Origin of the sequence: Niabella agricola, from assembly GCF_021538615.1 — a bacterium.
Lineage (GTDB): Bacteria > Bacteroidota > Bacteroidia > Chitinophagales > Chitinophagaceae > Niabella > Niabella agricola.
The window spans coordinates 4,094,002-4,209,344 of the sequence record NZ_JAJHIZ010000003.1 but is presented as its reverse complement, the minus strand read 5'-3'; the positions used below and the strand labels follow the sequence as shown (position 1 = coordinate 4,209,344).

Annotated in this window: 90 protein-coding genes (2 of these 90 only partly in view); 44 read left to right on the top strand and 46 right to left on the bottom strand. The window is 47.5% G+C overall.

The features are described 5' to 3' along the window. The 4 genes from smc to LL912_RS22940 form a co-directional block, all read right to left on the bottom strand. Positions 1-3,520: the 5' portion of a chromosome segregation protein SMC gene (gene smc / locus LL912_RS22955; protein ID WP_235555956.1), read on the bottom strand. 11 nt of this gene lie to the left of the window's left edge; 3,520 of the gene's 3,531 nt are visible here — the first part of the coding sequence; it begins with the start codon at positions 3,518-3,520; the stop codon falls past the left edge of the window. A gap of 285 nt (positions 3,521-3,805) precedes the next feature. Beyond that, a complete protein-coding gene (locus LL912_RS22950; protein WP_235555955.1) occupies positions 3,806-5,107 on the bottom strand; it encodes a lysine N(6)-hydroxylase/L-ornithine N(5)-oxygenase family protein in 1,302 nt (433 codons plus the stop codon). Beyond that, positions 5,097-6,155: a heparan-alpha-glucosaminide N-acetyltransferase domain-containing protein gene (locus LL912_RS22945; protein WP_235555954.1), complete on the bottom strand. Its 1,059-nt coding sequence runs from the start codon at positions 6,153-6,155 to the stop codon at positions 5,097-5,099. The genes LL912_RS22950 and LL912_RS22945 overlap by 11 nt, the downstream gene beginning before the upstream one ends. Positions 6,156-6,189: 34 nt before the next feature. Continuing rightward, positions 6,190-6,810: a GNAT family N-acetyltransferase gene (locus LL912_RS22940; protein WP_235555953.1), complete on the bottom strand. Its 621-nt coding sequence runs from the start codon at positions 6,808-6,810 to the stop codon at positions 6,190-6,192. An 89-nt stretch (positions 6,811-6,899) separates the two neighbouring features. On the opposite strand from LL912_RS22940, the gene LL912_RS22935 reads away from it, so the two are divergent. Beyond that, positions 6,900-7,886, top strand: coding sequence for a helix-turn-helix domain-containing protein (locus LL912_RS22935; protein WP_235555952.1), 987 nt, complete (start codon positions 6,900-6,902; stop codon positions 7,884-7,886). A 265-nt stretch (positions 7,887-8,151) separates the two neighbouring features. Then, a complete protein-coding gene (locus LL912_RS22930) occupies positions 8,152-8,562 on the top strand; it encodes a hypothetical protein (RefSeq protein WP_235555951.1) in 411 nt (136 codons plus the stop codon). Between the two features lie 48 nt (positions 8,563-8,610). On the opposite strand, the gene LL912_RS22925 is transcribed toward LL912_RS22930, so the two are convergent. Genes LL912_RS22925 through LL912_RS22915 form a run of 3 tightly spaced genes read right to left on the bottom strand, consistent with a single transcriptional unit; the run spans position 8,611 to position 13,826 of the window. Beyond that, a complete protein-coding gene (locus LL912_RS22925) occupies positions 8,611-9,966 on the bottom strand; it encodes a RagB/SusD family nutrient uptake outer membrane protein (protein WP_235555950.1) in 1,356 nt (451 codons plus the stop codon). A 20-nt stretch (positions 9,967-9,986) separates the two neighbouring features. Continuing rightward, positions 9,987-13,208 carry a SusC/RagA family TonB-linked outer membrane protein gene (locus LL912_RS22920; RefSeq protein WP_235555949.1) on the bottom strand — a complete coding sequence of 1,074 codons (3,222 nt, stop codon included), beginning with the start codon at positions 13,206-13,208 and terminating at the stop codon, positions 9,987-9,989. A gap of 18 nt (positions 13,209-13,226) precedes the next feature. Further along, positions 13,227-13,826 (bottom strand): TlpA family protein disulfide reductase, encoded by a 600-nt coding sequence (locus LL912_RS22915; RefSeq protein WP_235555948.1) that lies wholly within the window; start codon positions 13,824-13,826, stop codon positions 13,227-13,229. A gap of 600 nt (positions 13,827-14,426) precedes the next feature. Between LL912_RS22915 and LL912_RS22910 the strand changes: the two genes are divergently transcribed. From LL912_RS22910 to LL912_RS22895, 4 genes are all read left to right on the top strand, one after another. Then, positions 14,427-14,747 carry a helix-turn-helix domain-containing protein gene (locus LL912_RS22910; protein ID WP_235555947.1) on the top strand — a complete coding sequence of 107 codons (321 nt, stop codon included), beginning with the start codon at positions 14,427-14,429 and terminating at the stop codon, positions 14,745-14,747. Between the two features lie 238 nt (positions 14,748-14,985). After that, positions 14,986-15,228 carry a helix-turn-helix domain-containing protein gene (locus tag LL912_RS22905; protein WP_235555946.1) on the top strand — a complete coding sequence of 81 codons (243 nt, stop codon included), beginning with the start codon at positions 14,986-14,988 and terminating at the stop codon, positions 15,226-15,228. A gap of 385 nt (positions 15,229-15,613) precedes the next feature. Next, the gene (locus LL912_RS22900) at positions 15,614-16,084 is read left to right on the top strand and encodes a DDE-type integrase/transposase/recombinase (protein ID WP_235555945.1); all 471 of its coding nucleotides are present in this window, start codon (positions 15,614-15,616) and stop codon (positions 16,082-16,084) included. Positions 16,085-16,625: 541 nt separating this feature from the next. After that, a complete protein-coding gene (locus LL912_RS22895; protein ID WP_235555944.1) occupies positions 16,626-17,465 on the top strand; it encodes an alpha/beta hydrolase in 840 nt (279 codons plus the stop codon). A gap of 53 nt (positions 17,466-17,518) precedes the next feature. On the opposite strand, the gene LL912_RS22890 is transcribed toward LL912_RS22895, so the two are convergent. The 7 genes from LL912_RS22890 to LL912_RS22860 all read right to left on the bottom strand — a co-directional run bounded on the left by LL912_RS22890 (position 17,519) and on the right by LL912_RS22860 (position 28,914). Then, a complete protein-coding gene (locus tag LL912_RS22890; protein ID WP_235555943.1) occupies positions 17,519-18,874 on the bottom strand; it encodes a Gfo/Idh/MocA family protein in 1,356 nt (451 codons plus the stop codon). 549 nt (positions 18,875-19,423) lie between these two features. Next, the gene (locus LL912_RS22885) at positions 19,424-22,582 is read right to left on the bottom strand and encodes a glycoside hydrolase family 2 TIM barrel-domain containing protein (RefSeq protein ID WP_235555942.1); all 3,159 of its coding nucleotides are present in this window, start codon (positions 22,580-22,582) and stop codon (positions 19,424-19,426) included. Between the two features lie 860 nt (positions 22,583-23,442). Then, the gene (locus LL912_RS22880) at positions 23,443-26,265 is read right to left on the bottom strand and encodes a M16 family metallopeptidase (protein WP_235555941.1); all 2,823 of its coding nucleotides are present in this window, start codon (positions 26,263-26,265) and stop codon (positions 23,443-23,445) included. A gap of 74 nt (positions 26,266-26,339) precedes the next feature. Next, positions 26,340-27,011 (bottom strand): 16S rRNA (cytidine(1402)-2'-O)-methyltransferase, encoded by a 672-nt coding sequence (gene rsmI / locus LL912_RS22875; protein ID WP_235555940.1) that lies wholly within the window; start codon positions 27,009-27,011, stop codon positions 26,340-26,342. 245 nt (positions 27,012-27,256) lie between these two features. Further along, the gene (purS, locus tag LL912_RS22870; RefSeq protein ID WP_235555939.1) at positions 27,257-27,502 is read right to left on the bottom strand and encodes a phosphoribosylformylglycinamidine synthase subunit PurS; all 246 of its coding nucleotides are present in this window, start codon (positions 27,500-27,502) and stop codon (positions 27,257-27,259) included. 99 nt (positions 27,503-27,601) lie between these two features. Further along, complete coding sequence (locus tag LL912_RS22865; protein ID WP_235555938.1) at positions 27,602-28,345, bottom strand: CDP-alcohol phosphatidyltransferase family protein; 744 nt, start codon at positions 28,343-28,345, stop codon at positions 27,602-27,604. 5 nt (positions 28,346-28,350) lie between these two features. After that, positions 28,351-28,914: a hypothetical protein gene (locus LL912_RS22860; RefSeq protein WP_235555937.1), complete on the bottom strand. Its 564-nt coding sequence runs from the start codon at positions 28,912-28,914 to the stop codon at positions 28,351-28,353. Positions 28,915-29,069: 155 nt separating this feature from the next. Between LL912_RS22860 and LL912_RS22855 the strand changes: the two genes are divergently transcribed. After that, positions 29,070-30,788, top strand: coding sequence for a hypothetical protein (locus tag LL912_RS22855; RefSeq protein ID WP_235555936.1), 1,719 nt, complete (start codon positions 29,070-29,072; stop codon positions 30,786-30,788). Here the strand turns inward: LL912_RS22855 and thrC are convergent. The 3 genes from thrC to thrA all read right to left on the bottom strand — a co-directional run bounded on the left by thrC (position 30,763) and on the right by thrA (position 35,610). Continuing rightward, a complete protein-coding gene (thrC, locus tag LL912_RS22850) occupies positions 30,763-32,061 on the bottom strand; it encodes a threonine synthase (RefSeq protein ID WP_235555935.1) in 1,299 nt (432 codons plus the stop codon). The two genes, LL912_RS22855 and thrC, sit on opposite strands and share 26 nt — an antisense overlap. Before the next feature lie 109 nt (positions 32,062-32,170). Beyond that, entirely contained in the window at positions 32,171-33,097 is a 927-nt protein-coding gene (locus LL912_RS22845) for a homoserine kinase (RefSeq protein WP_235555934.1), read from the bottom strand. Positions 33,098-33,153: 56 nt separating this feature from the next. Further along, entirely contained in the window at positions 33,154-35,610 is a 2,457-nt protein-coding gene (gene thrA, locus LL912_RS22840) for a bifunctional aspartate kinase/homoserine dehydrogenase I (protein WP_235555933.1), read from the bottom strand. Between the two features lie 611 nt (positions 35,611-36,221). Between thrA and LL912_RS22835 the strand changes: the two genes are divergently transcribed. Further along, the gene (locus LL912_RS22835; protein ID WP_235555932.1) at positions 36,222-37,118 is read left to right on the top strand and encodes an OmpA/MotB family protein; all 897 of its coding nucleotides are present in this window, start codon (positions 36,222-36,224) and stop codon (positions 37,116-37,118) included. A gap of 186 nt (positions 37,119-37,304) precedes the next feature. On the opposite strand, the gene LL912_RS22830 is transcribed toward LL912_RS22835, so the two are convergent. Next, positions 37,305-37,703 (bottom strand): group III truncated hemoglobin, encoded by a 399-nt coding sequence (locus LL912_RS22830; RefSeq protein ID WP_235555931.1) that lies wholly within the window; start codon positions 37,701-37,703, stop codon positions 37,305-37,307. 168 nt (positions 37,704-37,871) lie between these two features. Further along, entirely contained in the window at positions 37,872-38,327 is a 456-nt protein-coding gene (locus LL912_RS22825; RefSeq protein WP_235555930.1) for an RrF2 family transcriptional regulator, read from the bottom strand. Between the two features lie 116 nt (positions 38,328-38,443). Between LL912_RS22825 and LL912_RS22820 the strand changes: the two genes are divergently transcribed. Then, a complete protein-coding gene (locus LL912_RS22820; protein ID WP_255785824.1) occupies positions 38,444-38,797 on the top strand; it encodes a DUF488 domain-containing protein in 354 nt (117 codons plus the stop codon). A 169-nt stretch (positions 38,798-38,966) separates the two neighbouring features. Here LL912_RS22820 and LL912_RS22815 read toward each other — a convergent pair whose 3' ends face one another. The 3 genes from LL912_RS22815 to LL912_RS22805 form a co-directional block, all read right to left on the bottom strand. After that, positions 38,967-41,966 carry a glycoside hydrolase domain-containing protein gene (locus LL912_RS22815; protein ID WP_235555929.1) on the bottom strand — a complete coding sequence of 1,000 codons (3,000 nt, stop codon included), beginning with the start codon at positions 41,964-41,966 and terminating at the stop codon, positions 38,967-38,969. Between the two features lie 392 nt (positions 41,967-42,358). Then, positions 42,359-44,707, bottom strand: a complete 2,349-nt coding sequence (locus LL912_RS22810; protein WP_235555928.1) for a hypothetical protein — start codon at positions 44,705-44,707, stop codon at positions 42,359-42,361. Next, positions 44,673-45,707: a hypothetical protein gene (locus tag LL912_RS22805; protein ID WP_235555927.1), complete on the bottom strand. Its 1,035-nt coding sequence runs from the start codon at positions 45,705-45,707 to the stop codon at positions 44,673-44,675. Before LL912_RS22805 ends, LL912_RS22810 begins: the two co-directional genes overlap by 35 nt. A 269-nt stretch (positions 45,708-45,976) precedes the next feature. Between LL912_RS22805 and LL912_RS22800 the strand changes: the two genes are divergently transcribed. Beyond that, entirely contained in the window at positions 45,977-47,041 is a 1,065-nt protein-coding gene (locus LL912_RS22800) for a sensor histidine kinase (RefSeq protein ID WP_235555926.1), read from the top strand. A gap of 24 nt (positions 47,042-47,065) precedes the next feature. Further along, complete coding sequence (locus LL912_RS22795; RefSeq protein WP_235555925.1) at positions 47,066-47,800, top strand: LytR/AlgR family response regulator transcription factor; 735 nt, start codon at positions 47,066-47,068, stop codon at positions 47,798-47,800. Positions 47,801-47,969: 169 nt separating this feature from the next. Here LL912_RS22795 and LL912_RS22790 read toward each other — a convergent pair whose 3' ends face one another. Further along, positions 47,970-48,806 carry a geranylgeranylglyceryl/heptaprenylglyceryl phosphate synthase gene (locus LL912_RS22790; protein WP_235555924.1) on the bottom strand — a complete coding sequence of 279 codons (837 nt, stop codon included), beginning with the start codon at positions 48,804-48,806 and terminating at the stop codon, positions 47,970-47,972. Between the two features lie 148 nt (positions 48,807-48,954). On the opposite strand from LL912_RS22790, the gene LL912_RS22785 reads away from it, so the two are divergent. Next, on the top strand, positions 48,955-49,632 hold the full coding sequence (locus LL912_RS22785) for a hypothetical protein (RefSeq protein WP_235555923.1): 678 nt from the start codon (positions 48,955-48,957) through the stop codon (positions 49,630-49,632). A 131-nt stretch (positions 49,633-49,763) separates the two neighbouring features. Here the strand turns inward: LL912_RS22785 and LL912_RS22780 are convergent, their stop codons facing one another. Then, positions 49,764-50,306, bottom strand: a complete 543-nt coding sequence (locus tag LL912_RS22780) for an LOG family protein (protein ID WP_235555922.1) — start codon at positions 50,304-50,306, stop codon at positions 49,764-49,766. A 90-nt stretch (positions 50,307-50,396) separates the two neighbouring features. Here LL912_RS22780 and LL912_RS22775 point away from each other — a divergent pair, with 90 nt between their 5' ends. From LL912_RS22775 to hpt, 4 genes are all read left to right on the top strand, one after another. Next, positions 50,397-51,875: a sodium:solute symporter gene (locus LL912_RS22775; protein WP_235555921.1), complete on the top strand. Its 1,479-nt coding sequence runs from the start codon at positions 50,397-50,399 to the stop codon at positions 51,873-51,875. A gap of 13 nt (positions 51,876-51,888) precedes the next feature. Then, positions 51,889-52,527 carry an O-methyltransferase gene (locus LL912_RS22770; protein WP_235555920.1) on the top strand — a complete coding sequence of 213 codons (639 nt, stop codon included), beginning with the start codon at positions 51,889-51,891 and terminating at the stop codon, positions 52,525-52,527. Positions 52,528-52,611: 84 nt separating this feature from the next. Continuing rightward, positions 52,612-53,511, top strand: coding sequence for a glucosaminidase domain-containing protein (locus LL912_RS22765; RefSeq protein ID WP_235555919.1), 900 nt, complete (start codon positions 52,612-52,614; stop codon positions 53,509-53,511). Between the two features lie 3 nt (positions 53,512-53,514). After that, positions 53,515-54,054 carry a hypoxanthine phosphoribosyltransferase gene (gene hpt / locus LL912_RS22760; protein WP_235555918.1) on the top strand — a complete coding sequence of 180 codons (540 nt, stop codon included), beginning with the start codon at positions 53,515-53,517 and terminating at the stop codon, positions 54,052-54,054. A 206-nt stretch (positions 54,055-54,260) separates the two neighbouring features. Here hpt and LL912_RS22755 read toward each other — a convergent pair whose 3' ends face one another. Together LL912_RS22755 and LL912_RS22750 are read right to left on the bottom strand one after the other, a co-directional pair. Further along, positions 54,261-56,624 (bottom strand): M1 family metallopeptidase, encoded by a 2,364-nt coding sequence (locus tag LL912_RS22755; protein ID WP_235555917.1) that lies wholly within the window; start codon positions 56,622-56,624, stop codon positions 54,261-54,263. A 9-nt stretch (positions 56,625-56,633) separates the two neighbouring features. Further along, positions 56,634-57,215: a HupE/UreJ family protein gene (locus tag LL912_RS22750; RefSeq protein WP_235555916.1), complete on the bottom strand. Its 582-nt coding sequence runs from the start codon at positions 57,213-57,215 to the stop codon at positions 56,634-56,636. Positions 57,216-57,346: 131 nt separating this feature from the next. Between LL912_RS22750 and LL912_RS22745 the strand changes: the two genes are divergently transcribed. From LL912_RS22745 to LL912_RS22720, 6 genes are all read left to right on the top strand, one after another. Beyond that, positions 57,347-57,928, top strand: a complete 582-nt coding sequence (locus LL912_RS22745; RefSeq protein WP_235555915.1) for a DUF6702 family protein — start codon at positions 57,347-57,349, stop codon at positions 57,926-57,928. A gap of 155 nt (positions 57,929-58,083) precedes the next feature. After that, positions 58,084-59,679, top strand: coding sequence for an apolipoprotein N-acyltransferase (gene lnt, locus LL912_RS22740; protein ID WP_235555914.1), 1,596 nt, complete (start codon positions 58,084-58,086; stop codon positions 59,677-59,679). Beyond that, entirely contained in the window at positions 59,679-60,476 is a 798-nt protein-coding gene (locus LL912_RS22735; protein ID WP_235555913.1) for an alpha/beta fold hydrolase, read from the top strand. Before lnt ends, LL912_RS22735 begins: the two co-directional genes overlap by 1 nt. 65 nt (positions 60,477-60,541) lie before the next feature. Further along, entirely contained in the window at positions 60,542-61,300 is a 759-nt protein-coding gene (locus LL912_RS22730; RefSeq protein WP_235555912.1) for an SDR family NAD(P)-dependent oxidoreductase, read from the top strand. 135 nt (positions 61,301-61,435) lie between these two features. Then, complete coding sequence (locus tag LL912_RS22725) at positions 61,436-62,476, top strand: NAD(P)H-dependent glycerol-3-phosphate dehydrogenase (protein WP_235555911.1); 1,041 nt, start codon at positions 61,436-61,438, stop codon at positions 62,474-62,476. Positions 62,477-62,557: 81 nt separating this feature from the next. Then, positions 62,558-62,845, top strand: a complete 288-nt coding sequence (locus LL912_RS22720; RefSeq protein ID WP_235555910.1) for an SAM-dependent methyltransferase — start codon at positions 62,558-62,560, stop codon at positions 62,843-62,845. 598 nt (positions 62,846-63,443) lie between these two features. Here the strand turns inward: LL912_RS22720 and ftsZ are convergent. The 13 genes from ftsZ to mraZ form a co-directional block, all read right to left on the bottom strand. Beyond that, positions 63,444-65,342, bottom strand: coding sequence for a cell division protein FtsZ (gene ftsZ / locus LL912_RS22715; protein WP_235555909.1), 1,899 nt, complete (start codon positions 65,340-65,342; stop codon positions 63,444-63,446). 80 nt (positions 65,343-65,422) lie between these two features. Beyond that, a complete protein-coding gene (ftsA, locus tag LL912_RS22710; RefSeq protein WP_235555908.1) occupies positions 65,423-66,802 on the bottom strand; it encodes a cell division protein FtsA in 1,380 nt (459 codons plus the stop codon). 11 nt (positions 66,803-66,813) lie between these two features. Further along, positions 66,814-68,148: a hypothetical protein gene (locus tag LL912_RS22705; RefSeq protein WP_235555907.1), complete on the bottom strand. Its 1,335-nt coding sequence runs from the start codon at positions 68,146-68,148 to the stop codon at positions 66,814-66,816. A 28-nt stretch (positions 68,149-68,176) separates the two neighbouring features. Continuing rightward, entirely contained in the window at positions 68,177-69,559 is a 1,383-nt protein-coding gene (murC, locus tag LL912_RS22700; protein ID WP_235555906.1) for a UDP-N-acetylmuramate--L-alanine ligase, read from the bottom strand. 1 nt (position 69,560) lies between these two features. Beyond that, positions 69,561-70,649: an undecaprenyldiphospho-muramoylpentapeptide beta-N-acetylglucosaminyltransferase gene (gene murG, locus LL912_RS22695; RefSeq protein ID WP_235555905.1), complete on the bottom strand. Its 1,089-nt coding sequence runs from the start codon at positions 70,647-70,649 to the stop codon at positions 69,561-69,563. Further along, positions 70,642-71,979, bottom strand: a complete 1,338-nt coding sequence (locus tag LL912_RS22690) for an FtsW/RodA/SpoVE family cell cycle protein (protein ID WP_235555904.1) — start codon at positions 71,977-71,979, stop codon at positions 70,642-70,644. Before LL912_RS22690 ends, murG begins: the two co-directional genes overlap by 8 nt. A gap of 15 nt (positions 71,980-71,994) precedes the next feature. Continuing rightward, complete coding sequence (murD, locus tag LL912_RS22685; RefSeq protein ID WP_235555903.1) at positions 71,995-73,332, bottom strand: UDP-N-acetylmuramoyl-L-alanine--D-glutamate ligase; 1,338 nt, start codon at positions 73,330-73,332, stop codon at positions 71,995-71,997. Between the two features lie 3 nt (positions 73,333-73,335). Beyond that, the gene (gene mraY / locus LL912_RS22680; RefSeq protein WP_235555902.1) at positions 73,336-74,613 is read right to left on the bottom strand and encodes a phospho-N-acetylmuramoyl-pentapeptide-transferase; all 1,278 of its coding nucleotides are present in this window, start codon (positions 74,611-74,613) and stop codon (positions 73,336-73,338) included. A gap of 90 nt (positions 74,614-74,703) precedes the next feature. Then, the gene (locus LL912_RS22675; protein WP_235555901.1) at positions 74,704-76,164 is read right to left on the bottom strand and encodes a UDP-N-acetylmuramoyl-L-alanyl-D-glutamate--2,6-diaminopimelate ligase; all 1,461 of its coding nucleotides are present in this window, start codon (positions 76,162-76,164) and stop codon (positions 74,704-74,706) included. Between the two features lie 9 nt (positions 76,165-76,173). Then, positions 76,174-78,306: a penicillin-binding protein gene (locus LL912_RS22670; protein WP_235555900.1), complete on the bottom strand. Its 2,133-nt coding sequence runs from the start codon at positions 78,304-78,306 to the stop codon at positions 76,174-76,176. A gap of 6 nt (positions 78,307-78,312) precedes the next feature. Beyond that, positions 78,313-78,663 carry an FtsL-like putative cell division protein gene (locus LL912_RS22665; protein WP_235555899.1) on the bottom strand — a complete coding sequence of 117 codons (351 nt, stop codon included), beginning with the start codon at positions 78,661-78,663 and terminating at the stop codon, positions 78,313-78,315. 176 nt (positions 78,664-78,839) lie between these two features. Then, the gene (gene rsmH, locus LL912_RS22660; protein WP_235555898.1) at positions 78,840-79,793 is read right to left on the bottom strand and encodes a 16S rRNA (cytosine(1402)-N(4))-methyltransferase RsmH; all 954 of its coding nucleotides are present in this window, start codon (positions 79,791-79,793) and stop codon (positions 78,840-78,842) included. 46 nt (positions 79,794-79,839) lie between these two features. Beyond that, positions 79,840-80,289, bottom strand: coding sequence for a division/cell wall cluster transcriptional repressor MraZ (mraZ, locus tag LL912_RS22655; protein WP_235555897.1), 450 nt, complete (start codon positions 80,287-80,289; stop codon positions 79,840-79,842). Positions 80,290-80,882: 593 nt separating this feature from the next. Here mraZ and metG point away from each other — a divergent pair. Next, a complete protein-coding gene (gene metG / locus LL912_RS22650; protein WP_235555896.1) occupies positions 80,883-83,012 on the top strand; it encodes a methionine--tRNA ligase in 2,130 nt (709 codons plus the stop codon). A gap of 263 nt (positions 83,013-83,275) precedes the next feature. Beyond that, the gene (locus LL912_RS22645) at positions 83,276-87,166 is read left to right on the top strand and encodes an AsmA family protein (protein WP_235555895.1); all 3,891 of its coding nucleotides are present in this window, start codon (positions 83,276-83,278) and stop codon (positions 87,164-87,166) included. Between the two features lie 38 nt (positions 87,167-87,204). On the opposite strand, the gene LL912_RS22640 is transcribed toward LL912_RS22645, so the two are convergent. Continuing rightward, entirely contained in the window at positions 87,205-88,629 is a 1,425-nt protein-coding gene (locus LL912_RS22640; RefSeq protein ID WP_235555894.1) for a tetratricopeptide repeat protein, read from the bottom strand. Positions 88,630-88,962: 333 nt separating this feature from the next. On the opposite strand from LL912_RS22640, the gene LL912_RS22635 reads away from it, so the two are divergent. Further along, complete coding sequence (locus LL912_RS22635; protein ID WP_235555893.1) at positions 88,963-89,322, top strand: hypothetical protein; 360 nt, start codon at positions 88,963-88,965, stop codon at positions 89,320-89,322. Positions 89,323-89,602: 280 nt separating this feature from the next. Here LL912_RS22635 and LL912_RS22630 read toward each other — a convergent pair whose 3' ends face one another. Beyond that, positions 89,603-91,033: a hypothetical protein gene (locus LL912_RS22630; protein WP_319941338.1), complete on the bottom strand. Its 1,431-nt coding sequence runs from the start codon at positions 91,031-91,033 to the stop codon at positions 89,603-89,605. Between the two features lie 315 nt (positions 91,034-91,348). Between LL912_RS22630 and LL912_RS22625 the strand changes: the two genes are divergently transcribed. From LL912_RS22625 to ilvA, 17 genes are all read left to right on the top strand, one after another. After that, positions 91,349-92,509 carry a 2-isopropylmalate synthase gene (locus tag LL912_RS22625; RefSeq protein ID WP_235555891.1) on the top strand — a complete coding sequence of 387 codons (1,161 nt, stop codon included), beginning with the start codon at positions 91,349-91,351 and terminating at the stop codon, positions 92,507-92,509. A gap of 3 nt (positions 92,510-92,512) precedes the next feature. Then, complete coding sequence (locus LL912_RS22620) at positions 92,513-94,042, top strand: ATP-binding cassette domain-containing protein (protein WP_235555890.1); 1,530 nt, start codon at positions 92,513-92,515, stop codon at positions 94,040-94,042. Position 94,043: 1 nt separating this feature from the next. Continuing rightward, positions 94,044-94,997, top strand: coding sequence for an isocitrate/isopropylmalate family dehydrogenase (locus LL912_RS22615; RefSeq protein WP_235555889.1), 954 nt, complete (start codon positions 94,044-94,046; stop codon positions 94,995-94,997). Between the two features lie 70 nt (positions 94,998-95,067). Continuing rightward, positions 95,068-95,205, top strand: a complete 138-nt coding sequence (locus LL912_RS22610; protein WP_235555888.1) for a hypothetical protein — start codon at positions 95,068-95,070, stop codon at positions 95,203-95,205. A gap of 82 nt (positions 95,206-95,287) precedes the next feature. Further along, complete coding sequence (gene ilvD / locus LL912_RS22605) at positions 95,288-96,970, top strand: dihydroxy-acid dehydratase (protein WP_235555887.1); 1,683 nt, start codon at positions 95,288-95,290, stop codon at positions 96,968-96,970. 58 nt (positions 96,971-97,028) lie between these two features. After that, complete coding sequence (locus LL912_RS22600; RefSeq protein WP_235555886.1) at positions 97,029-97,517, top strand: DinB family protein; 489 nt, start codon at positions 97,029-97,031, stop codon at positions 97,515-97,517. A gap of 93 nt (positions 97,518-97,610) precedes the next feature. Further along, positions 97,611-99,329, top strand: coding sequence for a biosynthetic-type acetolactate synthase large subunit (gene ilvB / locus LL912_RS22595; protein ID WP_235555885.1), 1,719 nt, complete (start codon positions 97,611-97,613; stop codon positions 99,327-99,329). A 10-nt stretch (positions 99,330-99,339) separates the two neighbouring features. Then, positions 99,340-99,654 (top strand): antibiotic biosynthesis monooxygenase family protein, encoded by a 315-nt coding sequence (locus tag LL912_RS22590; protein WP_235555884.1) that lies wholly within the window; start codon positions 99,340-99,342, stop codon positions 99,652-99,654. Then, a complete protein-coding gene (locus LL912_RS22585) occupies positions 99,651-100,253 on the top strand; it encodes an O-methyltransferase (RefSeq protein ID WP_235555883.1) in 603 nt (200 codons plus the stop codon). The genes LL912_RS22590 and LL912_RS22585 overlap by 4 nt, the downstream gene beginning before the upstream one ends. Beyond that, positions 100,250-100,837: an acetolactate synthase small subunit gene (gene ilvN, locus LL912_RS22580; protein WP_235555882.1), complete on the top strand. Its 588-nt coding sequence runs from the start codon at positions 100,250-100,252 to the stop codon at positions 100,835-100,837. The genes LL912_RS22585 and ilvN overlap by 4 nt, the downstream gene beginning before the upstream one ends. Before the next feature lie 4 nt (positions 100,838-100,841). Continuing rightward, positions 100,842-101,219 (top strand): glyoxalase superfamily protein, encoded by a 378-nt coding sequence (locus tag LL912_RS22575; protein ID WP_235555881.1) that lies wholly within the window; start codon positions 100,842-100,844, stop codon positions 101,217-101,219. Positions 101,220-101,222: 3 nt separating this feature from the next. Further along, positions 101,223-101,687, top strand: a complete 465-nt coding sequence (locus LL912_RS22570) for a DinB family protein (protein WP_235555880.1) — start codon at positions 101,223-101,225, stop codon at positions 101,685-101,687. A gap of 65 nt (positions 101,688-101,752) precedes the next feature. Beyond that, the gene (ilvC, locus tag LL912_RS22565) at positions 101,753-103,234 is read left to right on the top strand and encodes a ketol-acid reductoisomerase (protein WP_235555879.1); all 1,482 of its coding nucleotides are present in this window, start codon (positions 101,753-101,755) and stop codon (positions 103,232-103,234) included. A 303-nt stretch (positions 103,235-103,537) separates the two neighbouring features. After that, positions 103,538-104,986 carry an ATP-binding cassette domain-containing protein gene (locus tag LL912_RS22560; RefSeq protein ID WP_235555878.1) on the top strand — a complete coding sequence of 483 codons (1,449 nt, stop codon included), beginning with the start codon at positions 103,538-103,540 and terminating at the stop codon, positions 104,984-104,986. Positions 104,987-105,534: 548 nt separating this feature from the next. Beyond that, the gene (locus LL912_RS22555; RefSeq protein WP_235555877.1) at positions 105,535-106,230 is read left to right on the top strand and encodes a hypothetical protein; all 696 of its coding nucleotides are present in this window, start codon (positions 105,535-105,537) and stop codon (positions 106,228-106,230) included. A gap of 84 nt (positions 106,231-106,314) precedes the next feature. Further along, positions 106,315-107,130 (top strand): hypothetical protein, encoded by an 816-nt coding sequence (locus LL912_RS22550; RefSeq protein ID WP_235555876.1) that lies wholly within the window; start codon positions 106,315-106,317, stop codon positions 107,128-107,130. Positions 107,131-107,196: 66 nt separating this feature from the next. Continuing rightward, on the top strand, positions 107,197-108,429 hold the full coding sequence (gene ilvA / locus LL912_RS22545) for a threonine ammonia-lyase IlvA (protein WP_235555875.1): 1,233 nt from the start codon (positions 107,197-107,199) through the stop codon (positions 108,427-108,429). Positions 108,430-108,458: 29 nt separating this feature from the next. On the opposite strand, the gene LL912_RS22540 is transcribed toward ilvA, so the two are convergent. Next, positions 108,459-109,169 carry a hypothetical protein gene (locus tag LL912_RS22540; RefSeq protein WP_235555874.1) on the bottom strand — a complete coding sequence of 237 codons (711 nt, stop codon included), beginning with the start codon at positions 109,167-109,169 and terminating at the stop codon, positions 108,459-108,461. Position 109,170: 1 nt separating this feature from the next. Beyond that, positions 109,171-110,163 carry a hypothetical protein gene (locus tag LL912_RS22535; RefSeq protein ID WP_235555873.1) on the bottom strand — a complete coding sequence of 331 codons (993 nt, stop codon included), beginning with the start codon at positions 110,161-110,163 and terminating at the stop codon, positions 109,171-109,173. Between the two features lie 262 nt (positions 110,164-110,425). Between LL912_RS22535 and LL912_RS22530 the strand changes: the two genes are divergently transcribed. Continuing rightward, positions 110,426-110,914: a DinB family protein gene (locus LL912_RS22530; RefSeq protein WP_235555872.1), complete on the top strand. Its 489-nt coding sequence runs from the start codon at positions 110,426-110,428 to the stop codon at positions 110,912-110,914. A gap of 262 nt (positions 110,915-111,176) precedes the next feature. On the opposite strand, the gene LL912_RS22525 is transcribed toward LL912_RS22530, so the two are convergent. From LL912_RS22525 to nhaA, 3 genes are all read right to left on the bottom strand, one after another. Continuing rightward, complete coding sequence (locus LL912_RS22525) at positions 111,177-112,142, bottom strand: helix-turn-helix transcriptional regulator (RefSeq protein ID WP_235555871.1); 966 nt, start codon at positions 112,140-112,142, stop codon at positions 111,177-111,179. Between the two features lie 47 nt (positions 112,143-112,189). Further along, positions 112,190-113,068 carry a bestrophin family protein gene (locus tag LL912_RS22520; RefSeq protein WP_235555870.1) on the bottom strand — a complete coding sequence of 293 codons (879 nt, stop codon included), beginning with the start codon at positions 113,066-113,068 and terminating at the stop codon, positions 112,190-112,192. A gap of 156 nt (positions 113,069-113,224) precedes the next feature. Next, positions 113,225-114,418 (bottom strand): Na+/H+ antiporter NhaA, encoded by a 1,194-nt coding sequence (gene nhaA / locus LL912_RS22515; protein WP_235555869.1) that lies wholly within the window; start codon positions 114,416-114,418, stop codon positions 113,225-113,227. 80 nt (positions 114,419-114,498) lie between these two features. On the opposite strand from nhaA, the gene LL912_RS22510 reads away from it, so the two are divergent. Then, positions 114,499-115,343 carry the 5' portion of a LysR family transcriptional regulator gene (locus tag LL912_RS22510; RefSeq protein ID WP_235555868.1) on the top strand. It continues 49 nt past the right edge of the window, so the window shows 845 of its 894 coding nt (coding positions 1-845); its start codon is at positions 114,499-114,501; its stop codon lies beyond the right edge, outside the window.

Below are 115,343 nucleotides of genomic sequence, written 5' to 3'. Positions count from 1 at the left end.
CAGCCAGGCTGCGGAAGTCTACACTGACCAGCTTGCTCACCCCCGGCTCCTGCATGGTAACCCCGTAAATCACATCCACGGTGCTCATGGTGGTTTTATTGTGCGTTACAATAATGAACTGGGAGTTTTGGCTAAACTGGCGGATCATATTGGTAAACTTGCCCACGTTGGCATCATCCAGCGGCGCATCCACCTCATCCAGGATACAGAAGGGTGCCGGCTTAATGAGGTAGATGGCAAAGAGCAGCGCCGTTGCGGTCAGGGTACGTTCGCCCCCGCTCAGCTGTGTTAGTGAGGTGGGCCGTTTGCCCTTGGGCTTGGCCACTACATCAATACCCGTTTCTGCCAGGTTCTCCGGGTTTTCCAACACCAGGTCGCACTGGTCGTCTTCCGTAAACAGCGATTTAAATACCTTCATAAAGTTTTCCCGCACCCGGTTAAAGGTATCCAGGAACTTCTGGTTGGCGGTAGTCTCTACTTCCTCAATGGTCTTTAATAAACTCTCCTTGGCATTGACCAGGTCGCTCTTCTGTTCTACAATAAACTCGTAGCGCTTTTTCATTTCGGTAAAGGCTTCTATGGCCGTGGGGTTTACCTCGCCCAGGTTCTCCAGTCGCTTCTTCATCCGGTCGGCCTTTTCCTGCAATTCTTCCACGGCGGTTTCGCTGCTGCGTGGGTCATCCAGGATGTCTTCAATCTGGATCTTGAACTCCACATTCAGCCGCTCGCGCGTACCGGCCAGCTGCAGCTTCAGCTCATTCAGCTTGTCTTTTATGGCGGCCAGCAGGTGCTCTACCTGCTCCTTTTCGCGGATCTTATGCCGCAGTTCGCTTTCCTTTTCATTGAGCACATTCCGCATGTTGTAGTACGACTGGTCGGCCTCGTTCAGCGTTTGCTGGTCCTGCTCGCGGCTGCGGATCAGACCCAGCAGGGCTTCCTCAATTTCCTTCAGCGCGTTTTCAGAACTTACGATCTCGCCCCCGGTATCGGACAGCTGCACGGTGCTTTGCGCTATCTGGCGCTTCAGTTCCTCCAGCTGGTTGGTCTTAAAGTTCAGCTCCTGTTTCAGCGCGGTTACCTTGCTTTGCTGGCGGGTTACGTTCAGGTTAAACTCGTTAAACTGCGCCGTAGCCTCCTGGTAGCTGCCTTCGGCCTGTTTAAAGGTATCTTCCGCCTCTGCCAGTTTGTTGGCATTCTGCTGCAATATTTCTGTAAACTCTTCCAGCGACTGGCGTACGCCCGCTATGGAGCTTTGGGTATGCTGTAATTGTTCGGTCAGCTCTTCCAGCCGGTTTTTGGCGGCGCTTTGCTGGCTTTGCAGGTTCTCCGATCGGTTCTGCAGGGCAAAAACGGCATTGGTCAGCTCCTGTATTTCTTTCTGGGTTTCTTTAATGGCGTTTTCCCGCAGGTCTTCATTAAAGGCAATCACTTCATTGTGCCGGGCCTGTATCTGCGCCCGCAGTTGCTGCACCACTTCATCCTGTGCCGCAATATCCTCCTGCAGTTTTTCCAAGTTCTTTACCCGGCCGATCTTCTTTCCCTCAATCATGCCCACACTACCGCCGGTAAGGGTAAATTTGCCTTTTACAAACTTTCCTTTCTTTTCAATCACCACGGAGCCGTTGCTGTTCTCCAGGGCCGCTTCGCCCTCGGCAATAAATACATTACCCAGCAGGTGCTCTGCCAGTTTGCGGTATTTGGCTTCCACCTCTATTACGTCCAGTGCCGGCAGGGCGCCTTCCAGGCGATGGCCGCTGTTGTCCGCGGTTTCGCCAATTTTATTCAACAAAAAGAAATTCGCCTTTCCTTTTTTCTGGTCGCTTAGCAAATGCACGGCCTGCAAGCCCTGCTGCAGGTCTTCCACCACATAGTAGTTCAGGTAGGGTTCCAGCACGTTTTCCAGCGCGGTACGGTATTCTTCCTTTACATACAGGATATCGGAAAGAATGGGCGCCTGCGTATTCCAGTCTTTATTATTGTGCAGGAACTTTACACTCTCCGGATAGCCTTCCATGGAGTCAATCATGCTTTTAAGCAGGTCGTGCTCATTACGCTTGGCATCCAGCACCCGGTTTTCATCTGCCAGCTGATTACGCAGCTCCTCCACAATACCCTGTGTTTGCAGGATCTGCTCCTTGGTATGGTCGTGGTGTGCCTGCAGTTGCTCCAGGGAGGCGTTCTTTTCCTCCAGTTCGCGTTCCTTCTGCTGGTGATCGGCCTGCACTTTTTGTAGGTGCTCTTCCCGCTGGGCCGATTCATCTTCCATTTGCTGAATGGTGCGCTGCAGGTTTTGTACAGAGGTATCGGCTACCGCCACTTTCTTTTCTGCTTCAAACTGCTCCCGCTGTACCTGCTGGTATTCCATCCGCAAGCTATCCACGCCGTGGCGCTGTTCATCCAGTATGTTGCGGCGGCGGGTTACCTCATCGCGGTAGTTTTCCAGTTGTTCCGTAAGCCCTTCATGTGCTTTTTCCTCATCGCCCACCTGTTGCTGGGTAAAAGCAATGCTTTCTTCAATGCCTTTTAGTTGGGCGTCCGACTTGGAAAGAAATTCCTGCAGCCCGGTTTCCCGCTCCTTCAGGTATTGCAGGCGCTGTACGGCCAGGTTTTTATCGCCTTCCTTGGTGCGCACCTGTTGTACCAGCTCATTGTAGGCCGCCTGCATGCTTTGCAGGGCCCGTTCTTTTTCAATAAACACCAGCTTTTCCTGCTCTATCTGTGCTTCGGCTGTGGCAATTTCCGCCTCCAGCTTTACCGATTTATCGGTTTCTGCCTGCTGTTGTTCATTCAGTTCTTTATAGGTAAGGTTAAACCCTTCCAGTGCCGCCTTGGCCAGCTCAATGCTCACCTCGCGGTATTCTTTTTTAATTTCGTGGTATTTTTCCGCCTTTTTAGCCTGGCTTTCCAGGGCCTTTAGCTGGTTGTTTATTTCAAACAGCAGGTCTTCAATCCGGTTCAGGTCCTGTTCTGTAGCATCCAGCTTTTGCTTGGCCTCTTTTTTACGGGTTTTATAAATGGAAATACCGGCGGCCTGCTCCAGCATGCGGCGGCGGCTATTGTCCTTATCCTTAATCAGGTCATCCACCATATCCAGCGCAATAATGGCGTAGGAGTCGGTGCTTACCCCGGTATCCATAAACAGGTTCTGGATGTCCTTCAGGCGGCACTGCACATCATTGAGGCGGTATTCGCTTTCCCCGCTTTTATAAAACTTTCGGGTAATGCGTACGGTGCTAAACTCTGTGGGCAGGAGGTTCTTGGTATTTTCAAAGGTAAGGCTTACCTCTGCCAGGCCGCTGGCGGAGCGGGTTTTTGACCCGTTAAACACCAGGGAGTCCAGGTTCTCGCTCCGGAGGGCGCTGATCTTTTGTTCGCCAATCACCCAGCGGATACTGTCCACAATATTGGATTTTCCACACCCATTCGGCCCCACAATGCCGGTAATATTGTCGTCGAAATTAACGACCGTTTTATCGGCAAAACTCTTAAACCCCTTTATTTCAAGACTTTTTAAACGCACAGTATTTTTCCGTTTTATTGTATAGGCGAAAATAACGGTTCCGGCCCCAATGCTAAAGCCTGTTTTTGCACACCAATGGGTGGAAAACAGGGTAAAAACGTGGAAAAGCTGTGGATAACCCCACCCCAATCCCGCCGGGCCTGCACTGCGGCGTATGGCCGTGCAAAGGGGATAATTCCTGCGAAAGGGCTCCTAAACCGTCGGTTTACAGGGTATAACAGCTGTATTTGCCAATTGTTGGCAGCGGTTATTTTAGGGGGCCGGGGATACAATTAACGGCGGGAATTATGACTGCGGGGGCACGCCAAACTGCTGAAACACGGTTCGTTCATCTACCGGGTAATAGGTCGTTCCTAGTATAGTGTTAATGATCACTGCATTCCTGTAAGGGCCCAACCCTAATTCCGGAGCAGTAAAACCATGGGTATGCATTTCTGCATTTTGAACGAACAACGTATGATTTTCATCAATGGTATATCTACGCGTAATGTCAAACTTACCCTGAGCGTCAAAACGGACTAAATGCCGCAGCGATTTCAAAAAGGGAGGCGGCGCTGCTTTATATCCGGTCGCCAGTACTACGTGATCTGCCCCTAGTTCAAACACCTGGTCCTGCTCTTCATGATGAAACCGCAACCTCCAGTCTTTGCCATTTGAGGAAGCAATTCCCATTAAGGTCACATTCGTCATCAAGGTTGCGGGGACAGTAACCCCCTCCGTCATCAACTCGTATAACCGGTCATAAATGGCATTGATAAGCTGATAATTGATACCCTTGTATAAAGTGTCCTGCTGCTTTATGGTAAATGGTTTCCGGCTTTCGGATAAACGATAGAAATAATCGATATATGCCGGTGTTGCCATTTCAAAACTCAGTTTTGTATGTTCCATTGAAAAAAACCTTGGTGATCGTGTCATCCAGGATAAGTGCTGACCCGTTTCCTGGCCTGTTTGCAGCAGATCATAAAAAATCTCAGCGGCACTTTGTCCCGACCCTACTACCACTATTTTTCTTGAGCTTAATAAAGCGTTCCTATGCTTCAGGTATTGTGACGAATGCAAAATCTGATCGCCCTGCAGTGGAGCCGCAAAATCAGGAACCGCCGGCTGTGTTCCTACACCGATAACTACATAACGGGCGAATATCCTTCTTTTTGTACCGGCAAGAGGATGGATGCCCATTATCAGGTAACATTTTTGATCTTCCTGGTAGCAAATGTCCGTAACACGCCAGTTAAACTGCAGGTTAGACAATTGATCGCATACCCAACGGCAATACCGGTTGTATTCGCGACGGGTGATAACATTATTCTCATGAATGCCAAACTGCAATAAGCGCCCCTGCTTTCTCAAAAAATTGAGATAGGTAAATGAACTGCAAGGGTCCGCCAGTGTTACCAGGTCGGCCAGGTAAGACACCTGCAACGTGCTGCCGGGCAAAAGCATTCCTGCGTGCCAGTTAAACTCTGGCTGTGCTTCCAGGAAAATTGTTTGTAACGAGCGGATAGGCGAGCACAAGGCTGCCAAACCGAGATTGAAAGGACCTATACCGATACCGGCAATATCGTAAATACGATTATCTCCCATGGTTCACACTTTTTATTTTTTTTATGCCTGCCAATACAGCTGCCAATATCAGAAAACTTGTAGTAGTTGTCATGCACAATGCCAACAGTGACGGAATTGTCTTCAGCTGGTTATACCCGAACAGCGGAAAACACCAGAAAATAACGATCCACTGCAGTATATAAGCAAGCATGATATTGTCGCTCAGCCATTGCAACAAATGAAACAGATAATTACCCCGGATCTTTTTTGCAAGCCAGATAAATAACAGGCTCCACCCCAGTGCAAGTCCTATGTGAAATAACGTTCTTCCTCTTCCCAGCCGGTAAAATTCAGCTTGCCACCCAACCGGTTCGGTTAATGATAACAGGTACCCCATCAGCATAAGACCTGGCACCAGCAGCAACAGCAGCTTATTAAAACGTAGATGTTCTAGCTTTAAAAGCAGTGTGCCCACAATCAATCCGGCTAAAGGATATAACAGCCAGGGAAATAACGGAAAGAAAGTATAAGGCGGTTTCCCGTTCAGCAATGCCAAAGGAATGGTCAATAGCCCCGCCTCCCGAATCGACCATGTAAGAGGCATGATCAGTAATACAATTAAAAATATAATGGCGAAACCAACTACATTCCGTATTCCTTTTTTTATTAAGGCACAGCAGGCATAGGCAATGGCTGCAAACTGGAGAATATCGCCGGTTAAAAACAGATGCATCGCCACACGCTCAGTTACTCCATTATCGCTTAAGAACTGCGGTGGAATCCATCCCCAATAGTAGGGCATGAGCAGTTTAAATACATTGAGCAGGTAGCCGGCCAGCAGCAGGATTAACATCCGCTTTAAAATATAAGCGGATGTCTTATCTCGCCCCAGGGCAATAAACATTCCCATTAGAAGCATGAATAAGGGAGCCCCGGAAGTTTCTGCAAGAAAGCCGAGTACCGCGCCTATAGGCCCCCGTTTTACTGCAAATGTGCTATATAACAACACAGTGTGAATGGCTGGCATCACCAGTACGACAAAACCGCGGGCCAATGCAAAACCTTTTCGTTGGTATGGTGTTAGCATATAGAATCGATTTAAAGGATTTGATGAATGATTTTTAGATTTCGTGCCGGGCAATCATGTACAATCGCGCCACTTTGCCTTCCAGGGGTAAGGTCTTCAAATAATGAAATCCTGCTTTTTCTGCCAGGCGACAGGCATGGATATTTTGTTCGTCCGGTTCGGCAACGATACGCTGGACCGCAGAAAAGTCAAACAACATCCGTTGTACAGCTTTAAGCACCCATACCGACAAGCCATCTATATCTGAAGAAATAACCGTTTTTATTTCACGGTATGGTGCCATCAGCAAATGAATTCCATAGTCTGCTTCTGTAAAATTCCACATACCAGCCAGCTCCGAACGTAACACGGGGTATACTTCGATCAACGCCACCGGAATATCTGTTATACACGCAAAAAACAGTTGAAGATGCCCCTCCTCAAGCTTTGGGTAGTAAAATTCGTAAAGCTTTTTTAGCGTTCCCTGCATTCCCCAGAAACGGTATGCATAGGGTTGGTTTACCCACTGATACATGAGAGCCAGGTCTTTACGTAAATCGACTTTTCGGATACCCAACTCAAGTTGATCTCCGCTAAGCCGCTCGCGATAAAGAAACCATTCTCCCGGCCTTACCGTAAAGCCAGAGGCCACTGATTTTTTATTAACTTTATTCATATTTATTTTTATATTTATATAAATTTGATGCCATGCATTTTCAGACTATATTTCCGAGATCTGATCTTTAAACCAACCTACCTGATTCTATGAGTAACCTGTTTGAAATCTCCTCCTCCGATAATGATGCATTTTTCTGGTCTGGTCCCGTACCCCACCTGCATCAATCACTTATTATCCCTTCTATGAACAGCCTTGCCCTACTCGGAGGTTGGGGCCATATGCTGTTCCAACACAAACGAATGGAAGAGTTTGAAATCTGGTTTAGCAGTTACCATGTAAAACAGCGGCGGCGGTTCAAGGTCAGAGCAGACACCCCCGTCATTGAATTCAGTTTCCTTATACACAATAGTATTGCGCAGCGGATACACACACCCTACGATAACTGGGTCGAGGAAACGCAGTTCAATATTTTTTATCTTCCCCCTGTTGAAGACCAAGTACAATTTGAACCGGGCCTCCGGTATACCACGCTGGATGTGCACTGCACGACCGGATTCCTGCAACGGCTGGCGCCTTATTACCCCGAGGTTCTACAGCCTTTTCTGAATGCTATTGATGCAGGCCGCCTACCGGCACAAATATTTCCGCATCACATGTTTGCTACCCAAAACATGGTAAATCTCGCCAACTGGATTCTGCAGCTGCTCCGGGCGCCTATCGTTGATGGATTAACACTGGAGCTTGCTGTGAAGCTGTTACTGTATGCTGCACTGGCCTGCAAAACAGATCTTCTGATGGGTGGCCGCATTGTCCCACTAAGCAAGATCAGCGAAATCAACCGCGTTAGCACCGTCCTGCTCAAAAATCTGACGGCAGAACCTAACTTCCGGGCATTGTCACAACAAGCCAGAATGGATGAAACCTATCTGAAAAAACTCTTTGCCAAACGGTTCAATCAGCCGCCCTATAGTTACTGGCAGGAACATCGGATGAATGAGGCATTTACCCGGGTGGTACATACCAACGAACCGCTAACAGATATTGCACTTGACATGGGCTTTTCCGCAGTTTCCAACTTTTCCAAGGCTTTTAAAAAAATTTACCATTTTACGCCCAGTTACTATCGTAAATAAAAAACCACGATTGGATAACAACCCAGGCATCTCCGCATTGCATCTTTGGAACAGAAACATCAAAGAACTTAGATTTGCGGCCCTTAACCGCATCAGCACAGTTCAACAGGCGGTGCCGAACACCTGTAGAAGATAGTAGGCAATATTCCCATGAACCGGTTTGCTACATAAACCTGAATGCAGCAACCAACAGCTTTTATCTACTGCGCAGTAAAACAAGCCCGAACTACCATTTATTTTTTAACTATTATTAAACTTGAAAATCATGTCAACTTTAAAAAGTCCACGGACTCTAAAATTCGTTTTGCCGTTGCTTGCGTTAACCGTTGTAGCCGTAACCACCTTTGCCTTCAAAAGCAAGTCTGATGCCGCACCAGCTAAAGCCTTTAGCAACACCTACGTTTATGAATTCACCGGCGACGCCAGTATTCAAAGCCAGGTCGAAGACTTATCAAGGTGGCAGTACAACGCGTCAGGCAGCAGTTGTCTTTCTATTGACGCCGCAAAGGCTTGTACCATTCTTGTAGATGCAGCGCACGCAGCCAATTCAACTTTATCCGGCTCAAACCTTACCATCACTGCAGACAACGATAAAAATGCAGGATACTTCCGGGTAATTGAAGCAGTAGATGACGACTATGCTGCAACACCAACAAACCAGCCGGTTACACCGTAATTGGCGATTCTAAAGTGCACTTAGCGGGCTGCTCTCCGGGGCAGTCCGCTAGTTTTGCTCCATTCCTGTACGAATCAAAATATCCTGTGGCAGCGGAAGCGCGTACCTGTTGTCGTTAGCCGGCAATGTTACCAATGCACCATTAATGAGTCGCTGCAATAAAATACCGGCGCCTTCTTTATTCAGCCGTTTTATATCACTCCAACGCACCCCACGCATAATTAACTCCTTTCGGCGCTCTTCTAAAATGATCTGTAAAGCCTCCGCTTCAGTTCCAACATCCTCCGGCGCAAGTATTACAGGGCTTCCTCTTTTTCTCAATAAGGTATTAAGCTGGTCTAATCCTTCCTTTATCTTTCCCATACGCACCAGGCACTCCCCTTTTACTAAATACATTTCGGCGGTTGTTATTCCTGAGAAAACCAATCCAACATTTGTACTATATGTACCCTTAAAATTGTAATACATCCCGTTAGGATCAAAAAACAAGATTTTCCTCATATCCCCCGTTTTATACATCCTGTAAAGAATCGTGTCTATCATAACCCTTTTGGAGGGCATAACATCTCCGGGATAAACCGTTGAATAAAACAAAACCTCGGGTGTATAAGCCAGTGCCGCAAACGGCAATACTGCGTTGTTAATGGCATTATAATCGATCAGGTACGGATTCAGTTTCAGACTTTCATCTGCATACTTAAAGGCGCTATCATAGTTCCGCATCGACAGGTAGGCTCTTGCCATCAGCGCCATCCCCGCAGCCTTCCCGGGTCTTAACACATGCGCCGTATTAGCCGGCAAATAGGTAATCGCTTCCGAAAGATCCTCCAGAATTCTTGAATAAACGGCCGCTACAGAACTGCGCTTTGAAGGCACCGTATAATCCGATTGCAGGCGAAGATCAATACCCAGATCCGTTGCAGCCGTAATTTTATCATACGCTTTTGCAAAGGTCCATGCCAGATTCAGAAACGCATACGCCCGGTGGAATAAGGACGCCCCCTTTATATATTCCCAATCCGAGCGGTTCTCAGGCGTTGCAGGAATTTTACCCAATGCCTCCAGACACAAATTGGCATAATAAACAGTGGTGTAGCATTTAGCCCATTCATTAGAATAATTATATGTGACAGGCGCCCACCTGTAAGCATTTTTGGACTGATCGGAAAGTTTGCTGTAATCTGCATCCGTAATAAAATAGTTATCCGCCGATGCCTCTCCATACGAGGGTGCAACACTGATGTTAAAAACATCCGAGTTATCAAGCAGTGCCTGCAAGGTTTTTAAAGAGTTCGGAGTGCTAAGTCCATTGCTCGTTTTTTTATCCAGAAACTTACTGCATGCAATCATTGCCGTCAATATGAGGAAAGCAGATACAGCATATATATATACTTTACTTTTCATAGTTGTTTATTTATCTTGTTTTAGAATTCTGCTCGCACACCAATGGTCAATTGCGGTTTTGGGGGCACAGTGGCTGTATAGTTATAATCCGGGTCCAGGCCATATTTATTCTGTTTCCAGATAATACCCAGGTTAGCAGCGTTAAAACTAATGGTTGCCGTTTTTATAAAATGTGATTCAAATCGATACCTATACGACAGATTTATATATTGCAGCCGTATATGGTCTCCCCGTAATACATGTATTTCAGAGGCCTGGTAAAAGCTATTCCTGCTTAAAAACTGGGGATAATTGGTATACACCATAGCCGGTACATTTGTTCGCATTTCATCGCCTGGTTGCTGCCAGCGGTTGGCGTATTCGGCATTTCCGCCCCCCGAAACATATAAACCCTGATAGTTCAGCGCATTTTTCTGGAAATAATATCCCATCTTAAAAAGCAGGTTAAAGTTCATCTCAAAACCTTTCCAACGCAATGCATGGTTCCAGGCCCCATAATATGTGGGATTCGCGGGCCCAACATAAACAATATTGCCCGCCACACCTTTTGCATCCGCCTCCTTTAACATTGCTGCATAATCGGTGCTGAGCGCCCCGTTTAAATAACCCTGCGGGTCGCCCTTGGCGCTTAAGCCACCCCATCTATAAGCAGCAATGGCATAAAGTGGTTTGCCAATAATGGGAGTAATGGCATTCCCGTTTGTTAGCAAAGCAGACATTGCCTCCGCCCGCGGACCGAAATACCGCGTGGTTTTGTTTTCATTGTAGTTAAATATGAGCCCTATCTTATATTTCAGCGCTCCATCAGTAACCCAAAAATTCAAGGCCGCATCTATACCCGTTCCTTCCATATCTGCTACATTCATGTCAAGCGTCTGTGCTCCGCCCCATGCTGTATAATTAAAAGGTGCAGGCCCATAAAGGTTCGTCCCCTTTTTCCTGTAATAGTCAACTGTACCCTGCAAACGGCTGCCCTTCATTTCAAAATCAACACCTATATTCAGTTGCTGCGACTTCTCCCATTTCAAATGAGGATTGTTAAGTGTACTAACCTGGCCTCTCAAAAAATCGGTGATGATATCATTGGAAAAAAGCACGATCGCATCTGCTGTTTTATTAGGATTGACGATGCCGCTGGTCCCCAACGTCGCTTTTAATTTCAGGTAATTAAAAATGGGAGCTTTAAAAAAACGCTCACGGGTCAATTCCCAGCCAAGGCCTGCTGACCAGAAAGGGTTCCATTTATCGTTGGTACTCAATCCAAAAATATTAGCTGCATCACGGCGCAGGCTGGTATTCACAAAAAAACGTCCGCATAGGGTTGCAACCATATTCCAATAAGCAGATACATAACGGTTGTTGGTAACAGCATTTATTTTGGGAGCGTTAGGAATAACAAATCTCGATCCGTTTATAATTACCGGATAGCGGATATTATAATTAACCGGCGTGTTACTTATCGGCTCTTCGGCATACCCATAAACGCTGTAACTGCTGCCTTCGGATGTAGTACTTCGCAATTCCATGCCGGCAATAGTAGACAATGCCGTTATAATCCCCGGCCATTTCCGGTTATAGGAAAGCTGCGCTCTTCCGTTGTGGGAAAACTGTTTGGACAAGTTGCCCAACACGATACCGCCCTTGGGTATACGAAACGTATCTGTTGCAGGAGTTATTCCCAATTGCGTATAACGGTTCACCAGATTCCGTACATAATAGCTTTCAGGAGTATACCGTTTGTCTTGTTCGGTATTTTGCGTTTGGTATTGATAGTTGGCGGAAAGCATAAGACCGTTAAGAATATTTATTTTTATGCCCAGGCTTCCGATTATATCGTTTCTCGTATTCCGATCCTTTAGGTACTGGTGATCTGTTGCTGGAAAATAATCCCAGTTAAGCAGGCGGCCCTGGCCTATTGTATCGGTATAATCTTTTCGGTAATCCTTAGCCACAGCCAACGGGCTACCTGCTTCATCTCTAAAGCGCAGGTACGGCACAGTCCGGTTATCAAACCGGATACCGTTAAAAGCGGGAGCTCCTCCGGCACTGTTGAACCCGGTATAATTGGCTCCCGCATCAATCACAATATGGTCTCCCAGCTTAAAACTGTTATTAAACCGGATATTGATCCGGCTATTTTCTGAATGATCATAATTTTGTATTCTATCATAATTACCTCCCAATAGCCAGGCTATGTTCTGGCTGCCGCCATTAATTGAGAAACTGTTTTGCAGGGTTATACTACTTGTTCTATAAAGACTATTATAGGCATTGCGGGAATCTCCGTTTTTTAAGTACGCAATGCGGGCCGCTGAATCGGAAGCACTTATAGTACCTTGCCGGCGCTCAAGGAAAACTTCAACCGCAGGGGTTATAGCCGTTTTAGCGGTATTGTTAATAACCGAGTTGTAATATCCGTTCTTAAACAAGAAGGCCTCTACATCAATAAATTCTTCAGAACTCAGTTGCTGATAAAGGCTAAGATCGGGCCGGGGTTGTACGATGGTATTCATTGCTACCGACACCTGCGTACGGGAATTGTACCGTCCCTTCTTTGTGGTGATAACGATAACGCCATTTCCGCCCTTTGCACCGTATATAGAAGTAGCGGCAGCATCTTTCAATACAGTAATGCTTTCAACATCGTTCGGGTTTATATTATTAATATCCCCGTCATACGGAAAATTATCCAGTATGATCAAAGGATCCAAAGGGCCGTTGATCGTACTTTCGCCTCTTATTGAGATAACGGAAGAATTATTAATATTGCTGGTATTCTTGCCGGACTTAAACAACAGGCCGGGTGTAACCCCATTTAGCCTGTCTAATATGGAAACGCCTTTTTGGTCATTTAGTCTTTCATTGTCAATCACAGCAAAGCTGCCATTAACCTCATTTGGTTTTAACTGCTGATAACCAGTATTAATGATTACCGCATCCAGATCCTTGCCCATTGGCGTAAGCATTATCGTAAGGTGGGTGTTATTGGTTACTGGTACTTTTTGTAGTGTATAACCAAGATGCGATACAAGTAATGTATCCGGCAACAGCATGGTGGTAGAAAATTTACCATCAGTACCTGTGGCCACAGTTCTTTTGCTGTTTAGAGCCGTAAGCGTAACATTTGTAACCGGCAGTCCCGTAGCTTCATCAATAACAGTACCACCCATTGAAACAGGCGCTTGTGCCCACGCCCCGCCTGCCGCCAGTAAGGCGCAGACAATAAGATAAATACAACGCATAAAAATTGTTTTTCGTGGTTAACGTTTCTTTTTTTCTTCCGCTTCTTTATCAAAGGTTGCGCGAGCTTTTCGATCGCTTTTTAACTCCGTAGTCATTGCTTCAATAGCTGCAGGCGTAAGTAGCTCCGGACTCGTTAGTCCCGCCAGCCGCCCCGTAGGAAACAGCCATGCATAATATGGGTTGTGAAGAGAGCGGAATGCCTTTTTTAAAACCGTATCCGCAACAATAACTGGCAATGTAAAACGGGTATTATTTTTTTGCTCCCAATCTTTTATAAATTGTTTTACAACAGGTGCATCCTCAAATGTCACCATAATCAACTGAATATCTTTCGCGTATTTTTTCTGCAAAGCCATTTCATCTTTAAACCGGGCAATACAGGCGCCACAATGTGTAAACCAAAAACCCACAATGACCAGCTTATCTTTAAAGTGATTAAGCGAAATCGTGTCAGAGACATAGTTAACAGACTTACCTATTGACTGCAACCGGTTTACATAATCTCCCACATAAAGCGGGAAATTGATCTTCGCAATATTGTATGAAAATGACTGTGTAAAAGCCATATTATAGGCGCATAGGATCGCCATTACGCAGGCAAGCGTTATTTTTTTCATATTACAAGTGTTTAGGCCGTAAAGCAATATTATTCAGGTTATCATGGGCAGATGATATGGATTAGCATTAATGGTATTTTTTGTGCCCGGCAGCCGGGTGATGGGAGGCTTAACATGAGAATACCGCCTCCCGCCCGGCTATACGTTACACCGGGTTCTTTGGTTTGCTGGCAAACCGTGCATTATACAACGCGTGGTGCAAGCCACCCAAGTTGACAGCATCAGCCTGCAGGCATAAATAATATAAAAGCAGTTTACTCATCTCATATAACAATGACAGTTAGATGAGTCTTCCCCCCCTCTTAGCGGCAAGCCGGTGAGCAAAAAATTAGGCGTGGTGCTCAACTTACCGAATAGAGGCCCTGAGAAGCCATGGAACGGATAAGAGAGCCCACGCCCGGGTCGTGAGCTATTCGTCTTATCGTCTCGTTCCAATTAGAAATTTCTCAGGTTTCTATTCAAGACTCAAAGCGAATGCTTCAAATGCTTTTATGAAGTAGTCGCGAATTTATGTATTCTTCACACAAATATAAATAAAAAACCATATTGACGTATTATAATACGTCTAAAATTTTTAAAAATTCTTTCAGCTTGCTTATAATGAAAGCGCACAATAAGAAAGAAAAAAAAGAGATCACGTTTCAGTTTGCAGTGGCATTACATAAAGCAATGGAAGATACAAATTTCAATCCCACAAAACTAGCCCTAGAAATCGGGATGGAAAAATCACATATGCAGCTGATCGCTAACGGTAAAAAGAACCTCACATTGTCAACTCAGGTTGCGATTGCCGACGGTCTAGGAATTTCATACAGCCAACTGGCTGCTTATTTTGATGATGTTAATCCTGCCGATGAAAAAAAATTCATCGAGTATCAAAAAAAGCAGCAAGAACTGAAAGCCCATAACAAGAAGATCTAATCAACGCATCAGGAATGCCATAGTGAAACTTAAGACGCCAACTAACACTTTACAAGCAACAGGCCTTTCGTTTCTGATGTAAATATAGGGAAAAATTATCCGTTACGCTACACCGTAACAAAAAATATTTTTAAAAGCTGTTTTTTTCCATATGGTTGAAGACGGATGGTATCGGGTTAAGTGCAGATATGCGGTAGCATTGCAAAAACTTATTTCAGCAAATAAGGAAATCAATCGTATGTCTGGTAATTCTCCGCATCCCGGGGTAGATGACAGCTATGACAAATTATCAAGCAGCACCGGAGTCCGTAAAGGCACAATTTCTGATACCATCACCGCTAAAACAGATATCAGAGGCTCTACACTCTATCGCCTGCTGGGCGCACTGGGCTATAGCTTTGCCCAATTTGGAGCCATATTTGATGCCGTAACCGAACAGGAAATTGATGATCATATTGAGCGGTTGACCAAAGGAAAATAGTGCTTTTTATTGGGCGACTCGTAAGACTGTACTATATTCAATAGATGCGCTACAAAAATATCTTATTTTTATGGGTCTATCTTTTTATGAAGAAAGAAGATCAACAGATCAGGGCCCGCAAAAATTGGCTTAAGATCTATCCGGAATCAGATTCTGTGACGCGAACTGCTTTGCGTTGTGGCATAGCTCGTTCCACCGTTCATTGATGGATAAAGAAGAGGGAAAACAAGGATTGCCAGATAAGTCGAGACACCCTAAAACCCTTGCTAATACTAAGGTTACGGATGATCTTGAACATTTGATTCTTAATTTGAGAAATAAAAAGAATCGGGGAGCGGCCTGAATTTCTATTCACTTACTTCGAAAGGATATACATCTTTCCCCAATGACGGTTTGGCGAGTATTGTTTAAGCACAAGGTTAAGCCTATTGTAAAACGGCGTAAGAAATCAGATTACAAACGCTATAGCAAGGAGATACCTGGAGAAAGAGTTCAACTGGATGTTACCAAGGTTAGAAGTAAAGCCTATCAATTCACGGCGATAGATGACTGCACCAGGATGAAGGTCATTCGGGTTTATCCTAATAAAAAAGCAGAAAGCAGTATTCACTTCTTGGGTGAAATATTAGACACTTTTTATCTCCCAGTTCAACGTATCCGAACCGACTGGGGAACGGAATTTTTCAACGAAGGCTTCCAATATGAATTGCATGAGCATTTTATCAAGTACAGGCCAATAAAGCCCAGATCCCCTCATTTAAACGGTAAAGTAGAGAGAACTCAGCAAACAGATAAAGTTGAGTTTTGGTCCCTTTTCGATATTAATCTGGATTTAAATGCGCTAGCTATAGAGTAGCAGGAATTTTATAATCGCAAAAGACCCCATTCTTCTCTGAATGGTAAAACCCCTTACGAAAAGCTTCGGGAAGCCGGGCATCTTATCCCTATAACACTGAACAACACCGATGCATTAAGTTCCATCAGGGGCGTATATGGCGGTGTGGGCGTTTCGGTGATCGCCGTATTGCCATCGAAACCACGTTTGGCATGATGGCGCTGGTGCTTTACCTGGGAAACCGGAAATCAGCCCCTGCAACGCCATCCTGATACTCAGTAATGACTCTACCTTAACCAGGAGGGTGCCTCAAAAGTCCGTCATTTCGAGCATGGCGTAGTGAAGCCAAGAAATCTCCTGTATTTAACTCCCAGATAATGAGATTTCTCCGTTCCGCTCGAAATGACGGTTTCGGTGTTTTGAGGCCCCCTCTTTACTTTTTGCAGCGCCCTGTTAAAATGTTTATAAATGATCCGCGAACGGCATTACGCATGCATGCAGTGCCAGCATCTTTGTTAACTTCATACGTTCCTGCTATTCTAAAACCTAAATATGCACATGTATGAGATACACGATTTTACTTGCCCTGGCATTAATTGTCATAGCCTGTAATGCCCCGGGGTCTACCGCTCCGGATTTTAAAAAACCGCCTTCAGCCAGAGATACCCTGCATTTTTATTCAAAAAATGTGAAGGACTCCTTTACCATCTATGTAAATCTTCCTGCCGATTACTCAGCAGACAGCAGCAACCGTTTCCCGGTCGTGTATCTGCTGGATGCCAATCTCTACTTTGATATTATGGCCACCATACTCAACAACTATACAGCGGTGGGCCTTACACCTCCGGTGATACTGGCAGGTATTGGTTACAAAGATTTCCCTGCAATGGACTCGCTCCGCAACAGGGATTATACATTTCCTACAGCGATTCCTGAATATGAGATGCCGGTAAGCGGAGGCGCCCCTCAATTCCTGTCTTTTATCACCAACGAACTGGCCCCTTCCCTCGACCGGCAATTCCGGACCGACACCTTACAACAAACATTGATGGGCCACTCATTGGGTGGCTATTTTACCTGTTATGCGTTGCAGCAGCGGCTGGCCGGCAAACAGCACCGGTTCCGGAATTATATTGCAGCAAGCCCTTCTTTACATTACAACAACTACTTCCTGCTGCATGAACTTAAAAAAGCGGTTCCGGTACTGCACGACAGTCTCAATGTGTACATCACCTTTGGTGGCCTGGAAAAACAGGATAGCCTTTGCCGCCAGCTTCCCTTGTTGCTTCCATCCGGCATCACAAAAAAGATCGACATCTATTCCGCCCTGGATCATATGGATACACAGTTGCCGTCTTTTGTTAAAGGGCTTCAGTGGCAGGCGGGGACCAGGAATCCATAAAAAAATACCCGCCAATAATGGCGGGCATTTTTTTTAAATGAACAGTTTGTCGTTTAATAATCATCATTGAGCGCAAATGCCGGCTTCCGGTACATCCAGTCGCCCCCGGTAAAATCCGGAAATTCTACGGTCTGATGCCCCAGCGCGATCGAATGCTCGCTCAGCGGTGTGATAGCACTCCAGGTGGCGGCATCATACACATCCATCTGTGTAGGCTCTTTTCGTTTTGCCGATTCAATGAATGAATGGATCACAAAAAAGTCCATGCCACCATGGCCGGCGCCTTCTGCGTCCTTGCCGTATTTTTTCCACAGCGGGTGATCATATTTATCCAGCCACTCCTGGGCTTTATCCCAGGTATGTGGTTTGGATACCCCTTCCACATAAATACCGCTGTTTACATCCATCCAAAGCCCCTTGGTGCCCTGCACCCGGAAGCCCAGTGAGTAAGGGCGTGGCAGGTTGGTATCGTGCTGCAGGATTACCGTTTCACCGTTTACACAGCTGATCTGCGTGGTTACGATATCGCCCAGCTTAAAATTCACTTTGGCATTCTTATGGGTAGGACCGCCAACATCCACGATATAATTATGCAGGCCGCGTGATTTTGTTGAAAATGCATTGAGTGATACAAAGCGGTTGCCGCGGTTGATATTGATATACTGCGCCACAGGTCCAACGCCATGTGTGGGATAAAGATCCCCGTTGCGCCACACGGAATGATCCGTACGCCAGCGGGCTTCGGAATACCCATCCGTATGGCCGAACTCTGCACCTTTTCCATAAGGCGTTTTACCATCATTGAATTTTACGCCGCGCAGATCATGCTGGTAGCCGCCCTGCAGGTGCATCAGCTCTCCAAATACGTTCTGACGCACCATGTTCAGCACCGCCAGCACATCGCGGCGGTAGCAAACATTTTCCAGCATCATGACATGCCCGTTATACCGTTCGGCAGCACGTACCACATCCCAATGATCCTGCAAAGAAATACCGAGGATCACTTCCGTACCTACATATTTGATACCCGATTCCAGGGCGCCGATGATCATGGGTTTATGCAGTTCCCAGGGCGTTGCAATCACCACCGCTTCGATCCCCTTCTTTGCATACATATTTTTCCAGTCATCCGGCCCTTTAGAATAATATACCGGCGCCTTCTTACCTGCTTTTGAAAATTTTTCTTTGGCGGCATCAATGCAACGTGGGTCGATATCACAAACGCCTACCACTTCCACATCATCGCGTTTTAATAAAAGATCCAGGTGCCAGATACCACGGGCTCCCACACCAACAATCGCCACTTTCAGTTTGGAAGCCGCCGTAGGTTTGAACGCCACTTCTGATGGTAAGATGGCAACCGAAGCCATGGCCAGCCCGGCGCTTTTTACAAAGTCTTTACGTTTCATCCGTATGTTATTTTTATGCCCGCCCCGCTGCCGCGGAGTCGAACGGGTTTTATATAATACCGCGTCTTTATCGGCCGGGATACGGCCTGGTGCAATCATCGGCATCCGGCAACCAGGCATCTAAGATAGCCTGAATCACACAGATCAAAAAGGATCCGTACCTGTTTTTAAAGAGCAACCGTTTGCGCAGCGCTCCAGCGCCGTTCTTAACGAACGGGCGCATTTCAAATTTCCGTTTTGACGACCTTTTCTTTAGTCGTCCTTTCGAAGCGAAACGAGAAATCTCACTCTTAAAGAAGACGATCTCGCCCTTTGGTGCCAATGACAGATTACATGATACATTGAACAACAATTATACTTTCGTCATGCCGAGCGTAACAGAGTGGAGCCGAGGCATCTCTCTATTGTCAGACTGCCCGGGCATTAAGAGACCCTTCCGTTCTGCTTCGCTGCGGTCAGGGCGACGAAAGAATATTGTGTCATAGGCACATTGATTTTACAACATAAATTAAAAACTCGAAATGACGATTGCGAAAATTTGAATGCACCCTAACGGACAGGGCGTATCCAGTAGCTATAGGCATAGGTGCCCGGGGTGATCCAGTATTGCTTTAACGGCATGGCACCCCAGCTGTCGATACCCTGCAGCCCCAGCTGCTTCAGGTCCATATGCATAAAGATCCTGCCGGCTTTTTCTAACTCCCCGGAGTGAAACTGCTTCTTCTCCGGTGCGGGATCCAGCTGCTCCAGGCTGTAAGGCAACGCCGATGCAGAAAGCACGCTGTCTGCCAGTTCAAACCGCACACCAAGCCCTTTACCATTCAGCAGGCTGATCCAGCGCACATCGGTTTTATTACCGCTTTCCTGCGGGCGGGCATAAGAAAAGTATTGCTGATCGATGGTTTGACTGTAGGTACCGATATTGCTGGCGGTATGCCGATCCCAATAATTCTCCCAGGGCCCGCGGCCATACCACCGGATTTTTGAAAATTCCTTTTCCAGTTCCAGGTCGTTCCCGATCCGCATCACCGTTTTATAATCGCCGGCCTTAAGCGTGTAATTATTCTTCACCAGGATGTTTCCATCACCATATACCGTAAATATCTGCTCGGTAGTGGCTGTTCCGCCCAATATAGTAGCAGTAAAAGCAACCCGGTATGCATTCCTGCTTACCTGCTCCGTTTTTGCCTGAACACCGGTTGCCGATTCGTACGCATTGCGCCAGTTACGAAGCGAGCGGTTTAAACCGGCACCAATATCATTATCGGTTGGTGCCCGGTAAAATGCGGGACGGGGGCCTTTTGCAATGACGCGGGTACCTTTTAACGTGTATTGTTCCAGCGTACCTTTTTCCAGGTCAAATTCAGCGGTAAAGCCGCTGCCCTTCAACATCAGGTGATGGCCGTCTTTTGTTGCGGTAACGGCCGCGGAGGTTCCCTGGTAGTTATACGGCACCGTTGTTCCGTTATAGGCAAACTGTGCTGCAGCCACTTCATAATTTTTCTCCAGGAAGGATTCTTCCTTTTTCAACCGGTAGTACACATTAAGGAGGTATTCTTTCCCTGCCTTGGGTTTTAACTTCACCGGCAATACCAGCTGCGCCTTTGATTGTGGTGCCACATTTAACCCGGTAATAGTGCCTTTTGCCGCTACGGCGCCATCCTCGGTAATTTCCCAGTCGAGCTGCACATTGGAAAGATCCTTAAAGAAGAACCCGTTGGTCACTTCAATTTCATTATTGCCCTTGTAAACGGTTTTAATGTTCTGATGTACTTTCTTGATTTCAATAGCCATGGGCGTGAGGTTGCGGTAGGCGGTCACCACACCTTTTACACAAAAATCATTATCACTGAAGTTTTCGTCTACCGGGCCGCTCAGCGGAAAATCGCCGCCATAGGCAAGGATCCGTTTGCCATTCTTTACGGTATCAATACCCTGGTCGATCCATTCCCAGATATAACCACCCTGGGTACCGGGGGTAGATTCAATGGCATCCCAGTACTCCTTAAAATTACCCAGACTGTTGCCCATGATATGTGCATACTCGCTCATGATATAAGGGCGGCCGTCTTTTGAATTCTTTTGCCAGGCCACATAGGAAGGCGAAGGGTATTGCGGACAAATGACATCGGTATTGTAATCATATTCTGCGCGCTCGTATTGCACGGGGCGACTGTCTTTCTTTTTCAGCCAGTCGTATCCTTCATACATATTGATGCCGTTGCCGGCTTCATTGCCCAATGACCAGGTAATGATGGAGGGATGATTTTTATCGCGCTCATACATGCGCTGGATCCGCGCCAGGTGTGGCATGCGCCATTGTTTATCATTGGCAAAGGTATACTCCAGGTCGTAGTACCGGCCGTGCGATTCAATGTTGGCCTCATCAATTACGTACAAGCCGTATTCATCGCAAAGCTCCAGCCAGTAGGGATCCGGCGGATAATGGGAATGCCGCACGGCGTTTACGTTGAGCTTTTTCATCATCTCCATATCCTTGCGCATATCGGCCCTGGTTAATGTATGACCTGTGCGGGCATTGTGCTCATGCCGGTTTACGCCTTTAAAGAATACGCGTTTGCCATTTACCAGGAAATCGCGTCCTTTGATTTCGATGGTCCGGAACCCCACCCGAACGGGCACTACTTCCAGTGTTTCGCCGGCTTTATTTTTGAGCGTCACCAACAGAGTGTACAGGTTGGGGGTTTCCGCCGTCCAGGCTTTTACTCCGGGTATGGTTGTTTTAAACGACACATCCGTTTTATACCGTCCCAGCACCGTAAATGCCGGCAGGGCTTCGCGGAGCACGGACTTCCCGTTATCATCTACCAATTCCAGTTCCACCGTTGCCGTATCTTTTTTTGAATGCAACGTTTTCTTGTCTGTTTTATAGCTGTTCACTTCTCCCTGGAACGTAAAAACACCGTCTTTATAGTTGTTCTCCAATGTAGACGAGATCTTAAAATCGCGGAGATCCAGCAGCGGCGTTGCGTAGAGATACACTTCCCGTTCAATGCCCGAGATCCGCCACATATCCTGGCACTCCAGGTAACTGCCATCGCTCCAGCGGTATACTTCCAGTGCCACCAGGTTTTCACCGGGTTTTACATATTTGGTAATATCAAATTCAGCAGAAAGTTTGCTGTCTTCGCTGTAGCCCACTTTCTGTCCGTTTACCCAGATAAAGAAAGCCGACTTCACCGCCCCCAGGTGGATGAACACCTGACGGCCATCCCAGTCCTGGGGAATGGTCACCTTCTTGCGATAAGAACCCACGGGGTTATTATCCTCCGGTATATCAAAGGGCGGGTTTAACCGGCTGCCGGTCTTTGCCCTGCCGGTAAACTCGTAGGGATGGTTTACATAGATCGGCAGTCCGTAACCATTTACCTCCCAGTTGGCCGGCACCGGGAAGTTGTTCCATTTGCTATCATCGAAATCCGTTTTGTAAAAATCTTTCGGTCGTTTATTGGGGTCCTGTACCCAGTTGAACCGCCAGTTTCCGTTTAAGGATATGAAATACTTTGACCGTTCTTTTTCTCTTTTTTCTGCCAGGTCTTTTGTTTCAAAGGCAAAGGCGTTGGCCCGCATGGGCATCCGGTTTACCGAAACCACTTCCGGCGTTTGCAATTCAGTGGGAAGGGTTTGCCCGCTTACAAAACCCGCAAGCAACAAGCTTCCCGTTAATGATAGTATCTGCTTCTTCATATTTATAAACAAGTATTGGTATCTCCGAAGGCGCTAATTTAGAGAAAGCAGGGAATATCCGGGTTTATTTGAGGCAATTTATACATGAACGGCAGAAGGCAGATCAGCCGTTCACGGGGAGGCGGATATGAACAAAACCCTTTAGCAGCGGGCATTACAGCACAGGGCAATGGAAAACCGGTGCATCGCGCAATCGATTGTGCAGGCCGTGGTAAAGATGAACCGTAAGGGGGCGGATATTTATCCAATAGTCTTCGTTGCGGTCTTTGCGGTAAAAAATGAACCGCAAGGAACGCAACGTTTTTCGCAAAGCACGCAGGGGATTTAATAACAGATCTTCCACGGACAATCATTGCGGTCCTCGCGGATTTCTTGCGACCATTGCGGTAAAAAACGAACCGCAAGGAACGCAACGTTTTTCGCAAAGCACGCAGGGGATTTAATAACAGATCTTCCACGGACAATCATTGCGGTCCTCGCGGATTTCTTGCGACCATTGCGGTAAAAAATGAACCGCAAGGAACGCAACGTTTTTCGCAAAGCACGCAGGGGATTTAATAACAGATCTTCCACGGACAATCATTGCGGTCCTTGTGGATTTCTTGCGACCATTGCGGTAAAATAACAAACCGCAAGGGGCACAAGGTTTTTCGCAAAGCACGCAGGGGATTTAATAACAAAGCTTCCACTAGCAATCGTTGCGGTCCTTGCGGATGCTTTGCGCACATTGCGGTAAAAAACAAACCGCAAGGGAATGCCGGGATAACAGGATCGGAGAATGCCCGGGGCCATAAAATAAAAAAGGAACGACCGTTATGGTCATTCCTTTACAATTCTTAGGATTCAAAAAATATCGTACGCTATTTCTTTTCGGGTTGTAATACAGCCGTTACCACATTGCCGCTCGAAAAAATCTTCTTTGCCGCAGCCTGTACCGATGCCGGCGTTAAGGCATTGATGTATTTGGCCGCATTCAGGAACCGGTCCGGATCTTTTTTCTCCAGCCTTGTTATAAGCAGGTACTCGAGCCAGGAGCCGTTTTGCTCCATGGCCACTTTGTTCTGCTCCAGCCACTGCTGTTTTACCTTATCCAGGTTTTCTTTGGACGGGCCCTTTGCCTCGATGTTTTTTATTTCAGTATTCATCGCTTTCAACAGGGTATCGACCTTTGAAGGTCCGGTGGGTAGCTGCGTAAAAAAGACGTAATGGGCGTAGGGCAAGCGGTCGATGTTTATAGATGTACCGCCTCCATAAATACCCTGTATCTTTTCGCGGAGTTCCTCAATCACCCGGATGTTCAGCACCTCGCTTACGGCACGCATGTTCAATGCCAGGTCCGGGTTGTAAACCAGGTCGCCTGTTACCAGTGAGAGGATCATGCTTTTTTCCGCTTCACCTTTATATACTGTAAGATCCACCTTCCCTTTTACCGGGCGTACACCATTATCCGTGAATGTAAATTTCCGTTTGGTAGCCGGCAACCCGCCGATGTAGGTTTCTACCAGGGGCTTTAACACCGCTTCATCTATACTGCCCACAAAAACAAACTGCATGCCGCTGGCGTCCCCAAAATGCTCTTTATAGATCTGAAGCGCCCGGTTCATATCGATCTGGTCGAAATACTCGGGACGCGGCACAGCCACGGGTGCCAGTGGGTTATTGCGGTAAACCGTCTTAAATAAAGTATCCACAAAAACCGTCTGCGGGTCGGAAAGGGCATACGCCACGCCTGCTTTGCTCTTTTGTATAAAGGACCGGAACAAAGCAGTATCCACTCTTGGAGCCGTGGCTCTAAGATATAATATCTGCAGCATGGTTTCCAGGTCTTTCACACTGGAACTGCCCGACAATTCGTCTGTAATTCCACCCAGTGAAGCTTGTACCGATGCAGTTTTTCCCGCTAATGCTTTTTGCAGATCGGTAGGCGAAAAGCTACCATAGCCCATGGCACCTGCCACGCTTAATGCATACCAGGCATTGTATTTATCGGCCACGCTATAGCCATTGATGCCTCCGTAACGGCGCGCGCCCATCCGGATCTCGTCGTCTTTAAAATCCGTTTTCTTAAAGGTAACAGTGGTTCCGTTACTGAGCTCCCAGGTTTTGGTTCCCAATTTGGGATTCGTTGTTTCTTTAAGGATCTTTCCCGGTTTGGGCCGGCTGGCCAGCAAGTCGGTTGCTACCAGTTTTTCTTCATCGGCGCGGATATCCGTTCTTGCGATCACTTTATCTGCCACCGCCACCAGGTCGGCCGCAGCAGGCAGGTCTGTAGTTGCCGGGCCGGTAAGCGTAATAAAATAATTGGGTTGCTGCTGAAGGGATTGTGCAAAGGCATTTACCTCTTTTAAGGTGATCTGGGGCAACAGCTCCTTTGTATATTCCCGTTCTTTTGCAATACCGGGAATGGGCTCATTGGTAAGGAAGTTCCGGATGTATTCATCCACATAATTGGAAGACTCCGTTTTTTCCCGCTCATTATACGCCTTATCCATCCCGGCTTCGATCGTCCTTTTTACGCGGTCCAGCTCTGCCTGGGTAAAACCAAAGCGTTTTGCTTTCTCAATTTCTTCCACCAGGATTTCGAGACCTTTTTTTGCATCAGGTGCGGTAGCCACACCCGCCCCGGCATTGAACTGATCGTAATTGCGGGCATAGCTTCCAAAATAGGAATACCCATATAAAAAAGGCGGATTTGCCTGTTGCGTCAGATCACGCAGCCGCTGGTTCAGCATGCTGGAAAAAATATTCTTGATAAGGTCCTGCCCGTATTCCCCTACTGTTTGCGCCTCCCTGGAAGGAAATGCGCTGTAGGCAATCCCAATCGTATAACTGGTGGCTTCTTTATCCGTAACAACCATGCCTTCGTTCCTGGTATAGGGTTTTACTTCGGCATAGGTTCTTGTTCGTGGTATTGCCGGGTTTACCAGACCGTTAAAATGTTTTTGGATCAGCGCTTCAGCAGCGGCCGGTTCCACGTCTCCCACTACCATCACGGCCATCAGGTCCGGACGATACCAGTCCTTATAAAACTTACGGATCAGGTCGGGGTTATAGTTCCGGATGATCGAGTCCACGCCAATGGGCAGACGGTCTGCATAGCGGCTTCCCGCAAACAGCCGGGGATAGATCTGGCGGAACATACGGTCTTCCGCACCCTTGCCTAACCGGCTTTCTTCCAGGATCACATTGCGTTCGTCATTGATATCCTCCGTATTGTAGGTTACATTGTGCGCCCAGTCTTCCAGGATCTGGAACCCTTTTTCAAGATTCCCAGGCTTATCCGTAGGAATGGGCAACATGTAAACGGTTTCATCAAAGGAGGTATAGGCATTCAGATCGTTTCCAAATCCTACCCCGATGCTTTGCAGGAAACTTACGATATCGTTCTTCTTAAAATTACGGGTACCGTTAAATGCCATATGTTCTGCCATATGGGCCAGCCCCTGCTGGCTATCCTCCTCCAGGATTGAACCGGCATTCACCACCAGCCGCAGCTCTACTTTTTGTTCGGGTTTTTTATTTTGCCGGATGTAGTAGGTAAGTCCGTTGGATAATTTCCCGATTTTTAATTTTGTATCTACAGGAATGGAATCGGTCAGTTTTAACTGGGCAGTCAGACCAAGGCCAGCTGATAAAAGAAACAACAGCGCTATTCCTCTTACCAGGATCGGTTTTTGTTTCATATAATGTCTTTGCGGTTAAATAAAAGATTAAAAATAAACAGTTGTTAGCAAAAATAAGCAATGGACTGGTTCCGTTATTTATCATCCATCCCTTTCACCACGATCACAATCTCGCCTTTTACCGTTTTTTGAGAAAAATAGGCTGCAACTTCAGTCAGTGTTCCCCGTTGGGTTTCTTCATATAGTTTGGTCAGTTCCCTGCTGACGCTGCACTCCCGGCTGGCACCAAAATAACCGGCCAGGTCGTTTAGTGTTTTTACCAGGCGGAGGGGCGATTCATAAAAGATCATGGTGCGTTCTTCTGTTTTCAGGCTTTCCAGCAAACTATGCCGTCCTTTTTTCAGGGGAAGGAATCCTTCGAAACAGAACCGGTTCGTAGGCAGGCCGCTGTTGACCAGGGCGGGAACAAATGCAGTGGCACCTGGCAGGGACTCTACTTTTACACCGGCTTTTACACAGGCCCGCACCAGCAGAAAAGCAGGATCAGAGATACCCGGAGTCCCCGCATCGGTGACAAGGGCCATCTTTCGCCCCGCTACCAGCTGGTCTACCAAATGGGCGGTTATTTTATGTTCATTGTGCTGGTGATAAGGCGTAAGCGGTTTACTAACCTGGTAATGGTTCAGGAGATGCGCCGTGTTGCGGGTATCTTCCGCAAGGATTACATCCACGTCCTTCAGCACTTCCAACGCCCGGAACGTGATGTCCTTTAAATTACCGATGGGGGTGGGAACGAGATACAGCATTCAGAAATTGTAAAGTGGTTGTCTCAAAAATCCGCGATCGTCATTTCGACTGAAGCGAAGCGGAACAAAGAAATCTCATCGTTAAGAGATTATATATACTAGATTTCTCGGCTTCACTACGTTATGCTCGAAATGACGGACTTTTGAGACAGCCACGCGGAATATAAAATAAGAGATCCAAGATGGAAAGGGTATCAGGTTCCGGGATCCCGATTCCGGATGCCCGATGCCGGCATTCTGATCCGTTACAGCACTGTTACCTCAAAGTATTCCATAACCGCGTTGGCCAGCAGTTTTTTAGCAGCTTCTTCTCCAATGCGCAGCGCCTCTTCTTTTGAAGCGGCATCCACCTGTAAGGTGATGTTTTTTCCAACACGAACATCGGTAACGGCTCCGAGACCCAGATTTTCCAATCCGCCCAGAACGGCCTTACCCTGTGGATCTAATAACTCTTTTAACGGCATGATCACCACCTGTACTGTATAACTCATACGTTTTCTTTATTGCTCTAGTATGTAAAATATATTATGCTTGCCCCAAAAACCTCCCGGAGTCTTGTGCTCGCCTGGTAATATCCTTCCGGCATGAACTCAGTCCCTTCGGTTTGGCTTAAAAATCAAAGATACAATAACATAGGCTACAAATACCACCGGAACCGCCATCCATTTAAAAAAGAGGGCCGAAAGAACGGCGATCAATACCAGCAACAGCTTGTCAGTATTGGCTTTTAATGTATATGCCTTAAACTTCAGGCTGATAATCGGCAGGTTGCTTACCATAAGACCGCTCACCACCAGAATTACGGCATATACGGTCACGGGGTTAAATACCAGTGTATTGACCGCAGGCGTTCCATAGTAGGCAACCACCGGTAATGAAGCCACAGTAAGTCCGGCTGCCGGTGTAGGAATGCCTTTAAAATAATAGCGTTGTTCTTTATCCAGGTTGAACTTGGCCAGCCGCCAAACCGCGGCGCAGGGAAAAATAAAGGCCGGCAACAGCCACCACTGGCTAAAGTCTGCATGGCCGGACCAGCCCGTTTCCAGCAACCGGTACAGGATCATGCCGGGCGCCACTCCAAAGCTTACGGCATCGGCCAGGGAATCCAACTGCTCTCCCATTGCCGAAGTAGCTTTAAACAGCCGGGCAACAAAACCATCCAGAAAGTCGACAATAGCCGCCAGCAACAGGAAAAAACTGCCTACGATCATTCCCGTGGTGGGGCCGGTATCGCCGGCAGCAAAAAAAAACGGCTCCGGCTGCAGGATCGCCTTTATAGCCAGGCAGCCAAATACCAGGTTTAACAGCGTAAATAAATTGGGAATCTGTTTCATAAGCATCAGGTTAACCGGGCCGCCAACTGGTCGTTTATTTTTTTATACAAATGATACGGCTTATATACTCTCCAGTTATGAATGTCCATGAGTTCGATGAACTGGTTTAGTTTGGCCTGTTTAAAATCATACTGGGTTTGCGAAGGCATGTTTAAACAAACGATCCATCCGTCGGCATCGCTGAGTTCTTCGTGCAATTCCTCATAATAATCCCGGTCGGCGCTATGAAAATTCAGCACATTCTCGGCGATCAGGATGAATTTAAAAATTCCCTCATTCATAAATACTTCCAGCACATCCCGCTTCAGGGTCATGATATCGTTTTCTACCGCATCATTCCATTCACCGATCAGCTCTATAATGGCATATTCTTCTTCATAATCTGCCATCAGTACCTTCAGGTACAGGGTACGACTTCCGAAAAAATCCCACTGCGGATGAATATAATAGTTATAAACGGCATCCTTATATTCAAACTGGGAATGCTCTACCCCGTAAAAAGGAGATCGTTCGTCTTCTTCACTCAGGTAAATATGCTGCCAGTTGTAATAGGGTTCTATGTCATGCACCCTGCGAAATTACTGTTTTTTAAAAATTTGAATCTGCTGAATTATTATTTTAACTTTATGAGGGCACTGCTGCAAAAGGAACCTGCTGCAAACCGACTGCCATAAAATGATCCGACTGGTGAAGATGGGCCACACAATCCGTTAAACCCCCTGTTATGAACATAAGCCTTGCCTGCATCCTGGTATGCTGTTTGTTTTTGGGCTGTAAACAAACGCAAGCGCCACCAACGCCTGCACAGATCCGGTTACTGGAGTTAAAAAGAGGCGCGCTCGTTTCCTGCGGCCCACCCGGCATGCAACTGGGGATCGCCACATTTGAAACCAGCTGCCACTCTGTACAAGATGATTTCAACCTTGGTATTAAATTGCTGCATTCGTTTGAATACGATGAAGCAGAGAAGGTATTTGCCGGTATTATTGATAAAGAGCCCGGGTGTGCCATGGGCTATTGGGGCATTGCCATGTCGAACTTTCATCCGTTATGGGCGCCGCCAACCCCGGACGACTTAAAAAAAGGTGCCAGGGCCATTGCTTTTGCCCGATCACTTACAGCCTCCGGCAGGGAAAAAGATTATATCGCAGCCATCGGCGCTTATTATGACGAATGGGAAACCACCGGCCACCGCATCCGCGCACAGCGCTTTGAAACAGCAATGAAAGCACTTGCAGACCGTTATCCCCGTGACCGGGAATCAACTATTTTTTATGCTCTTGCACTTAATGCAGCAGCGGACCCCACCGACAAATCGTTTCGCCGGCAACTGAAAGCGGGCCAGATCCTGGAGGCCCTTTATCCCGGGCAGCCGGAACACCCGGGCATTGTGCATTACCTGATCCATACTTACGATTACCCGCAACTGGCACAACGGGGACTGGCAGCCGCCCGGAAATATGCATCGATCGCTCCTTCCTCTGCCCATGCGCTTCATATGCCTTCGCATATCTTTACCCGGTTGGGTTTATGGGATGAAATGATCCGGGCCAATCTTGCATCGGTAGCCTCTGCTGTTTGCTATGCCGATGCCATCGGTTTAAAAGGACATTGGGATGAGGAGCTACACGGGCTGGATTATCTTATTTATGGATACCTGCAGAAAGGACAGAATGATTCAGCTGCAAAGCAACTCGAATACGTCAGGCAGATAACAAAGGTTGAGCCATCAAATTTTAAGGTAGCTTATGCATTTGCGGCCATGCCGGCCCGTTATGTGCTTGAGAACCGGCAATGGAAAGCTGCCGCCACATTAAAACCGGCATCCGCAACCATTCCCTGGGGCGATTTCCCCTGGCAGGCGGCGATCGTCCATTTTGCCCGCGCGCTTGGCAGCGCACATACAGGGCAAACTATTAATGCCCGGGAGGAGCTGAATATCCTGAACCGGCTGCAGGCCCGGCTCATCTCACAAAAAGATACGTATGCGTCCAACCAGGTGGCCATCCAGGCAAAAGCCGCTGAAGCGTGGATCACCTTAAAGGAAGGAAAAAGCGAGGCAGCGCTGGCGTTGATGCAACTTGCTGCAGACATGGAAGACAAAACGGGGAAACACCCGGTAACACCCGGAGAAGTGCTGCCGGCCCGTGAATTACTGGGCGATCTGCTCCTGGAAATGAACCGGCCGGAAGCCGCGCTGGCAGCCTATGAGGCCGACCTGCTTACACACCCCAACCGGTTTAATGCGCTTTACGGAGCCGGACAGGCGGCCCTGAAATGCGGAAAGACTGAAAAAGCGCATGCTTATTTTCAACAACTGCTGACCATCACAGATAACGGCCGGTCGCCCCGGCCGGAAATAGCGCGGATAAAGACCTACCTGAAACAATCACAAACAACATCCGCCACTGCAATGACTAGCGGTGCATCAGGTATTCTTTGAAGGCCGCATAGTCTGGCGGCATCTCCACCGTATGCTTAGGCTGCAGCATGAGCTCCAGCAATGATGCGGGAATCTCAACTTCAGTACCGGTGGCTTTTTTTACAGCATCCGGGAATTTGACCGGATGTGCTGTTTCAAGGATCAGCCCCCGGCTTCCGGGGTGGGCCTGCTGGTAATCTTCCAGGGCTTTATATGCTACCGCGCCATGAGGGTCCAGGGTGTAACTGGTTTCCCGATATACCCTGCTGATGGTGGCAATCGTATCCGCATCGGAGATGCTTACTGCAGAAAGATGTTCCTTCAGTTTCAGGAACTGCTGATCAAACAATTCCAGAATACGAACAAAATTGCTGGGATCGCCCACATCCATAGCGTTGGAAAGGGTGGCCACCGCCTTTTGGGGTTGCCAGTGTTCCGTTTGCAAAAAGGAGGGTACTACATCATTGGCATTACAGGCGGCAATAAAATGCCCCAGGGGCAAACCCGTTGCCCTGGCCAGCAGCCCGGCACAGATATTTCCGAAATTACCGCTGGGCACCACTACAACCGGGACAATGGCTTTTTCCTTCCATTGTTTATAGGCAAAGAAATAATAAAACTGCTGGGGCAGCCAGCGGGCTACATTGATGGAATTGGCCGATGTAAGAAAACGCCTGGCATGTATATCGGCATCGGTAAATGCCTGTTTCACCATCCGCTGGCAATCGTCGAAACTGCCGGCTACCTCAAGCGCCGTAATATTCTTTCCCATGGCGGTCAGCTGCTGCTCCTGCACCGGGCTTACGCGCCCTTTGGGATAAAGGATCACCACGTTTACACCTTCCACACCGTAAAAGCCACTGGCTACGGCCCCACCGGTATCTCCGGAAGTAGCCACCAGCACGGTCACTTCTTTTCGCTGATCTTTCAGGAAATATTCCAGGCAGCGGCTCATAAAGCGGGCACCTACATCCTTAAACGCCAGTGTAGGCCCGTGAAACAATTCCAGTGAGGCAATGGTATCCGTTACCGGTTGCAGGGGGAACGGAAAATTTACCGTTTGAGATACAATATCAAACAAGATCTCTTCAGGAATGGCAGCCCCCACATAAGGACGGATTACGCGGAATGCGATTTCTGCCTCGGGAAGCGTTTCAATATAATGGATCAGATCCGGTTCCACCTGTGGCAGGCTTTCGGGAAAATACAGTCCCTTATCCGGAGCCTGGCCCATAACGGCGGCCTCTTTAAAACTTACGTTCGGCGACCGGCGGTTTAAACTATAGTATTGCATGCGATTTTAGACGTTAGATATTAGATGCTAGATATTAGATGTTAAACGTTCCGCTCTGACAGATCCGGAATAAGGTTACTGTTCAGCACCTGCTCCCCATTGACCACTCCTATTCCCTATTCACTACTTCCACACCCCTCTTATTAATCGTAGTTACGTACACATAATGATCAATACCGATCCCTGAATAAATGGCTTTCATAATACCGGCGACATCCTGTGCCACCGTCTCGGTTTCACTGAGCATAAAGATCGATGGACCCGAGCCGGAAATACCCCCGCCCAGGGCTCCAGCTTCTTTACACTGGTGTTTTACCTCATCAAACCCAGGAATAAGAATACTTCTTACCGGCTCAATGATCACATCCTCCAGCGACCGGCTGATGAGTGCCTTATCATTCCGCATAAAACCCGCTACCAGTCCGGCAATATTTCCCCATTGTTTAATGGCATCCTTCAACAGCACTTTTTGTTTCAGGATCTGCCGGGCATCGGCTGTGCGCACTTCTATCTGGGGATGCACCACCGTTACAAATAATTCCGGTGCTGCCAGCGGTACAATATCCATCGGATGAATGGAACGGATCAGCGTGATGCCCCCTAATATACAAGGGGTAATATTATCCGCATGTTTTACCCCGCTGGCCAGCTTTTCGCCGATCATCGCCAGCTGCACCAGTTCTTCCGTATTAAAGCGGTTATCGAGCAGCAGATTGGCGCCTACTGCGGCACCGGCAGCACTGGCGGCACTGGACCCCAATCCGCTGCCTGGTTTGATCCGCTTTTCAATGGTTACCTCAAACCCAATATTGCCTCCGGCCTTTTCAATAGCCGCCAGCAATACCACTCCCGCTACATTCTGTTCCGGTTCGGTAGGTAAACCAAAATGATCTTTATTGTGTATACTCACGCGCGGCTCGTTGAGCAGCCGGAATTCCATGATATCATACGGGTCGTTTAAGGCAAGCCCTAAGATATCAAACCCGCAAACCAGGTTGGCTACAGTGCCCGGCGATTTTATTGTTACTTGTTTCATTGTGAAAAGTGAATGGTCAATAGTGAATGGGACGGGATCCCTATGCGTAGCGTTCTTTATTCATTTACCGCACGCATAATATCGGCAAATACCCCGCTGGCCGTTACATCTGCACCGGCACCGGCCCCCTTTACAACAAGGGGTTGCTCTGGGTAACGGGCGGTATAAAACAGCACCACATTGTCTTTTCCGTATAAATGATAGAGATCATTTTCGGGCTTTATATGCTGCAGGCCTACGGAGGCCTTGCCTTCGTTAAAAGTGGCCACAAATTTCAGTTTGCTGTTTGCGGCCTGTGCGGCGCTCAGCAAGCTCTTAAAATGTGCTTCTTCTTTTTCCATTGCTTTGTAAAAGGCATCCACAGATCCTTCCATACAGGATGCCGGCATAAAGGAATGGTTGATAATATCCTCCATTTCCATTTCATAACCAGCTTCCCGGGCAAGGATGAGGATCTTGCGCATCACATCGGTGCCACTCAGGTCCAGCCGGGGATCGGGTTCGGTATATCCCTCCTCCTGGGCTTGTTTTACCACCGCTGCAAAGGGGCGTGATCCGTCGTAATGATTAAACACAAAGTTCAGGGTACCACTCAGCACGGCTTCAATGCGTTTGATCTCATCCCCGCTGCGCCGCAAATCGTTCAGGGTGCCAATTACCGGAAGCGCGGCCCCCACATTGGTTTCAAACAAAAATTTGGCATTGAATACATGCGCCAGTTCCTTCAATTTCTTATATTCTGAAAACGGGGAAGCTGCTGCAATTTTGTTACAAGCTACGACGGAGATACTCTTCTGCAGCATTTTATCATATACTTTGGCTACTTCTTTATTCGCCGTAACATCCACGAAAATAGAGTTCCGCATATTTCGCTTAATCACTTCATTTGCAAATTCGGTGATGGATGCGGGCTCGCCACCGGCCAGGGATTCCTTCCAGCCACTGAGGGAAATGCCCCGTTCCTTAAAGATCATTTTGCGGCTGTTACTGATTCCCACCACGCTTACATTCAATTTCAGATGCTGGATAAGGAAGGCATGTTGTTGTTTTAATTGTTCCATCAGCTTGGCACCTACATTTCCCAAGCCTACAATAAACAGGTTGAGCTGCTTCTGAATGGTTTCAAAAAACTCTTCGTGCAATACGTTGATGGCTTTGCGCACATCATCAGTAGCAATGACCGTGCTGATGTTCTTTTCTGATGAGCCCTGGGCGATTGCGCGGATATTGATCCCGTTGCGGCCCAATGCGCCAAACATTCGGCCGCTGACACCGGGAAGGCTTTTCATATTTTCGCCCACCAGGGCAACAATCGAAAGGTGAGTCTCTGCCTTTAGCGGCTCCACTTTATTGAGTGCAATTTCATCAGCAAAGGTTTTGTCGACCACTTTTCTTGCAGCCGGCAGGTATTTCTGATCGATGGCCACGCAGATAGAATGCTCGGAAGAACTTTGAGTGATCAATACCACATTGATCCGCTCTTTACTCAGGGCTTCAAACAAGCGTTTGGAGAAGCCCGGGATACCGATCATACCGCTGCCTTCCAGGCTCAGCAATGCAATATTATTTACACTGGAAATACCGCTTACGATATGCTCCCGTACCACCTTGGTGTCTTTTATCTTTCCACCTACAACGGTACCGGGCATTTCCGGAGCAAACGTATTTTTTATATACAGCGGTATGTTCTTACTCATTACCGGTTGTATGGTTGGAGGATACAGCACCTTGGCGCCAAAATGCGAAAGCTCCATCGCCTCGCTGTAAGAGATATGATCAATCACCTTTGCATTCGCCGCCAGGCGCGGGTCGGCCGTCATCATCCCGTTTACATCCTTCCATACCTGGAGCGATTCCGCATCGATGGCCGCGGCAATCAACGCAGCCGTATAATCCGATCCTCCCCTGCCCAATGTGGTCGTTACCCCCTGCTCATCCACGCCAATAAACCCGGGGATTACGAATACATTGCTTTTATTTTCTTTGAAGTATTTCTTTATTTCCTTTTCCGTTACTTCCAGATATACTTCCGCATGCGTATAATCGCTGTTCGTAAAGATGAACTGGCGCGCATCTTTCCATTGCACAAACAATCCCAGGTGCTTAAATGCATCTGCAATGATCTGCGAAGACAGCCATTCGCCGTAGGCAGCCAGCCGGTCCTGGTTCTTGGGTGTAATTTCTCTCAATAAAAAAATACCGTTACAAACCTCCTCTATTTCATTCATCGTTTTCTTTACCAGGCTCAATAAAGAGCTTTGAGAGGCAATCGGGATCAACTCTTTGATGGTTTCAAAATGCCGCTGCTCAATGGCGGCCACTTTTGACCGAAAATCTTCATTGCCTTCGGCGGCTTCTTTACCGGCCATTAAAAGCAAATCCGTAATACCGCCCAAGGCAGAAACAACAACAACAATGGAATTTTTCTTTGCGGCAGCATCAACAATGGCCGCAACTTTTTTTATATTTTCAGCATTGGCTACAGAAGAGCCCCCAAACTTAAAGACCTGCATGAATTCGATTTAGTAATAAAAGAAATAAGGATAAAACCCGGAAGAAAAACGGCAACATGCCCGATGGATGATATAGCAGCGTACAACCCTCAAGGGGTTGTGGTAATAATGGTGGTGGTAGTTCCGTGGCCGAAACTTACAGCAGATTGAATATTTTGAAAATTGTACTGCATTTTGTTAGATACCACCGCAAGATAAGGAAGAATTATTAAAACAATACAACCCGTTCTGATTTTTTTTTGAATACGTTTTATTGCTGGTTCCGGGAGGGGGCTGTTTATAACGTTTCTTGTGCCCTATCCGGGGGTGTATATGCAGGGCGGATATGTTACTAACTACAGTGCTGAAAACTACTATGTACAACAACGGTCTCCTGCCAGATTAACAATCCGTAAACAAAACTTTGTTTTCATTTGCAACGGAACGGAGGCATCAAACGTCTTAATTTTCAAATAATTTGATGGCAGCCATTCTTTCTGAACAAGCATTGTGATGTATTAAAGTGCAGACCTCAGACAATTTAAATTGTAGCGCATTTTCTGATTCAGGCATTCATTTTGTTATTATAGAAAGAGGCACCCTAAACTAACCGGTATTTAAAAGAATCAATTATGACGAATAGAGTATTTTATGGGCCAATAGGGGCCGTTGTTATGGCATTATTTTTTTCGGGATGTGTGAGCAATAAAAAGTTCACCACCCTGCAAACCGATTACCGGAACCTGAACGACCGGTATCAGGCCAGCCAGGTGGATCTGGCCGAAAGCAAGACACGTGTTAAGAGTCTTGAAGAACAATTAGCGCAGGAACGGGCCAATAATGCCTCGCTTAAAAAGGCATTGGCAGCATTGCAGGCAACGTTGGACAACAGTATTAATCAGAATACGCAAGGCAATGTAAACATCTCCAAACTGGTTGATGAGATCAATGCCTCCAATAAATACATCCAGCATCTGGTAAATGCCAAAAACAAGAGTGATTCCCTGCTGATCGTATTAACCAATAACCTTACCCGTTCTTTAAGCCGGGACGAACTCCAGGATGTGGACGTAAAAGTATTGAAAGGTGTGGTATACATTTCGCTTGCAGACAATATGCTGTATAAATCGGGCAGCTATGAGATTTCCGATCGTGCAGGCGATATCCTCAGCAAGATTGCCAAGATTATCCAGGATTATAAAGATTACGAAGTGCTGGTAGAAGGCAATACCGATAACGTACCAATCAACCGGCCCAATATCCGTAACAACTGGGACCTGAGTTCCTTAAGGGCTGCATCTGTGGTGATGGCGTTACAAACCCAATACGGCATCGACCCCAAACGCCTTACCGCCGGTGGGCGTGGCGAATACAATCCGGTAGCGGATAACAATACAGAACAGGGCAAATCCAAGAACCGCAGAACGCAGATCATTATCACTCCGAAGCTGGATCAGTTTATGGAACTGATCGATAAGGCCCCGGAAAAAAGCAAAGACACTACGCAAAATCCGGCTCCGGGAATCTAAGAAGCTGACATAGATGCGTTATAAAAAATGGTTGTTCTGTTTGGGACAACCATTTTTATTTGTGCTATTAACTTGAGCTACCAGCCATTAGCTTTCAGCCGGGAAAATCGAGGATTGAGACATTACATTGAGTATAAAAACGGATCCAACGTTGAACGTCAAACATAAAATACCAACCCCGAAATGCTACACCAGCGGCGTTTTTCCAGTGCTTTGGTAGTATTCAATTTTAGAGAGGAACATGGCCGCCATTTTCTCTGCCCGCCATTTTGCTTCATCTGCCTTAGCTCCCTGGAAATAGGTATCGATGGTTTGCTGCCAGATATGTAGCCAGGTATCAAAATGCTCCCGCGTCACCGGAAGTTTTGCATGCGGAGGAAAGGGGCTTCCAAAATAAGTATGATTGCCCAGCAGCACGGTTTCCCAGAACCGGTACATCTTTCCCAGGTGCTGTGGCCACTGGTCGCGGATCACGGCATCAAATATGGGCCCTATCTGCTCGTTTTCACGAACCGATATGTAAAAGCGGTCAACCAGTAACCGTATATCTGCTATTGTTGTAATGTCATTTTTCTGTTCTGCCATCTTTAGTTCATTGAAAGATATGGAATCGCATCTTAGCGATGCGGACTGCAAAAACACGGCTCCCATCCACAACGGAAGTTGTATGATGCTGAGGAAACGGATCAAAAATATTGTTACAACCTTCCTGACCCGCGCAGCCCCCCCTGCGCGGCGATGCTTGTACCCTCTTTACTTTTTATTCATGAAGAGATCGCTCCGCTTTAGAAAGGTTTCATTGCGATCGAGCTTGTCGATGAAGGCACCCAGTTTCGCTTGCTCCAGCATGGTCTGCACTTCTTTCCGTACTTTTTTGAATTTAAAATGTATCGGGCAGGGATTGGTTTCCGAGCACTGTTTCAGCCCCAGGCCACATCCCTGGAACAACTGATCCCCATCTACGGCTGTTACAATATCTGCCAGGGACCGGTTCAGGGATGCCTTTTCCAGGTAAAACCCTCCCGTAGGACCTTTCATGGATTCCACCAGCCCCTTACGGCTAAGCTCCTGCAGGATCTTGGCAATAAAATGCTCGGGGGAATCGATACCCGCAGCGATCTGTTTGATCCCCACGCGGCTCCCGTCGCGGGTTTGCTGCGCAATGTAGATCATGGCCCGTATTGCATATTCGCAGGTCTTTGAAAACATCTGTTTGTAAAAATACGCATTTTAAATAAAAGATAAAAATATCCTTTATTATTTTTTGTATTTTTAACGCGCGCTATCCTGCACAAAAAAGATCCGCCATCCATTAAATAAAAATCATGCGTCCAATTATTACCATTAAAAGAATATATGAGGCGCCCGCCAAAAACGACGGGCTCCGCGTGTTGGTAGACCGCCTGTGGCCAAGGGGTATCAAAAAAGAAGCCGCGGCTGTTGATGAATGGCTGAAAGCGCTGGCTCCCTCGGCCAACCTGCGGAAGTGGTTCAACCACGATCCGAAGAAATGGGCTGCGTTTCAAGAACAGTACAAAGAGGAATTAAAGCAAAACCCAGCAGTGGAAGCATTTTTAAAGCAGCATAAAGGCATTAAGAAGATTACTTTATTGTTTGGCGCACGGGATGAACAGCATAACCAGGCGGTGGTGCTGCGGGAAGTGTTGGAGCAACGCTGAGCAGCACTGGCACTGTTTATTGCCCTTGCTTTGGGGACCATTAGACCGGGGGGCTATGGAATTATTTCGGGTTTAAGATTCCGCGTTCCTGATTTAATTACGTTTGACACTCCTTGAGAAAGGCCAAATCTCCGATCCCGGGCGTAATTGGCTGATTACCGAAAACTGATCACTGAAGGCCAGCCACCTGCTGAATGATTAACAGCCAGCCCTTATTCCTGGCAACAGGTATCTTCTCCCCCAACTTAAAGTTCCGAGCTTCCTGGAAATTTTTAACCGCCGGCGCGGTTACGGTTGCCTTTGCAGGATCGATCCCCAATTGTTTCCAATCGATATCCAGTGCGATTTCTGTATCGGTTTCATTCCAGCTGGCAACGGATACCAGCGCTTTACCATTCTTTTTGTACACCGTAGCTTTCACTTTTGAATTATCGGTTTTTACGGGATTATTTCCTACCCAATACCCAACCATTTGAGCACCCTGCATTCCAAAATTGTCCCAAAGCTTCCAGATACCGGTAGGATCGGCATTTTCTGTCCAGGGAATGCGACAGGTCATACCATATACCATTCCCCTCCAGGCATTGCCCCCATCCTGCAGCATTTCGCCCATCAGGCCAAAAGGAATACCACTTACTTCCGTTAAAAAGAAATCCGGGCTATTATTTTCATAGTCGAAATATTCGCCAAACCAAAGGCGGTTCAGGTAAGGAAAATGTTCCATGTAAAGATTGGCGCTATTTATAAAGCCGTCGCTTTTATTGTACTGGTTGGCTGAATGCAGATCGATAATACCGGGGTGACCATCAGCGGTCAATACCCGTTTGATCCGCTTCATGGTGATGCGGTCAAAAGCCACGTCATCGAGGTAAATGCCATCGATACCCACATTTTTTGTAAGCCAGTTCATGCCCTCCACATAATAGTTGTGCCAACGGCTCATACCGCTATTGATAATGGCGGCGTCTTTGACCTGTGGTACAAACCAGGCTGCGATATAATCTGCCCCCACATGTTCCTGCAACCAGCGGAAGCCACCGCCCTTACCTGGTGAATACACTTCATGTCCAAGGCTTCGCAACGGGAACAGCTCATATGCATGATTGGACAGCTCCCGTACCGTATTGTATATTTTTACTTTCAGCCCGCTGCGGTGTGCCTGGTTGATATAGCTTTTCATTTGCTGCCACTCAATAAACGGGTAATTGATCCAGGGGTTGATGGCATTGCCATGATGAATGTTTACCACTGTGGCCCCGGTATTTTTTATTTTGCTGATGCTGTCGTACCGGTGATAGAATCGCGTAGCCCACTGGAAATCGGTATTGAGCTGATGAAAAGGGGTGATCAGCAGGTTAAAATTAAAGTAAAGTGTATCTCCTTTTTTCATGCTGCGGGCACCGGTGTAATTATCGGCCAGGATCGATTTACCTTTTTGGGCGATCGTGATCCCTCCTTTATTGTCATTACCCCAGGACACCGGCAGCAACAGCGGCTTTTGCAGGTAGAAATTGGTATTCAGCGGGCGCACATAATGCTCATCCCGCAGGGTATATTGTAAACCGGCATTGACCGCTCCCACCCAAACCCCGTCCTGGTTTTTATGCGCTACATCCCATTTCCAGGAAAGGCTGTCCGGGCGCGCCCTTCCTTTTTCTCCCAGTCCCATCAGGTATGTGGCCGCTTCCGGAGTAAAGGGAATGTGCAGGGTGATGTTTTTAAAATCCACATCCTGCAATGCGGTTACTTTTACCTTATAAGCAAGAAACCCGTCAAACTCCAGGGAGGCGGCTACTTCCATCTGAAGTTGTGGATGCTCATTCGTGGTTTTCCAGGCAATGGTTCCATGCGATTGTTCGGTATATTGCAGGGACCCGCTTTTAAATTTCAGGTCTTTACCATCGGCCCCGGTAAAATGAAAATGAATAGGCTCCGTAATGATATTGTTGGGCCCGGGCTTTATACCGGTCATTTCTTCTGTAAAAAAAGTCTGGAGCTGCGCAGGAAAACCGGAAGGGTCCACTGTTACTCTTCTTCCCAGCAGATCGATGGTATTATTTTTCAGCACCAGCGGTAGATAGGGGGCTATAACCGTATTCTCCTGGGCCATGGTTGAGTTCAGCCATTTTAAACGGGTCTGGTTCCAGGGAGCTGTAATATTGCCCTCTTTCGCCAACGTTGGTAACACCGTCAGTTGAACCGGAACCCGGGTGTCTGCTGCACCTGCAGCACGCACCACTACCTCCCCTTTGTAAACGCCCGGTTTGACCGATGCAGGAATGTCTGCCAGGCACCATAAGGGCTGGAGGCTGTCCTTTGCTACACGTATGGTTTTGGTAAACGGTTTTCCTGTGTAATCCACCCCTCCGGTATTGATACAGCTCATGCCAGCGGCCGGAATGCGATTCCCTTTTCCATCTTCCAGATCTGAGAAACGGACCGTAAGGTTTTCCAGGTCTTTCAGCGCATATACGGCCAGTTGAAAGGAATAATTTTCACCGCGCATACTGCTGCCGTTGAATCCTTTTACCGCGCCCCGCTGTACCCAGCGATAAGGCAGCTGCCCGAACATCTTAACGGGATACTGACGGTCCTCGGGAAAAACCACGTAATCGGTGCGCTGGTATTTTGCAAGCAACGCATGGGCTTCAGCTTCTGTTGCAGTAACCTCCATCGGGTAAAAGCTGTTAAATGCATCACTCGATTCAATGGCTACCACCGGCGCATTTACCGGAAGCTGTGCCGGAACAGTGTTCAGCCAGGCTTCTGTTGCTGTATTTTCAGGTTTCAGGTAGTTCACTGTTGGGTAATTAGGCGATCCTGAATTTTTAGAAACCAGGTAATACAGGTAATACCGGCCCTTCCCTGAAACCGGCTCAAAAAGAACCGTTCCTTTTTCGTTACTGACAGCGGCTATTTTTACATTGTCTATTTTTGCACCTGTCTGTGCATCCTGTACAATGATCCTTTTTGCCCCTGGGTTGGGATCCCTTCGCCTCCACTCCACCACTGTTTTCGCCACTTTCCCGGATCCGTTAAACTGCACTACCACGCGGTGATCGCCCAGGGAATCGGTGTTCCAACTGCTGCCCGCGGTTGTATATTTAACAGTTTGAGCAGGGAGTAAATGAACAGCAAGAACGGCCAGTATTAAAAGACAAGATTTCATTTGTATGACTTTGGTCGGGCAAATCTAAAAAAAATGGCGTACCGGCTGCGGTTCTTTTTTGCGCAACCGATTGTATAGAAAAGACACTGAGGCAATGAAACACTGATTGACCAGCTGTGGAGGGCGACAAAAAAAGAAAACCTAGACATAGTGGCCACTGAGGGACAGAGACACAGATCTTTTGGCGATGGAGACCCGGAAGGTACGAAGACCTAAATACAGCAGCCACAGTGACACTGGAACAAGGACTGGTGGCAGGGTCTTAAAGATTCAGCGCCCAACATCACAAAAATTGAATTGAAGAGCGTTGCATTATTTGTATCAGCGCAGTTTGCCCGGCTTCGGCGGTTCTAAAAGCACTCAGCGCTTCAGTGCGTCTGTGGCATTGTCATCTATTTTTTATTCACAAAATCCCTAAGATAAGAACAGCGTGTAAGGGTTTCCTTATAAAAGCGGGTTCCGCCATAATCCTTCTGATACTGTATAAAAAGCGGATTTTTTTTGAAGGCCTTGTAGTAGGCTTTAACTTTTTGATCATACAGGTCATAATTATAATTAAAGTCTTCGTATTGCGGCTTCCGCAATTCTTTCTGGCTGCACCTGGCCATCATAAACAGGCATTTTGCTTTCATTTCTGCATTCGTTGCCCGGCTCAGCGCTTTTTCAAAATAGCTTTTTGCCTTAAAGCAACCATAGTAATCTTTTTCAAATGCGCTGGCTTGCTGCGGAATTACATAACCGTCGGAACCGCTCCTGAAATAGGTGGCCAGTTCCCATGCATAGCCGTAATAGGTGATATTGTAGTAACCAAGTCCCAGCTGGTATAAAGCATCCGGATCATCCTGCTTTGCCAGCAGGGACTTCATTTTTTTGGCATAAGCCAGCTTTGTGGTGGTTACGGCGTCACCCGCCAGCCGCTCTTCACGATCGTACAATAATTCCTTGAACGGATCTTTTTCAATAACCGTGTTGTCTTCTTTACTCAGCCAGTCGATGGCTTTGTTATAGTCGTAAACACGCAGGTATGCGGTACCGATATAATCCGCCACGTCCTGGCGGTCAAGCGTATTAATACCCAGGATAAACGATTCAAAAGACGAGAACCGTTTACCGGTAAGAAATCCGTATAAAGCCGTTGCCTGTGGAATACTAAACGAATCCCGCACATAATTAATGGCGGTAGGATATACCCAGTTTGTTTTGTCGGCAGCACCATATGCCAGCGCCATCCGGTTTATATCGCCCTGCGCCGCATAGCGTGCGGCCAACACTTCTACCATCACATTTTTAAAAAAGCTGATCCACTGATCCTGTTCCGGATCACTTTCCGAACGCCGCTGTTCTCCGTTTGCCTTTTTCCAAAGCCATTGCAGGGAAGGCAATATCTTTTGCTCAGCTACAGCGTCCATACGGGTACTTTCGTTGATCGCAACCAGCAGGTTGGTCAGCATCCACTGATCTTCCAGCCTTGGAGAGCGCTTCATTTTTTTTGCCGCTGTCAAAAAACGGTTTGCGTTCCTGTAATCCTTCAGCATGCAGGAGATATAGGCCGCGCCGATGGGATACAGGGCCTGCTCCCCGTTCTTCTTGTTGACCGAGAGCGCTTCCAGCGTTTTTACAAAAGCATTCAACGTTGCCGTCTCCTCTGCCGATAAGGCTCCCGATGTGGCAAAGATCCCATTTTGCTTTGCAGGCGGCAGGCTCATCCCAAATCCATGTAAAAAGGCCATTTCAATCTTATTGATTTCGCGCACCACCAACGTGGGCATGATATCCATCCCGGGATTGAGCTGGTGGATTTCCTCCAATACCGGTACATCCGGGTCGTCGTTACCCAAACTGTATAAGGCCAGCATACCCGCCTTTTCCTGGTCGTTTTTACAAAGTGGCAGGTATTCCTTTTGAAACCGTTCATCTCTGGGAACAGCCCACCCAAAGCTATTGAAATTGGCAATTTTCTTTATGTTTGTTGCATTAAACGCCTGTGAAAAAATATAGGCAGCTTCCGGCTTGCGGTCCAGCTGGTAAAGGGCGCCGGCTTTCAATCCCAGGCTCATTAACTGCAGTACGCCCGGCGTTGGATTACCGCTTACCAGCTCATCGTAATATCGTACCGCATCTGCATACTGGTGATTGTAATGCGCCAGACGCACCACCTGGTAACCATATTTCAGCCGGAATACCGGCGATTTCGCCGCTCTGTATAATTGCAACCCGTTCTTGAGCAACCCGTTCATCTTAATGCTGTCTCTTGGTGTGGCATCCCAGCTATTGTATTCACGGGTAACATATGGTTCCACCTGCTTTGCATACATCAGGTATCCCAGTGCCTCCAGATCCTTATGCTCCAGAAAAAAACGGGTCATCCCGTTGTTCTTTACCGAATCCGGCACTGCCAGGGATTTTCCATTTTCAAGATGATCATACAAACTAACCAGGTCTTTCCGGCTGAACTTCATCACAAAAGCGTTGGCATCTTTTTGTGTAGCCTGCTCTTTTGTAAACACGCTCCATTCCTTTACCAGGGCCTCTGCTGTAGAGGGCCACTCCTCCTCATCTCTTAAAAACTGAAGATCGGCAAAATAGAACGGGGCATATACCGGTGTTTCCGCCGCATACTTGTTAAAGAAGGATATAAAGGAGCTATAGGCATCTTCTACATCTGCACAACTGAATATATTATTGGGAATGGCAAGGAAGATACAGCTAATACAGGCTGTTATAGATGCTCTCCATTTCATAAAACGAATATTTACTTAAAGTTACAGAATCCAGGTGATACAAGGCCACCCGTAAGCGGCGGCCGGGCAGGCGGTCAGACAATAAACGTCCTACTGCTGTTACTACCGGCGCCTCGCTGGTTTCCGGTCTCAGGAACTGGCCGCCTTTTACCGGTCGTCCTCCCAGCAGTGTATCTTTTTGTACGCGGTACCCCGCTCCGGATTTTTTAAACGCGGAGGTATTTTCCAACGCTGAGGTGGTGTTGCGGATGAGCCCGGCAAACCGATCCTTATCAAAAATAACCACCCAGGAAAAAAGCGGCAACCCCGCGTCCAGCGGCAGCGGATAGGTGGCAATCCGCTGAATATAGCGCCGGAACTCCTGCGCATCAATGATCGAGTTTCTTACGTTCACCTGTTGCAGATCTCCCATATTATAACACATCAGCAGGCCCCGGTCTACAGGAGGTACTCCGGCAGATCCTTTGTATTTTACCTGGTGCAGCCGGATGGTGGCAGACAGCGTTCGGCTGCTGTTAACAGTTTTTAAAGCCCGCAGCAGTTGAAAGTACCGGTCGCGGGTGGTTCCGGACCAATCGCAATCGATCTGCAACTCCTCGTAACGGCCAAAACCGTTTTGTGTTGCAAGCTTATCGGCCAGTCTGGTAATATTTATGGCCAGCTGGTTAGCCTGTGTACTGTCCAACGCATAGAAACATTCATTGGTAATGAAAATGGTGGGTATGATCCGTTTTTGGAGTAACCAGGCGGAGTCTTTTACCAGCAGTTTAGCTGCAGGTTCCGGTTCTTTTTTCAACGGGTTCCATACTACGTCAAACAGTTTGATATAAAGTGTAGTAACGCCCAGACTATCGGCTTGCTGCTTTTCATATACCGTAGGAGCAAAAACACTTTTCCAGTAATAAAAAGCCCGCTCCGTTTCCCGGGGTTTACGATTACCGTTGCAGGAGCCAACAAAAAGCGCCAGTATGAAAACAAGAGTTGCGGTTGATCGCTGCATGTAAGCTACAGTTGCCGCAAATGTAGGAGAAGTTTGGGAATGAGCGTCGAGATTCGAGATTTCAGATATGAGATATGTTTCGTACTCTGAAGGGGGGCACTGATTTCCCTGTTCTCAATCTGAATGCTCAAATCAGTATGCTCGTATCTCGATTCTCTTATCTGGATTCTCTTATCTGGATTCTCAAACCAATCTTTCCATTTATAACCAATAATCGCCATTTGCTTATTTTCGGCAGAAACCGCAGATTAATTATTTAGTTTTGCGGTATGTTTTCAGGCAAGCAGCGATACTGGTGGTTTCAGCTTATCGGATGGGGCGGACTTTTCCTCATTCATTTGTTCTTTGCCTGGTTCTACGGCAAGTTTGACACGCCTGAGGACCGGAACCTGTTTTTTACCCGGGCCCTTAGTTTTGTGGTGATCGGGGTATTGCTGACACATCTGATGCGCCTGTTTATATTGAGGCTGCACCTGCTGGAACACAACTGGGGACTACAGCTGTTGAATTTCCTGCTCCTTTCCATCATTACCGCATCCCTTTGCGGTATCATTGAACAGCAGGTGTATAAACATTTTGCGCTGTTTACGCAACGGGAAATTGAGGTGTTGAAACGCAGGGGAATCTGGCTGGTATCGTTTAACAATATGATCTCCTGGTTCATTTATATCTTTATCTGGAATGCCATCTATATCATTTATCATTATGCCCGCGATTACCAGCAGCAACAGATCGATACCCTCCGCTTAAAATCGTTGGTGCGCGAGCTGGAGCTTAAAACCATTAAGTCCAATATCAACCCGCATTTTATTTTTAATGCGCTGAACAGCATCCGGGCCCTGGTAGATGAAAATCCGGGCCGGGCACGCGAGGCCATCACGGAATTGAGCAATATCCTGCGCAGCAGCATTACCATGCATAAAACCGAATCGGTGGCATTGAAAAATGAACTGGCCATTATTGAAGACTACCTGGCCCTGGAACAGGTACGTTTTGAGGACCGGCTGGCGGTAAGCTACCAGATCGACAGCCAGGCGCTGGAAAAACAAATTCCTCCCATGATGTTGCAGATGCTGGTGGAAAATGCCATTAAACACGGCATCAGCCAGGAGCTGCAGGGAGGCACCGTTTCCATTGCCGCCCGGTTAAGAAACAACCTGATCGAACTTTGTGTACAAAACACAGGCAGGCTTACAGAGAAAAAAGGAGGAACCGGTTTTGGACTCAACAGCATCCGCGACCGTCTGAAACTGTTATATCCCGGCAAAAGCGATTTTGAGATCCGGCAGCTGAATGCCGAAACCGTGGAAGCCAGGATCGAATTGCCCGTTTAAAAACAAACAGATCAAACAAAGAGGATGAAACATATACGCACCATCATTATAGACGACGAACGGCTGGCCCGTTCAGAACTGAAGAAGTTGCTCCAGGGCTTTCAGGGCATTGCCATCATCGATGAAGCGGGCAATGCGGAAGAAGGAATGCGAAAGATTAATGCGCAACAGCCGGACCTGATTTTCCTGGATATCCAGATGCCGGGAAAGTCGGGTTTTGAAATGCTGGAAACGCTGGATTATACACCGCTGGTGATTTTTACTACGGCCTATGACGAATATGCATTAAAAGCCTTCCAGGTGAATGCGCTGGATTACCTCTTAAAACCGATTGACTCCAAGCGCCTGGAAGACGCCATCAAAAAACTCAACCTGCCGGATTACGAGGAAAGCGAAGCCGCCTCCTATACCAACCACGATGTGCTTAATGAAAACAGCCAGGTGTTTGTAAAAGACGGTGACCGTTGCTGGTTTGTAAAGCTCAGCGATATCCGGCTTTTTGAGAGCGTGGGAAACTATGCAAAAGTGTTCTTTGGCCCCAACAAACCGCTGATCTTAAAATCGCTCAATGCCCTGGAAGAGCGGCTGGATCCCAAGGCTTTTTTCCGGGCCAACCGGAAACACATCATCAATTTGCGTATGATCGAAAAAATTGAACCGTATTTCAATAACGGGTTGCTGATCGAATTAAAAGACGGAGAAAAGATCGAGGTCAGCCGGCGGCAGGCGGTACGTTTTAAGGAAATGATGAGTTTGTAAATGGTTTAAGGTTCAATGTTCCAGGCATGCCCGCAGTGGCGGGTTGGATTCCGCTTGTTACCTGATGATCTATCCCCGCTATTTATTGTTGCTCTTGCTTTTGGGGGACATGTAGACTAGAGAGCCCCTGAAAACTGATAACTGATTGCTGAATACTGATGGCTGATGGCTAAACCGCTTCCCGTTTTACGGAATGTACGGCATCGCTGATCTCCTTGATAAGCGCAGTGGATTTTTCAATGGCATTGCCCACTACGATCACGTCGGCACCGGCTTTGCAATTCAGGTAGGCTTTTTCCGGGTTGCTGATTCCTCCGCCCACGATCAGGGGAATCTCAACGTTTTGCGATACAGCACGGATCATGGATTCGGTAATCGGGATCCGGGCGCCGCTTCCGGCATCCATATAGATCAGCTTCATCCCCAGCATTTCCCCGGCCATGGCTGTACAAACTGCAATATCATTTTTATCGGAGGGCACCGGCGCCGCATTGCTGATGTAGGAAACCGTAGTGGGCGCTCCGCCGTCTACTACAATATATCCTGTGGGTATTACTTCCAATCCGCTCCGCTTTACCAAGGGCGCCGAAACCACATGCTGCCCGATCAACAGCTCAGGGTTCCTTCCGGAAATCAGTGAAAGATACAGCAGCGCATCTGCAAACGGGCTCACCTGTGAGGGACTGCCGGGAAACAATACCACCGGAATATGGGTGAGCGTTTTGATCTTTTTGATCACTTCATCCAAATGTGCGGAAAGCACCAGGCTTCCGCCTACAAAAAAATAATCCACTCCGGCTGCTTCCGAAAGGTTTACCAGGCTGTGCAATGAAGCAGGCGCCACAGCATCCGGGTCCAGCAATACCGCAAAGGATTTTTGGGCATTCAACTTCTTTTCCACCAAGCCACTATAAATATTCATCTTCATCAGGAAGGAGGTTTCCTGCAAAAATGCAAAAGTTTTTCCAAAAAAAGCCACCGGGCTGCTGAAACACTGAATAGACATGAATGATGAAGCCGCAAAGCATCCGATTTGGCTGTAAAACCGCGAAATTTACGCGCCGTTAAACTAAATGCGGAGCTAATTATGTATTTCTGGCCGATCCTGCATCTTAACCATACGAACAGCGTAAATGATTGCATTTTTTAAACATATGACAAAACGATTCCTGATATTGATCATACTACCTTTTATTGCCGGCACCATCTTCGGTCAGAAAAAAGACATCCGACAGCTGATAGGGGCCGTAGTTGAAAAAGCAGTGCCACCGGAATTTTCTTATTTTCACCTGGTAGATTCCAGTTTTATTTCCCGCTACGCAACAACCTATTTTGACCCGCTGGAATTTAAGACCTTTTATAAAGAAAATCCGCATTTTGACCCGGGAGCATTCAAAGCGGCAAATGCTAAAGCGAAGAAAATAAATTGGCGCAAATTCAAAATACCCCGGGCCCGGATCAACCCTTATGGAAAAATCCCGCATTATGAAAGTCAGGTCTGGATTGTTACATTGCTACCATGGAGTACTCCTGATTCGGTTTTGGAGCGAAAACGACGTGACAATAAAAGCTCGGGCGTTATTTTAAAAATAAAGGAATCCTGGACGAAAGTTCAGCAAAACGAAGCCATACAAAAAGAGCGGGAACGTTATGCCAACAGCCTGAGACCGGAGGATAAAAAATACTTTGCAATTTCCACCCCGATTTTTTCAAAAGACCGGCTCTATGCGATCATCGAGGTACGAACCGCCCTGGAGGGCTGGTGCCAGGTATACAAAAAAGTAAAAGGAAGATGGGTTTACCAGATCACGCTATCACATTGGATGGCGTAGGCCGCGGGAAATGTCTTGTTTGCAGCCGTCAGCTTTCAGTTATCCGTAATTAGTCATCCGTATTGCACATCAAGTATCAAACGGATCTAACATTGCACGTTGAACCTTAACCATTGAACCGGGAACGGCTTTCAGCCCCAAAGATACCGTTCCAGCTCCTGCGGCGACGCCAGCACGCGGATCTTCTCCCAGGGGTCTTCATAAAGAAATCCTTCCTCATACATCTTCCGGATATGCATCAGCAAATGTGTATAATAATCATTAGTATTCAGTACAAAGAGGGTTTTGTCATGAATGGCCAGATTGTTCCAGGTAATCATTTCAAAAAATTCATCCAGGGTACCATATCCTCCAGGCAGGATGACGGCCGCATCACAAAGCTCATACATCTTTCTTTTACGGGTATGCATATCCGGTACGATCTCCAGCTGGGTTAACCCTTTGTGTGATCGCTCCCGGTCGGCCAGCAATTGTGGGATTACTCCGATAGCGGTTCCGCCGCCTGCCAGCACTGCGTTGGCAATCGTACCCATCAGTCCCACATTTCCACCGCCGTAAACCAATGTTAAGCCACGTGCCGCCATCATGGCTCCCAATTCCTCGGTATGCATTGTAAACAGTGGATCCCGGCCCGCTTTCGACCCGCAAAAAACCGCAAGCGCTTTTATCCTCATGATTCGCTACTTTTATTGCAAAAGGAATTCAATTTTCCCTATCTTCAAAAATTATTTTACTTGATAACCATTGTTTAATATATACATAATATGTCTGCAGGTTTTTTGTTCTCCATTGTAATTGCCTACTTTATACTATTGCTGGCCGTGGCCTGGAAAACCAGCAAAAACAGCAATAATGAATCCTTCTTTATCGGCAACCGGAACAGCAACTGGATGCTGGTAGCGTTCGGGATGATCGGCACTTCCCTGAGCGGCGTTACGTTTGTAAGCGTACCCGGCGCCGTGGGTAAGGATGGATTTGGATATATGCAGGTAGTACTGGGTTATATGATCGGATACCTGCTGATCGCTTATGTATTATTGCCACTCTATTACCGGTTAAAACTGACCTCAATATATGGCTATCTGAAAACCCGGATGGGCATGCTATCTTATAAGACCGGCGCCTGGTTCTTTATCCTCTCCCGCCTGGTGGGTGCCACAGCCCGGTTATACCTGGTAGTACATATCCTACAAATCACCATCCTTGATAGCTTTGGGATTCCCTTTTGGATTTCTACGCTTATTATCCTTGTCATGATCATCCTGTATACCTTTGAAGGCGGTGTGAAAACCATTGTGTGGACGGACACCCTGCAAACGACCTGTATGCTGCTGGGGTTGATCATCTGTACGATTTATCTTTTAAACCATATGAACATGGGTGTGGGCGAAAGCCTGGAAGCCATGCGTAGCAGCGGTTTATCGCAGATCTTTAAAACCGATCCTTCCAAAAACGATTTCTTTATCAAACAGATCCTGGCCGGTGCCTTTATTACGCTGAGCATGACGGGCATTGACCAGGAAATGATGCAGAAAAGCATTTCGGTTACCAACCTGAAAGACTCGCAAAAGAATATGGTGTCGCTGGCATTTATCATGGTAGTGGTAATTGGCCTGTTCCTCTACCTCGGGGGCCTGCTGCATCTGTTTGCCGCCCAGGAACAATTAACCGCTAAAGGAGATGCCCTGTTCCCGGATGTGGCCGTAAACCATATGCCACCTTATATCTCGGTTATTTTTATCGTAGCCCTGATCTCGGCCTTGTTTCCCAGTGCAGATGGAGCCATGACGGCACTAACTTCTTCCTTTTGCATCGACATCGCCGGGTTGCAACGGCGTACGGATATGAACGAAACCCAAAAGAAACGGTTCCGCCAGAAAGTACACCTGCTGGTGGCGCTTTCTTTCCTGCTGCTGGTATTGATGTTTTACTGGATCAATGACAATAGCATGATCGGTATTATCCTGAAGCTGGCCGGGTATACCTATGGTCCGCTGCTGGGGTTGTTTGCCTTTGGCATTTTCACCAGGCGCCGCCCCCAAGACCGCCTGGTACCCTATGTATGTTTTATTGCCCCGATTATTTGTTTTTTTATCGACAAGTACCAATCTGTACTGTTCGGCGACTTTAAGATTGGCCTGGAACTGATTATTATTAATGCAGCATTAACGTTTATAGGTCTGCTGACCATTTCAAAGCCCGTTTCAGATCTTTCGCAGCTGGAACAGGATTCCGTTCACTAATGCGTTACCGAAAATGGAATTATTACCCATTGAATTAGAGCAATTTGCAATTAATTTCTCCACTCCGCCCGATCCGTTGCGGCAGGAAGTGGAAGCCTTTACCCAACAGCAACACGCCGAACCGCATATGCTGAGTGGCCCGGTTCAGGGTAAACTACTGGAAATGATCAGTCACATGATCCGCCCCCGGCGCATCCTGGAGATCGGCACCTTCACCGGATACAGCGCCCTGTGTCTAGCCGAAGGACTAACGAACGACGGTGAGCTACACACCATCGAATTCCGTGAAGAAACTGCGGCCATCGCCCACAATTTTTTTCAGAAATCGACGTTATATCCAAGAATAAAACTGCATGTTGGTAACGCGCTGAATATCATTCCTGCTTTGCATGAAACCTGGGACCTGGTTTTTATTGATGCAGACAAACCGGGTTATATGGACTATTTTAAGCTCGTTTTACCGGCAGTTAAGAAAAATGGCTTTATCTTAGCGGATAACATTTTTTTCCACGGGCAGGTTTTTACCGAAAATCCCAAGGGAAAAAGCGCAAAAGCCATCCAGGCGTTTAACGATTTTATTCAACATAGAGAAGATATTGACAAACTGGTTCTGACCATTAGAGACGGACTATATTTATTGCGAAAATTGTAATTGATATTGATGATACGGAAATTGTTTTTGGCAACCGCCCTTTTAATAACGATGACTGCCAGTGCCCAACAATCAGATAAAGTTGTGGCATATATTCAACAATACCGGGGCATTGCAATTAAAGAAATGCAGCGGACGGGGGTGCCGGCAGCCATCAAGCTGGCGCAGGCGATACTGGAATCCAATGCGGGCGACGGAGACCTGGCATTGCGCTCCAACAATCATTTTGGCATCAAGTGCAAAACCGGCTATACCGGTCCTTACGTATTACATGATGACGATCGTCCGCAGGAGCGGTTTATCAAATACGAGCACCCCGAAGCTTCCTTCCAGGATCATTCTGATTTTTTGAAAGGCCGCGACCGGTATGCGTTTCTTTTTCAACTGGATCCTACCGATTACAAAGCATGGGCGAACGGTTTGAAGAAAGCGGGGTATGCCACCAATCCCAAATACCCGCAACTTTTGATCGGTTTAATTGAGCGCTACAACCTGGAGGATTATACACTGATTGCCCTGGGCAAAAAAGAAATGCCGCAGGAACTTAAAGCGTCCTTTGCGGTAGCAAAAGAGGAGGCCGAAGAGATCGCGGTAAAAAAGATCAAACAGTATCCGCAGGGTGATTTTGTGATCAACCAGACCAAAGTGATCTTTGCAAAGCAGGGCACGGCTTTTGAAGCCATTGCTGCCCGTTACAATATTCCAATAAGCCGGCTCTTCCTGTATAACGACCTGCAGGAAAACCAGCTACCCCAAAACGACGCCCTGGTATTTTTACAGTTGAAAAGGACCGAAAGCCCCAAAACCTTTCACGAAGTAGAAGCGGGAGAAACCCTTTATGAAATTGCACAGGAAGAAGGAGTACGCCTGGAATCATTACTGAAATACAATAATCTTACGAAATTTGCCTCCCCGGCAATCGGGTCTAGGCTATATTTGCAGGATATGAGCGCCGGAAAGAACTCTGTGGCGCAAAATCCTTAAAATATGGCAGACATTACGGTACACAACAAACGCTTTTCGGTTTACCTGTCAGAAGCAGTATTGCAAAAAAGAATTAAGGAGCTGGCAGACGCCATCAACGCGGATTATGCCGGAAAGAAGGTATACTTCCTGGCAATCCTGAACGGATCGTTTATGTTTGCCGCCGATTTTTTCAAATACCTGACCATCGACAGCGAGATCTGCTTTATTAAACTGGCGTCCTATAAAGGATTAAAATCTTCGGGCGCTGTCACAACTGCTATCGGGCTGGAAGAAGACCTGCATGAGAAGCACGTGGTGATTCTTGAAGACATTATCGACACCGGGAAAACACTACACTATTTTCTTCCACAACTGGAGCATCAGCAACCCAGCTCATTAAAGATCGTTGCACTCCTGCATAAGTCGGAAATGACAAAATACCAGGTACCGATCGATTATACCGGCTTCGTGATCCCCAACAAATTTGTGGTAGGCTATGGCCTGGATTACGATGGACTGGGCCGGAATTACAAGGATATTTACCAGCTGGCAGAAGACTAAAAACTTTGGGCCACAAAGACACCAAGACTCAACGTTTCACAAAATCAATGCGCAGAGCGTGCACAGATTTACAAGAATGGGCTTAATATTAAGAAGCATTCTTCTGCGATAAGCCATCCGTGCACACAGATCCCAGCACTTTCCTGAGTTCTATAGAAAGACCTTCGGGTTTCTTTGGGCCTCTGTGACTTTATGACGTACTGCCGTTATTTCTGCTGAGCCTGCTGCATGGGGTTAGAGCCGGTACTTTGTCCGCGGGCGGCCCCTGTTTTTTGCGCAAAGGCTTTAAACCTTGTCGGGGCCGGCATTTGATTCCATACATTATTGCTTTCATCAATATCCGCTGTTTCGCGGAACGGATCCAGCCGGATGCCTGCTACTTCTTTATTTTTTACAAACAATTTGTTTACGGTATTTTCATTGTGTCTCCAGATCTGGGCCGGAATGCGGTCGATCTGCCGGGTACCATCTTTAAACGTCCATTCGATAATAATCGGCATCACCATGCCGCCCTTATTTGAGAAATTCAGTTGGTAGAAATACTTGCCGGCAAATTGCTGCCGGGCACCCGGAGTGAGGGGCTCTATACCCGGCGCAAGCGTTACCGTAAACGTTTTTGTGGAATCATAAGGCTCCTGTCCACGGGCGTAACGCCAGTAAAAATCACGTGCATCGGTATCCGTATCGGTATAAAAGCTAAGCTTCCGGTTTTCGCGGTTGCGGATCTTCGAAATATCATCAAACTCGGGCACCATTGGTGCATCCATTCTCTTTGTAACCGTTTTTCCTGCAGGAATGGGACTGTCAATGTCCGCCGTCGCCACATTTACAGAGTCCAGGGAGATATCTACCGGGTTGATGCCATAGAACCAGCCCCGCCAGAACCAATCCAAATCCTCGCCGCTGGCATCTTCCATGGTACGGAACAGATCCGCCGGTGTGGGATGTTTAAATGCCCAGCGGCGTGCATATTCCTTAAAGGAAAAATCAAAAAGATTCCGTCCCATGATGGTTTCCCTTAAAATGTTTAAACCGGTGGCTGGTTTCGCATAGGCGTTCGGACCAAACTGTACAATATTTTCGGAGTTGGTCATAATGGGCTCCAACTGGCTTTTCGGCAGTTTCATATAATCCACAATGGTCCAGGCTGGTCCGCGTTTACTGGGAAATTTATTATCCCACAACTCCTCGGTAAGATATTGTACAAAGGTATTCAGTCCTTCATCCATCCAGGTCCATTGCCGCTCGTCGCTGTTTACGATCATCGGGAAAAAGTTATGTCCTACCTCGTGGATCACCACGCCCAGCATTCCATTCTTGGTCGCTTCGCTATAGGTACCGTCCTTTTCTGTACGGCCGTAGTTAAAACAGATCATGGGGTATTCCATTCCATTGGCCGCTTCCACGCTCTGGGCCACCGGGTAAGGATACGGGATTGTAAATGCAGAATACGTTTTAATGGTATGCGCCACCGCTCTTGTCGAAAACTTCCGGTACAAGCCATAGGCTTCTTTTCCGTAAAAGCTCATACACATTACTTTTTTACCATTAATCAGCTGTGGCATACCGTCCCAGATATATTTACGGGAGGAGGTCCAGGCAAAGTCCCGCACATTATCGGCCTTAAAATGCCAGGTTTTTGTTTTGGTGCTCTTATTTTTTTCCGCAGCCTTTGCTTCTTCCAGGGTAACGATTTCTACCGGTTCTTTGGCATTGGTTGCCAGCCGATAGCGTGCCAGCTGTGCAGACGTTAATACCTGGGCATAGTTCTGGCATTCACCGGTGCTTCCCACAATATGATCTGCCGGCACGGTCATCTGCACATCAAAATTGCCGAAGGTCAGCGCAAATTCCCCTCTTCCGGTAAACTGGTGGTTTTGCCATCCCTGAAAATCGCTGTACACGCATACCCGGGGGTACCACTGGGTAATGGTATAGAGGCTATTACCATCTTCCGGGAACAATTCATAGCCGCCCCTGCCTCCCAGGGTAATCCGGTCGGGAATCTTATAGGACCAATCGATCTTAAACTGGAAACGCTGGCCGGGTTTCAGCGGAGTCTGCAGGTCTACGCGCATCATCGTCTTGTTGATGGTATATGGCAACGCTTTTCCCGTCATATCGGTAATGGACCTGATCTTGTGGCCATAGCCGTTATCCGGCCCGTTCTGGTCTTCCATTTTTGCCAGGGCCCGGTCGGTCATCATCGCAGGCATCACACTCTGATCCTGATAATTGGCATTATCCTTATTACTATGCTCATTCTCATCCAACTGCAGCCATATATAAGTGAGCACATCCGGTGAGTTGTTAAAATAATTCAGGGTTTCACTTCCGGTAAGCTTTTGCCCGTTCTCATCCAGCGTGCACCGGATCACATAGTCGCAGCGCTGCTGCCAGTATTTAGGTCCCGGGGCACCGCTGGCGGTGCGGTATTCGTTCGGCGTGGGAAGAATGGTACCCAGCTGTTCAAATTTATTGCCGTGATTACTGGTGGGATTGTTCTGTATATCCTGGGCATAACCTGAACCCACCCAGATACAAGCTACCGCAAATAAAAATTTTCTCATGAATACGCTTTATGATAATGAAGGAATCCGCTCCAGCGCCATTTTTAACGAAAGCACAAACACTACAGCAGATACCACGAAAATATAGATTCTTTGGGGAATTTTTATACCGCCCACCATTAGCCTTGTTACCAGCAGGATTGCCAGCACTACGATCACCTGCCCCGCCTCCAGCCCCAGGTTAAAACCCAGGAGGCCGGTTCCTACGGATTCATCACTGGCCAGCATCATCCGGATGGTATTGGCAAAGCCCAGGCCATGGATCAGCCCGAAAAACAGGGCGAGGAAATAATTCGTCCGGATTTGCCGGAACTGACCCCGGCGCAGCACATTCCACAGCGCTGTGCAAACAATGGTGAGCGGGATCAGGAATTCTACCCAGGAGGAAGCGATCCGTACCAGATCGAACACACTAAGCGCCAGGGTTAAAGAATGCCCGATGGTGAAAGCAGTTACCAGGATCAGCACCTGTTTCCATTCCCGGAATGTATAGATCACTGCCAGGGCCAGGATAAACAACTGGTGGTCCAGTGCATCCGGACTGATAATATGCCGCCATCCTTCCTCAAAATAAAACCAAAAGCTGTTCATAAGCCCCTTCAGAATTTTACAGACCCCTCCTTTTTTTGCGCTGCTTTTACAAGCAAAGAACCACTGTACTCCGGTCAAACCGGCCCCCGCTTTTCCGGATCATTAAATAAAAATAATTACGCGCTCATTTTATGATGCCAACCATCAAATATAATTTACCATCTTCATATTATATACCTTTATTTGTATTAATGGTGCGTAAGAACTATAAAAGGAAATTTATATTATTACTGACGGTTGTCATACTAACCGGATTTTCGCGCCCGGCATGGCATCCGTTCCATGTGAGCGCCTCCGAAATCGAATACAACCGCAAAACACAGCGCCTGGAGATCAGCACCAAAATTTTTACAGACGATTTTGAATCAGTGCTTACCCGCATTTATAAAACCCCGGTAGACTTCAGCAATAAATCCCGGAAGCTGGCTTTAGATACGCTGGTTACGAAATATATTACCACACATTTAAGTATCCGCAGTAACGGACAGCTGCAGCGGCTGAAGCTTTTCGGCTGGGAGGTCGATCATGAGGCCGTATATCTCTATACCATGGCAGAAGCAGTATCTTTTAACCCCGGGGATATTACGGTAGAAAATACCATCCTTTATGAGCTTTTCCAGGACCAGATGAATATTGTACATTTCATTGTGAACGGCACCCGCAAAAGCAGCAAACTCGCCTACCCGGAGCGGAAGCTGCAATTTCGTTTTTAGAGAGCGAATGGAGAATTCAGAATTCAGATTTCAGATTTCAGAATTTAGAATTGAGCTGTCAGCTTTTGGCCATCAGCTAAAGGCTGAAGGCCGATTGCTGACTGCTGATGGCTATTTGCCAAAAGCGTGGTACATTTGGATTCTAAGCGCGGTACATGAATGTAAAGAAAAATTCCGGTTGGTGGATGGCCCTCCTGGGCGGTATATTGTTGTGGGCAGGCTGGCCTACATCGCCGCTTACCCTACTGCTTTTTGTAGCCTGGGTTCCGCTTCTGCACCTGGCTGATACAACCAGTTCCTGGAAAAAGTTTTTCGGACTGTCGTATATAACCCTGTTGTTGTGGAATGTGCTTACTACCTGGTGGGTAGCCAGGGCTAGTGTTCCCGGCGGCATCAGCGCATTCCTGGCCAACAGCCTGATCATGTGCCTTCCCTGGATGGCGTATTTTTTTACCCGGGCTTATTTTAGCCGGTTTGTTTCAGGACTGGCCCTGATTACTTATTGGATGATCTTTGAATGGATTCACCTGAACTGGGACCTTAGCTGGCCCTGGCTCACGCTGGGAAATGCATTTGCCTTGCATCCCAACTGGGTGCAGTGGTACGAATACACCGGGGCAGCCGGCGGCAGCCTTTGGATCCTGTTTAGCAATGTACTGGTGCACAATGTATTGGTCCGCTACCGGGAGGAAGGTAGAAGCACCGGCTATTTTAAACTGGCCGCAGCATGGGTTCTTACCCTGTGCCTGCCCATTGTTCTTTCCTTATTTGTAAAACAGCAGCTGACGCTCCTGCATAATAAATACAATGTGGTGGTGGTGCAACCCAACTACGACCCCTGGGATACCAAGTTTGCAGCAGGTAAGGAGGAAATGCAGTTACAGGAGTTAATCAGCCTGTCGCAAAAACAGATCGATGCCCAAACGGCATTGGTGGTGTGGCCGGAAACAGCGGTTCCTTACACCGTTTTGGAAGACCAGCTCCGGGACAACCTTTTTCTTAAACCTCTCTGGGGCTTTTTGCAAAACAACCCGAAGGTAAACCTGCTGACCGGGCTGGAAGGCCGCCGGTTGTTTTCTACGCGGGTAAGCCGGTACGCTCAAAAATTACCAGACGGCAGTTTTGTTGAAGGATATAACAGCGCCGCGCTATTCGACAGTGTATCAGTACAGATTGATCATAAATCCAAATTGGTGCCCGGGCCAGAGGTATTACCGGCGTTCCTTGGTTTTATGGGACCGGTATTTGAAAAATTCGGGGGCACCATGGGTGGTTATGCCCGCGATTCCTCGGAACGGATACTGCAAACCACCAATCATACATTTAACATTACACCTGCTGTTTGTTATGAAAGCATTTATGGGGATTATCTTTCGCAGTTCAACCGGAAGGGGGCCAATCTTATCTGCGTCATTACCAACGACGGGTGGTGGGGCGATACACAGGGATACCGGCAGCATATGCAATATGCGCGCCTCCGGGCCATTGAAAGCCGGAAATGGGTAGCCCGAAGTGCCAATACCGGGATCAGCTGTTTTATTGATCCTTATGGCAATATCGTGCAGCAACTGCCCTGGAACAAACAAGGCACCTTAAAACAAACCGTTGCTGCGTTTGTTTCCGAGACCTTTTACACCCGTTATGGCGACTGGCTTTTCCGTACCGTTGCAATATTGGCACTGGCATTTTTATTGATTCTTATTTATAAAAGGATTGTTCAAAAAAGACAATCCGCTCAAAAACCTTCCTGATGGGTACAAAAAATATAAATATCAATAACAGCATTATCCATTACACCATTGAGGGTGTCGGACGCCCGGTAGTGCTGTTGCACGGCTTTGGTGAAGACAGTTCCGTATGGGAAAACCAGGTGGAATACCTGCGGCACAATTACCAGGTGATTGTACCAGACATTCCGGGAAGCGGACAGTCGGAACTGACCGCCGACGTCAGCATGGAGGGTATTGCAGCAGTGATCCTCCGCATTGTGGAAGCGGAAGAGCTGGAATCTATAGTGCTGATCGGTCATAGTATGGGCGGTTATGCAACGCTGGCCTTTGCAGCGCAATACCCGCATTTGCTGGATGGTTTCGGCCTGTTTCATTCCACAGCAGCGGCTGATACTGAAGAAAAAAAAGAAACCCGGCGCAAGGGCATCGCCTTTATAGAAAAGCACGGGGCCAATGAATTTTTACAAACAACGATCCCCAATTTATTTTCTGCCCATACCAAAGAAAGCAATCCCGGCCTGGTTCAGCAATTTACCGACCGTCTTCCTGTTTTTTCAAAAACCGCACTCAAAAGCTATTATGAAGCCATGATTAAACGGCCGGAGCGGATCGACCTGTTCTCAAAAACCGACCTGCCGGTACTATTTATTATTGGCGAACAGGATACGGTCATTCCTTTTGAAGACATTTTAAAGCAAGCCTCCATGCCGCGGATCTCCTATATTCATGTATTGCATCATTCCGGCCATATGGGTATGCTGGAGGAATCCGGAAAGGCAAGTGCGGCAATCGAAGAATTTTTGATGGAGCTGAAATAGCAGAGAACAGTCAATGGTGCATCGTGAAGGGCACTTTAGTTTCTTCACGGAACAAACTCAATACGATGAATAAAACCGTTTTTATAACAGGTGCCACCGCCGGATTTGGCGAAGCCTGTGCCAAAAAATTTGCAGCGAACCATTACAATGTGATCATTACCGGGAGAAGACAGGACCGGCTGGAGCAACTTGCTGAAACGCTGACAAGCACTTATTCCGTTGCAGTGCTGCCGCTGGTATTTGATGTGCGTAACCGGGACCACGTATCTGAAGCTATCGCCGGTCTTCCGGAATCCTGGAAACAGATTGATGTACTGGTGAACAATGCCGGTCTCGCTGCAGGCAAAGATGATTTTGCCCAGGCGAGCCTGGATGACTGGGATACCATGGTGGATACCAATATTAAGGGGTTTGCATATGTGGCTCAGGCTGTTTCCAGGCTGATGATTCCACATAAAAGAGGGCATATCATCAACCTCGGCTCTGTGGCCGCAAAACAGGTGTATGCACAGGGCAATATGTACTGTGCCACCAAACATGCAGTGGATGCACTTTCCCAGGCTATGCGGATCGATCTCCTGCCCTTTCATATAAAAGTGACTGCCATTCATCCGGGCGCCGCCAATACAGAATTTTCAACCGTTCGCTTCAAAGGCGACCGTATTGCAGCGGACAAGGTTTATGAAGGTTTAATTCCTCTCATTGCCGAAGATATTGCCGAAACCATTTTTTATTGTGCCGCCTTGCCAGCGCATGTTTGCATCAACGACCTGGTGATTACCTGTACCCAACAGGCGGATTGTTTTTATTACGACCGTGAGTAGGACTTGAGATTTGAGCCCCGAAGCCCCGGGGGAGATTTGAGCAATCAGTCTTTAGCGTTCAGCATCGTTTAGACATCCCAAAACTTGAAACCTGAAACTAAAAATAGTACCTTTGCTTAATAAATATTCATTCTATTGGCAATCAAATTTGGTGTGGCGGGAAGCGGTAGCTGGGCAACAGCGCTGGTGAAAATATTAACCGACAACGGGCATAAAGTAAACTGGTGTTTACGAAGTGAAACCGCGATCGGTTTTATCAAACAACGGCATCACAATCCCAAACATTTAACAGCCGCCGTACTCAACACCAAACTGCTGTATTTAACCACAAACCTGAATGCGGTTGCTGAACGGTCGGATGTGCTGATCCTTGCCATGCCTTCTGCTTACGTGGCGGAAAGCCTGCAGGAACTATCTCCTTCCGATTTTAAAAATAAAAAAGTCCTCTCCGCTATTAAAGGTATTCTTCCCGGTGATAATATTTTACTGAATGAATACCTGGAGCGCCATTTTGATGTTTCCCTAAACAATTATTTTGCGGTACTGGGTCCCTGCCATGCTGAAGAAGTTGCCGCAGAAAAACTTTCCTATCTTACCTTCTCGGGAGTGGATGAACCGATGGCCGCAAAAATTGCTGCGTATTTCCAGTCATCCTTCATCAACACCATTGTTAACACCGACATACTGGGTGTGCAGTATGCCGCAGTATTAAAAAACATCTATGCACTAGGTGCCGGAATCGCGCACGGCCTGGATTACGGCGATAATTTTCAAAGCGTGTATATCGCCAACAGCGCGGATGAAATGGCGGGTTTCCTGAGAAAGTTCGGAGCGGAGCACATCGTGGTAGGAGAACATACAGACCAGGACGAACCGGGGAAAAAATATGCCAATTATTCTGCATCCGTTTACCTGGGCGACCTGCTGGTAACCTGCTATTCCCTGCACAGCCGCAACCGCACCTTTGGTAACATGATCGGCAAAGGCTACAGTGTGCAGGCCGCACAGCTGGAGCTGCGGATGGTAGCAGAAGGCTACAACGCTGCCAGGTGCATCTATAACACCAATCAATCGCTGAAGGCGGAAATGCCCATCGCTGAAACGATTTACAACATTCTTTGGGAAGGATTACCGCCTGCAAAAGGATTCGAAAAAATTGAAGGAATCCTTATCTGACCCTTTCTGCGGCCTTGGTTAAATACGTAATTTTCGTTATATTGGCAGGACATCCAATTTTTTCATTCTTAATGTTTGCTTATGTCTATGACGGTTTTCCCGAACGGGTTCGACTCCTGGCAAAAAACACATTTCGAAGTGGTTGAAGCACTTTGTTACCTACGCGATATTGAGGAACCCCATCTGCAGAAAAGCTTCAACGAAATGCTAAACCGGAGTGCCACGGATTCCATGTATCAGCTTGCACGGGAATTGACGGATAAATTTGAAGAAACCACAAAGGGACAACCCGGGGACCGTACCCTTTTTGAAGCGATCGAAGAATTTGTGGCACGGGAACTAAAGGAACGTGCAGGCGGTAAAAGATGAAAAGATTTTACGTTATCGTTTAAAAATTGAGGCAGGCAAAGCAACCCACCATCGGTTCCGCAAGGTGGGATAGAGATACCAGCCCCGCAGAACGCAGCCCGGGTTCAACCCGGATGTTGATAACAAACGGCGCCCCGACTGGCTTGCTCAATGAACCTTCGTTTTGCACCGGGCAAAGCGCCCCGGTCTTCAGAAGGTCAGGCATCCGAAGCACCGTTCCGAATCGCTCCGCAGACGAAAAGTAATGCTTCTTTAGCCGGCCGGGCATGAGCCAGGTGCTGTTGTTATCAAAAATTTTGTACCCGTATGATTCGATTACAATTGAGTTGATAACAACTTGTAACCGGACCTTCAGCATTTTTCAATGCGATTACAATTCCGATCGAGATGTTGGATATGCAAATAATGGGCGGTGTTCGGTTGTGCCGAATCAGCAAAAACAGGTAAACAAACGTTTCCCGTGGCGATTATGCTCGATTCCTGTTATCCTAAACCGCTGAAAACAATAAGCCCCGGCAGATAACTACCGGGGCCACAACTATAAACTATACACCCAAACTCCTTCCCGCTAACTGCGGGAATTGAATTTTCACAGGAATCAGTCTGGTTTTTTACCATCCAGGAAGGTGTTAATGGTATTGATCTGACCCTGATTTTTATCATCGGAGCTTATTTCAAACTTACTATAGTAGCTTTCAATATGATTGGAATTATTCTGCAATTCCATGTTCCGGCGTATATAAGCAGGAACGGTTTCATATTCGCTGTTGGGATCGCTTACATTAACATTGAACGAAAGGTTCCGCAGTTTTTGCAACCGCTCTACCTGCTTTCTTTTCTGCAGTTGCATTTCTTCTTCCTGACTTAGCGTAGGTTGTTGCTGTACCGGCATTTCCCGGTCGATTTGGCTCAGCGGTGTTTTCACCTCCTCTTTTACCCGCTCGATCTTCTCTACCAGTTCCATTTTTTCTTCAGCCGGCTGTTCCGGTACCGGAGTTTTTGCTACCACCTCTTCTCGTTTCTGCTCTGCGTAGATATTGGAAGGTTTTTCGAGGTAGCTGCGTACGCCCACGCCTGCAGAAAGATCCTGCTCGTTGATTGCCGGTTCTTCCATGACCCGGTTTTCAGCAGGCACCGAAGGAGAATAAAAAGCTTCTTCTTCCGCAGCCACCACTTCCACAATGACTTCAGGAGTAGCCTCCGGCTCTGCGTGCGCACCGATCTTTTCGTTGTCCTCTGTAGATAAGCTGTAATGGATGTCTGCCGTTTCTTTCCCGTAGCCGAGATCCGCCATATCTGCCAGTGTTGGCATCGGGGCATCCATAAACAACGGCTCATCAATCAGTTTGGGCATCATCGGATCGATCAATCCCAAACTCTTTTCCGCTTCTTTCAGCTCATGCTCCATTACTTCCGGTTTTTCAACCTTTGCTTCTATTTTAGGTGCCGTATTTTCCTGCGGCGTGAGGGTCATCACAATTTTGCCCTCATCCTGTTCTTCTTTTTTCAACACCGGTTTTACAAACGGGTCCTTGTTTTCAAACCCGGTTGCGATGAGGGTAATACCAATCTCATCTCCCAGTGAATTATCATAACCCAGTCCCAGGATTACATCGGTATTTTCTCCTGCCTGGCTTAATAAATGCGCCTGGATCACTTCCACTTCATCCATGGTAAATTCCGAATCCCCTTCAGCAGAATTGATATTGATCAGGATCCACTTAGCCCCGCGGATATCATTATCATTCAGCAACGGCGAATTCAGTGCCTCTTCAATCGCACGCTGGGCGCGGTTTTCACCGGAAGAGGTAGCACTACCCAGGATCGCCACACCGCCGTTTTTCATAACGGTGCATACATCGGCAAAGTCCACATTGATCTGGCCAGTGCTGTTGATCACATCCGTGATGCATTTGGCGGCTGTGGCCAGCACGTTATCTGCTTTTTCAAATGCTTCCCGCATTTTCAGGTTTCCAAACTGATGACGCAGTTTATCGTTGCTGATCACCAGCAGGGTATCTACATATTGTTTCAGGATCTTAATGCCTTCTTCGGCCTGCTTATGCCGTTTTTTTCCTTCATAAGCAAAGGGCATGGTAACAATCCCCACCGTAAGTACGCCCAGGTCCTTGCAGATCTTGGCAATGATGGGCGCCCCCCCGGTTCCGGTACCACCGCCCATACCCGCGGTAATGAATGCCATCTTGGTGTTTACTTCCACAATCCGTTTGATCTCCTCCAGCGATTCTTCGGTAGCCTGGCGGCCGATCTCCGGGTTGGCCCCGGCGCCCAGTCCGGATGTCAGCTGGGGACCCAACTGGATGCGGTTCGGAATCTGGCTGTTGGAAAGCGCCTGGGCATCGGTATTGCAAATAATGAAGTTTACTCCGTCGATGTTTTGACTAAACATATGATTAACAGCGTTGCCGCCGCCACCGCCCACTCCAATCACTTTTATGATGGAGGATTGTTCCTTAGGTAGATCAAAATGTATCATCTTTTAAAAATTTGTGGTTTCCCTTCCATGAAAACCTGTTTTGTAAATGGGTTAATTATAGTTGTTGTTAAATGCGGCACTTACAGATGGCCGTCTTCTTCTTCCTTAAAAATATCGATGATTCCGTTTTTAAATTTGTCCCAGAAGTTTTTCAGGGGCTGTCTTTTTTCCACGGAAGCCACGGCTGTTTCTGTTGCTACCAATACCTCTTCCTGTGCGGTTTCAACATTGGGCCGGATCAGATCCTGGGGTACGGGAATGTTAATGAAACTTTTCTCAAACACTTTGCGATTGTTTTCAAAATCATCATATCCTTTCAGGATCAATCCCAGGCAGGTGGAATAGGTTGGTTTGGCAAGCTCTTCAATATGACCCGCTGCCAGGTGCTCGTTTGGCAAGCCGATCCGGGCCGGCAAGCCGGTTACATACTCCGTCAGCTGGATCAGGTGCCGCAGCTGGGAACCTCCACCGGTAAGCACGATGCCACCGTTGAGATGCCGGTTATCCATGCCGATTTGTTTCAGGTGATAGGTCACAAAATCCAGGATCTCGCTCATACGGGCCTGGATGATATTGGCCAGGTTTTTTACGCTGATCTCTTTTGCCGGCATACCCCGTAAACCCGGTATGGTGATATAGGCATTGGCCTTTGCTTCATTCGCCAGGGCGCTGCCAAACTGTGTTTTCATCTGCTCGGCCTGGCTTTTTAATACACCCAAACCGGTTTTGATATCATTGGTAATATTTTCTCCGGCAAACGGGATCACCGCTGTGTGCCTGAGTACTCCGTCTGCAAATACAGCAAGGTCTGTAGTACCACCGCCAATATCTACAATGGCCACTCCGGCTTCCAGGTCTTCCTGGCCCATTACGGCTGCGGCTGAGGCCAGTGGCTGCAATACCAGGTCCTTTGTATACAAGCCGGCTTTTTCCACGCTGCGGTTGATATTGCGGATGGCATTTTTATCACCAGTGATGATGTGAAAATTCGCCCCCAGTTTTACGCCGCTGTACCCGATCGGTCGTACAATATTGGGCATGTTATCGATGGTGTACTCCTGCGGAATCACATCAATGATCTGGTCGCCCGCCGGAATATAGGTTTTGTATTGTTTGCCGATCAGCAGGTCTACCTCGGCCTGAGTGATTTCTTCTTCTTCGCTTTCCCGCACAATATCACCGCGTGTTTGCAGGCTCTTGATATGATGTCCGGCAATACCCACATATACTTCTCCGATGTTCAGGTTTGGATTTAACGACAAACAGTTTTCAAGCGCCAGTTTAATAGCTTTGATCGTTTCATCGATATTCAATACCTGGCCATGCTTTACTCCATTGGAGTTTGCCTTGCCAAATCCAAGAATTTCCAGTTTTCCGAACTCGTTTTTGCGTCCGGCAATAACAGCAATCTTGGTGGTTCCAATGTCCAGTCCTACGATAATGGGTTGTTCAGGATTCATATACTTCGTTTTTAGTTGTTCTTTTTAATGGGTGTTTTCTTTGCAGCAACTTTTTTTTCTGTGGTCTTTTTTGAAGATGTCGTTTTCTTTACATCCGCCTTCACTTTGGAGACCGGCTTTTTGCTGTCTGCCGGTTTTGTCAGCGGCTTTTTAGCCGTATCCTTTTTGACCGGCTGTTTGGCACCTGTTTTTGCTACAGGTTTTGAGCCTGCCGTGCTTTTACGCGGCTCGCTTTTCGTCGCCGGCCGGGTGACGGGCCGCTTTTCAGAAACGATCTTTTTCGCTTCCGGTTTCTTTACCACCGTATGCTTTGCAGGCTCATTTTTGGCCGGCGTCACAGCAAGTGCGGCAGCCGCAACAGGCTCGGGCTTTTCACCCGCGGGAAGCAGATCCAGTGTATCCATTTCCACCTCGCCCGCCAGCCGCTCGTAGGGCTGTTGTACACTCATAGCCGTATCCGATACCGCCAGTTGGGCGCCGGGCACCACCTGTGCCACTTCGATCAGATCGTTGGCCTTACGCGACTGTTGCAACAGTTCTTCAATATTTTTCCGCAACTGCAGCGAGTCCAGTTTGGAATAATCACCCTTAATTCCTACCACCTGGCCGTTGTATTGCACATTAATCCGTTTGTACTTATCGAAACCGGTCCGTTTCAATACCTGGTCGTAAAACAGGTAAAGCCGGTGAAATTTAGAAGCGATATCACTGCCATCACCCAGATCTACCCGGTGATTGCCCACTACCGGCACCATCTCCATATTCCAGCAACTGGTCCCGCATTTACGGATATCGATTTGAGAAACCTGGGACACCCAGAATGAATCACTATTGATAAATGAAGCCGTAGCAATCATATTCTCCAGCAGCGCACTGTCGGCTGCATGCATGATCCGGGCATTCGGATATCCGGTGAACACAGGCACATCCAGCGAAATCTTATCCGAAAGCGGAATCTGCTTTCCGGCCTCATCAATGTAAAAGGATTGACCGCCACTGGTAAACACACGGGCCAGCGGTTTCCGCTCCGTTACGTTTACCCGGAGTATATCTTTATTGTCGAAATACAACTCGGCATTGTATACCCAGGAGCTTTGCTCCAAAAGATCTTCCATACGCGGAAGGTTGAACACCGTTTTGCGTTGTCCCTTCACCTCCCCGCCCGATGCTTCTTTCAGTAATTTCACAATCTGTGCTTCAGAAGTAAATAAACTTCCCCCTCCCTGCGCTCCACGGATACGGATTTCATACCCTTTACAGCTGCTTCCATCCTGCGCCCGCATAGCGGCCACGATCAGGGTAAACATACCGGCTCCCACACCCAGCCACATGAGTGTCAGCAACATTCTTTTTATCGCTCTTTTCCTGCCCACTTTATTTTAATAATCGCTCTTTTATCGGTTCTACTAATTTGTCAATATCACCGGCCCCTGCAGTGATGATTACCTCTCCGAATTCTTTTTCCCGGTTCTTTGCAAAGTCTTCCTCAACCCAATCCAGCAACACTTCCCTGGTCATCAATACAGGTGTCGCCCCGTCCATCAATTCAGCAATGGTATTGCTTTCAATTCCGGGTATCGGTTGTTCCCGTGCAGGATAAACCGGCAATAAGACTGCCTTGTTTACCATGCTCAAAACAGCAGCAAAATCCTGGGCAAAATCTTTTGTACGGCTGTACAAATGCGGCTGGAAAATTAACGTACATTTCTTTTGAGGAAACAGCGTTTTTACACTATTTATCAACGCTTTCAGCTCTTCCGGATGATGTGCGTAGTCATCTATAAACACCAGGTCTTTTTGCTTGATAATGTATTCAAACCGGCGCTTCACACCTTTGAATGAAGCAACCGCTGCTTTTATTTTTTCTGCATCAATATTCAAAGCACCTGCCACGGCTACGGCGGCCACCATATTCTCGATATTGTGCATACCGCCCATATTCAATTCCAGTCCTTCAATCAGCTGGGCCGGCAATACGACATCAAATACATACCCGCCGTCCTTTATTTTGATATTGGCGGCATAGATATTGGCACTGTTATTCTGCAAACTGTACTGCCACATACGTTCTGCCTTCAGCTCCCGGCCGATGCCCAGTTTCCGGATCAGCAGCCCCCCCCTTTTTAACCGTTGTGCAAAGTCGGCAAAGGCCTGCCGCACCTGCTCCGCGGTTCCATAAATATCCAGATGATCCGGATCAATGGCGGTTACCACGGCCATATCGGGACTAAGTTTCAAAAAGCTACGGTCGTATTCGTCTGCCTCGATTACGCAAACATCCTTTTCACTGCTCCAGAAATTGGTATCATAATTCGCTGAGATGCCGCCCAGGAAGGCATTGCATCCATACCCGCTATCGCGCAGTAAATGAGCGATCATGGTGGTTGTGGTGGTTTTGCCATGCGTACCCGCCACACAGATATTAAAAGAACTTTCAGTAATCTGCTGCAGCACCTCGCTCCGTTTCATCACCGGGTACCCCTGCGCTTTATAATAGTTCAGCTCCTGATGCCCCGCCGGCACCGCGGGTGTATATACGACCCAGTCTGCATCCTTGGGTGCCTGTGCCAGGTCTTCTTCATAATGCACGGGCATGCCCTCGGCCACCAATGCCCTGGTCAACGCGGTTTCTGTTTTATCGTACCCGCTTACGGCAATTCCTTTTGAATGAAAATAACGCGCCAGGGCACTCATTCCAATTCCCCCGATCCCAATCAAGTAGACCCGCTTTAAATCCCCTATTTTTTTTATCTGCACGTTATATGGTTTTTAAAATTTCGCTGGCTACCTGTTCGTCGGCATCTGTAACCGATAAGCCAGCCAGTGTTTCGCTCATGTAGCGGCGCGTTGCTGTATCCTTTGACAACGCGACCACTTTTTCAATTACCTGGTCTTTGGCATCGCTGTCTTTGACCATCCAGGCGGCGCCCTTATTTACCAGCTGCAGGGCGTTTACGGTTTGATGATCTTCTGTTGCAAAAGGATACGGCACAAAAATGACCGGCTTTTTTGCTACACAAATCTCTGCCACCGTCATCGCCCCGGCTCTTGCCACAATAATATCCGCAGCCGCATAGGCAAACTGCATTTCCGTAATAAAAGGATTCGCCCATACTTCACGGTGCTCCACCGCAATTTCCATTGCCTCCTTCGAAAGGGTTTTCCCGGTTTGCCAGATCAGTTGCAAACCAGATCTGAGCAGGTCGCCGATGTGCGCAATCACCGCTTCATTGATGGAACGCGCCCCCAGGCTGCCACCCACCACCAGTACCGTAAGCTTATCCGGCGAAAGCGAAAAATATTGCAGTGCCTGCTCCCGACCAATGTTCATGGTTGCAATGGCCTTCCTTACCGGGTTGCCGGTTACAAGAATCTTTTGCGCCGGAAAAAACCGCTCCATACCATCGGTGGCCGTAAATACCCGGGTGGCCTTTTTGCCCAGCATGATATTGGCCTTACCGGCGAAGGAGTTGGATTCATGAATGAAAGTGGGAATGCCTTTCGATTGTGCATATTTCAGCACAGGAAATGTTGAGTACCCACCCACTCCGATGACGGCATCCGGTCTGAATGATTGAAAAATCTTCCGCACCTGGAAAAAGCTTTTCACCAGTTTGAAAGGAAGTGCGATATTCTTTATCAAAGAGCTGCGGTTAAACCCCGCAATATCCAGTCCTTTTATTTCATAACCCGCCTGCGGCACTTTCTCCATTTCCATTTTTCCACGGGCTCCTACAAACAGAATCTCAATGGAGGAGTCCTTTTGCTGCAACGCCTGGGCAATGGCAATGGCAGGAAAGATATGCCCTCCTGTTCCACCACCTGCTATGATTATTTTTTTATGCATCTGTTTTTTCAGCAATGGCTACTTCAACTACTTCCTCCGGTGCCGCATCTTCTTCAGCTACCGGTTGCGGACGCTCCATACTTTCTACGTTCCGCGATACGCTTAAAATAATTCCGATGGCCAGGCAGGTAAAAAGAAAGCTGGAGCCTCCCATACTTACCAGCGGCAGGGTTACGCCCGTTACCGGGAAAAGATTCACCGTTACCGCCATATTGGCCACCGCCTGGATGGCCAGGGTAAAACTCAACCCAAGCGCCAGGAATGCACCAAAAGCAAAGGGACATCTTTTAAAGATCCGGATACAGCGGTAGAGAAATACGATGTATATAAAAAGAATAAAGGCGCCACCAATCAATCCGTACTCTTCGATGATAATGGCGAAAATGAAATCATTATATGCTTGCGGAAGATAATCTCTTGTAGTACTGTTACCCGGTCCTACGCCCACAAACCCACCTTTCGCAATTGCAATTTTTGCCTGGTTCACCTGGTACATTTCGTCATTATCGGCTTCTTTGCCGCCATAGATAAAATTCTCCACCCGCCCGATCCAGGTATCCACCCGGGTGGTCAATCCTCCCGTTGCCTTTTTTACCGCCAGTGTGGTTTCCGTAGTATCGATATCTTTTCCGCTTTTATGCCGTACCATGGCAGCCATTACCAGCATGATCAATGGTATCAATGCCACACCTGCCACCAGCAAGAGATGCTTTACACTTACCCGGCCAATGAACAACAACATCATGCAGCTGGCACCCAGCAACAGTGCAGTAGATAAGTTGGCGGGCGCGATCAGCAAACAGGTAACCCCGATAGGGAGCATGACCGGCAAAAAGCCTTTCTTAAAACTCTTAATCACCTGTTGTTTCCGGCTTAGCAGGCGCGCCAGGTACATAAACAGCGCCAGCTTTGCCAGATCCGAAGTCTGCATGGTCATATTGATGAGCGGCACCCGGATCCACCGGCTCCCTTCGTTCATTTTAACGCCAAAGAACAGGGTATAGGCCAGCAACGGAATACTAAGTATAAATAAGATCCGCGCCACCTTGGAATAGATTGTGTAGTTCACCCGATGGGCGAAATAAACCACCGCAAATCCCAGCAGGATAAAGATCACCTGCTTAAAGAGGTAAACTTCCGTGTTCCCCTTATATTTTTTATATGCTAGAGAGCCGGTAGCACTGTAAACGGTTAGTAAGGATACCAGCGTCAGCAATACCACCAGCGCCCAGATGACTTTATCACCCCGGGCATGCTGATCCAGTCCGCCTTTCCATCTCCTGGGTTTCGCGGTTTCTGCTCCTGTTTCTATTTCTGCTGTAGCTGCCATTTTCCGGATATCATTTTACAATTCAATAACTGCACGCTTAAACTGTGCGCCGCGGTCTTCATAATTTTTAAAAAGGTCGAAGCTGGCACAGGCCGGGCTCAGCAATACCACATCTCCTTTTTCTGCGTGGGCAAACGCCGCCCCTACGGCCTCTGCCGCACTGGCCGTATCGATGATCACTGATACGCTATCCCTGAAGGCTTCATGGATTTTTGTATTGTCAAGACCCAGGCAAATAATGGCTTTTACCTTTTCCTTTACCAGGTCCTCCATCAGTGAATAATCATTCCCTTTATCCACCCCGCCAAGGATGAGCACGGTAGGCTTTTCCATACTTTCCAGTGCATACCAGGTAGAGTTTACATTGGTGGCCTTGCTGTCGTTAATAAACTCAACGCCCCGGATGGTGGCAACATGTTCCATACGATGCTCCAGGTTCTGAAACGTTTGAACCGCTTCGCGGATCTTCTCCTTGCGGATGTCCATTGTTGCCGCTGTAACGGACGCTGCCATAGTGTTATACTGGTTGTGTTTACCTTTTAGTGTGAAGTCATAAATACTCATGTTCATGAAATCTTCGCCCGTCCTTACATACATATCGCCATCCTTGATAAAAGCCGCATTATTTTCTCTTTCCATGCTAATCGGTAGTTGAATTGATTGAATATTGAATTTGTCTATTGATTCCTTGGTTATCGGGTCATCGGCATTGTATACAAAAAAATCGGATGCCTGCTGGTTCATTACAATGCGAAACTTGCTCTTTATATAATTTTCAAATTTGTACTCGTAGCGGTCCAGATGATCTTCTGTAATATTGGTCAGCACTGCGATATGGGGCCGGAAACTTTCAATATCGTCCAGCTGAAAACTGCTTACTTCCACCACATACACCGGTTTGGGATCGGTTGCCACCTGTTTGGCAAAGGAAGTGCCGATGTTACCAACCAGTGCTGCATCCAGACCACCTACCATGCAGATATGATGAATCAGAGAAGTGGTGGTGGTTTTACCATTGCTACCCGTAATGGCAATGATCCGGCTGTTGCCCGCAAAGCGGTACGCCAGCTCTATTTCACTGATCACCGGTATCTGCCTGGCCCTTATTTTTTTTACCAGCTCGTTCTTCTCAGGAATGCCCGGGCTTTTCACCACCTCATCCGCATCGAGTATTTTCTCCTCCGTATGGCCGTTCTCTTCCCATTCTATACCGGCCTGCCGTAGTTCACTACGATACATTTCTTTCAAAGAACCGCCATCTGATAGGAAAACGGAATAACCCTGCTGTTTCGCCAGCAACGCTGCGCCCACGCCACTTTCACCGCCTCCCAGTATCACCAGCCGTTTTTTCATTCCTTATCTCAACTTTAAGGTTACAATACATACTACCACCAGCAGAATCTGTACAATCCAAAACCGTGTTACGATCTTAGACTCATGATATCCCTGTTTTTGATAATGATGGTGCAGCGGGCTCATTAAAAAAATCCGCCGGCCTTCACCATACTTTTTCTTCGTGTATTTAAAATACGTTACCTGCAGTGTTACACTCAGCAACTCCACAAAGAACACACCGCAGAAAATCGGAATCAGCAATTCTTTATGCACAATGATGGCGATAGAGGCAATGATCCCTCCCAACGTCAGACTTCCGGTATCGCCCATAAATACCTGGGCCGGGTACGAATTATACCAGAGAAATCCCACACAGGCCCCGATCATGGCCGCCAGGAAAATAGACAGCTCTCCCAGATTGGGGATATACATGATATTGAGGTAGTCGGCAAAATTGAAGTTGCCGCTGGCATAGGCAAAAATGCCCAGCATGACCCCGATCAGCGCCGAAGTACCTGTAGCCAATCCATCCAGGCCATCCGTTATATTGGCCCCATTTGACACTGCCGTAATGATAAATACCACGATCAAGATATACAACACCCAGGAATATTGCCTTAATGATTCAGGCAATAATTTAGAGTAATTGAATTCATGATTCTTTACAAATGGTATCGTCGTGATCGGATCCTTGGTAGCTACAAAATGCTTGGTCCGGTTGTTTACGGTTTTGGTGATCACTTCTGTTTCGGCGGAATTGGGGGTACCGATGTATTCGCGCCAGATCTTCACATTGCTGTTGAAGTACAATACGGATCCTACCGTAATGCCCAATACAACCTGTCCGAAAATTTTAAACCAGCCGGCCAGCCCGTCCTTGTCCTGCTTTTTATACGCTTCTCCTTTTTCCCGGGCGATGCGCTTGGCGCGAAGTTTCAGATAGTCATCCAGGAAGCCGATGGCACCAAGCCAAACGGTGGCAAACAGCATCAGCAGAATGTATACGGTGTTCAACCGTGCCAGGAGCAGGGTGGGTACCAGGATCCCCAAAATGATGATGATCCCTCCCATAGTGGGTGTTCCTTTTTTTGCCTGCTCACCTGCCAGGCCCAGGTCCCTTACCGACTCGCCTACCAGTTTGGCCCGCAGCATATTGATGAGTCGTTTACCAAATATCAAAGTGATTGTAAGCGCCAGCAATACGGCCATCATTACCCGAAACGTAATAAATTCCATAAGGTTACGGCCGGGAAAATTGATACCGTTTTGCTTAAACCACTCAAATAGATGATACAACATAATTAAACAATATGAAAATGTGTTAATTTGAAGATTTGAAAATGAGTGTCCTGTTATCTATCCGCACTCAACGCCAAACCCCAATGTTTTTTATTTTCCCAACAATTCAAAAATTTCCTTCAATACCTCGCGGTCATCAAAATGATTCCGTACGCCTTTCACTTCCTGGTAGGTTTCATGCCCCTTGCCTGCCACCAGTACGATATCCGACGGGTTGGCTAAACTGATCGCGGTTTTGATCGCTTCACGCCGGTCTGTTATCGACAGGCATTTTCTGCGCGCCCCTGCAGGCACGCCGGCCTCCATCTCCTTGATGATTTCCTGCGGATCCTCATTCCGCGGGTTATCACTGGTAAAAATGATCTTGTCACTATATTCGCAGGCTACTTCTGCCATCACCGGCCGTTTTGTTTTATCGCGGTTACCGCCACAACCTACCACGGTAATGACCTGCTCAAATCCTTTTCTTAGTTTTTTTATAGTGGCCAGTACATTCAATAATGCATCCGGGGTATGGGCGTAATCGACGATGCCGATCACATTTTCATGGGCCGATACCAGGTATTCGAATCTTCCGGCGGCACCGTTTAATACGCTCAAAGCCTGTAGTACCGGCACTTTTTCCTCACCCAGACAAATAGCAGCACCGTAAACCGCCAGCAGGTTGTAAGCATTGAATTCTCCGATCAGGCGGAAATGCACTTCCTGCTCGTCGATCATCATGTGCAGCCCCATGATATGATTGTCCAGGATCTTTCCTTTAAAATCGCTGGTAGTCTTTAACGAGTAGGTTTTTACAGCCGCCCGGGTATTCTGTACCATTACCATTCCCCGCTTATCATCCACGTTGGTGAGCGCAAACGCTTCCTTGGGCAAATGATCAAAGAACGCCTTCTTTACGCGGATGTATTCATCAAATGTTTTATGATAATCGAGATGGTCATGCGTGATATTACTGAAGATGCCTCCGGCAAACTGCAGCCCTTCGATCCGGTGCTGGTGAATGGCATGTGAGCTCACTTCCATAAACGCATATGTGCAACCTTGATCTGCCATCTGAGCCAGCAGTGCATTCAACCGAACCGCATCTGGTGTGGTATGAGTTGCCTCCAGCGCTTCATCGCCGATACGGTTTTGTACCGTACTGATCAAACCGCAGGTAAACCCGAGACTACTGAATAGCTGGTACAGCAACGTGGCAATAGTGGTTTTACCGTTGGTACCGGTAACTCCAACCAGCTTTACCCGGCCGGAAGGCTGCCCGTAAAAATTGTGCGCCAGGATGCCCGCCGCAGCCCCGGTATTGGCCACCTGTACATAGGTAATATGTTCCGCTATGTTCTGTGGAAGGCTTTCGCATACGATGGCAATGGCTCCGTTTTGAATCGCGTTGTCAATGAACTGATGCCCGTCGATCCCACCCTTCACCGCCACAAAAACCGCCCCGGGCTTTACGTTACGGGAGTCAATTGCCACAGCACTGATATCGATTGCCGTATTTCCCTGTACCGCGAGCAATTGGGTTTTATATAAAATATCCTGTAACTGCACTTAATTGATTTATGCCAGATTTAAAATCACTGCCTGTCCTTTTGCAAAAGAAGCACCCGGTGCAATGGATTGCCCCTGCACTTTCCCACTTCCCTGCACTTTTATACGAAGCCCCATGGGCTCCAGCAAACTGATTGCATCCCGTAGCCCCATGCCTTTCACACTGGGCATTACATTATTCCGTACGATATTACCGGTGATCACCGGCTTAAATTTTTTAGCGTACATGGTGGCCCAGCGGCTTGTTTGCAACGAATCCACAAACGGAATGTTCAGCATGCCCAGTACATTCTTGATCGCCGTAGCACTACCCGCATAAAAGTAGCTGGTACTGTCTTTAGCTCCTTCATAACTTTTTGGAGTTTTACGTTCCACGTACATGGAGTATATTTTGGTGGCAATTTCCCGGAATACCGGCGCTCCGATCTGGCCGCCGTAATGCAATGCAGCACCAGGACTTGTTCTTACCACCACGATACAGGTGTATTGAGGACGGTCTGCAGGAAAATACCCTACAAAAGAGGCCTGGTATACATTGTTGCCATATTTGATCGCTCCATCCGAAACGTGCGCCGTACCGGTTTTCCCGGCAACTTTAAACGGCATATCTTTAAAAGGCACACGTCCGGTACCTTCAGTAATCGCCATTTCAAGACTTTCCCGGGCTGCTTTTAAAGTAGATGGCCTGGCAATCGATTCTTCCATTACCTCCGGCTGAATATTCTCTACCACCACACCCTGGTTACGGATACTGCTCACCAGGTAGGGGCGCATCATTCTACCATCGTTTGCCACCGCATTGTATAAAGTCAGTGTTTGCAAGGGGCTTACGTTCAGCGCATAGCCAAAACTCATCGTCAGCATGTTCATTAATCCGCCATGATCTTTTGCAAGCGGTGCCATGCGCGGCTTGGGCACATGCGCCAGATCAATCGGTGAACGCTGGGCCATATGATATTTTCTCAGGTAATCACCAAATTCAGATGGATTGCCGCCAAAGGCTTTCAAGGCAATTTTAGCCAATCCCACGTTGGAACTGTGCGCCACACATTCTTCAATCGTAAGTACCGGCTTTGGAGAGCGCTCGGCGTCCGTAACCATACGTGGCCCTACCTGCATCCGGCCGGCCATACCCACTTCCACCAGATCGTTGGGCTTTGATGTGCCCTTATCCAAGGCGGCCAGCAGGGTAACCATTTTAATGGTAGACCCCGGCTCCGTTACCCGCAGCGCATAGTTATCGTTTTCCCAGTAAGTTGTATCGCCCGGGTTCCGGCCAAGATTGGCAATGGCTTTTATTTTACCCGTCTTGGTCTCCATTACAATGGCGGTGCCATATTCAGCGCGGGTCGACTGCAGCATGCGCAGCAATGCCGTTTCTGTAATATCCTGCATGTTTACATCCAGCGTGGTATAGATATCCTTTCCGTTTTCCGGCTCAACCTGAAATCCTTCCACCGGCACGGCACCGCCGGAAATATAGCGCACCACCCGCTGTCCATTCTGCCCGTTCAGCAAGCTGTCATAACTCATTTCAAGCCCCACGTTCATCTTCTTTACCTTGCCATTACTGTTTACATATTCACGGCTCAGGCCAATGGTGCGGTTGGCCAGCAAGCCAAAGGGGGCGATACGTCTGCTGGACTCCTCCACAATAATACCGCTCTTATTCTTACCCAAACGGATGAGCGGAAAACCGCGCAAGGCCTTAAAATCTTCAAACGAGATTTTCTTTTTCAACGCATAATAACGGCTGCCTTTTTGATACGCCTCATCAAACTCTTTCCGGTATTGTTTAGCCGTTTTATCTTGAAAATAATCCGCCATCGCAGTTGCAAAAGAGTCGATATGCTCTTTATACACTTTACCGTTTTTCAGGCGCAGCCCTTCCGCCATAAAATCCATATATACGTCAAACTGTGGCAACGAAGTACTCAGCATCTGCCCGTCTTCGCTAAAGATGGTTCCCCGGTCGGCATTGATCTCTACAATCTTCTGATGCATACTGTCGCCCATGCTCCTCCAGTGTTCACCCTGTACCCGCTGGATAACGGTGGCCCGTCCTAATACCAGCGTACAAAGCAGCACGATCCCTATAAAACAGAGATACACCCGCCACAATATGTCTTTTTTGATCTCCACTGCCGCTTAATATTTATGTGTGGTTTGCATATATTGTTCCAATGAGTCTTTTAATACATACGGCGACTCCTGCAATTCATTTAACCCGAGGGGCTGCAATGCTTTTACCAGTTCGCTGGGTTTACTACGGAACATCACTTCACTCTTCAGGCTCTTGTATTCCCACTGTAATTCTTTTACCTCTTTAGCCGTTGCATTGATTCTGCGTACGGTTTTATCGGCCATATGCCCGTTATAGATGTAAATGACCGCCAGAAAAGCCAGGTAAAACAAGAAGGGAACCTGTTTTACTATGGACTGGTAATTGAGTATTTTTTTCCAGTTCCACCTGAACTCTTTTTCTTTTTTTTCTGTCACTTTTATTTTTTCTTCGTTTGTACTTCTATTGTCTTCCTTGTAGCCTGTCCGCCGTGGCGGATCACCCCCTTCAGCGCCGGGTCAGGCATCAGCGGTCAGTATCCAGAATCGAGACTTCAGAATCCAGAAATCAGATTTCAGATAAGCCTCAATTCTCAATTCTGAAGTCTCAATTTTCAAACCCGTTCAGCCACTCTCAATTTGGCACTCCGTGATCTTGTGTTCCTTTTCAATTCGTCCTCACCGGCTGTGATGGGTTTCCGGGTTATTACCGTAAACACTTTTTCTGCCGTATGCTGCACAAAAGGATTATCGTCCTTCTCTTCGAAACTACCGTCTCTAAAGAACTGTTTCACCAGCCGGTCTTCCAGCGAGTGGAAGGTGATGATCGCAATACGCCCGCCGGGCTGCACTACGTCCCTTGCCTGCTCCAGCAGGTCTTTCAATGCTTCCAACTCTTGGTTCACTTCGATACGCAGTGCCTGAAAAACCTGGGCGAAGTACTTGTTTGGATTACCTTTTACAACCGGCCGCAATGCATTTTTAAAGGCATCGATCGTTTTCAAAGACACCCGGTCTCTGGTTTCTACAATGGTGCGCGCCAGCGTTTTTGCATTGGTCACTTCACCATACTTTTCAAACAACTTGTGTAACTGCTGCTCCGTATAGGTCTGCAGGATGTCGAAAGCGGTTACCGGTTGCCGGCGGTCCATGCGCATATCCATATCGGCATTAAACCGGATACTGAACCCGCGGTCGGCTTCATCAAACTGATGGCTGCTAACGCCCAGATCTGCCAGGATCCCGTCTACCTTATGAATGGCATGAAGCCGAAGAAAACGTTTCAGGTGCCGGAAGTTCTGGGGAATAAACAATACCCGCTCATCCCGGGGAAGGTTTTGCGCCGCATCGGCATCCTGGTCAAAAGCCACCAACCGCCCGTGTTCACCCAACTGACTCAAGATAGCAGCCGAATGTCCGCCCCCGCCAAATGTAGCATCCACATAAACGCCATCCGGCCTGATATGAAGTGCAGCAATGGTTTCCTGTAGCAGTACGGGTATATGGTACCCCTCCGGCTGAGCAGTTTCTGGGTCAACAAGTTTTTCTTTTTGTTTATCCTTTGCCATAACTGATCAACCTTTACTTTTAAATAGCTCCGTTAAAATCTGCCTGCTACAATCCGCCCATAACTTCACTGGCCAGGTCGCTGAATGCATCTGGTGAAAATGAATCAAAGAACTCCTTGTATTTAGTAGTATTCCAGATCTCCATCCGGTTACCCGCCGGCACCAGTACAATGTCTTTTTCAAGCGCTGCATATTCTTTTAAACTCGCCGGCAACAACAGTCTTCCGGCGGTATCGGGTTCCACAAGGGTAGCTCCATTTAAAAAATAGCGTTTGAACGCGCGCACTTTCGGATCAAAATCATTCAACCCGTTTATTTTTTCTGCCAACGGACTCCAGGTACTGAGCGGGTAAAGACTTAAGCATTTTTCAAACCCACGGTTAATCACAAACCGGTCCGCGTCTTCCGGCTGCAGCTGTTTCCGAAAACCAGCCGGGAGCAGGAAGCGTCCTTTTGCGTCTACTGTTGCCTCGAATTCGCCGAGAAAACCTGTCATAAACCGGGATGCTTTAAATATTTACCAAACTTAACACAAAATAACACTTTTTCCCACTTATTGACCAAATTTCGCCCTACTTCATTTATCCACAAATTGGAACCGGCTGAAATGCAGTCCTGTATTAAGTTTCATCGATTTTAACAAGTGTTTGGAAGTTTTCCCTGTGGATATACTGTGCATAAATGTGAATAACCCCTGCAAATATCTGTAAAAACTGTGCAGGAAGTCATTTCACCTTGTTCATATTTATCTTATTTATTTAACAATCAATATATTAAACCTGTGCCTCCGAAAGTGATTTACCTGCTGGGTTATCCACATTTTGGTGAAAAACTGCAGACCCGGACTTCCTGAACCTTCCAACCTACCGGGCGCCATATCTATTTTCCCGGCATCCGCTAAAAACAGGCCCCTGTATATGTCCTCCATGAACAAACGCCCGTTCGGACATCGGAACCACCATCTGAATGCATTGTCTGAAACCGCCAAAAACACTAATTCCCTCCGTCCTTGCTCAACTCCTACCGGTTGGTAACGAATATAAATCGCTGAATTCGTCGTACTTTTGCAGGCTAATGCAAGTACGATCCATGAAAGAATATAAAAGAACCTTAATTACAGCAGCCCTGCCTTATGCCAACGGACCCGTGCACATCGGACACCTGGCGGGATGCTATATACCGGCTGATATTTATGCACGCTATTTAAGAGCACAGAAAAAAGATGTAAAACTGATCGGGGGCAGCGACGAGCATGGCGTGCCCATTACCATCCGGGCAATGAAAGAAGGGGTAAGTCCGCAGGATATTGTAGATAAATACCATGCGCAGATCAAGGAAAGTTTTGAGCAAATGGGGATCTCCTTCGATATCTATTCCCGCACCTCTAACCCGGTGCACCACCAAACCGCCGCCGACTTTTTTAAGGTACTTTATGATAAGGGATTGTTTGAAGAACGGGAAACCGAGCAGTATTATGACGAAAAGACCAACACTTTTTTGGCAGACCGTTATATTACCGGTACCTGCCCCGTATGTGGTAATCCGGGGGCATTTGGCGACCAATGCGAAAAATGCGGCAGCAGCCTGTCGCCAGAACAACTGATCAACCCGCGCAGCACCCTGAGCGATGCCATTCCGGTAAAGAAAAAAACCAAACACTGGTATTTCCCTCTACAAAACTATGAAACATGGCTGAAACAGTGGATCCTGGAAGATCATAAAGAATGGAAAGCAAACGTCTACGGCCAGTGCAAAAGCTGGCTGGATAACGGGCTTCAACCCCGGGCCATGACCCGTGACAGCAACTGGGGCATTAAAGTACCCCTGCCCGATGCGGAAGGAAAAGTACTGTATGTTTGGTTCGATGCGCCCATCGGGTATATTTCTGCCACTAAGGAACTGACGGAACAGTGGGCCGATTACTGGTGCCAGGAAGATACCCGCCTGATCCATTTTATTGGAAAAGACAATATCGTTTTCCATTGCATCATCTTCCCCGCCATGTTAAAGGCGCATGGCAATTTTGTATTGCCGGACAATGTGCCGGCCAATGAATTTTTGAACATCGAAGGTCAGAAGGTGTCTACCAGCCGCAACTGGGCCGTTTGGGTACACGAATATGTAAAAGATTTCCCCGGCTGCGAAGATGCCCTCCGCTATGTGCTTTGCAGTAACGCACCGGAGACCAAAGACAACGACTTTACCTGGAAGGATTTCCAGGACCGTATTAATAATGAACTGGTATCCATTTTCGGAAACTTTGTAAACCGCACTTTTGTGCTGATGCATAAGCTTTGCGGGGGCAAGGTGCCCAAATTGCATACGGAACTGCTGGATGACGCCGATAAAACACTGATCTCCGATATCCAACAGGCAGAAGCCAGGGTACAAACCGCGCTGGAAAATTTCCGGTTCCGGGATGCGCTGTTTGAAGTGATTGACCTGAGCCGTAAAGGCAATAAATATATGCAGGACAAAGAGCCCTGGATCCTCGCCAAGCAATTAACGGCCGAAAATCCCGAAAGCGCCTTGCTGCAACAGCGGATCGATAACTGTTTGCACCTTTGCTTACAGCTTACCGCAAACCTTGCCATCCTGATCAATCCCTTCCTGCCTGCAACAGCAAAGAAAATGCTGCATATGATGAAGGTAGTAGACCGCATACTGGATTGGGAAAACGCCGGAAAGATCAACCTGCTGAGTGTGGGCTATGCCTTAAGAGCGCCGGAATTGCTGTTCCGCAAGATTGAAGATGCCGAAATTGAGGCACAATTGCTGAAACTGAAAGCCGGCAGCGAACAGGCTGCAGTTAGTGATCAGCCGTCAGTTGGCAGCGGTCAGCCTTCAGCTGAGTCCGGATCTCAAATCTCCCCCGAGGCTTCGGGGCTCAAATCGCAAATCACTTTCGACGACTTTGCGAAGATCGATCTGCGTACCGGTACGATTCTCACCGCCGAGAAGGTGGAAAAAGCGGATAAATTACTGAAACTCGAGATCGACCTGGGTTTTGAAAAGCGGACGATCGTTTCGGGAATCGCCCTGCATTTTGCCCCGGAAACACTGCCTGGTAAAAAAGTGGTGGTGGTTGCCAACCTGGCTCCCCGCAAAATGAGAGGCATTGAAAGTAATGGTATGATCCTGATGGCAGAGGATGCCACAGGAAAACTGGTGTTTGTGGCCGCCGATGAAAAGGCTCCGGACGGTGCAGCCATCAGCTAAAAATAACACATCACAAAGGCGCGGCAGCACTGGATCTGCCGTGCCTTTGTACTTCTTCGCCGACTTCCCGGCAACTGAGGCCATTAAAACCCAAAACCGACCTGCTATTCCCTAATGCTGCTTTGGCGTCTTCAAAACAGCGGCATACACCCGCGGCGCCTGCCTTTTCTTAAAAACTTTGTTAATGCGTTGATATTTATACTTTTATTTAGTGAGCACGTTCGGTGTTTTTTCATTATTTTTAAGTATAAACCAACAACAATTTGAAGACCAGGATTCGTTTGAAAGACCTACCACGCCTGAGCCTCCGGTTCAGGAGAAGGCGGCACCGCTTCTGGCTGATTGTTCTTGGTATTGTAGCCACTGTTATTACCGCATTTAACTTTTGGTTTATTGATCACGCGGAAAACGCTTTGGAACAGATCGTGGAGCGGCAGTCCAGGGGCCGGCTAAAGTTAAAGGTCGACAAGTTTAAATTTAACTGGATCAAGAATAAGATCGAACTTCAAAATGCTCTTTTTTACTCCACAGACAGTACCGCCAGATCTCTTTATAATGTAAACGTAAAACGCATTACCATAAAGGCCCGTGGCTTTCTGCCCCTGCTATTCAGAAAACAGATCCTGATTGATTCCATACATCTGTATACACCTGCCGTAACCATTACCCGGCTGAGCTCCCGCCTGCGGAAAGCCGACAGGAACAGAGGTTCTCCGGGAAACAATGCCGATGAAAAATTTTCTGTGGCACTGGAAATGGGAAAAGTGTCCAATTCCATCAACGACGCCATCAATGAACTAAAAATTAACCGGTTCATCTTAACCGATGGCAGCCTTTCACTGATCGATAATACCAGACCCCAGGAAACCCCCTTTGTGGTAAACCAAATCGATATGCGGCTGGATGGTTTGCAGGTAGACAGTACTACCAGCAGGAAAAACAGTAATTCGGGTGAAAAGATCCCGTTCACAGACGAGATCTATATCCGCTCACACGACCAGAACATCATTTTTCCCGGAAACCGGTATATGCTGAGTTTTAAAAATTTCAAATTCACCCTGCAGAACCAGCGCGTGGAGTTTGACAGCTGCACCATCCGGGGTACAAAAGATGATAGCTCCAAAAGTGCCTTTAAAATCTATTTTGATAAACTGCGGCTGACCAATATCAACTTTGATACCCTCTATCATGAGGAAGTGGTACAGGCTGATTCGGTTTACAGTACCAATCCCAATATCTTCCTGGACATCGACAGCGATCAAAAGGTTTCGCGGCGGAACAATAAAAAAATACAAAAGATCGACGACCTGCTGCAACAACTGTTTGGGGATGTAATGCTGAACTACGTGGTTGTTCAAAACGGGGGCATCAATATCAATACCATCCGGAAGGGCAAGGTGAATACCTTTGCCTCCAATCACAACAATTTTGAGTTGCAGGGGTTGATGATCCGGCAGGGAAACGAGCAGGTAGTGAAGGTAGATAAGTTCCTGATGACCCTCCACAACTATGAAACCCGGCTGCAGGACGGAAGGTACGCGCTGGCATTTGACAGCGTTCAGTTCTTTAACGACGCCATCAACCTTACGAAGTTTTCCTTTAAAGAATACAAGGGCACAAAGATCATTAACAACATACAGATGCCTCGTTTTGAGCTAAGGGGGCTTTCCTGGGAGGCTTTGCTCTACGACAATTTTTTTAGCGCCAACAGCGCTTTATTCCTCAACCCGGAGATCGAATATTCGCTCACTGCGCAGAAAAGCAAAAAAGAAAAAAGTATTTTTCAAACGCTCAGCAACATTGGCTCGGTGATGAATCTGAATGCATTGGGTATTCAGAACGGGAACATCCGTCTTAATCTCGGAAAAAATGCCACGCTGAGCCTGTCCGATGCCAATCTTTCGGTAATGCCGGATGAATTGACCGCGTCCCGAAAGGTAAAGCACATCCGGCATTCGATAAAAGTATTCAATTTCAGCAGGGGCCTGTTTCAAAAAGACGGGCTATCCGTAACGCTCAACCAGGCAGCGCTCGACAATAACCAAGGCATCAGGGCCGCCAGTATTGCCGTACGGGGCAACGGTATCCATGCAGATGTGAATAATGCCCGCATCGACGACCTGATCCTCGACAGTACCAACCAACGCCTTTCCGTCTTTGGCGCCCAGTGGCAAAGCGCAGCCATCCGCATCCGTGCCGCTTCATCGTCCGGGAAAACGCCTGCGAAAAAAGCGCTGAATCACTTCCTGATAAAAGACCTTGAAGGCAAAAACACCTCCCTGCGGTTTCAGGATGGCAACAAAGATCTAAGCGCCTATTTCGAGTCGCTTATTATAAAAGAGCTCCGTAAAAATAAACGTGCCGACATCGTGGTAAACGGGCTCGCCCTTTCCGGTCATGATTTTCTGATGACCACTCCGGAACAGCACATCGCAGTTGAAAAGATCATACTCAATGATGCTGCGGGCAGCCTGTTGCATAACGTTGTTTTTGAAAAAACAACCGGCGTTGACTCTATTCAGATAAAGATTCCCCAGGTTGCGTTTGTTCCTTACATGAACCAGATCATCAACGGTAACCTTCAACTGCAAAAGATCGTGCTGACAGATCCGGATATCACCGGCCATTTTGGAAAAAAAGACAGCAATCGCGCAGCAACACAACACCGGCCGCAGATCCAATTGGGTGAAGTACTGCTACAGCGGCCCAAACTGGAACTGCAGTTTGTGAGCAATAAAAATGAAACCCAAACAATCCGGTGGGACGGGGTGCCCGAAAACAGTTACCTGCGCATCCGAAACCTGATATCCTCAAATCAGCAGCTGCTTGCGATTAAAAATCTGCAGGCCTATCTCACCAATTTTGAATTTTTAAACAGCAACGGAAAACGTTTTGCCACCAATTATAATAAACTCAATATTGAATTGGACCAGCTAAAAGCCGGCAAGAACGAGGAAGGTAAACTGGATTGGAGCACGCTGCTGAATGTACATTCTATGGATAAGCTGGTATTTGACAGTTTGGGGAAAAAGAACGCAGTCCTCCGGCTGGATACCGGAGAGATCCGCAATATAGCCCTCAACTCCCGCGAACTCCGGAACATCGGTGATGTACTTAAGGCAAGCGATCAGCTATATATTGGCAACGCTACCGGCAGCTATGCCACAGCAAAGAACCATCTACGCTGGTATAATTTTCAGTTCAAAGATGGTTACTTTAAGACCGACTCCTTAAGGCTTACCCCGGTACAAAGCATTGAAGATTATAAAAAAGCCAAGGCATTCAATGAAGATTACCTGAAACTGCAGACCGGCACTGTCAGCGGAGGCCGCTTTGACACGTATGCTTTTGGCAACGAAAGCATACTTAAAATCGGCAAACTAAACGCAGACGCCGTACGGCTTTTATCTTTTAAGGATAAAACACAACCGGATACAGCTAAAAAGTATAAAGGCCTGCCTGTACAGCAAATCCTTAATATTCCCATAAAGATAAACATTGATACTGTGGGGCTTTCCCGGGCATACGTGGAATACTGGGAGATCAACCCCGTTACCAACCGGCTGGGCATTATTCCCGTATCCGATCTGAATGCGCAGCTGTACCCGGTGCGCAATTACAACCTCGGTCCATCAGACAGCCTTTACATCGATGCCCGGGCGCATGTGATCGGTGCGCTGGACACCAGACTGGCGGTACAACAATCCTATACAGACAGTTTAGGACGTTTCCGCATGCAGTTGCAAACCGGTCCGCTCGACCTTAAAAAATGGAACCAGGCCCTGCTTCCGCTGGTGAGTGCGGAGGTTTTGAAAGGACAGCTGGATAGCCTGAGTATGACAGGTATCGGTGGCGAAAATTACTCAACAGGGTCGATGCAAATGTTTTACCGGGGACTGAAACTACGCCTGATGAACCGGGACGACCAAACGCTGCAAAGCTTTAAAAACCGGCTTATCAGTTGGCTGGCAAATGCGCTTATCCTCCGGAAAAACAACCGCGGCAAGCATTCTCCCTTGTTCTTTGAACGGCTAAAAGATAAGTCACCTATCAATTTCCTGATCAAATCCTCCCTCGAAGGCATCAAATCCAGCATCGGCGTACCCGGTGTTAAAGGAAGACAACGACGATATATGCGAAGAGTGCGGTCTTAACCCGAAAGCCTGTTCTTTACTTAAACGCGGAACAACGGCTAGGGCTTCCGTTTCACCTGCGCAATCAACGCCGTAACAGAGGACCGTTGTAAAAGCTCTGGCGCTATCTCCAGTATTTTCTTTAACATTCGGGGCGCTTTCCGTAAGCCTTCTTCCAACTCGATCAGCGCCTGCTTCGACTGCCCTAAGCCAAAACAAAACAAGGCTCTGTAATAGTGAAACAGCGGTTTATCGGCACCAATCCGGAGGATCGCATTTTGAACCTGCTCCAGTCCCTGCTCAAACTGCTCGGCTTTATAAAGACCGATGATCAGCGCTTCCCACCCCATCAGCTGTTTCGGACGCAGGCGTACTACATTCAAAAAATATTGCAATGCATCTTTATCCAATCCCAATGCCAGCTTGCTTTGCCCCATCAGCAGCAAATATTCGGGGTGATTGTTTTTAATCTTCAGGGCAGATTCGAGCTGCCGGATGCACAGTTCAAATTTATCTTCTTTATAATAGGTAAGTGCCACTTTATACAGCAGCGCTCCCTTGTCCTCGTTCAGATGCGATGCCTTGCGGAAATAAAACCGGGCCTGTGCATAGTTCTTTAACTTCTCGTAACAATAGCCGATCGCTTCGTAAATCACATCTTCCGGCTTGGCCAGTTCCAGTACCCGTTCGAGGTATTCAATGGCATCTTTGTATTTCCGAAGGCGGATATAGGCATCCCCGATATTGCGGTACGCATAATCAAACTTTTCATCAATAACAATCGCATACTTATAGGCATCGATCGCTTTTTCATAAAGCTTAATACCCTGGTAGGCCGCTCCCAGGTTAAACCATGCCAGTTCAGAATAAGGAAACTCATTGATGATCTTCTGATGCAACTCAATACTTTCGGCGTTCCGGCCGGTATAATCCGTCCAGAAACAGATCTTGTAAAGCGCCTCTTCATTTGCTGGTTCCAGTTCCAGGATCCATTTCAGGCAATCAAATACCTTATCGAAGCTTTCATAATCGTCGTATACATCTGCCAGTTCAAAAAGCAGTTCGATCTTTTCATCGCCTTCAAACAGGTTCAGCGCCTCCTCCAGCAGGACCACGGCTTCTTCCTGGCGATCCAGTGCCAGCAGTGCCTCCGTTTTCAGGATGTAGATATCAATATTGTTACCGTCAAAGATCGAAGCCTTATCTAGTAATTCGAGAGCGCTGTCATACGCCCGGTTGTTTAAAACGAGATCTGCCTTTTTTATCAGTAAACCCGCAGAATACGGAAATTGCTCGATTGCTGTTTCGGTAGCCTGCATAGCTTTCTTAAAAGCTTCCCTGGATTCAAAATAGTTAATGATCCGTTCAAATTCTTCTTCTTCAAGGTAGGATGCGGATTGACCAGTCTTCAGGTTTTCATAGCGTTGTAATAATTCTTCTATGTCTTCCTTACGCTCCTCGCTTTGATGCGAATACTCTCTCATATCTGCTCATTTATGTCTATTATCAAAACCACAAATCCACTAATTTGTTTCAATATAGCAAAATATTGCTATTTCCCCCCGTAATAAGTTTTCCTCCTGTGTGTAAAACTTTATTATAAGAGGTGCCCGACCCGCTTTTTGTTGCATCTGGTTTAAGCAAGTGAAAATCAGCACCTAAAAAACCAAAAACCGGATTGAAATTTTCTAAAAACAAGGGAAAAGGGTTATTTATTGTTCACACAACAGGAATAGTGGTTAAAAAAAAATTAAAATTTTCAATTCTTACAATTATATTATACCTTTGTATCAGTTTAAATCTTTAAAAAGAACAAAATGTTGAAAACCTTCTTACTTACTGTGCTGTTTGTCCTGGCTGTAGGAGGTGTTTCGTTTGCGACTGAAAATACCGTTACAGATGTGGATCATGGAAAAGACAAACCGAAAAACGGTTATGTGGCGGAGAATAAATTTGAAAAGGAACTTTCTTCTTTTTCCCTAAGGTCTGAGTATCAATACCGGGGGGATCGGGTGCTGACAAACACAAATACTACGAACAACAATTATATTAACCTGAACACGTCCATTTCTTATCAGAAAGGAACCAATATCTATATTGTTCCTTACAAAAAGAAAGTGATCCTGAACCGGTTTACCTTTAACCCGAACGAACCACTGCGGAATCTCTACAGATAGTTCCAACAGGCCAAAGATATTCCATCGCTCCCAGCCGGGAGCGATTTTTTTGGATGCCGCTGAAGATTGCACCGCGATGCGCACAAGGGAACCTGTATAGATCCTGATGCAGCCTTCGCAAACCTGGCGGAACCTTGTCTTTGCAGTCTTAATTTTACCGCAACGTGCGCAACGCATCCGCAATGGACGCAAGGACACCCTGTAAAAATCCTGTTCCTTTTTAGGCGAACCTCGCGAATCCCTTGCGCCTATTGCGGTTCGTTTAACCGCAAAGCAGCCTCTATTTCCGGGATTCCCTTAAATACTTCTTCCGGATCAGATCCTGCACATTGACACCGGACAATTTACTTTCCAGCCAACTGATCACATCCAGGTATGCAAAAGCTCTGGCCTCCAGGCGGTTGCTCTGGTACTTTTTCAGCTTCATCAACAGTTTTTCAAATTCAGGGCGAATCGTCTTTGCATTAAACTTAAAGGCATTCCGCAGAAACCGGAACATTTCCTCCTCCACCTTGCTCAGGTTTTCCATTTTTGCCATATACCGGTAAACCGACTTTATAAGGTATTCCAGCAGATCAAAATTACCCAGTTCATAATGGGCAATCAGGTGCAGCAGCCGCGAATAACATTGCAGATCGGTCCTTAGATCGTCTTTTTGATGAATGATTCGGTTTAAATAATCAATGGCCATTTTATTATCGCCACTGCCAAAATACAAACAGGCGATCTTGTAGTAGAACACCATCACCCGGTGCCGGTCCAGGTACCGCCCGTGTTCCACCAGCATTTCTTCGAGGTAAGGTACCATCTTCAATCCTTTATGAAAAGTACCTTCCAGGAAATGCAGGTTGATCACTGCTGTGTAGAGGTATACGTACCCGTTAATGCGGTTGTTGTTGTTATCCTGTACCAGCGGCGTTTGTACAAAGTGCTTAAATTTCTTGATGCAGGCAGCCAGTCCGTCGCGGTTCATGAGGTCAAAATGCGCGCTCATCAGATTATGTACGCCTTTGATGTACATCGTGGTTTCAATAGTGATCATATGCGGTTCTGCTTCAAAAGCATCCACCCATTTCTGACAATACCGGTAAAACATCAGGAAGTCAAGCTTAATAAACGCATACCAGGCATAGCTTTGATAATAATATTGCTTCTCGTAAAACCCATCCAGCTGCGCCGCATTTTTTGGCAGGCTTTTTTCAAAAAAAAGCTTTACAGTTTTTACATCATTTTCATTGCGGGCATGCCCGTTTTGTATATACCAGCTATACAGCTGCAGGGCCAGGTTGGATAAAGTATTGATATGGGCGATCTTTTCCACGATGGCATCGGCCTCTTCGGCCAGTTCATCGGCCCGGTTCTGGATGCTTCGGGTAATATACAGGCCCTCAATCTTTTTTTCAAAAAACAATGCCTGTTGAAGGTAGGTAAGCTGATGCCATGTTCGGGCAAACTCCTTGGTCTTATCCAGTATTTTAAGCGTTTGCAGGTAAAGCCCTTTATTAAAAAGAATGCGCGCGCTGTCCATCATTTCCCGCAGCTGCATATCTGCATTTTTATCTTCCCGTATGATCCGCAAGCTGCCCAGTATCTGCTTATACAGCAAGGCCTTGGTATTGGAAAGTTGTTGCTTGCTGACTGTTGGCACCTTTTTCAGCAATTGCTTTTCATCATATTCGGGTAGTTTGTCGAGGGCGTTGAAAAGCTGCATACTTTTCAGAGACTCTGCGCCCGAGTTACGCCCCGCAAAAAGCTTCAGATTTCGCTTTTCTGATTTTTCCAGTGATTTTATCAGTTGAAATAATGCGTCTGTCGACCTACTGGGCATCGTAATTTACTCCTTCTTTTATTACTGAATATCAATTAATTATAATTCATCAATTCCCTTTATTCAATGTAAGTAGTTCTACAAATTGGTTTCAGGGTTTCATATTATGAAGTTATTTTTAAGAATCATACAAAAAACCGCTTTCGATGTTGCGGATTGAGTATTGAAAATAACAATTCTAAATTAAATAAACGAATTATGGCGGATAACAAGGTTTTTATTTTTGACACTACTTTAAGAGATGGTGAGCAGGTTCCGGGTTGTAAACTGAATACCGAAGAAAAAATCAAGCTGGCGCTGAAACTGGAAGCTCTTGGCGTAGACATCATCGAAGCCGGTTTTCCCATTTCCAGTCCGGGCGATTTTGCATCGGTGGAAGAAATCTCTAAAGTGATCAAAACTGCTACCGTATGTGGTCTTACCCGTGCGGTACAGAAAGACATTGAAGTGGCGGCTGCGGCGCTGAAGCCTGCTGTACGTCCGCGGATCCACACCGGTATCGGCTCCTCCGACAATCACATAAAATATAAATTCAATACCACCCGAGAAAACATTATCGAGCGGGCCGTTGCCGCTGTAAAACTGGCCCGGAACCTGGTTCCGGATGTGGAGTTCTTTGCAGAAGATGCCGGCCGTGCCGACCTGCAGTTCCTGGCCCTGCTGGTAGAGGCTGTGATCGGTGCCGGTGCAACGGTAGTGAATATTCCTGATACTACAGGCTCCTGCCTGCCACACCAGTATGCAGAAAAATTCAGCTACCTGCTGAATCATGTGCCCAATGCCGACAAGGCTATTTTCTCCTGTCATTGCCACAATGACCTGGGGCTGGCCACTGCCAATTCCATCGCAGGCGCCATCGCCGGAGCCCGTCAGATCGAATGTACCATTAACGGTATCGGAGAACGCGCAGGCAACACCTCCCTGGAAGAAGTAGTGATGGCTATAAAGAAACATCCAGAGCTTGATCTTTACACAGATGTAGATACCACCCAGTTACTGCCCATGAGCCACCTGGTTGCAGAAACCATGCGGATGGTCGTCCAGCCGAATAAAGCGGTCGTCGGCGACAATGCCTTCTCGCACTCATCGGGCATTCACCAGGATGGCTTTTTAAAAGAAGCCACCACTTACGAAATCATCGCCCCGCATGAGGTAGGCGCCGACACCTCCCGCATCGTGCTTACCGCACGCAGCGGCCGCAGTGCACTGGCTTACCGGTTTAAAAACCTCGGATATGAGTTTGACCGGAACCAGGTAGATGCATTGTATCAGCAGTTTCTGAATGTTGCCGATGCCAAAAAGGAAGTAGGCGATAATGATCTTAGAGAAATGGCGGAAAAAGTAAAAACCACCGCTTAGTCTTTGGAGCCCGGCCAGGGCATTCCTATCCGGAACATAGCAATGGAAGCGTACTGTAGTATCATATTAAAAAATGTAACGGTTCAACAAGCCGGAAAGCTTTTACTCAACCGCATCAGCTTCACATTAAAAGCGGATGAGCATCTTGCTGTTTTTGGAGCCAGCGGCAGCGGAAAATCGCTGCTGGCCGGGGTACTCAAAGGTATATTGTCCTATACCGGTTCTGTTGAATTTAAAAAAGGAACGCAGTCCGTGCAACCGGTTGTAGCCTATGTGCCGGCTATGTACCCGCTCCGCAACCAGATCCATAACACCGGCCGCTATTATCAGCAACGCTTTGCCAGCTCCGCCAATGAAACGGCAACGGTTTCCGAAACGCTCTTAAAAAAAGGCGATGCAGTTACTGTATTTCAATGGCTCGAAACCTTCCGGCTCACCCATCGCAGTCACACACCACTGGCCCGGCTTTCAGGTGGCGAGCTCAAAAAAGTGCAATTGGTCGGTCACCTGCTTACCCATCCGGATGTGCTCATTCTTGACCGGGTGTTTACCGGCCTGGATGCCGGAAGCCGGAAAATACTGCACGCTGTACTGAACCAGCTGGCCAGCAGCGGCACCCGTATTATCCTGATCACAGACAGCCATGAGCTGCCGGTATGCATCACTCATTTTGCTGAATTATCTGAAGGAGCGCTGGTAAATTATGCGCCGGTGGAACAGCTTGGCTTTATGCAATCAATACCGGCACGCAGGGAAGCCCCACTTCCCGAACTCAAAAAAGCCTATCATATCGGGCCCCTTATTTCCATGAAGCAGGTAAGTATCCGTCATGGCAATACAACGATCCTTAATAATATTAACTGGCAGGTCAATAACGGTGAATGCTGGCTCATCAAGGGCTGCAACGGGGCCGGTAAATCGGCCTTGCTAAGCCTCATCAACGGCGATCATCCCCAGGCCTATGCCCAGCAGATCCATTTATTTGGAAAACGAAGAGGAAGTGGCGAAAGCATCTGGGACATCAAGCGCAGGATCGGTTTTGTAGCCCCGGATCTGCAACATTTTTTTGATCCGGGCATCACGCCCGCCCAGGTAGTGGGTTCAGGTTTTTTTGACGCGTTTGGTTTATGCAGAAAGCTGGATGAAGCGCAGGCCCGAAAGGTAACTGCATGGCTGCGCTTTTTTTCGCTGCAGGATAAAGCACAGCTCCCCTTCCGGTCGCTTTCCGATGGCGAGCAGCGGCTGGTACTGATGGCAAGGGCGCTGATTAAAGACCCGCTGATGCTGGCCCTGGACGAGCCCTGTCAGGGCCTGGACGACAGCCAGTCGCGGATGGTGATCCGGCTGCTGGAGCGGATCCATTCTGAAACAGGAATGACCCTCCTTTTTATTAGTCATTATGAAGATGAAATTCCTGCCTGTGTAAGGCATGTTATCGAACTGGAACAAGGCATCCCCACCCTTTATAAAAAGACGATGCCCTCCACTATTGCTAAATCAAAGAATCAACCATTGACCCTCGGGCTATCATAAAATGAAAAAGGAGATCACGATCATCGAAGAAGCAGGAGCTGCAGGGGAAGTAGCTGCACAAGCGGTAAAAGTACTGAATGCCGTTGCGGAACAATATGATCATTATTTTAACCTGACCCCTGTTACAGATGCGATTGCGCAACCGGTGGGCGACGCAACCCTGTTTTGCGGTTATACCACGCAACATGCAATTGAAACCGGGCTGCCGGTGCTGGTAAGCGTACAGCCGGTAACAGTATATCCACCATTGCAACATCTGTCGCCCTTAAAGCCCAGGCATAGCGAGGGCCTCAACTTTTTATTATACCAGGTATATACAGCCGGCGGGCAGCACCAGGACCGCATCATCCAGTCAGCGCTGCAACAGGCCGCCAACCGCAGAAAGCAGATCACCGTTATAGCAGATCCGGAAGATCCGCAGCCGGTTTCCTGGAAGGCTGCCCTGGAAAAGGCTGGTGCGGCATATAAAGGAATGCGGATTGAATCAATAGCCGTGCAGGAGGCCTGGGATCGTATGCTGCAGCAACCCTCAGCGTTTGATGTGATCATCGCAGCCAGGACCGCGGGCAACTATCTCTTCAGCCAGGCGGCTGCCATTACCGGCGCCCGGTATATGATCCCCTCTGTACGTATAGCCGGTACGATGCCTTTTTTTGGTCCGGCCTTTAGCTTTGAACAGGCGCAGGAAAGTACAAAGAATCTTTCCAATCCTGTTGGTGCGATCCTCTCTGTAGCCATGATGATGGATTACTTCAACCTGCATGAGGAAGCGCTCATTATACGGACGGCCGTTAACTGGACCTTGCTGCACGGTTTTGTGGCAAAGGACCTGGATGCGGTAAACAACTATTCAACCGGCACGATCGGCGATCTGATCAGCGATTTTATTCGCGGTACGATTCCAGGTTTTGCAAAAGGAGAAAATATGGCGTTGCAAAAATCAACGATCATATAACCCTGCTTTGTAGTTCTTTTATATAGCAAAATGGTTCTTCCTACGGGAAGAAAAATTTTGATCACAACAAATGAGGCTTTATATTCGCAAAAAGCTCCTTCGTATTATGATCGGTCATAACAATCGCAATGTTTCTTTCTTCCGCAATATGCTTGTGGTGATCGTCATTGTCATTAGCTACCGCTACGGAGGAGGGTTAATTGTATAAACAAACAAACGAATTTAAACAGGACCCGCCTCATATAAAGGCGGGTTTTTTATTGAATTATTAAACTTATAAGTAAATCGGCATGACAGAGTTAAACAAGTATTCCAAGACCATTACCCAGGACCCTACGCAACCAGCAGCACAGGCGCAGCTTTATGCGCTGGGTCTTACCGAAGATGATTTAAAGAAAGCCCAGGTAGGTATCGCCAGCATGGGGTATGACGGCAATCCCTGCAACATGCATCTGAACGGACTTGCCCAACATGTAAAAGAGGCGGTCTGGGAACAGGACCTTGTGGGTTTAACCTTTCATACGATCGGTGTTAGCGACGGTATGAGTAATGGTACGGACGGGATGCGTTACTCGCTTGTGAGCCGGGATGTGATCGCCGACTCGATCGAAACCGTATGCGGTGCGCAATATTACGACGGACTGATCACGGTACCCGGATGCGATAAAAACATGCCGGGCTCTATCATCGCCATGGGCCGGCTGAACCGCCCTTCCATCATGGTATACGGCGGCACCATCGCCCCCGGACATTATAAAGGCCAGGACCTGAACATTGTTTCCGCCTTTGAGGCCCTGGGTCAAAAAATCGCCGGTCAGCTGGACGAAGCCGATTTTATGGGCATTGTAAAAAACAGCTGTCCGGGAGCAGGTGCCTGCGGCGGCATGTATACCGCCAATACGATGGCCGCGGCCATTGAAGCCATGGGCATGAGCCTGCCCTACTCCAGCAGCAACCCGGCACTAAGCGAAGAAAAAAAGCAGGAATGTGCGGCCGCCGGAAAAGCCATCCGCCTGTTGCTCGAAAAAGATATCAAACCCAGTGATATCATGACCCGCAAGGCATTTGAAAATGCCATCATCGTCATTATGGTACTGGGGGGAAGTACCAACGCGGTACTGCACTTACTGGCCATGGCCCGCAGTGTAAATGTGCCCCTTACCCAGGACGACTTCCAGGCCATCAGCGACCGCATTCCTGTACTGGCCGACTTTAAACCCAGCGGCAAATACCTGATGGAGGACCTGCATAAAAAAGGGGGCGTTCCCGGTGTAATGAAATACCTGCTGCAAAAAGGATTGATCGATGGCAGCTGTTTAACGGTTACCGGCAAGACAATTGCAGAAAACCTGGAACAAGTTCCCGATCTGGATTTTGAAAGCCAGGACATTATCCACCCACTCGAAAGCCCGCTCAAAGCCACCGGGCATCTGCAGATCCTCTACGGCAATCTTGCAGAAAAAGGAAGCGTAGCAAAGATCAGTGGAAAGGAAGGCGAAAAATTCACGGGACCAGCCCGCGTGTTTGATGGAGAAAAGAACCTGATTGCAGGCATTTCGAGTGGCAAAGTAAAAGCAGGCGATGTGGTGGTGATCAAAAATGAAGGTCCTAAAGGCGCACCCGGCATGCCGGAGATGCTAAAGCCTACTTCTGCGATCATCGGTGCCGGGTTAGGGAAGAGCGTGGCGCTGATCACTGACGGACGTTTCAGTGGCGGTACACATGGCTTTGTGGTAGGACACGTAACACCCGAAGCATTTGAAGGCGGACTGATCGGATTCGTACAAGACGACGATATTATTGAAATCGATGCCGTTAACAATACACTTACACTTAAAGTTCCGGATGCCGAAATTGCAAAGCGTAAAGAAGGCTGGAAGCAGCCGCCGCTAAAAGCGAAGAACGGTGTGTTATACAAATATGCAAAGCTGGTAAAGGACGCATCACAAGGGTGTGTAACCGATGAGGATTAGATATAAGTATCCTTCAAATTGGCATACCTAAAACCAGTACAAACCACGAACCGTAATCATGGATAAAACATACTTTACAGAATTGGCAGCATTTAACCGGGCAAGTACCGCCGAGGTATGTTCCTGGCTGCGCCAGATCAGCGATGCGCAATGGCAGCAGCCCGTTATAAGCAGTTTTAAAAGTATCCGGGAAACGGTGTTGCACATGGTAAATGCAGAAAATGCCTGGCTGCAGCGACTGAAACATGAACCCGTGATCCGGGTAGACCAAACCTTTACCGGTTCCCGGCAGGAACTGCTGGATCTTTGGGAACAAACCTCACAGCAACTCAGCGATTGGGTTACCGGCTTTGATGAAATCCAATTAACAGCGCCTTTTCGTTACCGCCGTTTTAACGGACAGGAATATACATCGCGCTATTACCAGGTGCTGGCGCATGTCGTCAATCACGCCACATACCACCGTGGCCAGTTAGTAACCCTGTTGCGGCGGGTAGGTTTTACCGCCATACAATCAACCGATCTTATCGGATTTTACCGGGTATAAGCGTAAAGCCGGCTTTAACAACAATCAATAACAAACAAAATCAGGTGTATGGAAACGACTCAGATAAAAGATACAGAACAAAAAAACACAGCTATGAAGGCAGATAAAACGATTCAACCCGGCGACACCATTTCTGGTAGTCAGGCGGTATTGGAAGCCCTTATTGCGGAAGGGGTAGCCACTATTTTCGGCTATCCCGGCGGAGCGATCATGCCCATCTATGATGCCTTATATGATTATAATGATAAACTTGAACATATCCTGGTACGCCATGAGCAGGGTGGCATTCATGCAGCCCAGGGCTTTGCCCGCACGAGCGGTAAAACCGGTGTGGTATTTGCCACCAGCGGACCGGGTGCCACCAACCTCGTGACCGGTCTGGCCGATGCCCAGATCGACTCCACGCCGCTGGTTTGTATCACCGGGCAGGTATTTGCCCATCTGCTGGGAACAGATGCTTTCCAGGAAACGGATGTAATCAATGTAACCATGCCGGTAACCAAGTGGAATTACCAGGTTACAGATGCCCATGAGATTCCGAATGTGCTGGCCAAGGCCTTCCACATTGCCCGCAGCGGACGCCCCGGGCCGGTGCTGGTAGATATCACCAAGAACGCACAGCTTCAGCAATTTGAATATCCGGGTTACCAGAAATGCGACCATGTACGCAGCTATCGCCCCAAACCCATTGTGCGTAAAGAATACATTGCAGAAGCCGCAAAGCTGATCAACAGCGCGCAAAAACCGTTTGTGATCTTTGGTCAGGGTGTGATCCTGGGGGGAGCCGAAAACGAGTTTAAAGCTTTTATTGAAAAAGGCAACCTGCCGGCGGCATGGACCATCATGGGTGAAAGTGCCCTGCCTACCGATCATCCGTTGGGCGTGGGTATGCTGGGTATGCACGGTAACTACGGCCCGAACGTACTCACCAATGAATGCGATGTACTGATTGCCGTGGGTATGCGGTTCGACGACCGCGTTACCGGCCGCCTGGATAAATATGCCAAACAGGCCAAGGTCATTCACCTGGATATTGACCCTGCAGAAGTAGATAAAAATGTAAAAACCACCGTACCGGTTTGGGGCGATTGTAAGGAGACCCTGCCCCTGCTGACCGCGCTGATCGAACAACACGACCGCACGGACTGGCTGCAGGAATTTGCGAAATATGCAGCAGAAGAAGATAAAGAATGCATCCAGCCCGAAATGCACCCCAAAGGCGATGTAATGTCGATGGCTGAGGTAATGGAGGCGCTGAATGAGCTTACCAACGGCGATGCCGTAATAGTAACCGATGTAGGTCAGCACCAGATGGTGGCCTGTCGCTATGCAAAATTTACCAAAACCAGGAGCAATATTACATCCGGCGGATTAGGCACCATGGGCTTTGGCCTGCCAGCCGCCATCGGAGCCAAATATGGGGCACCGGACCGCACCGTAGTGGCCATCATCGGCGACGGAGGTTTTCAAATGACCCTTCAGGAACTGGGAACCATTATGCAGTTTGGTGCAGCGGTCAAGATCCTCATCCTGAACAATGAATTCCTGGGAATGGTTCGTCAGTGGCAACAGCTGTTCCATGACCGGCGTTATTCCTTTGTAAACATAACCAGTCCCGATTTTGTGATGCTGGCTAAATCCTATGGCGTCGAAGGACAGTCGATCGACCAGCGTGCAGCGCTGAAGACCGCTCTGAAAACCATGCTGGAGCACGACGGAGCTTATTTACTCGAAATAAAAGTAGGCAAGGAAAACAATGTATTTCCGATGGTTCCCCAGGGCAGCAGTGTGGCGGAGATCCGGTTGAAATAGTCAATAGTCAATGGTGAGTACGCGACCGCAAAAGGACATGGTAACTGAAATTGCAATATTGAATATTATTCCGGGGACGGAGCATGATTTTTTAGCGGCCTTCGGGAAAGCTAAAAGCATTATCAGCTCCATTCAAGGATATTTACAACATGAGTTGCTAAAGTCCATGGAGAAAGCGAATGAATATATCCTGATCGTGCGCTGGCAAACCCTGGAAGATCATACCGAAGGGTTCAGAAAGAGCCCAGCCTATCAGGAATGGAAAAGACTCCTGCATCATTTTTATGACCCGTTCCCGGTTGTGGAGCATTATCAAACAGCATGACAGACCATGTACTCATAAACATTCCGGTTCAATACCAATCCATCGCACTCAAAACGAAGGCGCTGGGCTTTGATATGCCCTCCGACCTGCAAACCGGAAGCCTGTTACAAACCCTGGTGGCCGCAAAGCCCGGAGGCAGGATCCTGGAACTGGGCACCGGAACCGGACTGGCAACTTCCTGGATCCTGGGTGGCATGAGCAACAACGCTTCGCTGGTATCCGTTGACAACAACGAATTACTGATCAGCGTAGCGAAGGAGCAGCTAAAAGACGAACGGATTGATTTTGTATGTGCGGATGCCTACGAATGGATCGCTGCTTATAAAGGCGCACAGTTTGATCTCATCTTTGCCGATGCCATGCCGGGAAAATACGATCTTTTCGAAGAAACATTTGCTTTGTTAAAAACCGGGGGCATTTATTTTATTGACGACATGCTTCCGCAACCCAATTGGCCGGAAGGACATGCGCAAAGAGTAACCGCCTTCATTGCCACCCTGGAAACAAGAACCGATCTTGTACTTACAAAATTGCATTGGTCAACCGGAATCATCATCGTTACAAAAACTTCAAACTTTAAACTTCAAACACAGCAATGAAACAACAATATACCATAACCGTTTACGCGGAAGACCAGATCGGGCTGCTGGCCCGCATTACAATCATTTTTTCCCGGCGGAAAATCAATATCGACAGCCTAAATACTTCTTCTTCCGAAATCCCCGGCATTCACCGGTTCAATATTGTAATTGACGAAACAGAAGAAGTCGTAAAGAAATTGTGCAAGCAGATCGAAAAGCAGGTGGAGGTACTGAAAGCTTACTATCACCTCAACAGCGAGATCATCTGGCAGGAACTGGCATTATACAAAGTACCTACCAGCCAGGTAACCGACAAAATGATCGTAGAACGCGTATTGCGGGAGTACGGCGCCCGTGTGGTATCCATTAATAATGACTATACGGTATTCGAATGTACGGGGCATAGGGAAGAAACCGACAAACTTGTAAAGCTGTTTGAAGAATACGGGCTGATCGAATTTGTGCGTGGTGCACGGGTGGCCATTATTAAGAGCAGTGAAGGTTTCCACAAGAAAATCAAGGAATTTGAAGCCCGGGAACCGGGAGAAGAAGTAATCGAGAACGAATTCCTGAATGAGCAGGACTCTGTGTTTAGCATGTAAAAAAATGACGGCAGAAAAGACTATACCCGTACTGCGCATCTTTGACTACGCAAAAGCCATTGAATTTTACGTAGACTGGCTGGGGTTTACCATTGTATGGGAGCACCGGTTTGAGGACAACACACCGGTTTACCTGGAAGTGGAAAAAGACGGCATCACCCTGCATCTCAGTGAACATCATGGAGACGGCACGCCCGGCACCCATGTTTTTGTATGGTGCACCGGCTTAAAAGATTTTCACAACACAATCCTCAACAAACCGTACAAATACAACCGTCCGGGGCTGGAAGAAACCTTTTATGGCGCATATTGCGTTACGGTTAACGACCCATTTAATAACCGGATATCTTTCAACGAACGGATCCCCGGCAATAAAAATTAAACAATGTACACATTCAATATCATTGACAGCATCCGGCAAAAAGCAATCACATTGATAAAAGCGACCCCTCTTGAAACGCTTAACCAGGTGCCTGCCGGCTTCAACAATAACATCATCTGGAACTTCGGCCACCTGGTGGTTAGCGGCTATGGCCTGGTATTCAAGGTTACGCAAGTAGATCCCGGCTTTATCATTCCCCTGTATGAGCGCTACAAGAAGGGCAGCAAACCTGCTGCACCAGCCACTCAGCAGGAAATCGATGAGCTCATCGCGTTAGCCAGCAACTTTACATTGGCAGTAAAAGAGGCGCTCGATGCTAACCGCTTTCAGGAAATAACCATGTACACTACCGATACCTTTGGCGTACCGGTAACCACCATCGAAGAAATGCTGATCACAGTGGCAGCGCACGACACCCTGCACTGGCAGGCAATGCGTGATTATACAAGAATATTAAACGTCAAATAAAAAAATTCAAGCCTCAAATAACAAATCTCAATTACTAAATCGTAAATACTAAATATCAAATAACAATGGCAAATTACTTTAACACACTACCCCTGAGAGAGCAGCTCAATCAACTGGGCGTTTGCGAATTCATGAGCAATGATGAGTTCCTGGATGGCGTGGATGCACTAAAAGGAAAAAAAATCGTGATCGTTGGTTGCGGCGCACAAGGCCTGAACCAGGGCTTAAACCTGAGAGATAGTGGTCTGGACGTTTCTTATGCCCTGCGCAAAGAAGCAATAGATGAAAAAAGAGCCAGCTGGAAAAACGCTACGGATAATAACTTCAAAGTAGGCACTTATGAGGAACTGATTCCCACCGCGGACCTGGTCATTAACCTGACCCCGGACAAGCAGCACACCGCTGTTGTGAGTGCTGTTATGCCTTTGATGAAACAAGGCGCAACCCTTTCTTATTCTCATGGCTTCAACATCGTTGAAGAAGGCATGCAGATCCGTAAAGACCTGACTGTAATTATGGTGGCTCCCAAAAGCCCCGGAAGCGAGGTGCGCGCAGAATACCTGCGGGGCTTTGGCGTTCCTACCCTTATTGCCGTACATCCCGAAAATGATCCGGAAGGCAAGGGCCTGGAACAGGCAAAAGCATATTGTGTGGGAACAGGCGGACATCGTGCCGGTGTGTTACGGTCTTCTTTTGTAGCGGAAGTCAAATCCGACCTGATGGGCGAACAAACCATTCTTTGCGGCTTGCTGCAAACCGGCTCCATTCTTTCTTTCGATAAAATGATCGAAAAAGGCATCGATCCGGGCTACGCTTCCAAACTGGTGCAATACGGTGTGGAAGTGATCACCGAAGCCCTGAAACACGGCGGCGTTACCGGTATGATGGACCGTTTAAGCAATCCTGCGAAGATCAAAGCCTTCCGGGTTTCAGAAGAACTGAAAACGATTATGCGCCCGCTGTTCCAGAAGCACCAGGACGATATCATGAGCGGCGAGTTTAGCCGTGTAATGATGGAAGACTGGGCTAACGGTGATGCCAACCTGCTGAAATGGAGAGCAGAAACCGGGGAAACCGCTTTTGAAAAAACACCGGCCGGCGACGTAAAGATCGGCGAACAGGAATACTTTGACAACTATACATTAATGGTTGCCTTTATTAAGGCAGGCGTGGAACTGGCATTTGAAACCATGGTTGAAGCCGGCATTAAACCGGAGTCTGCATACTATGAGTCGCTGCACGAAACTCCTTTAATTGCCAATACCATTGCACGGAAAAAGCTATTCGAAATGAACCGCGTGATTTCCGATACGGCAGAGTATGGTTGCTACCTGTTTGACCAGGCATGTAAGCCTTTACTGTCCGATTTCATGAAGACTGTAGATACAGACCTTGTAGGCAAAAACTTCAATGAAGGAAAAGACGGTGCTGTTGACAACCAGGAGCTGGTTGAAGTAAACGAAGCCATCCGTCAGCATCCCGTAGAGAAAGTAGGCACGGTGTTACGTAAGGCCATGACCGCTATGAAAGCGATCAAAACTGCCTGATTTCAGTAAACAATACCAGGCGTTCAGCGGATACCGTAAGGCGTGATCATTATTTAGCCGGCTCATGTGCTGCTATTGTCTTCGTTGCGTCGCACACCTGTACTGCTGAACGGATTGTATCTTTATCAACAAAAAACAATTGCGCGCCTCAGGGCGCGCAATTTTCAAAAACAGCGTTTCCTCCAGATTTAAAGGAAGCGCATGTTGCGCATCACCTGTACACCGGCTGTGCTTAAATCAGAATCATAAACAGATCCGGCACTCCGTTATCATGGCATACGCATAAAAGAAACCGAACAAGCAATGTCTATTCTCAACATACAACAGCTCTCCGTTAACTACGGTAGTAAAACCGTTTTAGACAACCTGTCGCTTACTATAAACCCGGGCGAAGGCTGGGTCATAAAAGGAGAAAGCGGCAGCGGCAAGACCACGCTGGGCAAGGCCATCGCAGGAACCGTAAAATATTCTGGCGATATCCAAATCAACTTCGATGCGCAAAGTCATTTGCCTGCAACCGTTCTTTTTGTTGAAAGCTGGTATCGTTTTACCAACCTGGAAGGCGACCGGAATTTTTATTACCAGCAGCGCTACAATCATCAACAGCGAAGAGACACCGTAACCATTGCAAGAGAATTGGAACTGTATGGCAAAGAACATGCTTTAAACAACGATCGTTTAAACGCGTTGATTGATACACTGGATTATGCAAAAGTCCTGGATGAACAGCTTTTCGAGATTTCCAGCGGTGAACATAAAAAGCTACAGCTGGTAAAGGCGCTCTGGCTGCGTCCCCAGTTACTGGTCATTGACCAACCCTATACCGGGCTGGATGTAAACTCACGCGGACGCCTTAATCAGCTGCTCAACGATTATACCGGTAACGGCGGCACCCTGCTCCTGCTAAGTAACGATGCCGAGCTGCCAGCCAGCATCAACGCATTTGCCGTTATGAAGAACGGCAATCTTGAGATGACGGATACCGCACTCACCTTTGAAGAAAAACCTTTAAAACCCCTTCCCGATTTTTTAAAAGAACCGCCGCAGTACACCACATCAACGCTGATCCGTATGAAGGACGTGCATGTACAGTATGACGGGAAGCAGGTATTAACAGATATACAATGGCAGGTGAATGCAGGTGAACGATGGCTGCTTCAGGGACATAATGGCTCCGGAAAATCAACCCTGCTCAGTTTAATAACCGGCGACCATCCCCAGGCATATGCCAACGATATCAAATTATTTGGAGTACAACGCGGCGGCGGGGAAAGTATCTGGGACATCAAGAGAAGGATTGGCCTGATATCTCCGGAACTGCACTGGTATTTTGATGCAAATGCTACTGTTTTACAAAGCCTGGCCTCCGGCTTCTTCGATAGCAATGGTTTATACCGGCAACTACGTTATATGCAAAAACAACAACTAAACGAGCTGCTGCATTTCCTGGACCTTTATGATGTAAAGGATGAGCTTTTAAGCACACTGCCGCTGGGTAAGCAGCGCCTGGCCTTACTGGGACGTACCATCATTAAAAACCCGCAACTATTGGTTTTAGACGAGCCTTGCCAGGGACTGGATCGGCAACAAACGCAATATTTTAATAACCTGGTAGACGAGATCAGTAAAAACGGCGTTACCATTATTTATGTAGGTCACTTTGAAACACAACTACCTGCATGTATTACACATAAACTGGTGTTGCAGGACGGGAAAATCATAGCTCTACACAGCGCTGATCTGCTGCAATAAACATAAAAGGGATCCCCTGGATAGAGTGCATATCCGGCGCATAGCTGTACGACACCTTCGTTGGCGCAGCCCAGCAAGATCTCCCGTCGCCGGGTGAATAAACCAGCTTCCGCCGGCATTACATAGACCAAAAGTCAGGAAAAAATATAAACAAGTTGGATACGATAAAGAAGCTTATTATTCCTGGCCTATCTCCTATAACCGCTCCCTACTCCTGTTTCTTTATATTGCGGTAACTTATTATGAAACCCGCCCGGGCAACAATTGCTACGTTGTACAACACTATTGTTAACGGGGCCATATTATTTTATGGTTTCACAAAAAATATTCGCGCCGCTAATAAACATGAAGATTTGATGAAAGCATAAGTACCTAAACTGTTTTGTTAAACAACAGCAATCTTTCAAATCAGCAATATTGCTGGCAATAAATACCTTAGACCAATAACAACATTCCGTTCATTCATTCTTCATTTTTACGTGCCATTTTTGGCACAGTCGTTGAAATAAAAAACCTCATCACGATCCTAAATTTAAAATTCCGTTTTTATGAAAAGAAATCTCAAAATCTCACTTGCCGCTTTTTCAATACTGCTTGTCAGCGCTGCCCATGCACAGGTAGGCGTAGGCACTGCCGTAAAGGGCTCCATAGGCGCTTCTGTGAATGCAGCAAAGGCGGCTTCAGCAGCAACGAATGCGGTTGGCAAAGTATCTGCAGCCACAACCACCGCCGTTAATAAAACCAAAGTGGCCGCAACCACAGCTGTGGATAAAACAAAGGCCGCAGCCAGCGTGGCAGTTGACAAAACCACTGCTGCAGCTGGAAGCGCAGCCGATGCAGGCAACTCGGTTCAGGTAACCACCGGCACCCAGGCAGATGTAAAAGCACAAAACGCAGCCGCTGGCAATGCTACCACAAATGGGGATGTACAGGCAGGCATTCATGCGAATGAAAATGCAAAAGCAAATGCCAACGAGCAATCGGCTGTACAGCAAGGAAGTGTTTCCTCAGGTACTGATGCCGGTGCATCCGGAAATGCAACTATTGGCGTATCTGGCTCAGGCGAAACCGCAGCCACCATTAAGGATGATGCAACGGCAGGCGTAGATGCCGCTGCGGATGGTACAAAAAAAGCAGCAAAAACAGTTAAGTCCGGTGTAAAAAAAGGAGCCGGCAAAATCAAAAATGCCCAGCCGTCTGCAACCGTTGATGCAAACGCCTCCGGTAGCGTAAAAGTAAAATAATACCGGTTCCGAAAGAATACAATCGATTGCCCTCTCCGTAATAAGAGGGCAATCTTTTTAACCCTTACAACCAGAAAGTGTTCTATGAAACAAAAATTGAGATATATCTTTTTGGCGGTCCTGTGCATACCGTTTGCCTGCTTTAGCCAACGGGACAGCACCCGGAAAAATGAATTCGGAGCAGGAGTGAATTTCCAGACACGCCTTCATTATTTTGGAAGAACAGACAGCCTGCAGAGCAGTGCACTTATTCCCAATATCGGATACCAGCTCAAAAACGGGTTATACGTACAGGGAAACATTATTTTCACCCAAAATAAAGTAGCCTCCACCACCTATGCCGGAACCACCCTGGAAGGCGGCTTCCGCTTTAAACCTTCAACCCATTTCAGCGGCAATATTTTTTATATGCAGGTATTGTACAAGGATAACAGTACCCTGCCGCAATCGGCGTTAAAAGGCCAGACTGGTATCAATACAGCCATCACAACGCCCATAATTACCTTCAATGCCGGCGGCGACCTGAAATTCTCCAAAGATCAAACAGATATCGGAGCTACATTGGGAGCCGACCATATTTTTCTCCTGCACAAACCCAACAGCCACGTTGCATTTGCTATCGATCCTTCCTTTTACCTATATGCCGGAACACAACGATTTACAAAGAGCTATATCGAACGTACAAAATTCCTGGGCATACCAGTAGGACAAAAAGAGCATACGCAACCCTACGATCGTTTTAATATATTGGCATACGAAGCCTCCGCACCCGTTGTGGCCGTAGCTGGAAAGTTCTTTGCAACCGTTATTCCCTCCTATGTAATGCCGCAAAACCTGCTGGAAGGGGAAACCGGTAAAAACTTATTCTACCTTACATTGGGGCTGGGCGTTAAACTTTAACAGAAGCACTCATAATAAATCTGCTCGTTGCAGTCATAAAATGTGGATTCCTTTTTACCTTTGGACATGCAGATTGAATTTGAAAAAGCTATGGAACGGTTAAAGGGAATTGTTACAAAAACGCCGTTGCAATACAACCAAAATCTTTCAAAACAGTATCAATGTAATGTTTACCTGAAGCGGGAGGACCTTCAGGTGGTACGCTCTTATAAACTCCGGGGTGCATTCAATATGATGCAATGCTTTAGCCGGGAAGAGCTGCAAAAAGGCGTGGTTTGTGCCAGTGCCGGCAACCATGCGCAGGGCGTTGCCTATAGCTGCAACCGTCTCAATGTTCATGGAGTGATCTTTATGCCCAGTATTACACCTAACCAAAAGATCGAGCAGACCAAAATGTTTGGCGAAGCCAATATCGAAATTATCCTCACGGGCGACACCTTTGATGATTGTGCCGCTGCCGCAAAAGTGTATACAGAAGAGCACAATATGGTCTTTATTCCTCCCTTCGACCATGAGCGCATCATAGAAGGACAGGGCACCGTAGGAGTAGAAATATGGAATGATCTGAAAAAGATCGATCATATTATTATTCCTAACGGCGGCGGCGGGCTTTGTGCCGGGGTCAGTACTTATATCAAATCGGTGAGTCCCCATACAAAAATCACCGGGGCGGAGCCGGAAGGCGCCCCTTCTATGACCATGGCGCTGAAAAATGGTGGCCCCATAGAACTAAAAACCATTGACCGTTTTGTAGACGGGGCCGCTGTAAAAAAAGTCGGGCAGCTCACCTATGAGCTCTGCAAGGCGCACCTGGATGAAATACGCCTGGTTCCCGAGGGCAAGATCTGCAGCACCATTTTGCAATTGTATAATAAAGACGCCATAGTAGCGGAACCAGCCGGCGCATTGTCCATTGCAGCGCTGGATTTTATGCGGGAGGAAATTAAAGGAAAGAACGTGGTATGCATCGTAAGCGGTAGCAATAACGATATTGACCGTATGCAGGAAATCAAGGAGCGAAGCCTGCAATACGAAGGGCTGAAACATTACTTTCTTGTAAATTTTGCCCAGCGTCCGGGCGCGCTCAAGGAATTTGTAAACCACGTACTGGGCCCGCACGACGATATCACCCGTTTTGAATACATGCAAAAAACCAATAAGGAAAGCGGACCAGCGCTGATCGGTATTGAGCTGAAGCACCGCGAAGATTACGACCCTCTGATTCAAAACCTGGAAAAAGCGCAGATCGAATTCACTGAGCTCAACAAGGACAATACCCTATTTAGCTACCTGGTATAATAAGATATAGCTGACAAGGAAAATAGCAATTACTGCTTCTTCATTTCCTGTAAATTGCCATCCGGGTCAAAATCCAGACGAAGGTCCGAGCGCGCACCCTGGATCTGCAGGTACCAGCCCGCATTGGTTTTGTTGATCCGTTTAATGCGCATATAATTAAAATAGATAAATCCGTTTGTTTTCCCCCCCGGTATTTCTTTTAGCTTTTCATTGGCGATATCATTGATTTTTTTTGCGGTAGCCAAACGGATTTGGCTCAGCGGCATTAAAAAATCCACTTCCTGCTGTACCTGCCCGAAGGTCTTTACCGGTGTTGGCTCCTCCCATTTTCCATTGGCATATACGTACTGATCTACGTTTTCAGTAGTATCGGGGTTTTGAATGTTGATCGAAATCCGTCCTCCCTGGAAATCGTAAAAATAGAGGGACTGGTACAGCATCAGCTTCTTACCCCGAAACTGTGGCAGGTTTTCCAGTTCCGACTGAATGCGATCCAGCGTTGCCGCATCCTCAAAAATGCTCCGGGCGCCCGCCTGCGTTCCGGAACCGGATTCGATGGTGGTGGTAGTGCTGCTGGTGCTGCTGCTGTGCGATTCGGTTGTCGCATGCGCCGGCAGGTCTGCTTGCTTCGGCTGGGGATTGCGGGTTTCCTCAAAGCTCTTGCTTATTTGTTCGCAGGAGCAAAACAGCAGCAGGGCTGCCGTATATGCAAAGATGGTTTTAAAAAGAACCGGTTTCATGCTAATCAAGGGGTTGAATTTGTTCCGGATGCTCCGGATCATATAAAATGTTAATGGTTTTTCCAGGCGCTATATCCGGTATCTTCAGCAAATCGACAACCTGCTTAAAAGAAGCCTGGTGTGTACGGCCGCGACTTCCTTCGAATTCGATGGTGAACCGCACCTGTGGCTGTTCATTGATATAAACTCCTGTTTGAGCGGTGCTGACAATCGTAGCCGTTGCAGGTCTTCCGTACAAAAGCAGTTTTGATGCCTTTCGTTTCGTACGCGACAGCTTCCGGATCAGGGTATAAATAGTCAGCTCGATGCCGATAATAAATGGTATCAGGATAAAGGGATGACCAAAACTCAGATAACGCCATCCATAACCCCGGCTTTCCAGCATGTAGGAATAGACCAGCAACCCGGGAGCCAATGTTAATAAGATGAACAGCACCAATACAACCAGGGTCATTACCGTCCGGTTCCACTGAAATCCTTTACCCTCCACCATTACCGGCGGATCACCCATTTCGGGATCCAGGATCAGAGACACGGTTCTGCCCGCCGAAAAGCGATTCAGCGAAGGCGCTGCATCTACAATACTCAGCGTCGTTTCCACTTCCGCATCCACCAGATTCCGGAAAGCCACTTTCAATGCCAGCAAGTCGCCCCTTCCGCCCGCCTGTAATACCTGTTTTTGAACAACGGTTCCCCGGGCATGCCGCCCGTTTTGCAGCAGTCGTTCCAGTAATCGCTTTTTCCGGAACTGCGAAAGAATAAAATTATCAACAAAAAGAATCAGTACCAGCACCCATAAAAAGCAGCCCACGCCCAACCATATAAATGCCCCCGCTGCCGATTGACCCGGGGGTGTCCACTTCCATTCCCCACCGGCATAGTGTATAATCAGGGGTAAACCAGCCGTCATAAACAAGGTAAATACTACAAAAAAGAATAACAGGAAACGTAACCCGTTTAAGCCAGCCTGGTTTGTATTTGAAGAAGGCGTCATAGTAATCATTTAGCTTTTTAATAACAATAGCGCACCAGGACAACGCGATGCTGCAGCGGAAAACATACCCTCATCCAGAAGCCGCTGCGACCTCTTCCTCAATGTTAAAAGAAGGCACTTTATAAAAAATGCCGGGCACCCGTCGAACGAGACTTCAAAATACGGAGAAGAATTTAATCTGACAAAAACAAAAAATTTTCATCCCTACTGACAAAGGGCTGTCACCACCGGGTTCTAGCTTTGACTTATAAAACAAAACAATATGACAACAACAGCAACCGCACAAGCCACCGTTATCAGCAAAAAACAATTATTAAACCATTGGCAGGGGCACCGTTCCCTTACCCGCCGGGTCATTGAAGCGTTCCCCGAGAAAGAACTGTTTGAGTTCTCTGTGGCGGGTATGCGTCCTTTTTCAGACCTGGCCATCGAATTGCTGTCGATTGGCGGACCTGCACTAAAAGCCATTGTGGACCGGGCGGCTACGCCCTACAGCGAGGAAGGCATTGCCCCCAAAAGCAAAGAAGCGCTGCTCAAATTGTGGGATGCCGAAACAGCAACCATCAACACGTACTTTGCCCGGATTCCTGAGGAAGACTTTTCCGAGACGTTTAATCTTTTTGGCCAGTATGAGTTTCCCATTTATCAGAACATTTTTTATTTTATTGACAATGAGATCCATCACCGCGGACAAGGTTATGTTTATCTCCGGGCATTAGGTATTCAGCCGCCTTTCTTTTGGGAACGTTAAAGGCTCGCATTTTATTATTTTTGCGGATCCACTGAAGAGGCTCCTGTAACAAGCAGACCCGTTAGTGCTTTCGTTTGCAGTTCCACAGCCTTCAACATACACATCCTCGCGGAATGTTGATTCCGTGTGCAACGCAGTAAATGACCGGAGCATTCAGCATTTATTTAACAGCCACAGATTCGCAGATTTTCCTGACGGTGAAAGGTAAATCCCGATGATTTCAAGCCTTCATTTGCGAATCCGTGGCCTGGCGTTGCGCTCTTTATTGCGCCTTGAGGTTCTCCAACTGCTTTTCTACGATGGAATGAACAGTTTTCTTTAAAGATTCGGGCTCAAGTATTTTTGCATGGTCCCCGAAGCCCAGGAACCACCGTGCAAAGTCACTTTCGGGGTAGCTGCTCATAAAGGTCATTTCAATGCCCTGGGGCGTTTCTTTTTCTTCTGTATACCCGTGATAATGCCGGTTCCATTGCAGGTAAGCCGCCACCTTGGGCTCCACTACAATGCGCACTTTGGTGCGGGGCACTTCCTTTCGCCGGTTTAAAAATTCCTTTAGCTCCGGGTGTTCTTTTGTAAAAGGCACCTCCGTTTTAAGAATACCCTGGATCCGGTCGGTCCGAAAGCGCCGATAATCTTTGCGCAGATGGCAATATGCCATGATATACCAGAAATCATTTTCATGAAACACACCCACCGGCTCTATTTTCCGGATCTCAGGTGTACGGGATTCGATTTTTTTATACCGGATCTCCACCTGCACTTTCTGGGCCAGGCTATCGAATAATACCGACAATGCCTCCGGAACCTTTTCATTAAAAATGCTTTGGGCGGTACGCACCTGTACCTGCGATTCGATACTCGAAATCCAGTCCTTATCAGCCATACGTAGTACTGCCTTCATCTTGGCAATGGCCGATGCAAAATGATCGCCCAGCCGCTTGTCGATGAACTTCTGCATCAACTTTTCTGCCGCCACAAAACTGGAGGCTTCTTCCCTTGTAAACATCACGGGCGGCAGCCGGTATCCTTCCACCAATTCATAACCAATACCCGCTTCACTGGAAATGGGTACACCGGCTGTTTGCAGGGTCCGGATATCCCGGTAGATCGTACGCAGGCTTACTCCAAACCGGTCGGCCAGGTCCTGCGCTTTTACAATACGTTTCGACTGCAGCTGGATCAGGATGGCCACAATGCGGTCGAATTTATTCATTTGCTCAAAAGACATAACGATACATTCTAAAATAACGCTTACCGGAATCTGTGAACTGCCGTTCAGGCCCGCAACACCTCCTGTATATGCTTTTTCATATTGTGCACCATCTGCTCCAGCGGCAGGTCGTCCGGATCTGTACCGAAAGGATTCTCAATAGATTCGGCGATCAATTCCAGCGAGGCCAGCACATAAAATACAAAAGGTACCGCAGCAATTACAAAATAGCCCATAGAAAACACAAAGCCAACTGGCAGCGTTAGCACATAAACAACGATAAATTTTTTGATAAAGGAACTGTAGGAATAAGGAATGGGGGTATTTTTTATACGCTCGCAGGCACCGGCCACATCGGTTAGGGATTGCAGCTCATTGTTGAGTACGATCAGCTGGTCGCCCGATATCTTCCCCGCCTGGTAAAGTTCCGTTACATACCGGAAGATCAGGGAAGCTACCTGGTTGGGGCCATGCTTTTTTTCCAGATCCAGCTCCGGATGTTCCATCGTATCCAGCATAAACGTGGTATAATCCGAGCGTAAAAAACTGAACAGGGTTTGTGAAAACAGAGGTATGGATTTACGGAAGAAATGCCTGCTGCCCTTATCTTCGCCCGGCAGAAATGCATCCAGCTTAATCGCCAGCGAGCGACACACATTGGTAAGCGTTCCCCACTGTCTGCGGGCCTCCCACCAGCGGTCGTAGGCCGTATTGGTACGAAAAACGAGCAGAAGCGACAGCGCAAACCCCAGCAGGTTATGTACCATATTAATATTTCGCAGCCAGCTTTTTTCAGACAGTTTCAGATATTCCAGCTCCAGGTAGGCAATACCCCAGGACAATAAGGCCATCAGCAACAGGTAAGGGATCAGCTTCCGGAACGTATCCGACCTGTGAATATAAAAAACCGATTTAAACCATTCTTTGGAATTATAGATTGTCATATCCTATGCGAAACAAAAGATCCGTATGAATAAAAGTAAATAATGGGATGTAAAAATAAGGCCTCCTTTTTTTCTATCCGCGTTTTTGTGAAATGCTCTTAAATGATCGGATCACTTTTCCGGATCTCATTCACTGGACAAACGTGTTCCAGTTCGTCATGGCTTTTTTTGCTTGAGCGGAGTGCCTTTCCGGTGGATCATCAGCAAAACACTGCAGCCCAGCAGGGCAGCAAAGACAGAAGCCACCAGGATTGCCAGCTTTGCCTCCGCCACCAGCAACGGATCATCAAAGGAAAGCAGACTGATAAAGATCGACATGGTAAACCCGATGCCCGCGAGCAGCCCCAATCCGATCATATGCATCCAGCCTGCCTGCCGCGGCAATTTACCAATACCCAGCCGAACGCCGGCCCAGGTAGAAAAAAAGATGCCCACGCATTTCCCGGCAATTAGCCCGATGATGATCCCCATCCCCAGGGGGGCCGTCAGGCCCTTTACCATCGACGGCTCAAAACGGATATTCGTATTGGCCAGTGCAAAAAGCGGTATGATAAAAAAATTCACCGGCTTTGTTAATGCATGTTCCAGCTTTTCAAGCGGCGACTCCGTAGCATCCGGCGTAGTTGGCAGGGTCATGGCAACCAGTACACCGGCAATGGTGGCATGTATTCCGGAATGATGAATAAAATACCAGACAAAGAGTCCGGGTACCATGTAGCACCAACGTCTTTTCATATTGAGCCGGTTAAAAATAATCAGCAGGATCATCACCGCACCGGCGTACAGGAGGTAATTAAAATGAATCTCGGAAGAATAAAACAGCGCAATCACCAGGATGGCGATCAGGTCATCTACAATGGCCAATGCTGCCAGGAACACTTTCAGGCTGGCCGGCACCTTTTTACCCAGCAAAGTGATTGCAGCAAGCGCAAAGGCAATATCCGTAGCCATAGGAATACCCCAGCCGGAAACCGTGGTCGTTCCCTTATTCAGCAACACGAAAATAACCGCCGGCAGAATCGCTCCGCCGAAAGCGGCGATCACCGGAAGCATGGCCTTACTTGGCGTAGAAAGCTCTCCTTCTACCATCTCCCTTTTGATTTCCAGCCCTACCAGCAGGAAAAAAACCGCCATCAGCCCGTCGTTGATCCAATGCAGGATGGAGAACCGCAACCCGATACTGCCGGTCTCCCAGCCGATATAGGTACCCAGCCAGTTTTCAAAAGAACGGCCCGCCGGAAGATTGGCGATCAGCAGGGAAATGCATACACATCCAATCAGGATGAGGCCTCCAATTGAGTTTGCGTTTACATATTTCCGAAAGGTATCTAAATTGATTCGCTTCAGCATAGCCCTTAAAATTACGGATTGCTTTTTTTAAATCCTTATTTCTCAGTCCTTATTTCTCATTTCGATCCTAACTTTGACCGATGTTCGATTTCAGATTACAAGTATTTCATACCGTGGCCCGGCGGCTGAACTTTACGCGCGCCGCCGAAGAGTTGTTTATTTCCCAGCCGGCAGCTACCAAACATGTGCAGGAAATTGAGCAGCATTTTAAAACCAAATTATTTGAACGGAACGGCTCCAGGATTTCGTTGACCGAAGCCGGAAAGGTATTGCTGCGCTATACGGAAGCGCTTTTTGGCATTTACCGGAAAATGGAACTGGAGTTGCATTCTTTTGCCGCACAGCACAAAGGCAGGATGCGGATCGGAGCCAGCACCACCATTGCCGAATACCTGCTGCCACCCGCTTTAGCCGCTTTTAAAAGCCGGTTTCAGGACATTTCCGTTATCCTCACCAGCGGCAACACCGAACATATCGAGCAGTTATTACAAAAAAGCGAGATCGATTTTGGAATGATCGAAGGACAGCCCAAGAGCAGCCTGTTCAAATATACGCCCTTTATTAAAGATGAAATTGTACTGGTGGCATCCGGGAAAAATCCCATTACAAAAAAGCAAAGGATCTCCTTAAAAGAACTACAGCAGCTGCCGATGGTTTTAAGAGAACCAGGGTCGGGAACGCTGGAAGTGATCACCAAACACCTGAAGGCAAAAGGCATCCGGCTTTCGCAGCTCAACCGCGAGATACAACTGGCCAGTTCAGAAAGCATCAAATCCTATATTTCCAATTCCATGGCCGTTTCCTTCCTCTCCATTCATACCATATTGGGTGAACTTAACAATAATGAACTGGCCATTGTGGACGTGCAGGGAATGGACATTGAACGGCATTTCCAGTTTATACAACTGCACAGCGGTGCGGCCGC

Coding starts and splice junctions, on each gene's coding strand:
- LL912_RS22950 (WP_235555955.1), bottom strand. CDS start 5,107: ATGGGAGATAATCGTATTTACGATATTGCCGGTATCGGTATAGGTCCT.
- LL912_RS22945 (WP_235555954.1), bottom strand. CDS start 6,155: ATGCTAACACCATACCAACGAAAAGGTTTTGCATTGGCCCGCGGTTTT.
- LL912_RS22940 (WP_235555953.1), bottom strand. CDS start 6,810: ATGAATAAAGTTAATAAAAAATCAGTGGCCTCTGGCTTTACGGTAAGG.
- LL912_RS22935 (WP_235555952.1), top strand. CDS start 6,900: ATGAGTAACCTGTTTGAAATCTCCTCCTCCGATAATGATGCATTTTTC.
- LL912_RS22930 (WP_235555951.1), top strand. CDS start 8,152: ATGTCAACTTTAAAAAGTCCACGGACTCTAAAATTCGTTTTGCCGTTG.
- LL912_RS22925 (WP_235555950.1), bottom strand. CDS start 9,966: ATGAAAAGTAAAGTATATATATATGCTGTATCTGCTTTCCTCATATTG.
- LL912_RS22920 (WP_235555949.1), bottom strand. CDS start 13,208: ATGCGTTGTATTTATCTTATTGTCTGCGCCTTACTGGCGGCAGGCGGG.
- LL912_RS22915 (WP_235555948.1), bottom strand. CDS start 13,826: ATGAAAAAAATAACGCTTGCCTGCGTAATGGCGATCCTATGCGCCTAT.
- LL912_RS22910 (WP_235555947.1), top strand. CDS start 14,427: ATGAAAGCGCACAATAAGAAAGAAAAAAAAGAGATCACGTTTCAGTTT.
- LL912_RS22905 (WP_235555946.1), top strand. CDS start 14,986: ATGTCTGGTAATTCTCCGCATCCCGGGGTAGATGACAGCTATGACAAA.
- LL912_RS22900 (WP_235555945.1), top strand. CDS start 15,614: ATGACGGTTTGGCGAGTATTGTTTAAGCACAAGGTTAAGCCTATTGTA.
- LL912_RS22895 (WP_235555944.1), top strand. CDS start 16,626: ATGAGATACACGATTTTACTTGCCCTGGCATTAATTGTCATAGCCTGT.
- LL912_RS22890 (WP_235555943.1), bottom strand. CDS start 18,874: ATGAAACGTAAAGACTTTGTAAAAAGCGCCGGGCTGGCCATGGCTTCG.
- LL912_RS22885 (WP_235555942.1), bottom strand. CDS start 22,582: ATGAAGAAGCAGATACTATCATTAACGGGAAGCTTGTTGCTTGCGGGT.
- LL912_RS22880 (WP_235555941.1), bottom strand. CDS start 26,265: ATGAAACAAAAACCGATCCTGGTAAGAGGAATAGCGCTGTTGTTTCTT.
- rsmI (WP_235555940.1), bottom strand. CDS start 27,011: ATGCTGTATCTCGTTCCCACCCCCATCGGTAATTTAAAGGACATCACG.
- purS (WP_235555939.1), bottom strand. CDS start 27,502: ATGAGTTATACAGTACAGGTGGTGATCATGCCGTTAAAAGAGTTATTA.
- LL912_RS22865 (WP_235555938.1), bottom strand. CDS start 28,345: ATGAAACAGATTCCCAATTTATTTACGCTGTTAAACCTGGTATTTGGC.
- LL912_RS22855 (WP_235555936.1), top strand. CDS start 29,070: ATGAACATAAGCCTTGCCTGCATCCTGGTATGCTGTTTGTTTTTGGGC.
- thrC (WP_235555935.1), bottom strand. CDS start 32,061: ATGCAATACTATAGTTTAAACCGCCGGTCGCCGAACGTAAGTTTTAAA.
- LL912_RS22845 (WP_235555934.1), bottom strand. CDS start 33,097: ATGAAACAAGTAACAATAAAATCGCCGGGCACTGTAGCCAACCTGGTT.
- thrA (WP_235555933.1), bottom strand. CDS start 35,610: ATGCAGGTCTTTAAGTTTGGGGGCTCTTCTGTAGCCAATGCTGAAAAT.
- LL912_RS22835 (WP_235555932.1), top strand. CDS start 36,222: ATGACGAATAGAGTATTTTATGGGCCAATAGGGGCCGTTGTTATGGCA.
- LL912_RS22830 (WP_235555931.1), bottom strand. CDS start 37,703: ATGGCAGAACAGAAAAATGACATTACAACAATAGCAGATATACGGTTA.
- LL912_RS22825 (WP_235555930.1), bottom strand. CDS start 38,327: ATGTTTTCAAAGACCTGCGAATATGCAATACGGGCCATGATCTACATT.
- LL912_RS22820 (WP_255785824.1), top strand. CDS start 38,444: ATGCGTCCAATTATTACCATTAAAAGAATATATGAGGCGCCCGCCAAA.
- LL912_RS22815 (WP_235555929.1), bottom strand. CDS start 41,966: ATGAAATCTTGTCTTTTAATACTGGCCGTTCTTGCTGTTCATTTACTC.
- LL912_RS22810 (WP_235555928.1), bottom strand. CDS start 44,707: ATGAAATGGAGAGCATCTATAACAGCCTGTATTAGCTGTATCTTCCTT.
- LL912_RS22805 (WP_235555927.1), bottom strand. CDS start 45,707: ATGCAGCGATCAACCGCAACTCTTGTTTTCATACTGGCGCTTTTTGTT.
- LL912_RS22800 (WP_235555926.1), top strand. CDS start 45,977: ATGTTTTCAGGCAAGCAGCGATACTGGTGGTTTCAGCTTATCGGATGG.
- LL912_RS22795 (WP_235555925.1), top strand. CDS start 47,066: ATGAAACATATACGCACCATCATTATAGACGACGAACGGCTGGCCCGT.
- LL912_RS22790 (WP_235555924.1), bottom strand. CDS start 48,806: ATGTCTATTCAGTGTTTCAGCAGCCCGGTGGCTTTTTTTGGAAAAACT.
- LL912_RS22785 (WP_235555923.1), top strand. CDS start 48,955: ATGACAAAACGATTCCTGATATTGATCATACTACCTTTTATTGCCGGC.
- LL912_RS22780 (WP_235555922.1), bottom strand. CDS start 50,306: ATGAGGATAAAAGCGCTTGCGGTTTTTTGCGGGTCGAAAGCGGGCCGG.
- LL912_RS22775 (WP_235555921.1), top strand. CDS start 50,397: ATGTCTGCAGGTTTTTTGTTCTCCATTGTAATTGCCTACTTTATACTA.
- LL912_RS22770 (WP_235555920.1), top strand. CDS start 51,889: ATGGAATTATTACCCATTGAATTAGAGCAATTTGCAATTAATTTCTCC.
- hpt (WP_235555918.1), top strand. CDS start 53,515: ATGGCAGACATTACGGTACACAACAAACGCTTTTCGGTTTACCTGTCA.
- LL912_RS22755 (WP_235555917.1), bottom strand. CDS start 56,624: ATGAGAAAATTTTTATTTGCGGTAGCTTGTATCTGGGTGGGTTCAGGT.
- LL912_RS22750 (WP_235555916.1), bottom strand. CDS start 57,215: ATGAACAGCTTTTGGTTTTATTTTGAGGAAGGATGGCGGCATATTATC.
- LL912_RS22745 (WP_235555915.1), top strand. CDS start 57,347: ATGATGCCAACCATCAAATATAATTTACCATCTTCATATTATATACCT.
- lnt (WP_235555914.1), top strand. CDS start 58,084: ATGAATGTAAAGAAAAATTCCGGTTGGTGGATGGCCCTCCTGGGCGGT.
- LL912_RS22735 (WP_235555913.1), top strand. CDS start 59,679: ATGGGTACAAAAAATATAAATATCAATAACAGCATTATCCATTACACC.
- LL912_RS22730 (WP_235555912.1), top strand. CDS start 60,542: ATGAATAAAACCGTTTTTATAACAGGTGCCACCGCCGGATTTGGCGAA.
- LL912_RS22720 (WP_235555910.1), top strand. CDS start 62,558: ATGTCTATGACGGTTTTCCCGAACGGGTTCGACTCCTGGCAAAAAACA.
- ftsZ (WP_235555909.1), bottom strand. CDS start 65,342: ATGATACATTTTGATCTACCTAAGGAACAATCCTCCATCATAAAAGTG.
- ftsA (WP_235555908.1), bottom strand. CDS start 66,802: ATGAATCCTGAACAACCCATTATCGTAGGACTGGACATTGGAACCACC.
- LL912_RS22705 (WP_235555907.1), bottom strand. CDS start 68,148: ATGTTGCTGACACTCATGTGGCTGGGTGTGGGAGCCGGTATGTTTACC.
- murG (WP_235555905.1), bottom strand. CDS start 70,649: ATGCATAAAAAAATAATCATAGCAGGTGGTGGAACAGGAGGGCATATC.
- LL912_RS22690 (WP_235555904.1), bottom strand. CDS start 71,979: ATGGCAGCTACAGCAGAAATAGAAACAGGAGCAGAAACCGCGAAACCC.
- murD (WP_235555903.1), bottom strand. CDS start 73,332: ATGAAAAAACGGCTGGTGATACTGGGAGGCGGTGAAAGTGGCGTGGGC.
- mraY (WP_235555902.1), bottom strand. CDS start 74,613: ATGTTGTATCATCTATTTGAGTGGTTTAAGCAAAACGGTATCAATTTT.
- rsmH (WP_235555898.1), bottom strand. CDS start 79,793: ATGGCAAAGGATAAACAAAAAGAAAAACTTGTTGACCCAGAAACTGCT.
- mraZ (WP_235555897.1), bottom strand. CDS start 80,289: ATGACAGGTTTTCTCGGCGAATTCGAGGCAACAGTAGACGCAAAAGGA.
- metG (WP_235555896.1), top strand. CDS start 80,883: ATGAAAGAATATAAAAGAACCTTAATTACAGCAGCCCTGCCTTATGCC.
- LL912_RS22640 (WP_235555894.1), bottom strand. CDS start 88,629: ATGAGAGAGTATTCGCATCAAAGCGAGGAGCGTAAGGAAGACATAGAA.
- LL912_RS22635 (WP_235555893.1), top strand. CDS start 88,963: ATGTTGAAAACCTTCTTACTTACTGTGCTGTTTGTCCTGGCTGTAGGA.
- LL912_RS22630 (WP_319941338.1), bottom strand. CDS start 91,033: ATGCAGCTTTTCAACGCCCTCGACAAACTACCCGAATATGATGAAAAG.
- LL912_RS22625 (WP_235555891.1), top strand. CDS start 91,349: ATGGCGGATAACAAGGTTTTTATTTTTGACACTACTTTAAGAGATGGT.
- LL912_RS22615 (WP_235555889.1), top strand. CDS start 94,044: ATGAAAAAGGAGATCACGATCATCGAAGAAGCAGGAGCTGCAGGGGAA.
- LL912_RS22610 (WP_235555888.1), top strand. CDS start 95,068: ATGAGGCTTTATATTCGCAAAAAGCTCCTTCGTATTATGATCGGTCAT.
- ilvD (WP_235555887.1), top strand. CDS start 95,288: ATGACAGAGTTAAACAAGTATTCCAAGACCATTACCCAGGACCCTACG.
- LL912_RS22600 (WP_235555886.1), top strand. CDS start 97,029: ATGGATAAAACATACTTTACAGAATTGGCAGCATTTAACCGGGCAAGT.
- ilvB (WP_235555885.1), top strand. CDS start 97,611: ATGAAGGCAGATAAAACGATTCAACCCGGCGACACCATTTCTGGTAGT.
- LL912_RS22590 (WP_235555884.1), top strand. CDS start 99,340: ATGGTGAGTACGCGACCGCAAAAGGACATGGTAACTGAAATTGCAATA.
- LL912_RS22585 (WP_235555883.1), top strand. CDS start 99,651: ATGACAGACCATGTACTCATAAACATTCCGGTTCAATACCAATCCATC.
- ilvN (WP_235555882.1), top strand. CDS start 100,250: ATGAAACAACAATATACCATAACCGTTTACGCGGAAGACCAGATCGGG.
- LL912_RS22575 (WP_235555881.1), top strand. CDS start 100,842: ATGACGGCAGAAAAGACTATACCCGTACTGCGCATCTTTGACTACGCA.
- LL912_RS22570 (WP_235555880.1), top strand. CDS start 101,223: ATGTACACATTCAATATCATTGACAGCATCCGGCAAAAAGCAATCACA.
- ilvC (WP_235555879.1), top strand. CDS start 101,753: ATGGCAAATTACTTTAACACACTACCCCTGAGAGAGCAGCTCAATCAA.
- LL912_RS22560 (WP_235555878.1), top strand. CDS start 103,538: ATGTCTATTCTCAACATACAACAGCTCTCCGTTAACTACGGTAGTAAA.
- LL912_RS22555 (WP_235555877.1), top strand. CDS start 105,535: ATGAAAAGAAATCTCAAAATCTCACTTGCCGCTTTTTCAATACTGCTT.
- LL912_RS22550 (WP_235555876.1), top strand. CDS start 106,315: ATGAAACAAAAATTGAGATATATCTTTTTGGCGGTCCTGTGCATACCG.
- ilvA (WP_235555875.1), top strand. CDS start 107,197: ATGCAGATTGAATTTGAAAAAGCTATGGAACGGTTAAAGGGAATTGTT.
- LL912_RS22540 (WP_235555874.1), bottom strand. CDS start 109,169: ATGAAACCGGTTCTTTTTAAAACCATCTTTGCATATACGGCAGCCCTG.
- LL912_RS22535 (WP_235555873.1), bottom strand. CDS start 110,163: ATGACGCCTTCTTCAAATACAAACCAGGCTGGCTTAAACGGGTTACGT.
- LL912_RS22530 (WP_235555872.1), top strand. CDS start 110,426: ATGACAACAACAGCAACCGCACAAGCCACCGTTATCAGCAAAAAACAA.
- LL912_RS22525 (WP_235555871.1), bottom strand. CDS start 112,142: ATGTCTTTTGAGCAAATGAATAAATTCGACCGCATTGTGGCCATCCTG.
- LL912_RS22520 (WP_235555870.1), bottom strand. CDS start 113,068: ATGACAATCTATAATTCCAAAGAATGGTTTAAATCGGTTTTTTATATT.
- nhaA (WP_235555869.1), bottom strand. CDS start 114,418: ATGCTGAAGCGAATCAATTTAGATACCTTTCGGAAATATGTAAACGCA.